General features: G+C 73.7%; 93 protein-coding genes, 1 other RNA gene, 2 pseudogenes and 1 riboswitch. Of the genes and pseudogenes, 51 read left to right on the top strand and 45 right to left on the bottom strand.

Annotation, left to right across the window (positions count from 1 at the left end; translation table 11 throughout):
• Positions 1-216: 216 nt before the first annotated feature.
• Positions 217-1,284 (bottom strand): alpha/beta hydrolase, encoded by a 1,068-nt coding sequence (locus ACFWPT_RS15315; RefSeq protein WP_380380859.1) that lies wholly within the window; start codon positions 1,282-1,284, stop codon positions 217-219.
• A 425-nt stretch (positions 1,285-1,709) separates the two neighbouring features.
• Between ACFWPT_RS15315 and ACFWPT_RS15310 the strand changes: the two genes are divergently transcribed.
• A complete protein-coding gene (locus ACFWPT_RS15310; RefSeq protein ID WP_380337596.1) occupies positions 1,710-2,453 on the top strand; it encodes an SDR family oxidoreductase in 744 nt (247 codons plus the stop codon).
• Between the two features lie 37 nt (positions 2,454-2,490).
• Here the strand turns inward: ACFWPT_RS15310 and ACFWPT_RS15305 are convergent, their stop codons facing one another.
• The 4 genes from ACFWPT_RS15305 to pulA form a co-directional block, all read right to left on the bottom strand.
• On the bottom strand, positions 2,491-4,023 hold the full coding sequence (locus tag ACFWPT_RS15305; protein WP_380482149.1) for an AMP-binding protein: 1,533 nt from the start codon (positions 4,021-4,023) through the stop codon (positions 2,491-2,493).
• A 264-nt stretch (positions 4,024-4,287) separates the two neighbouring features.
• A complete protein-coding gene (locus ACFWPT_RS15300; RefSeq protein WP_380482147.1) occupies positions 4,288-6,027 on the bottom strand; it encodes a carbohydrate-binding module family 20 domain-containing protein in 1,740 nt (579 codons plus the stop codon).
• A 253-nt stretch (positions 6,028-6,280) separates the two neighbouring features.
• Positions 6,281-8,617, bottom strand: a complete 2,337-nt coding sequence (locus tag ACFWPT_RS15295) for a M4 family metallopeptidase (protein ID WP_380337588.1) — start codon at positions 8,615-8,617, stop codon at positions 6,281-6,283.
• A 549-nt stretch (positions 8,618-9,166) separates the two neighbouring features.
• On the bottom strand, positions 9,167-14,668 hold the full coding sequence (gene pulA, locus ACFWPT_RS15290; protein WP_380482145.1) for a pullulanase-type alpha-1,6-glucosidase: 5,502 nt from the start codon (positions 14,666-14,668) through the stop codon (positions 9,167-9,169).
• 316 nt (positions 14,669-14,984) lie between these two features.
• Here pulA and ACFWPT_RS15285 point away from each other — a divergent pair, with 316 nt between their 5' ends.
• Positions 14,985-15,950, top strand: a complete 966-nt coding sequence (locus ACFWPT_RS15285; protein ID WP_063347341.1) for a phosphatase PAP2 family protein — start codon at positions 14,985-14,987, stop codon at positions 15,948-15,950.
• Positions 15,951-16,064: 114 nt separating this feature from the next.
• Here the strand turns inward: ACFWPT_RS15285 and ACFWPT_RS15280 are convergent, their stop codons facing one another.
• Positions 16,065-19,097, bottom strand: coding sequence for a bifunctional [glutamine synthetase] adenylyltransferase/[glutamine synthetase]-adenylyl-L-tyrosine phosphorylase (locus ACFWPT_RS15280; protein WP_380370603.1), 3,033 nt, complete (start codon positions 19,095-19,097; stop codon positions 16,065-16,067).
• Positions 19,098-19,294: 197 nt separating this feature from the next.
• On the opposite strand from ACFWPT_RS15280, the gene ACFWPT_RS15275 reads away from it, so the two are divergent.
• Positions 19,295-20,494, top strand: a complete 1,200-nt coding sequence (locus ACFWPT_RS15275) for an acyltransferase family protein (protein ID WP_380370601.1) — start codon at positions 19,295-19,297, stop codon at positions 20,492-20,494.
• Here ACFWPT_RS15275 and ACFWPT_RS15270 read toward each other — a convergent pair.
• Positions 20,461-21,678, bottom strand: coding sequence for a hypothetical protein (locus tag ACFWPT_RS15270; protein WP_063347344.1), 1,218 nt, complete (start codon positions 21,676-21,678; stop codon positions 20,461-20,463). The genes ACFWPT_RS15275 and ACFWPT_RS15270 overlap by 34 nt on opposite strands.
• A gap of 165 nt (positions 21,679-21,843) precedes the next feature.
• Positions 21,844-23,205: a type I glutamate--ammonia ligase gene (gene glnA, locus ACFWPT_RS15265; RefSeq protein ID WP_063347345.1), complete on the bottom strand. Its 1,362-nt coding sequence runs from the start codon at positions 23,203-23,205 to the stop codon at positions 21,844-21,846.
• 163 nt (positions 23,206-23,368) lie between these two features.
• On the opposite strand from glnA, the gene ACFWPT_RS15260 reads away from it, so the two are divergent.
• Positions 23,369-25,123 carry an NAD+ synthase gene (locus ACFWPT_RS15260; RefSeq protein ID WP_380370598.1) on the top strand — a complete coding sequence of 585 codons (1,755 nt, stop codon included), beginning with the start codon at positions 23,369-23,371 and terminating at the stop codon, positions 25,121-25,123.
• 8 nt (positions 25,124-25,131) lie between these two features.
• Here the strand turns inward: ACFWPT_RS15260 and ACFWPT_RS15255 are convergent, their stop codons facing one another.
• The 3 genes from ACFWPT_RS15255 to ACFWPT_RS15245 form a co-directional block, all read right to left on the bottom strand.
• The gene (locus ACFWPT_RS15255) at positions 25,132-26,001 is read right to left on the bottom strand and encodes an endonuclease/exonuclease/phosphatase family protein (protein WP_380423754.1); all 870 of its coding nucleotides are present in this window, start codon (positions 25,999-26,001) and stop codon (positions 25,132-25,134) included.
• A gap of 440 nt (positions 26,002-26,441) precedes the next feature.
• Positions 26,442-27,092, bottom strand: a complete 651-nt coding sequence (locus ACFWPT_RS15250) for a TetR/AcrR family transcriptional regulator (protein ID WP_380482142.1) — start codon at positions 27,090-27,092, stop codon at positions 26,442-26,444.
• 189 nt (positions 27,093-27,281) lie between these two features.
• On the bottom strand, positions 27,282-28,892 hold the full coding sequence (locus ACFWPT_RS15245; protein ID WP_063347351.1) for an MFS transporter: 1,611 nt from the start codon (positions 28,890-28,892) through the stop codon (positions 27,282-27,284).
• Positions 28,893-29,167: 275 nt separating this feature from the next.
• On the opposite strand from ACFWPT_RS15245, the gene panB reads away from it, so the two are divergent.
• The 3 genes from panB to ACFWPT_RS15230 all read left to right on the top strand — a co-directional run bounded on the left by panB (position 29,168) and on the right by ACFWPT_RS15230 (position 32,014).
• Complete coding sequence (gene panB, locus ACFWPT_RS15240) at positions 29,168-30,037, top strand: 3-methyl-2-oxobutanoate hydroxymethyltransferase (protein WP_380482140.1); 870 nt, start codon at positions 29,168-29,170, stop codon at positions 30,035-30,037.
• Positions 30,038-30,182: 145 nt separating this feature from the next.
• Positions 30,183-31,205, top strand: coding sequence for an ATP-binding cassette domain-containing protein (locus tag ACFWPT_RS15235; RefSeq protein ID WP_063347353.1), 1,023 nt, complete (start codon positions 30,183-30,185; stop codon positions 31,203-31,205).
• On the top strand, positions 31,202-32,014 hold the full coding sequence (locus ACFWPT_RS15230) for an ABC transporter permease (protein ID WP_371516742.1): 813 nt from the start codon (positions 31,202-31,204) through the stop codon (positions 32,012-32,014). Before ACFWPT_RS15235 ends, ACFWPT_RS15230 begins: the two co-directional genes overlap by 4 nt.
• 158 nt (positions 32,015-32,172) lie before the next feature.
• On the opposite strand, the gene ACFWPT_RS15225 is transcribed toward ACFWPT_RS15230, so the two are convergent.
• Positions 32,173-35,559 (bottom strand): BTAD domain-containing putative transcriptional regulator, encoded by a 3,387-nt coding sequence (locus ACFWPT_RS15225; protein ID WP_380482137.1) that lies wholly within the window; start codon positions 35,557-35,559, stop codon positions 32,173-32,175.
• A 181-nt stretch (positions 35,560-35,740) separates the two neighbouring features.
• On the opposite strand from ACFWPT_RS15225, the gene ACFWPT_RS15220 reads away from it, so the two are divergent.
• Positions 35,741-36,556, top strand: coding sequence for a site-2 protease family protein (locus ACFWPT_RS15220; protein ID WP_380482135.1), 816 nt, complete (start codon positions 35,741-35,743; stop codon positions 36,554-36,556).
• 4 nt (positions 36,557-36,560) lie between these two features.
• On the opposite strand, the gene ACFWPT_RS15215 is transcribed toward ACFWPT_RS15220, so the two are convergent.
• Together ACFWPT_RS15215 and npdG are read right to left on the bottom strand one after the other, a co-directional pair.
• Entirely contained in the window at positions 36,561-36,761 is a 201-nt protein-coding gene (locus ACFWPT_RS15215) for a hypothetical protein (protein WP_363372195.1), read from the bottom strand.
• Positions 36,762-36,950: 189 nt separating this feature from the next.
• Positions 36,951-37,643 carry an NADPH-dependent F420 reductase gene (npdG, locus tag ACFWPT_RS15210; RefSeq protein WP_380370587.1) on the bottom strand — a complete coding sequence of 231 codons (693 nt, stop codon included), beginning with the start codon at positions 37,641-37,643 and terminating at the stop codon, positions 36,951-36,953.
• A 47-nt stretch (positions 37,644-37,690) separates the two neighbouring features.
• On the opposite strand from npdG, the gene ACFWPT_RS15205 reads away from it, so the two are divergent.
• Both ACFWPT_RS15205 and ACFWPT_RS15200 read left to right on the top strand, forming a co-directional pair.
• Entirely contained in the window at positions 37,691-38,296 is a 606-nt protein-coding gene (locus ACFWPT_RS15205) for a hypothetical protein (RefSeq protein ID WP_380370584.1), read from the top strand.
• A gap of 132 nt (positions 38,297-38,428) precedes the next feature.
• Positions 38,429-39,814: an MFS transporter gene (locus tag ACFWPT_RS15200; RefSeq protein WP_380482133.1), complete on the top strand. Its 1,386-nt coding sequence runs from the start codon at positions 38,429-38,431 to the stop codon at positions 39,812-39,814.
• A 57-nt stretch (positions 39,815-39,871) separates the two neighbouring features.
• Here ACFWPT_RS15200 and ACFWPT_RS15195 read toward each other — a convergent pair whose 3' ends face one another.
• Complete coding sequence (locus ACFWPT_RS15195) at positions 39,872-40,105, bottom strand: hypothetical protein (protein ID WP_063347360.1); 234 nt, start codon at positions 40,103-40,105, stop codon at positions 39,872-39,874.
• Between the two features lie 104 nt (positions 40,106-40,209).
• Here ACFWPT_RS15195 and map point away from each other — a divergent pair, with 104 nt between their 5' ends.
• The gene (map, locus tag ACFWPT_RS15190; protein WP_380370577.1) at positions 40,210-41,055 is read left to right on the top strand and encodes a type I methionyl aminopeptidase; all 846 of its coding nucleotides are present in this window, start codon (positions 40,210-40,212) and stop codon (positions 41,053-41,055) included.
• 70 nt (positions 41,056-41,125) lie between these two features.
• Here the strand turns inward: map and ACFWPT_RS15185 are convergent, their stop codons facing one another.
• A complete protein-coding gene (locus ACFWPT_RS15185) occupies positions 41,126-41,827 on the bottom strand; it encodes a bifunctional DNA primase/polymerase (protein WP_063347362.1) in 702 nt (233 codons plus the stop codon).
• Positions 41,828-42,251: 424 nt separating this feature from the next.
• Here ACFWPT_RS15185 and ACFWPT_RS15180 point away from each other — a divergent pair, with 424 nt between their 5' ends.
• Both ACFWPT_RS15180 and ACFWPT_RS15175 read left to right on the top strand, forming a co-directional pair.
• Complete coding sequence (locus ACFWPT_RS15180; RefSeq protein WP_063347363.1) at positions 42,252-42,482, top strand: hypothetical protein; 231 nt, start codon at positions 42,252-42,254, stop codon at positions 42,480-42,482.
• 52 nt (positions 42,483-42,534) lie between these two features.
• A complete protein-coding gene (locus ACFWPT_RS15175; protein WP_063347364.1) occupies positions 42,535-42,732 on the top strand; it encodes a hypothetical protein in 198 nt (65 codons plus the stop codon).
• A 36-nt stretch (positions 42,733-42,768) separates the two neighbouring features.
• On the opposite strand, the gene ACFWPT_RS15170 is transcribed toward ACFWPT_RS15175, so the two are convergent.
• On the bottom strand, positions 42,769-43,425 hold the full coding sequence (locus tag ACFWPT_RS15170) for a PadR family transcriptional regulator (RefSeq protein ID WP_107452848.1): 657 nt from the start codon (positions 43,423-43,425) through the stop codon (positions 42,769-42,771).
• Between the two features lie 187 nt (positions 43,426-43,612).
• On the opposite strand from ACFWPT_RS15170, the gene ACFWPT_RS15165 reads away from it, so the two are divergent.
• Both ACFWPT_RS15165 and ACFWPT_RS15160 read left to right on the top strand, forming a co-directional pair.
• Positions 43,613-44,011 carry an ACT domain-containing protein gene (locus ACFWPT_RS15165; RefSeq protein WP_380482131.1) on the top strand — a complete coding sequence of 133 codons (399 nt, stop codon included), beginning with the start codon at positions 43,613-43,615 and terminating at the stop codon, positions 44,009-44,011.
• A 100-nt stretch (positions 44,012-44,111) separates the two neighbouring features.
• Positions 44,112-44,369 carry a hypothetical protein gene (locus ACFWPT_RS15160; protein ID WP_063347367.1) on the top strand — a complete coding sequence of 86 codons (258 nt, stop codon included), beginning with the start codon at positions 44,112-44,114 and terminating at the stop codon, positions 44,367-44,369.
• A 136-nt stretch (positions 44,370-44,505) separates the two neighbouring features.
• Here the strand turns inward: ACFWPT_RS15160 and rnpB are convergent.
• The 5 genes from rnpB to ACFWPT_RS15135 form a co-directional block, all read right to left on the bottom strand.
• Positions 44,506-44,902: RNase P RNA component class A (gene rnpB / locus ACFWPT_RS15155), an RNA gene on the bottom strand.
• Between the two features lie 13 nt (positions 44,903-44,915).
• Complete coding sequence (locus ACFWPT_RS15150) at positions 44,916-46,403, bottom strand: MFS transporter (protein ID WP_380482129.1); 1,488 nt, start codon at positions 46,401-46,403, stop codon at positions 44,916-44,918.
• Positions 46,404-46,504: 101 nt separating this feature from the next.
• Positions 46,505-47,962: an RNB domain-containing ribonuclease gene (locus tag ACFWPT_RS15145; RefSeq protein WP_380337517.1), complete on the bottom strand. Its 1,458-nt coding sequence runs from the start codon at positions 47,960-47,962 to the stop codon at positions 46,505-46,507.
• Between the two features lie 122 nt (positions 47,963-48,084).
• Complete coding sequence (locus ACFWPT_RS15140) at positions 48,085-48,456, bottom strand: type II toxin-antitoxin system death-on-curing family toxin (RefSeq protein WP_063347370.1); 372 nt, start codon at positions 48,454-48,456, stop codon at positions 48,085-48,087.
• Entirely contained in the window at positions 48,453-48,803 is a 351-nt protein-coding gene (locus ACFWPT_RS15135; protein WP_380370566.1) for a hypothetical protein, read from the bottom strand. The genes ACFWPT_RS15140 and ACFWPT_RS15135 overlap by 4 nt, the downstream gene beginning before the upstream one ends.
• 142 nt (positions 48,804-48,945) lie before the next feature.
• Here ACFWPT_RS15135 and ACFWPT_RS15130 point away from each other — a divergent pair, with 142 nt between their 5' ends.
• Positions 48,946-49,386 carry a DUF3995 domain-containing protein gene (locus ACFWPT_RS15130; RefSeq protein ID WP_380482126.1) on the top strand — a complete coding sequence of 147 codons (441 nt, stop codon included), beginning with the start codon at positions 48,946-48,948 and terminating at the stop codon, positions 49,384-49,386.
• A 117-nt stretch (positions 49,387-49,503) separates the two neighbouring features.
• A complete protein-coding gene (gene yaaA, locus ACFWPT_RS15125) occupies positions 49,504-50,289 on the top strand; it encodes a peroxide stress protein YaaA (protein ID WP_363628563.1) in 786 nt (261 codons plus the stop codon).
• Between the two features lie 50 nt (positions 50,290-50,339).
• On the opposite strand, the gene ACFWPT_RS15120 is transcribed toward yaaA, so the two are convergent.
• The 3 genes from ACFWPT_RS15120 to ACFWPT_RS15110 are packed head-to-tail and all read right to left on the bottom strand — an operon-like array spanning position 50,340 to position 53,084.
• Complete coding sequence (locus ACFWPT_RS15120) at positions 50,340-51,476, bottom strand: bifunctional RNase H/acid phosphatase (RefSeq protein WP_063347373.1); 1,137 nt, start codon at positions 51,474-51,476, stop codon at positions 50,340-50,342.
• Between the two features lie 4 nt (positions 51,477-51,480).
• Positions 51,481-52,224 (bottom strand): zinc ribbon domain-containing protein, encoded by a 744-nt coding sequence (locus tag ACFWPT_RS15115; protein ID WP_063347374.1) that lies wholly within the window; start codon positions 52,222-52,224, stop codon positions 51,481-51,483.
• Positions 52,225-52,247: 23 nt separating this feature from the next.
• Positions 52,248-53,084 carry a Nif3-like dinuclear metal center hexameric protein gene (locus ACFWPT_RS15110; protein ID WP_380482124.1) on the bottom strand — a complete coding sequence of 279 codons (837 nt, stop codon included), beginning with the start codon at positions 53,082-53,084 and terminating at the stop codon, positions 52,248-52,250.
• A gap of 636 nt (positions 53,085-53,720) precedes the next feature.
• Here ACFWPT_RS15110 and ACFWPT_RS15105 point away from each other — a divergent pair.
• From ACFWPT_RS15105 to ACFWPT_RS15080, 6 genes are all read left to right on the top strand, one after another.
• Positions 53,721-56,948: a lanthionine synthetase LanC family protein gene (locus tag ACFWPT_RS15105; RefSeq protein ID WP_380482122.1), complete on the top strand. Its 3,228-nt coding sequence runs from the start codon at positions 53,721-53,723 to the stop codon at positions 56,946-56,948.
• Complete coding sequence (locus tag ACFWPT_RS15100) at positions 56,945-58,942, top strand: alpha/beta hydrolase family protein (RefSeq protein WP_380482120.1); 1,998 nt, start codon at positions 56,945-56,947, stop codon at positions 58,940-58,942. Before ACFWPT_RS15105 ends, ACFWPT_RS15100 begins: the two co-directional genes overlap by 4 nt.
• 221 nt (positions 58,943-59,163) lie before the next feature.
• Entirely contained in the window at positions 59,164-59,307 is a 144-nt protein-coding gene (locus ACFWPT_RS15095; RefSeq protein ID WP_159398410.1) for a VenA family class IV lanthipeptide, read from the top strand.
• 127 nt (positions 59,308-59,434) lie between these two features.
• Positions 59,435-61,090 (top strand): ATP-binding cassette domain-containing protein, encoded by a 1,656-nt coding sequence (locus ACFWPT_RS15090; protein ID WP_380482118.1) that lies wholly within the window; start codon positions 59,435-59,437, stop codon positions 61,088-61,090.
• Positions 61,090-62,976, top strand: a complete 1,887-nt coding sequence (locus tag ACFWPT_RS15085; RefSeq protein WP_380482116.1) for an ATP-binding cassette domain-containing protein — start codon at positions 61,090-61,092, stop codon at positions 62,974-62,976. The genes ACFWPT_RS15090 and ACFWPT_RS15085 overlap by 1 nt, the downstream gene beginning before the upstream one ends.
• Before the next feature lie 167 nt (positions 62,977-63,143).
• Positions 63,144-63,317, top strand: coding sequence for a hypothetical protein (locus ACFWPT_RS15080; protein ID WP_380370544.1), 174 nt, complete (start codon positions 63,144-63,146; stop codon positions 63,315-63,317).
• A gap of 149 nt (positions 63,318-63,466) precedes the next feature.
• Here the strand turns inward: ACFWPT_RS15080 and ACFWPT_RS15075 are convergent, their stop codons facing one another.
• Positions 63,467-64,558: an alcohol dehydrogenase catalytic domain-containing protein gene (locus ACFWPT_RS15075; protein WP_380370542.1), complete on the bottom strand. Its 1,092-nt coding sequence runs from the start codon at positions 64,556-64,558 to the stop codon at positions 63,467-63,469.
• 176 nt (positions 64,559-64,734) lie between these two features.
• Here ACFWPT_RS15075 and ACFWPT_RS15070 point away from each other — a divergent pair, with 176 nt between their 5' ends.
• From ACFWPT_RS15070 to ACFWPT_RS15055, 4 genes are all read left to right on the top strand, one after another.
• A complete protein-coding gene (locus ACFWPT_RS15070) occupies positions 64,735-65,391 on the top strand; it encodes a class I SAM-dependent methyltransferase (protein WP_380370540.1) in 657 nt (218 codons plus the stop codon).
• Positions 65,392-65,568: 177 nt separating this feature from the next.
• Positions 65,569-66,732, top strand: coding sequence for a hypothetical protein (locus ACFWPT_RS15065; protein WP_380482114.1), 1,164 nt, complete (start codon positions 65,569-65,571; stop codon positions 66,730-66,732).
• Positions 66,733-66,739: 7 nt separating this feature from the next.
• A complete protein-coding gene (locus tag ACFWPT_RS15060) occupies positions 66,740-67,717 on the top strand; it encodes an N-acetylmuramoyl-L-alanine amidase (RefSeq protein ID WP_380482112.1) in 978 nt (325 codons plus the stop codon).
• A 195-nt stretch (positions 67,718-67,912) separates the two neighbouring features.
• Complete coding sequence (locus ACFWPT_RS15055; RefSeq protein ID WP_380337482.1) at positions 67,913-68,833, top strand: hypothetical protein; 921 nt, start codon at positions 67,913-67,915, stop codon at positions 68,831-68,833.
• Positions 68,834-68,981: 148 nt separating this feature from the next.
• Here ACFWPT_RS15055 and ACFWPT_RS15050 read toward each other — a convergent pair whose 3' ends face one another.
• From ACFWPT_RS15050 to ACFWPT_RS15040, 3 genes are all read right to left on the bottom strand, one after another.
• Positions 68,982-70,043: a hypothetical protein gene (locus ACFWPT_RS15050; RefSeq protein ID WP_063347384.1), complete on the bottom strand. Its 1,062-nt coding sequence runs from the start codon at positions 70,041-70,043 to the stop codon at positions 68,982-68,984.
• Positions 70,040-70,789, bottom strand: coding sequence for a methyltransferase domain-containing protein (locus ACFWPT_RS15045; RefSeq protein WP_363372252.1), 750 nt, complete (start codon positions 70,787-70,789; stop codon positions 70,040-70,042). Before ACFWPT_RS15045 ends, ACFWPT_RS15050 begins: the two co-directional genes overlap by 4 nt.
• Positions 70,790-70,912: 123 nt before the next feature.
• Positions 70,913-72,223, bottom strand: coding sequence for a glycosyltransferase family 4 protein (locus ACFWPT_RS15040; protein WP_079135554.1), 1,311 nt, complete (start codon positions 72,221-72,223; stop codon positions 70,913-70,915).
• A gap of 254 nt (positions 72,224-72,477) precedes the next feature.
• On the opposite strand from ACFWPT_RS15040, the gene ACFWPT_RS15035 reads away from it, so the two are divergent.
• The 6 genes from ACFWPT_RS15035 to ACFWPT_RS15010 all read left to right on the top strand — a co-directional run bounded on the left by ACFWPT_RS15035 (position 72,478) and on the right by ACFWPT_RS15010 (position 79,045).
• On the top strand, positions 72,478-73,107 hold the full coding sequence (locus ACFWPT_RS15035) for a TetR family transcriptional regulator (RefSeq protein ID WP_063351068.1): 630 nt from the start codon (positions 72,478-72,480) through the stop codon (positions 73,105-73,107).
• 103 nt (positions 73,108-73,210) lie between these two features.
• Positions 73,211-73,286, top strand: a riboswitch (cobalamin riboswitch).
• A gap of 117 nt (positions 73,287-73,403) precedes the next feature.
• Positions 73,404-74,651: a prenyltransferase/squalene oxidase repeat-containing protein gene (locus tag ACFWPT_RS15030; RefSeq protein WP_380482109.1), complete on the top strand. Its 1,248-nt coding sequence runs from the start codon at positions 73,404-73,406 to the stop codon at positions 74,649-74,651.
• Entirely contained in the window at positions 74,648-75,394 is a 747-nt protein-coding gene (locus tag ACFWPT_RS15025) for an SCO2322 family protein (RefSeq protein WP_380482107.1), read from the top strand. Before ACFWPT_RS15030 ends, ACFWPT_RS15025 begins: the two co-directional genes overlap by 4 nt.
• Positions 75,395-75,447: 53 nt before the next feature.
• Entirely contained in the window at positions 75,448-76,551 is a 1,104-nt protein-coding gene (locus ACFWPT_RS15020) for a CbiQ family ECF transporter T component (RefSeq protein WP_380482105.1), read from the top strand.
• Entirely contained in the window at positions 76,548-78,170 is a 1,623-nt protein-coding gene (locus ACFWPT_RS15015) for an ABC transporter ATP-binding protein (RefSeq protein ID WP_380482103.1), read from the top strand. Before ACFWPT_RS15020 ends, ACFWPT_RS15015 begins: the two co-directional genes overlap by 4 nt.
• Positions 78,167-79,045, top strand: coding sequence for an ECF transporter S component (locus ACFWPT_RS15010; RefSeq protein WP_380482101.1), 879 nt, complete (start codon positions 78,167-78,169; stop codon positions 79,043-79,045). The genes ACFWPT_RS15015 and ACFWPT_RS15010 overlap by 4 nt, the downstream gene beginning before the upstream one ends.
• A gap of 26 nt (positions 79,046-79,071) precedes the next feature.
• On the opposite strand, the gene ACFWPT_RS15005 is transcribed toward ACFWPT_RS15010, so the two are convergent.
• Positions 79,072-79,926 (bottom strand): helix-turn-helix domain-containing protein, encoded by an 855-nt coding sequence (locus ACFWPT_RS15005; RefSeq protein WP_380482099.1) that lies wholly within the window; start codon positions 79,924-79,926, stop codon positions 79,072-79,074.
• Between the two features lie 493 nt (positions 79,927-80,419).
• On the opposite strand from ACFWPT_RS15005, the pseudogene ACFWPT_RS15000 reads away from it, so the two are divergent.
• The 4 genes and pseudogenes from ACFWPT_RS15000 to ACFWPT_RS14985 form a co-directional block, all read left to right on the top strand.
• A pseudogene (locus ACFWPT_RS15000) lies at positions 80,420-80,704 on the top strand (transcriptional regulator); the annotation flags it as partial.
• Positions 80,701-81,252: a flavoprotein gene (locus tag ACFWPT_RS14995; RefSeq protein ID WP_380482097.1), complete on the top strand. Its 552-nt coding sequence runs from the start codon at positions 80,701-80,703 to the stop codon at positions 81,250-81,252. The pseudogene ACFWPT_RS15000 and the gene ACFWPT_RS14995, both read left to right, overlap by 4 nt.
• Positions 81,253-81,706: 454 nt before the next feature.
• Positions 81,707-82,882: a macrolide family glycosyltransferase gene (locus ACFWPT_RS14990; RefSeq protein WP_380482095.1), complete on the top strand. Its 1,176-nt coding sequence runs from the start codon at positions 81,707-81,709 to the stop codon at positions 82,880-82,882.
• 103 nt (positions 82,883-82,985) lie between these two features.
• Positions 82,986-83,633, top strand: coding sequence for a M15 family metallopeptidase (locus tag ACFWPT_RS14985; protein WP_380482093.1), 648 nt, complete (start codon positions 82,986-82,988; stop codon positions 83,631-83,633).
• Between the two features lie 125 nt (positions 83,634-83,758).
• Here ACFWPT_RS14985 and ACFWPT_RS14980 read toward each other — a convergent pair.
• Both ACFWPT_RS14980 and ACFWPT_RS14975 read right to left on the bottom strand, forming a co-directional pair.
• Positions 83,759-83,953, bottom strand: a pseudogene (locus tag ACFWPT_RS14980) (antibiotic biosynthesis monooxygenase family protein); the annotation flags it as partial.
• A 510-nt stretch (positions 83,954-84,463) separates the two neighbouring features.
• Entirely contained in the window at positions 84,464-84,811 is a 348-nt protein-coding gene (locus ACFWPT_RS14975; RefSeq protein ID WP_380482091.1) for a hypothetical protein, read from the bottom strand.
• 207 nt (positions 84,812-85,018) lie between these two features.
• Between ACFWPT_RS14975 and ACFWPT_RS14970 the strand changes: the two genes are divergently transcribed.
• Both ACFWPT_RS14970 and ACFWPT_RS14965 read left to right on the top strand, forming a co-directional pair.
• Positions 85,019-85,681 (top strand): hypothetical protein, encoded by a 663-nt coding sequence (locus ACFWPT_RS14970; RefSeq protein WP_380482089.1) that lies wholly within the window; start codon positions 85,019-85,021, stop codon positions 85,679-85,681.
• Between the two features lie 17 nt (positions 85,682-85,698).
• Positions 85,699-86,412, top strand: a complete 714-nt coding sequence (locus ACFWPT_RS14965) for a creatininase family protein (RefSeq protein WP_380482087.1) — start codon at positions 85,699-85,701, stop codon at positions 86,410-86,412.
• Positions 86,413-86,483: 71 nt separating this feature from the next.
• Here ACFWPT_RS14965 and ACFWPT_RS14960 read toward each other — a convergent pair whose 3' ends face one another.
• Complete coding sequence (locus ACFWPT_RS14960; protein WP_380482085.1) at positions 86,484-86,813, bottom strand: antibiotic biosynthesis monooxygenase family protein; 330 nt, start codon at positions 86,811-86,813, stop codon at positions 86,484-86,486.
• 51 nt (positions 86,814-86,864) lie between these two features.
• On the opposite strand from ACFWPT_RS14960, the gene ACFWPT_RS14955 reads away from it, so the two are divergent.
• Positions 86,865-87,191: a recombinase family protein gene (locus tag ACFWPT_RS14955; protein ID WP_380482083.1), complete on the top strand. Its 327-nt coding sequence runs from the start codon at positions 86,865-86,867 to the stop codon at positions 87,189-87,191.
• Positions 87,192-87,218: 27 nt separating this feature from the next.
• On the top strand, positions 87,219-87,761 hold the full coding sequence (locus tag ACFWPT_RS14950; RefSeq protein WP_380482081.1) for a helix-turn-helix domain-containing protein: 543 nt from the start codon (positions 87,219-87,221) through the stop codon (positions 87,759-87,761).
• A gap of 134 nt (positions 87,762-87,895) precedes the next feature.
• On the opposite strand, the gene ACFWPT_RS14945 is transcribed toward ACFWPT_RS14950, so the two are convergent.
• Positions 87,896-88,189, bottom strand: coding sequence for a hypothetical protein (locus ACFWPT_RS14945; protein ID WP_063347403.1), 294 nt, complete (start codon positions 88,187-88,189; stop codon positions 87,896-87,898).
• 552 nt (positions 88,190-88,741) lie between these two features.
• Here ACFWPT_RS14945 and ACFWPT_RS14940 point away from each other — a divergent pair.
• Positions 88,742-88,876, top strand: coding sequence for a DUF397 domain-containing protein (locus ACFWPT_RS14940; RefSeq protein WP_380482078.1), 135 nt, complete (start codon positions 88,742-88,744; stop codon positions 88,874-88,876).
• Between the two features lie 565 nt (positions 88,877-89,441).
• Positions 89,442-89,630 (top strand): hypothetical protein, encoded by a 189-nt coding sequence (locus ACFWPT_RS14935; RefSeq protein ID WP_063347404.1) that lies wholly within the window; start codon positions 89,442-89,444, stop codon positions 89,628-89,630.
• Between the two features lie 75 nt (positions 89,631-89,705).
• Here the strand turns inward: ACFWPT_RS14935 and ACFWPT_RS14930 are convergent, their stop codons facing one another.
• Positions 89,706-90,116 carry a cupin domain-containing protein gene (locus ACFWPT_RS14930; RefSeq protein WP_380482076.1) on the bottom strand — a complete coding sequence of 137 codons (411 nt, stop codon included), beginning with the start codon at positions 90,114-90,116 and terminating at the stop codon, positions 89,706-89,708.
• 63 nt (positions 90,117-90,179) lie between these two features.
• Between ACFWPT_RS14930 and ACFWPT_RS14925 the strand changes: the two genes are divergently transcribed.
• Both ACFWPT_RS14925 and ACFWPT_RS14920 read left to right on the top strand, forming a co-directional pair.
• Positions 90,180-90,704: a MarR family winged helix-turn-helix transcriptional regulator gene (locus ACFWPT_RS14925; RefSeq protein ID WP_380482074.1), complete on the top strand. Its 525-nt coding sequence runs from the start codon at positions 90,180-90,182 to the stop codon at positions 90,702-90,704.
• A 39-nt stretch (positions 90,705-90,743) separates the two neighbouring features.
• Positions 90,744-91,766 carry a S41 family peptidase gene (locus ACFWPT_RS14920; protein ID WP_380482072.1) on the top strand — a complete coding sequence of 341 codons (1,023 nt, stop codon included), beginning with the start codon at positions 90,744-90,746 and terminating at the stop codon, positions 91,764-91,766.
• On the opposite strand, the gene ACFWPT_RS14915 is transcribed toward ACFWPT_RS14920, so the two are convergent.
• The gene (locus ACFWPT_RS14915; protein WP_079135556.1) at positions 91,763-93,835 is read right to left on the bottom strand and encodes an MFS transporter; all 2,073 of its coding nucleotides are present in this window, start codon (positions 93,833-93,835) and stop codon (positions 91,763-91,765) included. The genes ACFWPT_RS14920 and ACFWPT_RS14915 overlap by 4 nt on opposite strands.
• 357 nt (positions 93,836-94,192) lie before the next feature.
• Here ACFWPT_RS14915 and ACFWPT_RS14910 point away from each other — a divergent pair, with 357 nt between their 5' ends.
• Positions 94,193-95,308 (top strand): peptidoglycan-binding protein, encoded by a 1,116-nt coding sequence (locus ACFWPT_RS14910; RefSeq protein ID WP_380482070.1) that lies wholly within the window; start codon positions 94,193-94,195, stop codon positions 95,306-95,308.
• Between the two features lie 17 nt (positions 95,309-95,325).
• Here the strand turns inward: ACFWPT_RS14910 and ACFWPT_RS14905 are convergent, their stop codons facing one another.
• The 4 genes from ACFWPT_RS14905 to ACFWPT_RS14890 all read right to left on the bottom strand — a co-directional run bounded on the left by ACFWPT_RS14905 (position 95,326) and on the right by ACFWPT_RS14890 (position 100,058).
• Positions 95,326-95,916, bottom strand: a complete 591-nt coding sequence (locus ACFWPT_RS14905; RefSeq protein ID WP_063351072.1) for a TMEM165/GDT1 family protein — start codon at positions 95,914-95,916, stop codon at positions 95,326-95,328.
• 265 nt (positions 95,917-96,181) lie between these two features.
• On the bottom strand, positions 96,182-96,898 hold the full coding sequence (locus ACFWPT_RS14900; protein ID WP_380370612.1) for an ABC transporter permease: 717 nt from the start codon (positions 96,896-96,898) through the stop codon (positions 96,182-96,184).
• A gap of 50 nt (positions 96,899-96,948) precedes the next feature.
• Positions 96,949-98,565 carry a dolichyl-phosphate-mannose--protein mannosyltransferase gene (locus tag ACFWPT_RS14895; protein ID WP_380370468.1) on the bottom strand — a complete coding sequence of 539 codons (1,617 nt, stop codon included), beginning with the start codon at positions 98,563-98,565 and terminating at the stop codon, positions 96,949-96,951.
• Between the two features lie 200 nt (positions 98,566-98,765).
• Entirely contained in the window at positions 98,766-100,058 is a 1,293-nt protein-coding gene (locus tag ACFWPT_RS14890; RefSeq protein WP_380370465.1) for an MFS transporter, read from the bottom strand.
• Between the two features lie 159 nt (positions 100,059-100,217).
• Here ACFWPT_RS14890 and ACFWPT_RS14885 point away from each other — a divergent pair, with 159 nt between their 5' ends.
• On the top strand, positions 100,218-100,778 hold the full coding sequence (locus tag ACFWPT_RS14885) for a MarR family winged helix-turn-helix transcriptional regulator (protein ID WP_063347409.1): 561 nt from the start codon (positions 100,218-100,220) through the stop codon (positions 100,776-100,778).
• A gap of 158 nt (positions 100,779-100,936) precedes the next feature.
• Here ACFWPT_RS14885 and ACFWPT_RS14880 read toward each other — a convergent pair whose 3' ends face one another.
• The 3 genes from ACFWPT_RS14880 to ACFWPT_RS14870 form a co-directional block, all read right to left on the bottom strand.
• Positions 100,937-102,766 carry a glycosyl hydrolase family 18 protein gene (locus ACFWPT_RS14880; RefSeq protein WP_079135560.1) on the bottom strand — a complete coding sequence of 610 codons (1,830 nt, stop codon included), beginning with the start codon at positions 102,764-102,766 and terminating at the stop codon, positions 100,937-100,939.
• 334 nt (positions 102,767-103,100) lie between these two features.
• Positions 103,101-103,736 carry a hypothetical protein gene (locus ACFWPT_RS14875; protein ID WP_380370460.1) on the bottom strand — a complete coding sequence of 212 codons (636 nt, stop codon included), beginning with the start codon at positions 103,734-103,736 and terminating at the stop codon, positions 103,101-103,103.
• A 163-nt stretch (positions 103,737-103,899) separates the two neighbouring features.
• Positions 103,900-104,460, bottom strand: coding sequence for a DoxX family protein (locus ACFWPT_RS14870; protein WP_063347410.1), 561 nt, complete (start codon positions 104,458-104,460; stop codon positions 103,900-103,902).
• Positions 104,461-104,660: 200 nt separating this feature from the next.
• Here ACFWPT_RS14870 and ACFWPT_RS14865 point away from each other — a divergent pair, with 200 nt between their 5' ends.
• Positions 104,661-105,293 (top strand): MarC family protein, encoded by a 633-nt coding sequence (locus tag ACFWPT_RS14865; protein ID WP_063347411.1) that lies wholly within the window; start codon positions 104,661-104,663, stop codon positions 105,291-105,293.
• A gap of 16 nt (positions 105,294-105,309) precedes the next feature.
• On the opposite strand, the gene ACFWPT_RS14860 is transcribed toward ACFWPT_RS14865, so the two are convergent.
• Both ACFWPT_RS14860 and ACFWPT_RS14855 read right to left on the bottom strand, forming a co-directional pair.
• A complete protein-coding gene (locus tag ACFWPT_RS14860) occupies positions 105,310-105,855 on the bottom strand; it encodes an NADPH-dependent FMN reductase (protein WP_380370457.1) in 546 nt (181 codons plus the stop codon).
• 94 nt (positions 105,856-105,949) lie between these two features.
• A complete protein-coding gene (locus ACFWPT_RS14855; protein WP_063347413.1) occupies positions 105,950-106,393 on the bottom strand; it encodes an Lrp/AsnC family transcriptional regulator in 444 nt (147 codons plus the stop codon).
• 215 nt (positions 106,394-106,608) lie between these two features.
• On the opposite strand from ACFWPT_RS14855, the gene ACFWPT_RS14850 reads away from it, so the two are divergent.
• The 3 genes from ACFWPT_RS14850 to ACFWPT_RS14840 all read left to right on the top strand — a co-directional run bounded on the left by ACFWPT_RS14850 (position 106,609) and on the right by ACFWPT_RS14840 (position 109,111).
• The gene (locus tag ACFWPT_RS14850) at positions 106,609-107,439 is read left to right on the top strand and encodes a tryptophan 2,3-dioxygenase (protein ID WP_380482067.1); all 831 of its coding nucleotides are present in this window, start codon (positions 106,609-106,611) and stop codon (positions 107,437-107,439) included.
• Between the two features lie 14 nt (positions 107,440-107,453).
• A complete protein-coding gene (gene kynU, locus ACFWPT_RS14845; RefSeq protein ID WP_380482065.1) occupies positions 107,454-108,680 on the top strand; it encodes a kynureninase in 1,227 nt (408 codons plus the stop codon).
• 161 nt (positions 108,681-108,841) lie between these two features.
• A complete protein-coding gene (locus tag ACFWPT_RS14840; RefSeq protein WP_380370449.1) occupies positions 108,842-109,111 on the top strand; it encodes a hypothetical protein in 270 nt (89 codons plus the stop codon).
• Positions 109,112-109,203 lie beyond the last annotated feature (92 nt).

Raw genomic sequence — 109,203 nt, 5'->3', positions numbered from 1 at the left:
CCCCCCCCCGCGGCCCCCCCCCCCCGGGGCGGGGGGGGGCAGCGCCCCCAACGCGCCCCGCCGCCCCCCCCCCGGCCCCCCGCCGGCGGCCGCCCGGCGGGGGCCCGGGGCCCCGGGGGGCCCCCGCCCCCACGGCGTGCGGGTCGTCGTGCGGGTCGCGCGGACAGCGTGCGGACGGCCGTACGGCTCGTCCTACGGCTTGTCGCGCCGCTGGGATCAGTCGGCCTCCGGGCCCGCCAGGTTCTTGGTGAGCCACTGCAGCGTGTCCGGGATCATCTTCTTGAAGTCCGAGGTCAGGTGCTTGCCGCCGGGCTGCTCGTAGTACTCCAGCGACACCGGCGGGGCGGCCTTGGCGACCCAGCCCTTGACCAGCTTGGTCTCGTACGGGTTGGCGCCGCCCGCGGTGACCAGCATCTTCACGTCGGCCTTGCCCTGGGCGACCAGCACGTCGGGGTTGTTGGCCTGCCGCTCGGCGTCGTGGCCCTTCCACAGCCCCGAGTCGGGAACGTAGTAGCCGTCGATCGGGACGGCGGCCTTGTAGACGTCCGGGTGCTGGAGGGCGAGCTTGGCGCTGCAGAAGCCGCCGGTGGAGGCGCCCATCACGCCCCAGCCGTCGCGGCCCTTCACGGTGCGGAAGTTGGCGCGGACGAAGTCCGGGAGGTCCTGGGACATCCAGGTGCCCATCTTGGGCTGGCCCGGGATGTCGGAGCAGTCCAGCGCGTTGTGCTCGTCGCTGTTGAAGTTCTGCACCGGCATGATCATGATGAACGGGTGGGACTTGCCCGCCTTGACCAGCTGCTCGTTCTCCTCCTGGATCGGCAGCTGGTTGTCGGTCCAGGTGTTGTAGCCGTTGCTCTGGCCGCCCGCGAAGAGGGTGAGCACCGGGAAGCCGGTCTTGGCGAACTTGGGGTCGTTGTACTCGGGCGGCAGCCAGACCCAGACCTTGCCGGAGACGCCGGACTTCGCGCCGGTCACCGTGGTCATCATGATCGGACCGGCGGACGTGTCCCGGGCCTTGCTCAGGTTTGCGGCCGGACCGGTGGGCATCAGCACCTTCCCGGTGGCGGCCGCGGGCTCCGCGGTGGTGGGCGCGGGCGTACCGCCGCCACCCGCGCCGGGCGAGCCGCCCGTGGCAGCGGTACCGGTCGCACCCGGGGTGCCGGCCGCCTTGCCGCCGTCCCCCTTCCCGCCGCCGGAACTCCCGCAGGCCGCGAGCGAGGCGGCCAGGGCGAGCACGGCGGCGCCGGTCAGGACGGCGCGGGAACGGGACGACTGCCTAAGCACGGTGAGGACTCTCCGACCGATGACACGCCCGGTCCGTCTGACCGGGCTGTGGCCCCCCGGTGGGGCCGGACAGACCGGGGGCGCGGCGCTGGTGCGGTCCCCGGGGTGGCGGCGCGTCCTCCCTCGCGGTGGCGCGCCTTCCTGCGATCTTATGACGTGGACCGGGGTGGCCCGGTTGCGCGGTGGCCACCGGAAATCCAATGTTTGTTCGCGATCAGGTAAAGGCCTTCACCACTCCCCCCGAACGGCGGGGGCCGGACGGCGGGGAGCACGGTCCGCGGCCTGTCCGGGGGTGCGAATTTTGGGGCCTTCGACCAGTGACGGCGGCCCCCGTATCCGCAACGATCGGCTCACGCCCGGAGCGAGCGGACCCCACCCCGGGGAACCCGAGCCCAGCCGAAACCGAGCAGACCCAGGAGAACGCCATGCCCCAGCAGATCGCCGTCGTCACCGGAGCCGGGAGCGGAGTGGGCCGGGCCGTGGCGGTCGAACTGGCCGCGGCCGGCTGGCGGCTGGTGCTGGCCGGCCGGCGGGCCGAGCCGCTGCGGGAGACCGCCCGCCTGGGCGGCACGCCGACCGCGGTGGTGCCGACCGACGTCACCGACCCGGCGGCGGTGGACGCGCTGTTCGCCGCAGCCGTCGAGCGCTTCGGCCGGGTGGACCTGCTGTTCAACAACGCCGGCACCTTCGGCGCGGCCGTGCCGGTGGAGGACCTGGAGGTCGAGGCCTGGCGGGCGGTGGTCGACCTCAACCTGACCGGGGCGTTCCTCTGCGCCCGGGCCGCGTTCCGGCAGATGAAGGCGCAGGACCCGCAGGGCGGCCGGATCGTCAACAACGGCTCGATCTCGGCGCACGTCCCGCGCCCGCACTCGATCGCCTACACCGCGACCAAGCACGCCGTCACCGGGCTGACCAAGTCGCTGTCGCTGGACGGCCGCCCGTACCGGATCGCCTGCGGGCAGATCGACATCGGCAACGCGGCGACCGACATGACAGCCGCGATGAGCACCGGGGTGCGGCAGGCGGACGGGCGGCTCGCGGTCGAGCCGACCATGGACGTGGCCGACGTGGCCCGCACCGTCCGGCACATGGCCGAACTGCCGCTGGAGGCCAACGTGCAGTTCGCCACCGTGATGGCGACCGCCATGCCGTACGTCGGACGGGGCTAGGGCTGCCTGTCTGAGGCCCGGCACCGGCCTCCCGCCGTCAGCCCGCCACGGACTCGCGCAGCCGCTTCTTGTCCGGCTTGCCCACCGCCGTCAGCGGGATCGCGGCCACGACGTGCAGGGCCTCCGGCGCGTAGATCCGCCCCTTGTGGGCCGTGACGAACGCGCGGACCTCCTCCAGGTCCGGCCGCTGCCCCGACGCGGCGACGACGGCGACGTGGACGTGCTCCGCCTCCTGCGCGTCGCGCACCCCGAAGACCGCGCACTGCGCGATCGCCGGGTGGGTGAGCAGCAGGTCCTCGACCTCGGACGGGTAGACGTGCCCGCCGACCACGATGATCTTGTCCTTGAGCCGGTCGGCCAGGTAGAGGTAGCCGTCCGCGTCGAAGTAGCCGATGTCGCCGGTGTTCAGCCAGCCGTCGCGCAGCACCTCGGCGGTCAGGTCGGGCCGCTTCCAGTACCCGGCCATGACGGTGTCCGAGCGGACGTGGATCTCGCCCTGCTCCCCCGTCGGCAGCTCGGTGCCGTCGGCGGACCGGATCGCCACCTCGATGCCCGGGAGGGGGCGGCCGACCGCGATCTGGCCGCCGTGCCCGACCCGGTCGTGCTCGTGCGGGGCGAGCATGCAGATGTTCTGCGCCTCCGACTGCCCGTAGCCGCTCCACAGGACCGGCCCGAACACCTTGAGCGCCTCGCGCACCCGGGTGGGCGAGGCCGCGCAGCCGCCGTACGAGACCCGGCGCAGGCTGGACAGGTCGGTGCGGCCGATCGCCGGGTGGTCGAGCAGCTGGTAGAGCAGCGGCGGCAGCACCCACAGGTCGGTGATGCGCTCGCGCTCGATCGCGGCCAGCACCGCGCCGGGGTCGAAGGACCGCTGGAGGACCACCGTGCCGCCGTGGTGGAGCGTCAGGTCGGAGAAGAGCCCGGCGAGGTGGGCGAGCGAGGTGGCGGCGAGGAAACGGGGTGCGTCGCTCTCCATGCGGCCGGGAGTGTCGAAGACCTTCCGGTAGGCGCCGTGCAGGCTGCGGATGCCCTTCGGGATTCCGGTGGTCCCGCCGGTGTGCCGGATGCCCCAGTCGTCGTCCGGGCCGACCCGGACGGCCGGCGGCTCGGCGGGCCGGTGGGCCGCGGCGGCGATCACGTCCTCGCCGATGGCCGCCGGTCCGAGGCCGAGACGGAGGACGGTCGGCACGTCGATCAGGGGCAGCAACTCGGCGGCCACCGGGTACCGTTCGGCGTCGACGAGCAGGACTGCGGTGTCGACGCTCGTCGCGATCTCGGCCAGGGTCGAGGCGCTCATGCCGTCGTAGAGGTTCACCACCCGCGCACCCGCGAGGCCTGCCGCGTAACGGCCGCTCAGCGCCTCGGCGGTGTTGCCCGCGAGCAGGGTCACGGTGTCGCCGCGCACCACGCCCCGGGCGATGAGCTCGTGGGCGAGGCGGTAGGTGGCGGCGGCGAAGTCACCCGCGGTGAGTTCGATGCCGTCGGCGGTGGTGATGGCCCGCCGGTCGGGGTCGGCGGCGAGGGACTGAAGAATCAGGGCGGGAGCGCTGACGAACTCCGGTTCGTTCACGGCCACTTCTTCCTTGCAGTTTGCAACCATGTCCCCACCCTAACCCAACCCCACGTCCAGGGCCGGGAGTTAGATCCCATGGTGATCACTCGTCGTGCGGGTAGCGGTAGCGGAAAGGACGAGGGGGGTGGTTCTCATCCCGCGATCGTGTCAGCGCCGCCTCGCCGGCCGAGGTTTGAACCGGCACGGCCACCCGCACGAGGGACCCCCGTCAGGCCAGGCCGACGGGGGTCCAGGGGCGGCCCGAGGGTGGCCGGACAGGGCCTACGGCCGCCAGGTGTCGTTCAGGGTGGCCAGGCCCGAGGCCGGCGCGGTCGCCGTCCGGTTGGCCCCGGACTCCCAGGTCACCGCGCCGCTCGCGTCCTTGCGGACGTACTTGTACTGGAAGGCCGTGCCGGCCGGCAGCGCGAGCGACAGCGACCAGACCGGGTAGCCGGCCGAGGAGAGCGGCAGCGCCTTGGCCGGGTCCCAGCCGCCGAGCGCGGCGACGTCGCCGACCACGTAGACGTTCTGGCCGTTGACGGTGGTCGCGTTGACGTTGAACGAGGCGCCGGAGGTGCTGGCCGCCCCGCCCGGGACGTACAGCGCGATCGCGTCGCCCGCGCCGACCGTCGCGGTGAACTGCCCGTTGGCGCCCACCTGGTAGGTCGGGCCGGTGCAGCCGCCGCCCGGCTGCGGGTCGCCGTGCTGGACGTCGCAGTAGGTGCCGGCCGCGAGCCCGGTCTGGAAGGTCCGGGTGATCGGGCCGCTCTCGTGGTTGAGCGCGACGTAGCCCTTGTTGCCGCGGCCGAAGGCGATCGCGTTGTTGCCGTTGGACCACCAGTTGGTCACGCCGGTGCCCGCGACGGCGTTGCGGAAGCCGACCATGTTGGCGATCTGCCGCCAGGCGTGGGTGCAGTTCCAGCCGTCCTGGTAGCAGGCGTTGACGGTGCCGCCGTTGGGCGGGCCGTCGTCGTTGTTGGTGAAGGCGTAGCCGGAGTAGACGTTGGGCGCGCCGTACGGCGAGGCGAGCAGGAAGACGTTGGCCAGCGTGTAGGTGTTGCCGTAGGTGTAGTTGAGGGTGGAGCCGTTGCGCTCGGTGTCCCAGTTGTCGATGAAGGAGCGCGCCTGCCCGCTCGGCAGGTACCCCCAGGAGGCGCCCCAGCCGGACAGGTTGGCGAGCTTGTCGCTGGTGAACATCCGCTTGAGGTCGGTGCCGACGCGGAACTCGTCGACGTCGCCGGTGCCGGTGTACTCGCTGGGCTGGACCGGTTCGCCGGCGCCGTAGATGACCTCCTGCACCCAGTAGGCCTTGGGGTTGGCCGTCTTCGCCTTGATCGCGGCGAGGTCGCCGGCGGCGATGTGCTTGGCGGCGTCGATCCGGTAGCCGTCGACGCCGAGGGAGCCCAGGTCGTCCAGGTAGCGGGCGATGGTCTGCTGGACGTACGCGCTGCCGGTGTCGAGGTCCGCGAGGTTGACCAGCTCGCAGTTCTGCACGTTGGAGCGGTCCTGGTAGTTGGTGATCGGCTGGCGGCAGGAGTGGAAGTCCTGGTCCTGGTAGGTGCCGGGGTAGGTGTACTTGGTGTACGCGGTGCCGCCGGTGCCGGTGCCGGAGCCGGCCGTCATGTGGTTGACGACGGCGTCGGCGATGACCTTGACCCCGGCGGCGTGGCAGGTGTCGACCATGTTCTTGAAGGACGTCCGGTCGCCGAGCCGCCCGGCGATCCGGTAGCTGACGGGCTGGTAGGAGGTCCACCACTGCGGGCCCTGGATGTGCTCCTGGGGCGGCGAGACCTCGACGAAGCCGTAGCCCTTCGGGCCGAGCGTCGAGGTGCAGGCCTGGGCGACGGAGTCGAAGCGCCACTCGAAGAGGGTGGCGGTGACGTCCTTGCCGTTGTCGGCGGGTGGGGCGGCCTGGGCGGCGGGGGCGCCGAGGGAGGTGGCGAGCGAGAGCGCCAGGGCCGCCGAGGCGGCGAGGGCGCCGGCCGCGCGGGCGGTCCGGCGGGTGGGGGCGGTGGTGACCACGTCGTCTCCTGGGGGTGGCTGGGGTGGGGGCAGCCGGGGATGAGCTGTGCAGGAAGAGCTATGCAGGAAGTTTCTGTAACTTGCCGGAAACTTGCAGCGCTGAACCTAGGGCCGCCGGGAGAGAGCGTCAAGGGCCTGGGATAAACGTTTCTGCACCCCCTGGGCCCGGACGCACGACAAGGGCCCGGCAGCCGTAGCCGCCGGGCCCCTCACCTGTCCTGGTTCACCGGGCCCGCGGGGGCCCGGTCCGGACTCAGCCGGTCTGGATGGAGGTGTCGTCGATCACGAAGCTCGTCTGCAGCGAGGCGTCCTCGGTGCCGGTGAACTTCAGGGTGACCGTCTGGCCCGCGTAGGACGAGAGGTCGAAGGTCCGCTGCTGGTAGCCCGCCGCGGCGTCCGCGTTGGAGTACGTCTTCAGCGTGGTGCCGTTCACCGACACGGCCAGCTTGTCGTACGCGGTGCTGCCCGACTCAGCGGTGTCGATGTGCAGCCAGAAGCTCAGCGTCGCCTTGCAGCCCGCCGGGATCGTCACCGTCTGCGCCAGCGTGTCGGTGTGCGAGGAGCCGTAGCCGTTCAGCCACGACTTCCACGAACCACCGTGCGCCGCCTGCGAGGAGCTGTTGTCCACCACACCGGAGCTGGTCGTCCACGGCGCCGCCGAGCCCGTCTCGAAGCCCGCGTTGCCCAGCAGCTGCGCCGGCGTGCAGGTGCCGCCACCGCCACCGGTCACCGTCCAGGTGAAGCTCGCGGTACCGGACTTGCCCGCCGAGTCCTTCACCGTCACCGTCACGTTCGACGAGCCCGCCGTGGTGGCGGTACCGGTGATCGCGCCGGTGGAGGCGTTGATCGCCAGCCCGGCCGGCAGGCCCGTCGCACTGTACGACAGCGGCGCGGTACCACCGGAGGCCTTGATCTGGAGGTTCACCGCACCGCCGACCGCGGTGGACTGGTTGCCCGGACTGGTGACGGTGATGCCGCCGGGGTTGGGCAGCGAGCCGACGTTGACGGCGGCCCAGGCCGTGGCGACCGCGTTGTACTCGGCGCTGTTCGCGCCGTACAGGTCGGTGGCCGCGTTCAGGGTCGCGGTGCGGGCGGCGGCGTAGTTGGTGGTGGAGGTCATGTACGCGGTCAGCGCCTTGTACCAGACCTGCTGGGCCTTGTCCCGGCCGATGCCGCCGACGGTGATGTTGTTGACCGTCGGGCTGTTGTAGCTGACGCCGTTGATCACCTTGGCGCCGCTGCCCTCGGCCAGCAGGTAGAAGAAGTGGTTGGCGACACCGGACGAGTAGTGCACGTCCAGGTTGCCGACGCCCGAGTACCAGGAGTCGGCGGAGGTGCCGTCCTTGGAGGGCTTGTCCATGTAGCGCAGCGGCGTGCCGTTGCCGTTGATGTCGATCAGCTCGCCGATCAGGTAGTCCGGGTTGTCGGCGGGCAGGTTGGCGTAGAACTCGACCATCGAGCCGAAGATGTCCGAGGTGGCCTCGTTGAGGCCGCCGGACTCGCCCGAGTAGTTCAGGTTGGCGGTGGCCGAGGTGACGCCGTGGCTCATCTCGTGGCCGGAGACGTCGAGTTCGGTCAGCGGGTGGGTGTCGCCCGAGCCGTCGCCGTACGTCATGCAGAAGCAGCTGTCGTCCCAGAACGCGTTGACGTAGCCGGTGTCGTAGTGGGCCCGGCTCATGGCGCCGACGCCGTCGTTGCGGATGCCGTTGCGGCCGAAGGTGTTCTTGTAGAAGTCCCAGGTGGCGGCCGCGCCGAACTGGGCGTCCACGGCGGCGGACTCGCGGTTGCTGGCCTGGCCGTTGCCCCAGGTGTCGCTCGACTTGCTGAACAGCGTGCCGTTGCCGGAGGTGCCGTTCTTCATGTCGGTGGTGTACTGGCCGCCGCGGGTGGCGTCCTTCAGCGAGTACGTCGAGCCGCTCTGGGTGGTGGTCAGCGGCACGTTGCCGACGAACACGCCGTTGCCGGAGCCGCGCTTGATGCCGTCGGCCTTGCTGAGCACGTCGCCGGTCGCGGCGTCGGTGACCACGTGCAGCTTGCTCGGGGTGCCGTCGGACTCGCGGCCGGAGACGACGGTCTCCCAGGCGAGCTTCGGGGTGCCGTCGGCCGCCCAGACGACCAGGCGCGGCGCGGTGTCGACGGCGGCGCCCTGCTCGGCGGCGAGCGCGGCGGCCTGGGCCTTCGGCGCGGCCTGGGCCGGCGTGGTGCTGACGCCGCTGAGGTTGGCCTCGCTGGCCTTGGTCACGCTCTTGGTGGCGCCCGCGGCGTCCTGGTGGACGATCAGGTCGCCGCCGAGCACCGGGAGTCCGGCGTAGGTGCGCTCGTAGCGCAGGTGGCGGCCGCCGTTGGTGTCCAGGACGACGTCCTTGGTGACCAGCTTCTCCTGGCCGCTCAGGCCCAGGGCCTGGGCGAAGGACGCGGACTGCTGGTTCGCGGAGGCGATCAGCGCGGCCCGGTCCGACTGCTGGGCGGCGACGGCGGACGGGGCGTCGGGCGTCGCGGCCTGCGCGATGACCGGTATGCCGGTCACCAGCAGCGCGGTGGTTGCGGCCATGACAACCGCGGCCTTCCGGGCGTGAGCGTAACGGGACATGCGGACTCCTTTTCCGACCGGCGCGGGTTCGCACCGGTGGAGAGAAACCTGGGCCGCGGGGTTGCGGCGCAGTGGGGGCCCCCGCCCGGGGTGTGCGACGGGGGTGCGGTTGCGGTGCTCACAAGTCGTGGCAGGTTTGGGACGCGCTGCACCTGATCTGGTCGGCTGCACCGGGGGGTGGGGCCCCCTCGTCTGCAGCCGCAGGAATCGTGGCAGCAAACGAGTCGTCAATGACAGATGCATGCCACGGAATGGCCGATTCATTACCGAAACCGTATGCATGACTGTTCATCAGTTGTGTTACCCCTTTGAGAACTCATGAACACGGTTTTCATGATCCGGGGAATGTTCGATCACTTCCGGAAGTCACTGACCAGCGCTCAGGGCCCCCGCCCGCGCCACCCGGCGGCCGACGGCACCGGGCGGGGGCGGCACATCACGCTTCCGGCCGTGCCATCGGTGCTTTCCGGCCACCGGGCGGCCAAAACGAAACGGGTCCCGCGCCGCCACAACGGCGGTGCGGGACCCGGGGGTTCCGGAGTTCGTCGATCAGCCCTGGACGAACACCGCCACGGTGCGGCCCGGCACGGTGAAGGTGCCGGTCGCGGCGTCGAAGCCGGACTGCTTCACCACCGCGTCCGCGCCGCCCGCCTGGACCGGGTGCAGGGCCTGGCCCGTCCCCTTCAGGGCCGCCACGGTCTGCGCCTGCGCGGTGGGCGTGGCGTTGAACACCACGGTGACGCCCTTCTCGGCGCCCTTCAGCCCGGTGCCGTCCAGGTGCAGGGTGATCACCCCGGGCGTCTCACCGGGCGTGCCGGAGAGCGGGTAGGACAGCCGCTGCTGGACGGCGGCCAGGGTGGGCAGCGAGAACAGCGGCGAGGACTGCTTGATCCGCAGGAACTCCTGGTACTGCGCGGAGGTCGCACGGATCTCGGCCGCCCCCACGGTCAGCCGCGGGTTCGCCAGCAGGGACTGCGCGGTCGGCCACATCTCCTTGTTGTCGGCCGCCGGCGGCAGGCCCCGGCCCCAGCCGTTGCCCTGCGTCGCGTCCCAGTGGATGGCGTTGAACCAGTCGCCCGAGTCGTAGGAGTTGGCGTCCAGCGACTTGGAGCGCAGCAGGTCGCTGCCGGCCTGGGCGAAGCCCGCGCCCTGGGTGAGCGCGGTGAGCGAGAGCCCGAGCGCCTGCATCCGGGCCCGGTCGGCGGGCGCGGTGCCGGTCGGCAGCTTGTACGCGAGCGCGTCGAACAGGTCGGTGTTGTCGTGGGCGTCCACGTACTCCACCGCCTCGCCCGGCTTGGCCGCGTACCCGGTCGGGGCGCCGTTGTAGTCGACCTGCGCGCCGGTGACGGCCCGGCCCGAGCTGTCGGTGAAGGAGTAGCCGGCCAGGTTGCCGGCCAGTCCGACCTTCAGTTGGTCCATCTGGTGCAGCAGCCGGTCCTTCTGCTCCTGCGGGGTGCCGTTGGCGGGCGAGCCGTTGGGGTCGGTGTACAGGCCCGAGGCGAAGCCCTGCTGCGGGGCGGAGTTCAGCATGAAGTTGCCGCCGCGGGCGGCGTCGCGGAGCCGGTCGTCGAAGGTGGCGATGCCGGTGCCGGCCAGGTTGAGCTGGGTGGCCTGTTCGAACCGGGCGTTGTTCGCGACGACGCCGAAGTTCCAGCCCTCGCCGTAGAGGAAGACGTTCTTCCCGTCGATGCCGTCCGAGGCGGGCGTCATCTTCCGCAGCGCGGCCTGCACGTCCAGCATGGTGGACTTCGGGTCCAGGCCCATCAGGTCGAAGCGGAAGCCGTCGACCTTGTACTCGCGGGCCCAGGTGGTCACCGAGTCGACCACGAGCCGGTTCATCATGGCGTGCTCGGGCGCGGTGTCGGCGCAGCAGCTGTCCGCGGTGACCTTGCCGTTGTCGTCCAACCGCTGGTAGTAGCCGGGGACGACCTTGTCCAGCACCGAGTGCTCGGCCTGGCCGCTGGCGGCGGTGTGGTTGTAGACCACGTCGAGCACCACCCGCAGCCCGGCCTCGTGCATCGCCTGCACCATCCGCCGGAATTCGACGGTGCGCGCCGTCCCGTTCGTCTCGGTGGCGTACGACCCCTCCGGCACGGTGTAGTGCAACGGGTCGTAGCCCCAGTTGTACGCGTCGTCGGCGGCGACGGCCGCCACGCATTCCTGCTGCTTCGGACCGTCCGGGGGCAGGGACTTGAGGTCGCAGGCCGGCAGCTTCTGGTCGGCCCGGTTCTCCCGGATGGTGGCGATGTCGAAGGTCGGCAGCAGGTGGACGGTGGTCACCCCGGCCTGGGCGAGCTCCCGCAGGTGCCGCATGCCGGCCGACTGCGACTCGGTGAACGCCAGGTAGGTGCCGCGCTCGGCGGCCGGGACGGTGGTGTCCTCCACCGAGAAGTCCCGGACGTGCAGTTCCTGGATCTGCTGCTGCGCCGGCGGGACGGGCTCGGGGACGTTCTGCTCCTCCCAGCCCGCGGGCTTGAGCTCCTTGGCGGCGAGGTCGGCGACCAGGCTGCGCCTGGAATCGGTGGACAGCGCGACCGAGTACGGGTCGGTGACGGTGTTGACCACCACCTGCTGGACGGAGGGCGCCCAGACCTTCACCTGGTACAGGTAGTACTTGCCGTCCAACTCGCCCTTGTCGCGGACGACTTCCCAGACGCCGGTCTCGTCGTCCAGCTTCAGCGGCAGCGTCTTCGGGGTGCCGCCGGTCGCACTGTCGAAGACCTGGACGGACACCTCCTGCGCGGTCGGCGCCCACACCGACAGCGCCACCTTGCCGTTGTAGTAGGCCGGGCCGAAGTCCACCCGGCCGGTGCGGCGCGCATAGAGGTCGTCCAGCACGCCGGGGGTCTGCACGCCGGTGGCGGCCAGCACGGCGCCGCTGGGCAGGTGTTCGGTGAACAGCAGCTGGCTGCGCAGCGCGGCCGGGACGCGGGCGGTGTCCCGGGCGTCCACGGTGAAGGCCCGGTAGCCCGCCAGGTGCGGGAACGCGGCCTTCTGCGCGGCGGTCAGGCCGCCCTGGGCGGCGTTGAGCCGGATCCACCGGCCGGGCTTGGTCAGCACGCCCTTGTCGGCGCGGATGCCGCCCTCGGGGTCGTACACCAGCTGGGCGCTGGTGCCGCCGGCCAGGGCCGCGTCGCCCGCGCCGTAGGCCGCCGGGACGACGACGGTCCTGGCGTCGATCCACTGGGCCTTGGCGCTGCCGAGGTCCACCTGCGCGGAGGCGGCGGCGTTCTGCGGCAGCAGGTGGCCCTCGCGGCCGCCGAGCAGCCACACCTCGCGGCCGTCGACGGCGAGGTCCAGGGACTGGTCGGTGGGCAGGTCCTTGTCGTTGCCCTTGTGCAGGATGTAGCTGAGGCTGGTCGCGCCGGGGGCCAGCGGCACCTCGAAGACGGCGCCGAAGGCGTCGCGGCGCACCGGCATCAGCGGCTTGCCCCAGTCGGTGGGGGTGGCGGCGCCGGTCCAGTCGTGCAGGCCCCAGCCGTCGTAGTCGCCGTCGGCCCGGTTGTAGTGGAGGACGGCGGTGTTGGCGGGCGGAGTGTTCACCGGGCCCGGGTCGGCGGTGCGCACGGCCGGGTCGCCCTGCCGGAGCCAGACCTCGCCGGTGGCGCCGACGTCGACGTGGCGGTCGGCGTCGACGTCCTTGACGCCGTTCTTCTCGACGACGAACCCGACGTCCGAGGCGCCGGGCCTGAGCTTCACGTAGGCGAAGGCCCCGTACGCGTCCCGGCCGGTGAAGGCGTGCCCGGCGGGCCACGGGGTGGCCTCGCCGTCGGCGAGGTCGCCCCAGGCGTAGAGGTTCCATCCGTCGTAGTCGCCGTCCGGCCGGTTGTAGTGCACGACGGCGTACGGGCGGGCGGCGGCGGTGGGCACCGGCTTGGGTGCGGGGGCGCCGGTGGTGAAGCTCGCGGTGGCGGAGCGCAGTCGGCCGCTGGAGTCCTGGACGACGGCCTTGTAGCGGACGGCCGTGCCGGGGGCGGTGGCGCCCAGGTCCTGGGTGACCAGGTTCTTCCCGGTGTCGGCGGTGCCCAGGGTCTGCCAGGGCCCGGTGCCGATCTGGGCGGCGAAGGTGACGCGGTTGAAGCCGCCGCCGGTCGTGGCGCCGACGGTGACGGTGCCGCTCGAACCGTCGGCCGGCGGCTGCACGGAGAGCTGCGGCGCCGCCGTGGTGGGGGCGAGCCCGGCGCCGGCCTTGAACACCACCGAGGAGAGCGCCGGCACGGTCACGGTGACCTTGCGGTCGGCGCCGGAGGTCGCCTTCCCGCCCGTTGCCGGGTAGATCCGGTCGAAGCCCATCCCGGCGGAGAAGGTGTCCAGGGTGACGGTCTTCGCCTCGGCGGCGTTGTTGACCGCCACCAGGTACTCGGTCCGCTGCCCGGCGTCGATCCGGGAGAAGGCGTACACGCCCGCGCCGTCGGCGGCGTAGCGCTCGATCTGGGCGCCGTCGGCGAGCGCCGGGTTGTCGCGGCGCAGCTTGGCCAGTGCGGCGACGTCCTGGTAGAGCGCGCCGCCCTGCCCGTACCGGTCGGCCGGGCCGGAGGGGCCACCGAGCACCCGGTCACTGTTGTAGGAGGGCGTCTTGGAGGCGAACATGTCCTGCCGGGCGTCCTGGTCGCCGCCCGCGCCGGTGAAGCCCTGCTCGTCGCCGTAGTAGACGACGGGCTGGCCGCGGGTGAGGAACTGGAGCTCGGTGCCGAGCCGGTCCTTCTTCAGCAGGGTGGCCTCGTCGGCGCCCGGGTTGTCGGCGAGCAGGAAGGAGCCGAACCGGCCCATGTCGTGGTTGCCGAGGAAGGTCGGCAGCTCGTACGCGTCGGTGTCGGCGGTGGTGTAGCGGTAGTCCTGGCCGTAGACGTCGGCGAGGTTCTTCGCCGAGCCGCCCTGGGAGACGTAGCCGCGGGCGGCGCCCTGGAACGGGAAGTCCAGGGTGGCCTGGAGCTTGCCCTTGGTGACGTACGGCGAGGTGATCGCCGGGTCGCCGGAGTAGACCTCGCCGAACATGAAGAACTTCTTGTTGCCCTGCTTGGCGGCGAAGTCCTTGAGCGCGGGCGCCCACTGCTGCCAGAACGCCATGTTGACGTGCTTGACGGTGTCGATCCGGAAGCCGTCCACGCCGGCGTCCTTGACCCACTGCTGGTAGACCTTCTCGAAGCCCTTCACCACCCGGGGGTTCTGGGTGTCGAGGTCGTCCAGGCCGCTGAAGTCGCCCTCGGTGGCGGACTCGCCGACGAAGGTCGAGTCACCGCGGTTGTGGTAGAGCGCGGGGTCGTTGAGCCAGGACGGGGTCTTGGCCGTGGCGTCGGCGGGCTTGCGGAAGACCGGGGTGTAGGGGAAGGAGTCCTTGGTGAGCCGCGGCCAGGGGGCGCCCGCGTCGGCGATCGCGGTCTCGTCGACGGGGCTGCCGTCGGCGTCGAGGGTCGGGTAGGCGCCGACGGAGCGGTAGCCGTGCTGCTGCTCGGCGTCGTCGATGACGTCGGCGGTGTGGTTGGTGATGACGTCGAAGAAGACCTTGATGCCGCGGGCGTGGGCCTTGGCTATCAGGTCCTTGAGCTGGTCGTTGGTGCCGAAGTGCGGGTCGACCTGGGTGAAGTCGGTGATCCAGTAGCCGTGGTAGCCGGCCGAGGCCTGGTCTCCGCTGCCCTGGACCGGCTTGTTCTTGAAGATCGGGGCCATCCAGATCGCGGTGGTGCCGAGGTTCTGGATGTAGTCGAGCCGCTGGATCAGGCCGGCCAGGTCGCCGCCGTGGTAGAAGCCCTTGTCGGCCGGGTCGAAGCCGTGGTCCAGCCGGCCGCCGGTGATGCCCCCCGTGTCGTTGGCGGGGTCGCCGTTGGCGAAGCGGTCGGGCAGGACGAAGTAGAACTGCTCGCGGCTGAGGTCGTGCCGCCCGGCGGTGGCCGCCAGGGCGGCGTCCGAGGGCGGGGGCGGCGGGGCGGCGGCGAGGGCCGCGGGGGCGCTGCCGAGGGTGGCGGCGGTCAGCGCGGCGGCCAGCAGGACGGCCGTGCGGCCGGGTCTGCGTCGGGGGGTGCTCCGCCGGGGGCGGAGCCGGACATCGGCCACTGAGGGTCTCCCTTAGGGGAAGGGGTGAGCGAGTTCCCTGGAAGCTAGCGGCCTGCAATATGTTTCAGCAAGATGCAGAAACGGTTTCTTTCCGGGAAACTCCAGGCCAGGACCGTTGCCGCCACCCCGATTACGCCCTTGGAGCGGTCGGCGTAACAATGGGACGCATGCCTGTCCCACCGGTAAGCACCAGACCCGACCTCACCCCCTACCCCGGTGGGAGCCTCCCCCTAGCCCTCAAGGGGGACAGCCGGTGAAGAATCCACTGCCAGGGGATGATCGGACGGCGACGGGACGTCTGGCAGACTTCTCGTCCATGGGGGAACCGACCAAGATCCAACACGGCCGCGCACAGCGGGCCGAAGCGGCGCTCGGTGACGGTTCCGGAGCACGGCCGGCCTCCTCGGGACGCCTGCCCGACGGAGCCGCCCGCGCCACCCAGTCCCGTATCGCCGCACTGCGCGGCCGCATCCGCGACCAACGGCGCTCACCGGCCCGGCCGAAGATCTGGTTCGAACTGGCCCTGATCGGGATCAGCTACTGGATCTACTCGATCATCCGCAACGCCGTCCCGGAGCAGGCCTCGATAGCCCAGAAGCACACGCGCTGGATCTGGGACCTGGAGCAGTCGCTGGGCATCGCCGTCGAGCGTTCGATCAACCACGCCGTCGACAGCGTCGGGTGGCTCATCACCGGGATGAACTACTACTACGCGACCCTGCACTTCATCGTGACCATCGGCGTGCTGGTCTGGCTCTACCGCCGCCACCCCGGCCGCTACGTCGCCGCCCGCACCGTGCTGTTCGCCACCACCGCGATCGCCCTGATCGGCTTCTACTTCTTCCCGCTGGCCCCGCCCCGGCTGATGACCGACGGCGGCTTCATCGACACCGTGAAGGTCCACGGCACCTGGGGCTCGATGGCCTCCGGGCCCGCCGCGCACGTGTCCAACCAGTACGCGGCGATGCCCTCGATGCACATCGGCTGGTCGATGTGGTGCGGGCTGGCCATCTTCTACCTGGCCCGCCGGACGTGGGTCCGGGTGCTCGGCCTGCTCTACCCGCTGGCCACCCTGACGGTGATCGTCTCGACCGCCAACCACTTCTGGATGGACGCCGTCGGCGGTGAGCTCTGCCTCGCCCTGGGCTTCCTCACCGCCCGCTGGATGTACCGCTCCTGGGTCTACAAACTGCCCCAGGTGCCCGCCCGGGAGACGGCGGAGGAGCCGATCACCGTCCCCGAGCAGTGGAGCGAACCCGCGGTGAGCAGCGCCCGCCGGTAGAGCTGCCGGACCTGGACGAACCGAAGGGGCCCCACCCGGGGCCCCTTTCGCGTGCCCGGGCCTCGGCCGCGGGCCTCGACACCGGCCTCAGCCCCCGGGCCTCAGCCGCCGGTCTCAGCCGCCGTAGAACAGCCGCTCCACCACCGCCCGGGCCCGCCGGGTGGTCCGCCGGTAGTCGTCCACCAGCTCGCCGCTGTGCCCGGCGCCGTACCCGAGGTAGCGGGCCACCCCGGCCAGCTCCCGGGCCTCCCCGGGGAAGCTGTCGCCGGGCCGGCCGCGCACCAGCATCACCGCCGAGCGCACCCGGGAGGCCAGCACCCAGGCCGCGTCCAGCACCTGCGCGTCCGACCGCCCGACCAGCCCGGCCCCGGCGGCGGCCGCCAGCGCGGCCCTGGTCCGGGTGGTGCGCAGGGCCGGCAGCTCGTGCCCGTGCTGGAGCTGGAACAGTTGCACCGTCCACTCCACGTCGGCCAGCCCGCCGCGGCCGATCTTGGTGTGCGTGGTCGGGTCGGCGCCGCGCGGCAGCCGCTCGGCCTCGATCCGCGCCTTGATCCGGCGGATCTCCACCAGGTCCCGCTCCGGCACCCCGACGCCCGGGTAGCGCAGCGGGTCGATCAGCTGCCGGAACCGCGCGCCCAGCTCCTCGTCCCCGGCCACCGGCTCGGCGCGCAGCAGCGCCTGGCTCTCCCAGGCGTGCGACCAGCGCCGGTAGTACGCCGCGTACGAGGCGAGGGTGCGCACCAGCGGGCCGCTGCGCCCCTCCGGCCGCAGGTCGGCGTCGACCAGCAGCGGCGGCTCGGTGGACGGCGCGCCGAGCAGGGTCCGCAGCTCGTTGCAGACCGCCTGGGCGGCCCGGGCGGCGTCCTGCTCCAGCGAGCCGAGCAGCGGCTCGTGGACGAAGAGCACGTCGGCGTCCGAGCCGTAGCCCAGCTCGTGGCCGCCGAACCGGCCCATCGCGATCACCGCGATCCGGGTCGGCAGGTCGCCGTGCTCGGCCTCCCAGCCGGCCGTGCAGGCGCGCAGCGCGCCCTGGAGGGTGGCGGCGTTGAGCGCGGTCAGCGCCTCCCCCGCGGTGTCCAGCGCCTCCGCCGGGTCCTCGCCGAGGCGGCCGAGGACGTCCGCGGCGGCGGTGCGGAACAGCTCCCGGCGGCGCACCGAGCGGGCGGCGGCGACGGCCGCGGCGGTGGATCCGGCCCGGCCGACGGCGGCCAGTATCTCCTGCTCCAGGGCGGCCCGGCCGCGCGGCGCCAGGCCCTGCGGGTCGCCCAGCATGGCGACCGCCTCGGGGGCGCGCAGCAGCAGGTCGGGGGCGAGCCGGCCGGCCGACAGCACCCGGGCCAGCTGCTCGGCGGCGGCGCTCTCGTCGCGCAGCAGCCGCAGGTACCAGGGGGTGCGGCCGAGCGCGTCGGAGACCTGGCGGAAGTTGAGCAGCCCGGCGTCCGGATCGGCCGAGTCGGCGAACCAGCCGAGCAGCACCGGCAGCAGGGTGCGCTGGATCGCGGCCTTGCGGCTCACCCCGGAGGCGAGCGCACTGAGGTGGCGCAGCGCGGCGGCCGGGTCCGCGTAGCCCAGCGCCTCCAGCCGGGCCCGGGCCGCGTCCGGGGTCAACCCGGCCGCGCCCGGCGGCAGTTCGGCGACGGCGTCGAGCAGTGGCCGGTAGAACAGCTTCTCGTGCAGCCGCCGGACCTCCACCGCGTGCCGCTTCCACTCGCGCTGCAGCGCGGCCACCGGGTCGGAGCGGGTGTCGTCGTTGATCAGCGCGGCCAGCGAGCGGGCCAGCCGGCGCAGGTCCTCCGCGCCGGTGGGCATCAGGTGGGTGCGGCGCAGCCGGTAGAGCTGGATCCGGTGCTCCAGGGAGCGCAGGAAGCGGTAGGCGGTGTCCAGCGAGACGGCGTCCGCCCGGCCGACGTACCCGCCGCGGGAGAGCGCGGCCAGCGCCTCCAGGGTGTTGCCGCTGCGCAGCGCCGGATCGGTGCGGCCGTGCACCAGCTGGAGCAGTTGGACGGAGAACTCGACGTCGCGCAGCCCACCGGGGCCGAGCTTGAGCTGGCGGTCCAGTTCGGTGGCGGGGATCGAGTCGATGACCCGGCGGCGCATCTGCTGCACGTCGGTGACGAAGTTGTCCCGGGCGGCGGCCTGCCAGACCATCGGGGCCAGCGACTCCAGGTAGGCGGCGCCGAGTTCGGCGTCCCCGGCGACCGGGCGGGCCTTGAGCAGCGCCTGGAACTCCCAGGTCTTGGCCCAGCGCTGGTAGTAGGCGAGGTGGCTGGCCAGGGTGCGCACCAGCGGGCCGTTGCGGCCCTCGGGGCGCAGGTTGGCGTCCACCGGCCAGATGGTGCCCTCGCCGGTGGTGTCCGCGCAGAGCCGGGTGAGGGCGGCGGCGAGCCTGGTGGCGGCCTTGACGGCCTCGTGCTCGTCCACGCCCTCGCGCGGCTCGGCGACGAAGATGACGTCCACGTCGGAGACGTAGTTGAGTTCGCGGCCGCCGCACTTGCCCATGCCGATCACGGCGAGCCGGCAGGCCCGGGCGGCGTCCTGGTCCTGCTCGGCGGCGAGGTCCAGGGCGGTCTGCAGGGTGGCGCCGGCCAGGTCGGCGAGTTCGGCGGCGGTCTGCGCGAGGTCGGTGGTGCCGGTGAGGTCGCGGGCGGCGATGGCGAGCAGGCAGCGGCGGTAGGCGACGCGCAGCGCGTCCGCCGGGCTGCGGCCGCCCTCCCGGCCGCGCCGGACGCCCTCGGCGAGCGCGCGGCGGAAGTCCTCCGGGCCGGGGTGCATGTCGCGCAGCTCGAAGGTGACCAGCATGTGCCAGTCGTGCGGGTGCCGGGCCAGGTGATCGGCGAGCGCGGTGGAGACGCCGAGCACGCCGAGCAGCCGGTCGCGCAGCGGCTTGGAGGTGGTGAGGGTGTCGCGCAGGGTGTGCCGTTCGGCCTGGTCGGCGGCCTCCAGCAGCCGGGCCAGGCCGAGCAGGGCGAGGTCGGGGTCGGCGGTGGCGCCGAGCGCGTCCAGCAGCACGGGGTCGTCGGCCAGGCCTTCCAGGCCGGGGCCCGCCAGCAGCCGCACCGCCTGCGCCGGGTCGGTGAACCCGCGCCTGACCAGTCTGATCTCCGGCCGGCTGACCCGGCTCCCGGCCCGCTGTTCGTCCACCGCCATGGCCCCTCCATCCGTCCGCCCCAGCAGGTTACGCGCCCTGACGGCCCGGCGCCGGACACGACCGCCGGACGGCCCGCCGCCGCGCGCCGCGCCGTCCGTCCGTGACCTCGGGCCCGCCGCGCTCGTTCTCCCCGCGCAGACCGTGCCACCCCGTCCCATCCCGTGCCACCCCCGTCCCATCCCGTTCCGGAGCGCCGATGCCCAGCCGCCTGCCCTCGCTCACCGGGCTGCGCTTCTGGGCGGCCCTGCTGGTGGTGCTCTACCACCTGTCCCGCAAGGTCGGCGGGCTGCCGGTGCTCGACCCGCTCGCCTGGTACGGGCGTTCGGGGGTGACGTTCTTCTTCGTCCTGTCCGGTTTCGTCCTGGCCTGGACGTACGGCGGCTCGCCCGTCCCCGCCGGGGCGTTCGCCCGCCGCCGGTTCGCCCGGATCTGGCCGCTGCACGTGCTGAGCACCGTGCTGTCGCTGGGCGCGGACGCCGCGATCGGCACGGCGCTGCCGGTGGCGGCCACGCTCTGGTCGCTGCTGCTGGTGCATCCGTGGGCGCAGGCGACGGTGTACGGCGGCAATCCGGCGTCCTGGTCGCTGGGCGCCGAGGCCTGGTTCTACCTGCTGTTCCCGCTGCTGCTGCGGTTGCTGGCGCCGCGCCGCCGGGCCTGGCTGCCGGTGGCGGCGGTGTGCGCGGCGCTCGGCCCGGCGCTGTGGGCGGCGGGCCCGCTGCTGCCGGCCGATCCGACGGTGCGCGGCTGGCTGCTGGACTACCTGCCGCTGGCCCGTACCCCGCAGTTCGTGCTCGGGGTGGCGGTCGGGCTGGCGGTGCGGCACGGGATGGTCCCCCGGGTGCGGCTCGGCGCGGCGGCCGCGGCGGTGGCGGGCTGGCACCTGCTGCTGGCGCCCTGGCACGCGGCCGTCCCGGACGCGCTGTGGTGGGGCCCTTACAGCGCCTCCCAGCTGGTGCCGGCGGCGCTGTTCGCGGCGCTGCTGGTGGCGGCGGCCCAGCGGGACGCGGCCGGTGCGGCGCCCCGGCCGCCAGGAGGACAGGGTCCGGTCGGACGGGGTCTGGCCGGGCGGACGGCGGTGCGGCTCGGCGAGTGGTCCTACGCCTGGTACCTGGTGCACGAGATCGGCATCCGCTGCTGGCTCGCCGAGTTGGGCCGCCCGGCGCCCGGGGCGGCGGCGCTCGGGGTCTGGCTGCTGCTGGCCGGGGGGTCGCTGGCGGTGGCGGCGGGCCTGTACCGCTGGGTGGAGCGGCCGTGCGAGCGGCTGCTGCGCGGCTCGCCGCGCCGGCCCGGCGGGAACGCGGCGGCGCCGCTGCCGGCCCGCGCGGTGCGGGTGGGGCGGCAGCGGCGCCGGGCGGCGGCCGGTCAGGCGTCGGTGGAGCCGTCCAGGTTGACGTAGGCGTAGAAGACGCCGATGTCGTAGCCGTCCTTCTGGGTGTTGAAGGTGGCGGTGAGGTCGGTGTCCCCGTTGCGCAGGTACGGCGAGATGTCCCAGCGGTTGGAGTCGTAGCCGAAGTTGTTGCGGTTGTACGGGTTGCGGACGAACTGGTCCTCCGGGGTCAACTCCTCGATGGTGGAGTTGAAGGCGTCGTTCGGCGCGTGGTTGATGTCGGAGAACAGCGTCTCGGGCCCGTTGGTGGACTTGACCGACAGGGTGTCGCCGGTCCACTTGAGGTCGCCGTCGTAGACCACCCAGCCGAGCTTGCCGTGGAGCTGACCGCTCTGCGGCGTCTGCAGCCCCGCGAGCTTGATCTGCCGCGTCGGGCTGTCCGGCAGCTCGACCTGGAAGCCGTCCCACAGGTGGATGTGCCGCATCGGCTTGCAGTCGTTCTCGTACGCGACGACGATCGTCCAGCCGCCCCAGCTGTGCGGCTTCACCACCGAGTCCATGTTGGCGACGGTGTAGGTGCCGTTGCCGGCGTTCCTGACCAGGTCGGTGATGTCGGCGGAGGCCTGGTAGCTGCTCTCCACGTCGGTGGTGATGTAGCCGATGGACGGCTGGTCGTTGGCGATGTCCCGGTACTGCTTCTCGCCCGGGACCTTGAGGTACACCTCGTCGATCTGGTTCTCCGGCAGCACGGTGTCGCCGATGCCGCGGGTGCCGCCCCAGTACAGCCGGGCGTACTTGACCTTGGAGCCGTCGATCAGGCCGAGGTCGGCGGAGCTGGCGGAGTAGATCGGGTCACCGAGCGGGCCGATGGAGCCCGGGTCGATGTTGATGTACTTCATCTCGTACTTGTTGTTGATCGGCATGCTGCCGAGGCCCTTGCGGGCGTCCTCGCAGGGCGGCTGCTCCGGGTCGAGGGGTGCCTTGGTCTCGTCACAGGTCATCAGCGAGTTGCTGATCCTGGTGACGGAGCCGTGGAAGTCGCCCTGGAAGCGGGTGGTGAACGGCAGCGGGTTCTCGGAGATGGTCTCGGCGCGCGGGTGCGGGTTCGACGAGCCGGAGCCGGAGCCACGGGCGTCGGCGATCGGGGTGGCCAGCAGCTGGCTCGCGACGGCGGCGAGGGCGGCGCCCGCGACGACGGTCCGGCGGGCGAGCAGACGGGCCGCGGCGGCGCGGCTGACAGCGGAGGAGGGCATGGGATCCTCTCGGGACGGAACGGACGAGCACGCCCATCGGACCACAACCGTCCGTCACAGGATCTTCACATACCGCCATTGGGGAAACGATCCACCCGAGCGGACGGCCCGCTGTCATCCGATCGAACGACAGCGGGCCCGAAGGTGTTTGAGCCGCTCAGGCGCTCAGAGCACCTGGAGGTTCTTGCGCAGCTCGAACGGTGTCACCTCGGAGCGGTACTCCTCCCACTCCTGCCGCTTGTTGCGCAGGAAGAAGTCGAAGACGTGCTCGCCGAGGGTCTCGGCGACGAGCTCGCTGCGCTGCATCAGGTCGATCGCCTCGCCGAGGTTCTGCGGCATCGGCTGGATGCCGAGGGCGCGGCGCTCGGAGTCGGTCAGCGCCCAGACGTCGTCGTCGGCGCCCGGCGGGAGCTCGTAGCCCTCCTCGATGCCCTTGAGGCCGGCCGCGAGGGTGACGGCGTAGGCGAGGTACGGGTTGCAGCCGGTGTCCAGGGAGCGGACCTCGATCCGGGTGGAGCCCTGCTTGCCGGGCTTGTACATCGGCACCCGGATCAGCGCCGAGCGGTTGTTGTGGCCCCAGCAGATGTAGGACGGGGCCTCGCCGCCGGCCCCGGCGGTGCGCTGGGAGCCGCCCCAGATCCGCTTGTAGGAGTTCACCCACTGGTTGGTGACGGCGGCGGTCTCGGCGGCGTGCTTGAGCAGGCCGGCGATGAAGGAACGGCCGACCTTGGAGAGCTGGTACTCGGCGCCGGTCTCGTGGAAGGCGTTGCGGTCGCCCTCGAACAGCGACAGGTGGGTGTGCATGCCCGAGCCGGGGTGGTCGGAGAACGGCTTGGGCATGAAGCTGGCGTGCACGCCCTGCTCCAGCGCGACCTCCTTCATGACCAGACGGAAGGTCATGATGTTGTCGGCGGTGGACAGCGCGTCGGCGTAGCGCAGGTCGATCTCCTGCTGGCCGGGGGCGCCCTCGTGGTGGGAGAACTCCACCGAGATGCCCATCGACTCCAGCATGGTGATGGCCTGTCGACGGAAGTCGTGGCCGACCCCGCGCGGGGTGTGGTCGAAGTAACCGGACTGGTCGGCGGGGATCGGCGGGGTGCCGTCGCCGGGCAGGTTCTTCAGCAGGAAGAACTCGATCTCGGGGTGGGTGTAGAAGGTGAAGCCCTGGGCGGAGGCCTTCTCCAGGGTGCGCTTGAGCACGAACCGGGGGTCGGCGTAGGACGGCGAGCCGTCGGGCATCAGGATGTCGCAGAACATCCGGGCGGTGCCGGGGGTCTCCGAGCGCCACGGCAGGATCTGGAAGGTGGTCGGGTCCGGCTTGGCGATCATGTCGGACTCGTAGACCCGGGCGAAGCCCTCGATCGCCGAGCCGTCGAAGCCGATGCCCTCCTCGAAGGCCTGCTCCAGTTCGGCCGGAGCCACCGCGACCGACTTCAGGAACCCGAGCACGTCGGTGAACCACAGCCGGACGAACCGGATGTCACGCTCCTCAAGCGTCCGAAGCACGAACTGCTGCTGCTTGCCCATGGGGACAGTCTCACCTCTGCTCTTTACGCTCGTGTTACGCCCGGAAGACCCCCGGACGCGGCTGCCCCCATCATGGCCGATCACCGCGCGGGACGGCAGTCCGGACCCTGGTCCGACCCCCCGGACAGCACATTGCGTCAGTTCGACGATTACACTCGGGGGCATGCCCAATCTCCGTCTCGCCCTGAGCCAGATCGACCCCTGGGTCGGTGACATCGCCCGCAACAGCGATGAGGTGGTGCGCTGGACCAGGCAGGCCGTGGAGGCCGGCGCCCAGCTGGTCGCCTTCCCCGAGATGGCCCTGACCGGCTACCCCGTCGAGGACCTCGCCCTGCGCAGTTCCTTCGTCGAGGCGTCCCGGGGCGCGCTGGTCGAGCTGGCCGGGCGGCTGGCCGCCGACGGGCTGGGCGAGGTGCCGGTGGTGGTCGGCTACCTCGGACGCTCCGAGCACGCCTCGCCGAGGTTCGGCCGCCCGGCCGGCTCCCCGCAGAACTGCGCCGCCGTGCTGCACCGGGGCGAGGTGGTGACCCGCTTCGCCAAGCACCACCTGCCCAACTACGGCGTGTTCGACGAGTACCGCTGGTTCGTCCCGGGCGAGCAGCTGCCGGTGCTGCGGCTGCACGGAGTGGACGTCGCGCTGGCCATCTGCGAGGACATCTGGCAGGACGGCGGCCGGGTCACCGCGGCCCGCGAGGCCGGGGCCGGGCTGCTGCTGGTGGTCAACGGCTCGCCGTACGAGCGGAACAAGGACGACCAGCGGCTGGAGCTGGTCCGGCGCCGGGCCGCCGAGGCGGGCTGCCCACTGGCCTACGTCAACATGGTCGGCGGCCAGGACGAGCTGGTCTTCGACGGCGACTCGATCGTGGTCGGCGCGGACGGCGAGGTGCTGGCCCGCTCCCCGCAGTTCGAGGAGCACCTGCTGGTGCTGGACCTCGACCTGCCGGCCGCCGGCGACGACCACACCGACGGCCTGCTGCTGAGCGACGGGCTGCACCTCGTCCGCACCGACCTGGGCGGCGAGCCGCAGGCCGCGCCCGCGCACGCCCCGGCCCCCGAGGTGGCGCCGCGGCTGTCCGACGAGGCGGAGATCTGGGCCGCGCTGGTCTCCGGCACCCGGGCGTACGTCACCAAGAACGGCTTCCGTTCGGTGCTGATCGGCCTCTCCGGCGGCATCGACTCGGCGCTGGTGGCGGCCATCGCGGTGGACGCGATCGGCGCCGAGAACGTGTACTGCGTCTCGATGCCCAGCCGCTACTCCTCGCAGCACTCCCGGGACGACGCGGCCGAGCTGGCCCGCCGGACCGGGCTGCACTACCGCACCGTCTCCATCGCCCCGATGTTCGACGCCTACCTGGGCGCGACCGAGCTGACCGGCCTGGCCGAGGAGAACCTGCAGTCCCGGCTGCGCGGCACCCTGCTGATGGCGATCTCCAACCAGGAGGGGCACATCGTGCTCGCGCCCGGCAACAAGAGCGAGCTGGCCGTCGGCTACTCGACCCTGTACGGCGACTCGGTGGGCGCGTTCGGGCCGATCAAGGACGTCTACAAGTCGCTGGTCTTCCGGCTGGCCCACTGGCGCAACGAGGAGGCCGGGCGGCGCGGCGAGGTGCCGCCGATCCCGGAGAACACCATCTCCAAGCCGCCGTCCGCCGAGCTGCGGCCGGACCAGAAGGACAGCGACTCGCTGCCCGACTACGACCTGCTGGACAGCGTGCTGGCCCGCTACATCGAGGGCGACGAGGGGCGGGACGCGATCGTCGCGGCCGGCTTCGACCCGGCCGTGGTGGACCGGGTGGTCCGGCTGGTCGACACGGCCGAGTACAAGCGGCGGCAGTACCCGCCGGGCCCCAAGATCTCGGTCAAGAACTTCGGCCGGGACCGCCGCCTGCCGATCACCAACCGCTGGCGGCGGGGCTGAGCCAGGACCTAGCCGAACCGGTAGGTGGCGGCCACCGCGAGGTGGTCGCTGCCGTCCCGGGGCAGGGTGCGGGAGTCGACCGGCGCGAGGCCGCCCTTGCTCATGATCTGGTCGATCCGGGCCATCGGGAAGGACGCCGGCCAGCTGAAGCCGAAGCCGTCCCCGGCGGCGCCCTGGGCCGAGCGCATCTGCGAGGTGACCGGCGCCAGGCTGCGGTCGTTCATGGTGCCGTTGAGGTCGCCGAGCAGCAGGACCTTCTTCACCGGCTCGGCCTGGATCGCGTCGCCGAGCGCCTGCGCGCTGACGTCCCGCTGGTCGACGGTGAAGCCGCCCTCGGCCTTCAGCCGCACCGACGGCAGGTGCGCGACGTACACCGCGACCGGGCCCTGCGGGGTGGCGACCTGGGCCCGGAACGCCCTGGTCCAGCCCATCTTGAGGTCCACCGGCGAGACTCCGCTGATCGGGTACTTCGACCAGAGGCCGACCGTCCCTTCCACCTCGTGGTACGGGTACGCCTCGGCGAGCCCGCTCTCGTAGTCGCGCAGCGGCTTGCCGGCCAGTTCCTGGAGGGCGACGATCTGGGCGCCGGAGGCCACCAGGCCGCGGACGGTGCCCGGCACGTCGGGGTTGGCGGCGGCGACGTTGTGGCTGACCACCGTCCAGTCGCCGGTGCCGCCGCTCTTGTCGCTGAGCAGGCCGCCGAACAGGTTGAGCCAGATCGCGACGGGCAGCAGCAGCGCGATCAGCGCGGTGGCGGAGCGGCGCAGCAGCGCGGGGGCCAGCAGCACCGGGACGGCCAGGCCGATCCAGGGCAGGAAGGTCTCCAGCAGGCTGCCGAGGTTGCCGGCGCTGTTGGGGACGTCGGCGTGGAGGGCCATCAGCAGGGCGGCGAGCACGGCCAGCACCGCGACGACCAGGCCGCGCCGCCAGGTGGTGGCGCCGCGGCCGTCCCGGCCCCAGTGCCGCAGGCCCAGGAATCCTCCGGGACCGCCCGCGGGGGCCGGGGCGCCCGCCTCGTCCCAGGGGCCGGCCGTGCTCCGGTCGGTCCTGTCCGCCTGCGTCATCCGTGGCTCCCGTTGTTCGTGCCGTCGCCGGTCCGGTGTCCGGCCCGTGCGGTACGGGCGGGTGCCGGACTGGTGCCGGTTTGATCGGATACCCGGCTCAGCCTATGCCGGGACAGACGCGGGGCCGTCGGAGCGGGTTCCGGCGTGGCCCGGTTTGGTGAGCCAGGCCACGCCGGGCGCGGGTCGGACACAGGTCGGTGCAGGTCGCTGCGGGTACGGGACCGGGGCGCGGGGTCCGGGGCGCGGGAGCGCGTTCAGCCGCGGGAGCCGGAGGCCGCGTGCGGCGCCAGGCCTTCGAGCAGCGAGTCGACCATCCGGCGGGCCAGGTCCGGGTCCTCCAGGTCGGAGTCGTCCCAGAGGATGCTGCGGTACAGGATCGGGCCCATCAGCATGTCGCCGAGGAGCTCGACGTCGAGGTCGGTCCGCAGCACGCCCTCGTCCATGGCGCGGCGGATCAGTGCGAGCCCCGCCTCCCTGCGGGGCTTGATCACCCGGTCGCGGTACGCGCTGTACAGGTCGGGCAGGCTCTGCATCTGGCCGAGGGCGGCCTTGAGCACCCAGCGGGAGCGCTTGGCGAGGCCGCGCCGGCGCATGTAGTCGACCATCTCGATCAGGTGGTCCCGGGCGGTGCCGTCGGTCGGCGCGGGCATCGGGACTTCCAGCCGGCTGACCACGTCGACCAGCAGGGCCTCCTTGTTGGGCCAGCGCCGGTAGATGGTGGCCTTGCCGACGCCGGCCGCGGCGGCGATGCCCTCGATGGTGAGCTCGGACAGCGCGGTGCCGCCGGCCATCAGGTCCTCGACGGCGGCGAAGATGGCCTGCTCGGCGGCCTCGCTGCGCGGGCGGCCGCGGCGTACGGCGGCGCAGGGCTGTCCGGCCCCGGCGGCCGGGGTGTCCGTCTTCATCCCCGCTGTACTCCCTCGCTGTCCGCGTGGCGCACGAGCGCCGTTCCGTTTCCGATGGTGGTCCGTGGACCGGGTTCCGATGGTGGTCCGTGGACCGGGCCGGGTGGCGGCCGCCGTCCTGGACCTCGGCCCTGCCGCCCGGGGATCCACCCGGGTGACAGGGCCATTGTCGCTCAGTGCGATCGCGGGTCAGGCGTCCGCGGCCACGGCCTTGCGGCTCTGGTCGGGCTGCTCGGCGGCCTTCCCGGCCGGGCCGCCGGGGGCGGCCGACCGGCGCGGCAGCAGGAACCAGGCGATCAGCGCGCCGACCACCGTGATGCCCGCGGAGAGCGAGGCCACCACGTGCATGGCGCTGACGAAGGCGTCGTCGGCCGGGCCGATCAGCGCGGCGCCCTTGGGGCCCATCCGCTCGGCGATGGCCAGGGTGGCCTCCAGCGACTCGCCGGCCTTGCCGCGCAGGTCGTCGGGCAGCTGGTTGAGCGTGTCGGCCATGCCGTCGCGGTAGACGGTGGAGAGCACCGCACCGAGCACGGCGACGCCGAGCGAGCCGCCGACCTGGCGGAAGGTGTTGTTGACGGCCGAGCCCGCGCCGGCCTTCTCGCGGGGCAGCGAGGCCATGATCGCGACGGTGACCGGCGGCATGACGTGCGCCATGCCGGTGCCCATCAGCAGGCCGAGCACGATCAGCACCCAGATCGGCGTGTCGACGCCCAGCAGGGTGTAGCCGACGAAGCCGACCGCGATCAGCAGCATGCCGACGGCGGCGGTGGCGGCGACGCCGAAGCGGTCGACCACCAGCCGGGCCCGCGGCGCGAACAGCAGTTGGGCGACGGCCAGCGGCAGCATCAGCAGGCCGGCCTGGAGCGCGCTGTAGCCGCGCACGCTCTGGATGTAGAAGACGCCGAAGAAGGAGACGCCCATCAGCGCGAAGAAGACCACGCCGACGACCACGACGGAGGCGCTGAACACCTTGTTGCGGAACCAGGTGACGTCCAGCGCGGGGAAGCGGGTGCGGCGCTCGAACCAGACGAAGGCGGCCAGCGCCAGCACGCCGATCAGCGTCGGCACCCAGGCCTCGGCGGCAGTGAAGTCGGCCAGCTCGCCGCCCTTGATGATGCCGTAGATCAGCGCGACCAGGCCGATGATCGACAGCAGCACGCCTATCGGGTCGAGCTTGCCGGGGTTCGGGTCCTTGGACTCGGGCACCAGGACGACCATCGCGATCACCGCGACGATCACGATCGGGACGTTGACCAGGAAGACCGAGCCCCACCAGAAGTGCTCGATCAGCAGGCCGCCGGTGATCGGGCCGATGGCGATGGCCAGGCCGACCGCGCCGGCCCAGATGCCGATCGCCTTGGGCTGCTCGGAGCGCTCGAACACGTTCATGATGATGGCCAGCGTGGCGGGCATCGCGAGCGCGGCGCCGACGCCCATCAGGGCGCGGTAGCCGACGAGTTCACCGGGCGAGGCGGCCAGCGCGGAGAGCAGCGAGGCGATGCCGAAGACCACCATGCCGCCGAGCAGCGCGCGCTTGCGGCCGAAGCGGTCGCCGAGCAGGCCGGAGGTGAAGAGCAGCCCGGCGAACACCAGGGTGTAGGAGTTGATCGACCACTCCAGGTCGCTCTGGCTGGCGCCGAGCCCGACCGGCGCGGGGGTCGCGATGGTCTTCATCGCGACGTTGAGGATCGAGTTGTCGAGGACGACGACGAGCAGGGCGAGCACCAGGGTGCAGAGGATCGCCCAGCGGCGGCGGTGGATGGCTTCCGGCACGCGGGGTGGCGCGGCTGCGGTGGTCATTGGTCTTCCCGTCCGTGGTGGTGTGGCACTGGCGGGCAATTCCGAGCCATGGTCGTCTCGTAACCCCCCGGCACCAGGGTAGCGGCCATTTCGATACGAGACGAATCCGTTTCGTAAAAACGCGGCAAAGCCCGCCGGCCGGCGGCCGGTGTGCCACAGATCGCACCCGCGCGCCTGCACGCCCCTTTGCGCGCACGCCGGGGCGTGCAAGCATGGAGGTGATCCGGGGACGCCGTACGGCGCCACGAGACGACAACCCTTCAGGAGTCCGTTCGATGAACGCTTCTTCGCCTTCGCCTGCCCAGAACCAGGCGGCGACCGCCACCCTCTACGGCGGGGTCACCAACCGCCGCATCACCGTCCGCGACCTCGCCACCGCCAAGCAGCGCGGCGAGAAGTGGTCGATGCTCACCGCCTACGACGCCCTCACCGCCGGGGTGTTCGACGAGGCCGGCATCCCCGTCCTGCTGGTCGGCGACTCCGCCGGCAACTGCCACCTCGGCTACGAGACCACCGTGCCGGTGACCATGGATCAGATGGTGATGCTCTCCGCCGCCGTCGTCCGCGGCACCAAGCGCGCGATGGTCGTCGCCGACCTGCCGTTCGGCTCCTACCAGGAGTCCCCCGCGCAGGCCATGCGCAACGCGGCCCGGCTGATGAAGGAGGCCGGGGTCGGCGCGGTCAAGCTGGAGGGCGGGGAGCGCAGCGCCCGCTCGATCGAGCTGCTGGTCGAGGCCGGCGTCCCGGTGATGGCGCACATCGGCCTCACCCCGCAGTCCGTGCACGCCTTCGGCGGCTACCCCGTCCAGGGCCGCGGCGACGAGGCGGCGCACCAGCTGCTGCGCGACGCCAAGGCCGTCCAGCAGTCGGGCGCCTTCGCGGTCGTGCTGGAGGCGGTGCCGGCCGAGCTGGCCGCCCAGGTCACCGAGCAGCTGACCATCCCGACCGTCGGCATCGGCGGCGGGCCCGACACCGACGCCCAGGTCCTGGTCTGGACCGACATGGCCGGCATGACGGCGGGCCGGGTGCCCAAGTTCGTCAAGCAGTACGCCGACCTGCGGACCGTCCTCGGCGACGCCGCCCGCGCGTTCGCCGAGGACGTCCGCGGCGGCGCCTTCCCGGCGGCGGAGCACAGCTTCCGCTGACGGCCCCCGACGGCCCCGCTCCCCCGCCCGGGGAGCGGGGCCGCTGCCGTGCCCGCTCCCCCGGTGACAGCGGTCTGACAGCGCGGCGCCGAACCCGCCCCCCTCATGACAGCCCGCTGACAGCCGGGCCGGACAGCCTGGGGGCATGACACGAATCGCCACCGCCCCGAACGACCGGGGGACCGCCGCGGGCAACGCCGTCGAAGTCCGCGGCATCGTCAAGCACTACGGCACCACCAAGGCCCTCGACGGGGTCGACCTCACCGTCCGCGAAGGAACCGTGCTCGGCGTGCTCGGCCCCAACGGCGCCGGCAAGACCACCCTGGTCCGGGTCCTCTCCACCCTGATCAAGCCCGACGCCGGCACCGCGTTCGTCGGCGGCTACGACGTCCTGCGCCAGCCCAAGCAGCTGCGCCGCACCATCGGCCTCACCGGGCAGTACGCCTCCGTCGACGAACTCCTCTCCGGGTACGAGAACCTCTACCTGATCGGCCGGCTGCTCGACCTCCCCCGCCGCGAGGCCAAGGCCCGGGCCACCGAACTGCTGGAGCGCTTCTCACTCACCGAGGCCGCCAAGCGGACCGCCAAGACCTACTCCGGCGGCATGCGCCGCCGCCTCGACCTGGCCGCCAGCATGATCGGCCGCCCCAAGGTGCTCTACCTGGACGAACCCACCACCGGCCTCGACCCGCGCACCCGCAACGAGGTCTGGGACGAGGTCCAGCGGATGGTCGCCGAGGGCAGCACCGTGCTGCTCACCACCCAGTACATGGAGGAGGCGGAGCAGCTCGCCGACGAGCTGACCGTCATCGACCGCGGCCGGGTGATCGCCAACGGCGGCGTGGCCGAGCTCAAGGCCAAGGTCGGCGGCCAGACCCTCCAGATCCGCGCCGCCCACCCGGCCGAGCTGCCCGAGATGGCCCGCTGCCTGCACGACCGCGGCATCACCAGCGCCACCGTCTCCACCGACACCGGCCTGCTCGCCGTGCCGATCACCGACGACGAGCAGCTGACCACCGTCATCGGGGTGCTCGGCGGCCGCGGCTTCGCGATCGCCGGCATCGACACCAAGGTGCCCAGCCTCGACGAGGTCTTCCTCGCCATCACCGGCAAGCCCGCCGACACCGCGGACGCCGTCCCCAGCCTCGCCAAGGAGCCCGTCGCATGACCACCGCCACCATCGCCCCCGCCCGGGTGGAGGACTCCCGGATCGGCCTGTCCGGCACCTTCCGCCACGTCGGCGCGCTGACCCGGCGCAACCTGATGCGGATCAAGGCCGACCCGGAGTCGATGTTCGACGCCGTGCTGATGCCGGTCATCTTCACCGTGCTGTTCGTCTACGTGTTCGGCGGCGCCGTCTCCGGCAACCAGGACTCCTACAAGCAGTACATGATCCCCGGCCTGCTCGGGCAGACCGGCCTCACCCTCGCGATGGCCGTCGGCACCGGTCTGAACAGCGACTTCCAGACCGGCGTGATGGACCGCTTCCGGACCCTGCCGATCGGCCGGGCCTCCGTCCTGCTCTCCAAGATGGCCGCCGAGACCTGCCGGGCGCTGCTCTCCTTCGTGATCCTGATCGGCTTCGCGATGTGCATCGGCTTCGAGGTGAAGACCGGTCCGCTGGAAGTCGTGGCCGCGGTCGGCCTGTCGCTGGTGTTCGGCATGTCGATCGTCTGGGTCTCGATGCTGCTGGGCATGGCGCTGCGCAGCGCCCAGGCCGTCCAGGGCGTGGCCATGCTGGTCCTGATGCCGATGCAGTTCGGCAGCTCGATCTTCGCGCCGACCGACACCATGCCGGGCTGGCTCCAGGCCTTCACCAAGGTCAACCCGCTGTCGGCGCTCGCCGACGCCTCCCGCTCCCTGCTCAACGGCCAGGGGCCGCTGGCCCACCCGGTGATGGTCGTGCTGATCTGGTCGGTGGCCACCACCGCGATCTTCGCGCCGCTCGCCGTCGCCCGCTTCCGCAAGCGGACCTGAGAACGGCCGCCGGCCCTCCGCGGGGGAGGGCCGGGGGGCGACCGGCCGGCACCAGGGGACGGGGCCGGCCGGCGGAACGGCTGACCGGTGACCAGGGACGGGCGTCGGTCAGCCGATCCACTCGTGTCGGCTGACCGGTGACCAGGGACGGACGCCGGTCAGCCGATCCACTCGTACATCCGCTCCCGGATCTGTTCCGGGGTCAGGCCCTCGCCGGCGGCGTGGGCGGCCTCGAACGCGGCGTCGCCCAGCAGGGCCCGCAGGGAGGCCGCCGCCCGGCCGCGCTCGACGCGGTCCAGGTAGCCGCCCTTCGGGCCGTTCAGCACGTGGTGCGCCCCGTGCAGCACGGTGGCCTGCCGGGCCCGCTCCAGGTCGCCGTCGCGCTCGGCGAAGGAACGCAGCACGCCCACCACCGCGGGCACCACCATGACCGTCATCTGCTCGCCGAAGCCACTGGTGCTCGCCGTCTGACGGAGCAGCGTCCGCCCCTCGCGCAGCGCCGCGAGCCCCTCGTCCGGCCGGCCCGCCCGGGCGGTGATCCAGCCCCGGGTGGTGGTCAGCATCCCGGTCACGATCCCGGGGGCGAAGCTGCCGACGCTGGTCGCCTCCATCCGGTCCAGCTCGGCCAGCGCCTGCTCGTGCTCGCCGCGCAGCATGTGGACGCCGCAGAGCGTGAGGCCGCCGAACAGCAGCGCGCCGGTGGAGGAGTGGTCCGCGCTGTGGGAGTCCAGCCCGGCCAGCGCCTCCCGGATGATCCGCTCGCCGTGCTCCATGTCCTGCTCCAGCAGGGCGGAGCCGAGGTTCACCCGCAGCATCGGCACCTCGTGCGGTGTCCCCAGCTCCTCGGCCAGCTCGATCGCCCGCTCGTACGCTGCGGCGGCGGCCGCCGGATCGCCCCGGTTGGCCAGCGACTCGCCCTGGGCCGCCAGCGCCTGGGAGACCCCCCAGAGGTTGCCGGCCCGCTCGTACAGCTCCAGGGAGCGCGCGCCGTCCAGGATTCCCTGGTCGGCCCCGCCCGGCCAGTCGTTCAGCATCTTGGCCCGGAGCTGCAGGATGAACGCGAGGTCGTTCGGCCCGCCGTGCTCCTCGCAGCCGCGGACGGCGTCGTCCAGCAGGCTCTTCATCAGCTCCAGCCGGCCGGCCAGGAACGCCCCGAACACCCGTATCAGGCCCGGGAACCGGTAGGCCTGCGGCAGCTCCGGGGTGTAGACGTCCAGCAGCTGCTCCGCGACGGCGATCGCCACCGGGTTGCCGAGCACGTCCAGGTTCCCCTCGAACATGCCCATCAGCCGGTACATCGCGAGCAGTCGGCGGGCCTCCTCGACGACCCCTTCGGGCATCGGCAGGCCGTAGGAGAGCACGTCCCGCTCCAGCGGTACGGGCGGCTGCGGGCCGAACGGATCCGGCCCGAGCGCCGCGACGGCGTCGTACCAGCCGCGGGCCTCCATGCTGTAGCCGCGCAGCGACCAGTACCAGCTCATGCCGAGGGTGAGGACCAGCGACTGCTCCTCGTCCGCGAGGTCGATGGCGCGCCTCAGCGCGGCCCGGACGTTGTCCAGCTCGCGCTCCAGCACCGTCAGCCAGTGCAGCTGCTGGGGGCCGTGCATGTTCAGGAAGGCGGTGGCGACGACGCTCCGGAAGTGCGCCAGGTGGCGGGCCCCGGTCGCGTCGCGCTCCTCCTCGGACTCGGCGAGGCGCTCGGTCGCGTACTCGTGGATGGTCTCCAGCATCCGGTAGCGCGGCAGGCTGCCGTCGTCCAGGTCGGCGACCAGCAGGGACTTGTCGACCAGCGACAGCAGCAGGTCGGCGACCTCCCCGCCGACCACCTCGGTGCCGTCGGCGCAGATCGCCTCGGCGTCCTCCAGCTGCCAGCCGCCGGCGAACACCGAGAGCCGGCGCAGCACCGCCCGTTCGCGCTTGCCCAGCAGGTCCCAGCTCCAGTCGACCACCGCGCGCAGGGTCTGCTGGCGCGGCAGCAGGGTGCGGCTGCCCGCGGTGAGCAGGGCGAACCGGCCGTCCAGGCGGTCGGCGATCTGGCGCGCCGTCATCACCCGCAGCCGGGCGGCGGCGAGTTCGATGGCCAGCGGCAGGCCGTCCAGGCGGCGGCAGATCTCGGCGCAGGCCGCCGGGTCGGTGTCCGGGTCGAAGCCGGGGCGGGCGGCGGTGGCGCGCTCGGTGAGCAGGCGCAGCGCCACCGGGTCGGGCAGCGGCTCGACCGGCAGCACGGTCTCGCCGGGCACGCCGAGCGGCTCCCGGCTGGTGGCGAGCACGGTCAGTTCGGGGCACTCGGCGAGCAGGACGTCGGCGAGGTCGGCGGCGGCCTGGATCAGGTGCTCGCAGTTGTCCAGCACGAGCAGCATCCGGCGGTGGCCGCAGTGCTCGACCAGCCGGCGGACCGGGTCCTCGGCGCGCTTCTCGATCACCTCGGCGACCATGCCGCCGCTGTGCAGCACGATCTCGCGCAGGCCGAGTGCGGAGACGACGGCGGCGGGCACCGCGTCCGGGCTCTCCAGCGGGGCGAGTTCGGCCACCCAGACGCCGTCCGGCCAGTGCCCGGCGGACTGCTCGGCGCGGCCTGCCTCGATCGAGAGCCTGGTCTTGCCGGAGCCGCCGGGGCCGGTCAGGGTGATCAGCCGACTGTTCGTCAACGTTCCGCGCAGCGCGGCGAGATCGCCCTCGCGGCCGACGAAGCTGGTCAGCCGGCCGCGCAGGTTTCCGCCGACGCGCGGGGGCTGGAGCGCCCCGGACCGTTCGGCGGCCGGCGGGGCCGGTATGGGCTCCGGCGCGGGCACGGTCGCGGGCGCGGTCGGCGCGGGGGCCGGTTCGACCTCGGCCGGGGTCAGCAACGTGGCGTACAGGGCCTGGAGTTGGCGCCCCGGGTCGACGCCGAGCTCGTCGGCGAGGGCGCGCCTGGTCCGTTCGTAGTGGCGCAGCGCCTCGGCGGTGCGGCCGCTCTCGTGCAGCGCCCGGATCATCAGCTGCTGCAACGGCTCGTCCAGCGGCTGCCGTTCGCAGAGCTCGGTGAGCTCGGCGACCAGTTCGGCGGCCCGGCCGAGCCCGAGCTCGGCGGTGATCCGGTGGCGGCGGGCCTCCTCGCGCTGGGTCTCCAGCCGGGCGGCCGGGCCGCTGCGGTCCGGCAGGTCGGCCAGGGCGGGGCCGCGCCACAGCGCCAGGGCGGCGCGCAGCCGGTCGGCGGCGAGCGCGTGGTCCCCGGTGTCGAGGGCGCGGCGGCCTTCGGCGCCGAGCCGCTGGAACTCGGAGAGGTCGGTGGCCGGGTCGGTCAGCCAGTACCCGGCCGGGCCGGAGCCGATCTCGTCCCGGCCGACGGTCCGGCGCAGCCGGCCGACCAGGGTCTGGAGCGCGGCGGAGGAGTCCTGGGGCGGCTCGGCCTCCCACACCTCGTCCACCAGCAGGTCGGCGGGCACCGGGCGGCCCTGCCGGAGGGCGAGCGCGGTGAGCAGTGCCCGCAGCCGGGCGCCGCCTAGCGGCACCGGGGTGCCGTCGTCGTGGTGGGCCGTCGTGGTCCCGAGGATGCCGTAGTACACCGGTCCATTCTGGTCGATGGGCGGCGCTCGGGGCGCACAATTGTCCAGGGGCCCCTCACCGGCAGCGGAACCCGGACGGGGCCCTCGGACGTTCACCCGGGACGGCTTGTCCGGTCACCGGCCCGCCCGGCATGATCGATCCCCTGCCCGCTTTTCCTCGGACACCCGGAGCACCCACACCATGACCTTCGCCGCCACGCAGCGCTCACGCAGCGAGGACCGCCGGATCAGCCCGGTGTTCTGGGTGCTCCTCGCCGTCCTCGCCACCTCCGGCTGGGCGGTGTACTCGGGCTACGGGAACGCCTCGTTCGGGGTGTTCCTGTTCGTGGTGGCGGGCTGGATGGTCTCGCTGTGCCTGCACGAGTACGCGCACGCGCGCACCGCGCTGCACGGCGGCGACATCAGCGTCGGCGCCAAGGGCTACCTCACGCTCAACCCGCTGAAGTACACCAACGTGCTGCTCAGCTTCGTGCTGCCGATCGTGTTCGTGATCATGGGCGGCATCGGCCTGCCCGGCGGCTCGGTCTGGATCGAGCGGGACCGGATCCAGGGCCGGCTCAAGCACAGCCTGATCTCGGCGGCCGGGCCGCTGGTGAACGTGGTGTGCGCGGCCCTGCTGCTGGTCCCGATCGGCGCCGGCTGGCTGGACGACCCGGCGGTGCACGCGGTCTGGAACGGCTACGAGCTGAACGTCTCGCCGTTCGCGGCCGCGCTCGGCTTCCTCGGCCTGCTCCAGCTCAGCGCCGCCCTGCTGAACCTGCTGCCGGTGCCCGGCCTGGACGGCTACGGGATCGTCGAGCCCTGGCTGTCCTACAAGACCCGGCGCGCGGTCGAGCCGTTCGCGCCGTACGGGCTGCTGGCCGTGTTCGCGCTGCTGTGGCAGCCCGAGGTGAACTCGTTCTTCTTCGGGGTCATCCACGACCTGATGAGCCTGTTCGGCGTGGACCAGGACTACGCGACGCTCGGCCGGTACCTGTTCAGCTTCTGGAAGAACTAGCCGACTAGCCCTGCTCGGCTGCCGCAGCGGCGGCCGTGGCCTCGGCGATCTTCGCGCGGCGGCGGTTCATCCAGAGCACGTTGCTCGCCACGCCGGCCATCGGGAGCCAGATCAGGCCCAGCCAGAAGCCCTGGGTCAGCGAGACCACGGCGGCCGCCAGCGCGAGGACGACGACGATCAGGGCGAAGAGGGACGTGCGGGGCATGGCGGGAGGCTCCTAGGGCCGGGTGCGGTCGGCCGGGTTGCGGCCGCACCCATTGTCGCCGACCTCACCTCCGGAACTGGTCCAGGGGTGAGGCCGACACGGCTCGACCGGATCTCGGAGCGGCCGGTCCCGAACGGTCCGGTCCCAGACCGTTCGCTCCCGGACCGTCCGATCTCAGACGGTCCGGTCTCAGACGTCCGTCACCCGCAGGCCCGCGTGGGCCTTGTAGCGGCGGTTGACCGAGATCAGGTTGGCCACCAGCGACTCCACCTGGTGCGCGTTGCGCAGTCGGCCCGCGAAGATCCCCCGCATGCCGGGGATCCGGCCGGCCAGCGCCTGCACGATGTCGGTGGCGGCCCGCTCCTCGCCGAGCACCATGACGTCGGTGTCGATCTGCTCCACCGACTCGTCCTGGAGCAGCACCGCCGAGAGGTGGTGGAAGGCGGCGGTGACCCGGGAGTCCGGCAGCAGCGCGGCGGCCTGCTGGGCGGCGCTGCCCTCCTCCGGCTTCAGCGCGTACGCGCCCTGCTTGTCGAAGCCGAGCGGGTTGACGCAGTCGACCACGATCTTGCCGGCCAGTTCCTCGCGCAGCGCGGTCAGGGTCGCGGCGTGCCCGTCCCAGGGCACCGCGACGATCACCACGTCGCTCTCCCGGGCGGCGGTGGCGTTGTCGGCGCCACGCACGCCGCGGCCCAGTTCGGCGGCGGAGGCCTCGGCCCGGGCCGCGTCGCGCGAGCCGATGATCACCTGCTGGCCGGACTTGGCCAGTCGCAGGGCCAGGCCGCGCCCCTGGTCGCCGGTGCCGCCGAGGACACCGATCACCAGCTGTGAGACGTCCGGCAGTTCGTGGGCCGGGTTTGTCGCTGAATCGAGGGAAGTCATGGGCCGATCCTGTCAAACCCCCGGCCGGACGCGACATTGTGGGCCGCATGGACGCGGTGAGAGTTTCGGCACTCCGGCAGCACCTGGCGGGCACCGGCTGGCTGGAGGCGGTCGGCGGCTTCGCCGGGTCGCTGCGGCGCTCGGTGTCGCGGCGCGGGGCCGGCGAGCTGCTGCTGGTCGGCACCGAGGCGTACGAGCCCTGGCATCTGGCCGCGCACCTGGCGGACGAGGCCGCCTGGTCGGCCGTCCCCCGACTGGTGCCCACCCTGCTGCGGCACGCTCCGCCGGCCGGCGCCCCGACGCACCTCGCGCACGGCCTGCGCCGGCTCACCGCGGCCGGGCGCGGCGCCACCGTCCTGGTGGTGGCGCCGGAGGCGGCCGGCCCGACACTGCTGGAACGGGTGCAGGACGCCCGCCGGCACGGCGCGACCGTGCTCGCACTGGACGGCGCCGCCCCCGCCGAGCCGGGCGACCTCGGCGGGCTCGCGCACGAGCGGCTCGCCGTCGGCACCGCCGACGAGGAGCCCTTCGACCTCGCCCAGCACCTGGTCAGCGCCGCCGCCGGGCGGCCCCCGGGCCGCCGCACCGCGCTGGACCGGCTCGCCGAACTCGCCGGCCGGCTGACCGTACCGCCCGCGATCAGCCGCTGGTAGCCCGGGCCGGGCCCGGCCCACCCCGGCCCACCCCGGCCCGGCCGTGACGGCCGGACGCCGACCGTGACGGCCGTGTGCCGGGCTGAAAAACCCTTTGCGAACCCGGCGGCCCGCGTTCGAGGATGCTGGTTCGTGAACGACGACGAACCCCCGCATCCCCCCGGCACCTCCGGACGGTCTCGCACGCTGCTGCGCTCGCTCGCGCCCGACCTCTCGCCCTGGCGCGCCTCCCGCGACTTCCGCTTCCTCTGGCTCTCCGGCTGCGTCACCAGCTTCGGCAGCTACCTGACCTACGTCGCCGTACCGATGCAGATCAAGGAACTGACCGGCTCCTCCTTCGCGGTCGGCCTGATCGGCGCCTTCGAGCTCGTCCCGCTGATCGTCTTCGGCCTGTGGGGCGGCGCCCTCGCCGACGCCCTGGACCGCCGGAAGCTGGTGCTGCGCGCCGAGGCCGGGCTGGGCCTGCTCGCCGGCCTGCTGCTGCTCAACGCGCTGCTGCCGTCCCCGCTGCTCTGGCCGATCTACCTGGTCGCCGCGCTGGTCGCGGCCTGCGACGGGTTGCAGCGCCCGGCCCTGGACTCGCTCACCCCGCGGATCGTCCCGCACCAGCACCTGACCGCCGCGTTCGCCCTCAACTCCCTGTACCGCAACGCCGCTTCGGTGGCCGGGCCGGCGCTGGCCGGCGTCGTGGTGGCGTTCTCCGGGGTGGGGACGGCGTACGCGCTGGACGTGCTCACCTTCGCCGCCTCGCTGCTGCTGCTCGTCCGGATCCGGGCGGTGCCGCCGGCCACCGGCGCCGAGCGGCCGTCGGTGCGGGCGGTGCTCACCGGCATCCGGTACGCGTGGAGCCGCAAGGACCTGCTCGGCACCTACACGATCGACCTCTGCGCGATGCTGTTCGCCTTCCCGGTGGCCGTCTTCCCCTTCCTGGCCTCCGAGTTGGGCGCGGACTGGGCGCTCGGCCCGATGTACGCGGCCTCCGCGGCCGGCGCCCTGCTGGTCGGGGCGACCAGCGGCTGGACGTCCCGGATCCACCGGCACGGCCGACTGCTGGTGGTCGCCGCCGTCGGCTGGGGTGCGGCCATGGCCCTGGCCGGCCTGTCCGGGAGCATCTGGCTGGTGCTGCTCGGCCTGGCGCTGGCCGGCGGCGCCGACGAGATCAGCGGGCTGGCCCGCTCGACCATGTGGAACCAGTCCATCCCGGACGAGGTGCGCGGCCGGATGGCCGGCGTCGAACTGCTCAGCTACTCCGTCGGCCCCCAGCTCGGCCAGGTCCGGGCCGGCACCATGGCCGGGCTGGTCGGCGTCCGCGCCGCCGTCTGGAGCGGCGGTCTGATCTGCGTCGCCGCCGTCGTCGTGGTGGCCGCCGCGCTGCCCAAGCTGCTCGCCTACGACGACCGCACCGACCCGCACACCGCCGCCGTCCGCGCCGGGCACGAGCGCGCGGAGCGCGAGCGGGAACAGCAGCGCGAGCGGGGGCAGCAAGGCGAGCGGGAGGCCGCCGCGGCGACGGACTGACGCCGACTTGCTGACGGCGCCGGCTTGACAGCAGAAAGCCGGACGCCGCCCCGGCCGCTACTCGCCGCCGCCGTCCTTCGGCGTGTCGTTCCAGCGCTCGTCCCCCTGCCGCCACTCCCGGTTGCGCTCGTCGGCGAGTTGCAGGGCGTGCGCGGCCTCCTCCGGGCTGTCGTACGGGCCGAGGCGGTCCTTGGCGGGGCACTCCGGCCCCTCCTCGACCTTGCCGTGCTTGATGCAGTAGAACCACTCGCCGGGCTTTCCGGTCGGCTTGCGGTGGAATCCCAGGGGCATGGTGCCCTCCCGTCGACGCGTTGGGGTCGTACCGATCATTCCCCGGCCAGGGCCGCCGCGCACACCGCCCGGGCGCGCCGGGGGCGGCCGTTAGACTCGCGGCCATGGCTCTCGTACCCGGCATCCAGTCCCCCACCCGCAAGGTCCCGGCGCACATCGCGCGCCCCGAGTACGTCGGGCGGCCCGCCCCGACGCCGTACACCGGGCCCGAGGTGCAGACCGCCGAGACGATCGAGAAGATGCGGATCGCGAGCCGGATCGCCGCCCAGGCGATGGCGGAGGCCGCCAAGCTGATCGCCCCCGGCGTCACCACCGACGCGCTGGACGCCGTCGCCCACACCTACATGTGCGACCACGACGCGTACCCGTCCGACCTCGGCTACCGCGGCTTCCCCAAGTCGGTCTGCACCTCGATCAACGAGGTGATCTGCCACGGCATCCCGGACTCGACCGTGCTCCAGGACGGCGACATCGTCAACATCGACGCCACCGCGTACATCCACGGGGTGCACGGCGACCTCAACGCCACCTACCTGGTCGGCGACGTCGACGAGGAGTCCCGGCTGCTGGTCGAGCGGACCCGCGAATCCCTCGACCGGGCGATCAAGGCCGTCAAGCCCGGCCGTCAGATCAACGTGATCGGGCGGGTCATCGAGTCCTACGCCAAGCGCTTCGACTACGGCGTGGTGCGGGACTTCACCGGGCACGGCATCAACACGTCGTTCCACTCCGGCCTGATCATCCCGCACTACGACAGCGAGCGGGCCACCGAGGTGATCAAGCCGGGGATGACCTTCACCATCGAGCCGATGCTCACCCTGGGCACCTACGACTACGAGATCTGGCCGGACGGCTGGACGGTCGTCACCAAGGACCGCAAGCGCACCGCCCAGTTCGAGCACACCCTGGTGGTCACGGCGGACGGCGCGGAGGTCCTCACCCTGCCGTGACCCCGGCCGGGCGCCGGGCGGCCCCTGGAAACCGCCGAGCCGCCGAGCCGCCGAGCCGTGGGGCGCCGGTTCAGCCGATGAGCCACTGCTCCTCGGCGACGGCGCCCACCTCGGTGCAGGCGTCGGTGAGCACGTCCAGGACGCGCAGCGGGTCCGGCAGCGGCTGCTCGGGCCCGCGCAGCCACCGCACCTGCGAGCCGTCCGGCAGCGCGGCCGGCGGCAGCAGGGTGTACGAGCCGCGGCAGTGCCAGCGCAGGCCGGGGTGCTCGGACATGGTGTCCGGGGTGGAGTCGAGGACGCTCGGCCACCACTCGTCCTCGTCCTGCGGGGTGCCCCGGGTGGCGGTGAAGAACAGGTAGCGGTCCTCGCCGACGGCGGCGACCGGGCCCTCGACGCCCCGCTCGGTCAGCCGTTCCAGGGCCAGCCGGCCGGCCTCGACCGGGACGTCCAGCACGTCGTGGGCGCGCCCGGTGGCGGTGATGAAGTTGGTCTGCGGATCGCGGGCGAGCCAGCGGGCGAGCTGCTCGGGATCGGTGGTGGCCTGGGTCTGCCAGGCGAAGGAGACCGGGTGCTGGGCGGGGGCCGGACAGGCCACCCGGTCGCAGGAACAGCGGTAGCCGGCCGGATGCGCGGCCGGCGCGAGCGGGAATCCGGCGCGCACCGCGCCGAGCAGCTGATCGAGTCGGGCGGCGGGGCCGTCCACGTCACCCGACCGGGCCCGCTGACGCTCACGCTTCTGCCACCAGGTCGTCCACCTGCCGCCGGCTTCCATCGGGCCCCTTCCGCGCACTGCCGTACCTGGTGCGGCACAGCGTTCGACGTACCACTCCGACGCAACGCACAGCGCCCCCCGCTGCTTCCCGGGGCGGTGCTCGGCCCTGCTGTCCACGCCCTGCCGACCGGGAACCGGGGTCACCGGAGGGCCGACGCCCGGGTCACGGTACGCAGTCGCGGCAGCACGCTGTCCGCGCCAGGTCGGCCGGAGGGCGCGCGGATCCGCGCCCCGCCCGGCCCGTACGGGGCCCGCTGACCCGGGTGAACCCCGGGGGCGTAACAGGAAGGATAAGGGTGCGCGGGGCCTCCGGATGACCGGGGGCGGTGCCTCTCCGGTCACACTCCCCGCACCCGGCAGGATCCGCCGGACGGGCCCCGGGCGTGTGCGCCGGTCACCCGTGCGGAGGTGAGACCCTGGTGGGGTGAAGAGCGCGGACACCGAATTCGTCGGCGGCCCCCTGGACGGCCGCATCCTCCCCATCCCGCTGGGGCCGATGTTCGGCGTGCCGAAGACCTACAAGGTGCCGGTCCCCGCGCACGGCGACTCCCCCGCGCGCACACTGGTGTACGTCCGGTCCAAGCAGGTGCGGGGCATCAGCTGGCACTGGCGCTACGAGTTCGACGAGGCGGCCACCGCCCGCGCGTCCGGCTGACGGCCGCGCCGCCCGCGCCGGCCGCCGCCCCCAGCCTCCCCGGGAGGACGGCATGGCGAGAACGGCACGGCACCCCCGCAGCCGCCCCCAGGCGGTCGCGCACCACAACCGGCAGGTCGCCGGCGTCACCGGGGCGCTGCTGGTGGCGGTGTGCGTCTACACCGTGGTGATCGGCCCGAACGGCTGGCTCTGGTTCGGCTGGGCGGTGCTGCTGCTCGCCTGCGTGGCCCTGTTCACGGTCCACCCCTGAGCAGCCGCACCGCCTGTGCCCAGCCCCCCACGCCGGTCAGTCCTCCTCGGCGAGGATCAGGTAGAGCTTCTTGCGCGCCTCGGTGAGCACCGCCAGGCCCTTGGCGCGCTGCGCCTCGGTGCCCGTCGCCATCACCTGGCGGATCGCCTGGTCGACCGCGGCCAGCGCCTGGCCGACCTCCTGGACGGCCTCCCAGTCGACCTCCCGGCCGGCCTCCGCCCACGGCTCGGCGGGCCCCGCCTCGGCCTCGGCCCGGCCCGCCTCGGTGAGCGACACCAGGCGCTTGCCGCCGACCTCCTCCGCGGTGATCAGGCCCTCCTCCTCCAGCAGTTGGAGGTTGGGGTAGATCGAGCCCGGGCTCGGCCGCCAGGCCCCACCCGTCCGCTCGGAGATCTCGGCGATCATCTCGTAGCCGTGCATCGGCCGCTCCTTGAGCAGCGCCAGCAGCGAGGCCCTGACGTCCCCGCGCCGCGCCCGGCCGCCGCGCCGCCCGTGCGGACCGCCGCGGCGCCCGCCGTGCCCGCCGAAGCCGTGCCCGAACGGACCGCCCATCGGCCGCCCGGGGCCACCGCCGCCGAACGGCGGCGGGCCGAAGCCGCCGAAGGCCTCCCGGCCCTCGAACTCCCGCCCTTCGAAGTCCGGCCCCGGCCCGCGGCGCCAGCCACCGCGCGGACCCTCGCCGCTGAACCGCATTCCCGGATTTCCTCGGTTTCCTGAGCGCATGGCGCTCACCTCCTCGTTCACCGAGCCAGTCGAGTTACTGTCTCGATAGCTCGACGATATATCGGCGACTGTCGCTCGTCAACGGATTCCGACACGAACGGCGCACCGGCGCCCCACCCCGCCGCCCGGGCCCCGTCCGGCCGCTACGGTGACGGGCATGGCCGGTGAACGAGACCTCGCGAAGCTGCTGCACGGGATGCGCCCGCTGCTCAACCCGGGGCGGTACGTGTACTGCACGCTGCCCGCCAAGGTGCCCGCGGGCATGCGGCCGGTGGTGACCGTCGCCGAACCCGAAGGGGTCACGGTCGTCGTCGCCCAGGAGGAGGCCGACTCGCTCGGGCTGCGCTACGAGTACGTGGCGGCCTGGATCACCCTGCAGATCCACTCCGCCCTGGAGGCCGTCGGCCTCACCGCGGCCGTCGCCGGGCGCCTCGCCGAGGAGGGGATCAGCTGCAACGTGGTGGCCGGCTTCCACCACGACCACCTGTTCGTCACCGCCGACGACGCCGACCGCGCCGTCCGGGCCCTGGAGGAACTGGCCGGCCGCTCCGCCTGACGACGCCGCCGAGTGGCCGCCCCCGCACGGCCCTCCGACACTGGGAACGGCTGCCCGGCCACCCCGGCCGGCCGGCCCCCACCGGAAGGAGACGGCCGCCATGGCCACCTGCGTCACCTGCGGCAACGACTACTGGCTCGCCTTCGAGATCAAGACCATCACCGGCGACACCTACACCTTCGACAGCTTCGAGTGCGCGATGGAGAAGCTCGCGCCGCGCTGCGAGCAGTGCCAGGTCCGCATCGTCGGCCACGGCGTCGAAGTGGCCGGCCGCTTCTTCTGCTGCGCCAACTGCGCCCGCGTCAACGGCGGCCTCGGCGACCAGATCCGCGACGCCGTCGGCGCCCGCCCCGCGTAACGGCGGGAAGCGGAACAGTCGGCCTGTACCCCCGGTTCTGTCTCCCGAGCCGCTCGCGCGACCGGGGCGGCCCCACGACAAAGGCCCCCTGACCTGCGGCTTCGCAGATCAGGGGGCCTCAGTCAAGCTAGGGCGGCGGAAGAGTCGGCCTGTACGCCGGGTTCTGTCTCCCGGGGTGCTCGCGCGGCCCGGGGAGGCGGCCATCCATCTAGGACTGCCGTTGCCGACAGCCTCGTGCGGTCTACCCGCGGACTCGGGCGAGCAGCCCTCAGTCATCCGCGCACGGCGCCCGAGGGCGCCGATCTTGACCTTGCTCCAGGTGGGGTTTACCGAGCCGGCCGAGTCACCCCGGTCGCTGGTGGTCTCTTACACCACCGTTTCACCCTTACCCGCCGCCGAAGCGGTGGGCGGTCTGTTTTCTGTGGCACTGTCCCGCGGGTCACCCCGGGTGGGCGTTACCCACCACCCTGCTCTGTGGAGCCCGGACGTTCCTCGGCGGGTCAAGGACCCGTCGCGGCCGCCCGGCCGGCTCTTCCGCCGTAGTGGTCATCGTAGCCGCTCGGGTGGGGCCTCCCGTACACCGGAGCGGACCACGGGCGGCTCGCCGCCGAGGCGGGCGGCCACCCGGACGGCGGTCGCGGTCGCCCACGGGGTGGTGGTCGCCAGGCCGAGGAGGAGGATCGCGCCGCCCAGGCCCACCAGGATCCACCAGCCGGCGTGGCTGGCCGGGGCGAAGCCCGTCGCCACCGGGCCGACCACGGCCGAGGTGACGACCGTACCGATCACCGCCACCCCCAGCGACTGGCCGATCTGGCGGCTCGTCGAGGCGACCGCCGCGGCCACCCCCGCCTGGGCGCGCGGCATGCCGGAGACGGCCGCGTTGGTGATCGGCGCGTTGACCATGCCGAAGCCGAAGCCGAACAGCGCGTACGCCGCCAGCAGCAGCGCCGGCGGGGAGTCGGCGGCCAGCCTGGTCAGCAGCAGCCCGCTCGCGACCAGGCCCAGCCCGGCCGCGACCAGCGGGCCGCGCGGCCCCCGGCTGCCGACGATCCGGCCCGACAGCGGCGCGCAGACCAGCATCATCGCGGCCATCGGCAGCGTCCACAGGCCCGCCTCGAACGGGTCGTAGTGCCGGACGTTCTGCAGGTAGAGCGTGTTGAGGAAGAGGAAGCCGCCCAGGGCCGAGAAGGCGCAGACCGCGGTGACGGTGGCGCCGGTGAACGGCGCGCTGGCGAAGAACCGCGGGTCCACCAGCGGCTCGGCCACCCTCCGCTCCCACAGCGGGAAGGCGACCAGCGCGGCCACGGCGGCGACCGCCAGGACGAGGATCAGCGGGGACGTCCAGCCGCTGCCCGGGCCCTCGATGATGGCCGCGGTGCCGCAGCCCAGCAGGACGATCATCAGCAGCTGCCCGACCGGGTCCAGCCGGCGCGGCCGGGGCGAGCGCGACTCCGGGACGTAACGGGCGGTCAGGAGCATCGCGACCACGGCGACCGGAACGTTGATCAGGAAGATCGACGGCCAGCCCGCGCCGTCCACCAGGAAGCCGCCCAGCAGCGGGCCGAGCGCCATCGAGATGCCGACCACACCGCCCCAGACGCCGATCGCCCGGGCCCGCTCCTTCGGGTCGGTGAAGGTGTTGGTGATGATCGACATCGCCACCGGGTTCAGCATCGAACCGCCGACCGCCTGCAACGCCCGGAACGCCACCAGCCACTCCAGGCTCGGCGCCAGACTGCACAGCAGCGAGCCGAGCGCGAAGCACAGCAGCCCGGTCTGGAACACCCGGCGGCGGCCGAAGCGGTCGGCCACCGAGCCGAACAGCATCAGCAGCGAGGCCAGGACCAGGGTGTAGGCGTCGATGATCCACTGCAGCCCGGACGCCGGGGCGTCCAGGTCCCGCTGGATCGCCGGCAGGGCGATGTTCACCACGGTGTTGTCCAGGCCGACGATGAACAGGCTCAGGCAGCAGATCGCCAGGACGAGCAGTCGGTGGCGGCGCCCCGGGGCGACGGAGGGCTGGGCTTCGGGCACGGGACCGATCCTCCCACCTGGGCGGTGCTCGGGGGCCGTGTGACGGACCGTCCGGGTGGCGGCGCCGGGCGGGCGCCGGGGGCGTGTGGAAGCGGTGGGGGTCAGACGGCGGCGAAGCGGACGGTGCGGGTGAGCGGGTCGGCCTGCGTCAGCCGGACCCGGATCAGCCCGCCGAGCGGCAGCACCGCCCCGGGATCGGCGCCGTCGCAGCGGGCCCGGACGGCGGGCCGGCGCAGCTGCACCGTGCCGGCCGCGGGCCGCCGCTCGTCCACGTCGATCACCACGGCGGTGAAGTCCTCGCCCTCCCGGCCGGCCAGCAGTTCCGCCTCCACCAGGTCCACGCAGGCCCGTTCGACCTCGGCCGCGCGGCGGTCCCCGCTCGCCATCAGGCCCGGCACGGCGGGCAGCGCCTCGCGCGCCCAGTCCGGCACCTCCTCCCCCGCCGCCACAGCCGCGCACACCTCCTGCGCGAAGCGGTCGCCGAGCCGGCGCAGCGGCGCGGTGCAGTGCGCGTACGGCGCGGCGAGCGCGGCGTGGCCCGGGTCGGCCGGGGCGGGCAGGCCCCGGGACTCGTCGAAGGCGTGGTAGCCGGCGCCGCGCAGCAGGCCGGTGCACGCGTTGAGGAAGGCGGCGTCCATCGGCGCGTCCGGGTCCAGGGAGCGGATCAGCTCCGGGTACGGGAGCGCCTGCGGCCAGTCCACGTCCAGCGCGGCGGCGATCCGGCGCAGCCGCTCGTACGCGGCGGCGGGCGCGGCGGGCAGGGTGCGCAGCAGGCCGACGCCCGCGTCGAGCATCAGGTCGGCCGCGGCCAGGCCGGTGAGCAGCGAGATCTGCGCGTTCCAGCCGTCGGCGGGGCCGGGCGCGCGGTAGCCGAGGACGTAGCCGTGCAGGGTCTCCTCGACCTCCTGCTCGGGCACCGGGAGGCTGATCCCGCCCCGCGCGCGCTCCTGCTCCTCGCGCAGCCGGCCGACGGTGGCGAGCAGGGCGAGCTGTTCGTCGGCGCCGCCGAGGTCCACCGCGCGCTGGACGGCCGCGTAGTCGAGGCGGCGGTGCGAGCGGACCAGGGCGCGGCGCAGGTCGGCGAGCACCACGGCGCCGTCGGCGTCCAGGTCCAGCTGCCAGAGCAGGGCGGGCCGGGGCTCGCCGGGCAGCAGGCTGGCGGCGTCCTCGGAGATCCGGGCGGGGTGCAGCGGGACGCGGTGGTCCGGGAAGTACAGGGTCTCGACCCGGCGGCGGGCCTCGGCGTCGATGGCGCCGCCCGGGCGGACGAAGGCGGCGACGTCCGCGATGGCGTAGTACACCCGGTAGCCGCCGCCGGGGCGGTGGAGCAGGTGCATGGCCTGGTCGAGGTCGCGCGAGCCGGGCGGGTCGACGGTGAACAGCGGCAGGTCGGTGGCGTCGTGCTCGGGCAGCCGGGGGCGCTCGGCCGCCTCCTCCGCCTCGGCCAGCACCGGCTCCGGCCACTCGGTGTGGATCTCCAGGCGGGCGCGGAGTTCGGTCAGTTCGGTGTTGATCCGGGCGGAGTCGGCGGCCTTGACGCGCAGTTTTCGGCGAGGCATGCAGGCAGCGTAGGGCGAATCGGGTGATTCCGGACGGATCACCCCGCCGGACGCGCCGGGCGGCCGGTGCTGCCGGTGCTGCCGGTGCTGCCGGTACCACTGGGCGGCCGGTGCTGGTGGGCTCAGCGCCCCAGCAGCGACTTCAGGTCCTTGCCCGCGAGCACGACGGCGTCGTCGTAGCCGCCGGTGGCCAGCCGGAGCATGAAGGCCACCGCGTCGTCCGGGTGCGGGTCGGTGTACGGCTCGCCGTTGTAGTCCAGGAACAGCAGCATCGCCTCGAAGGCGGTGCGCTTGTTCCGGTCGATCAGCGGGTGGTTGCGGGACAGGCTCTGGCCGAGGGCGGCGGCCTTGGTCCACGGGTCCGGGTAGGCGTCCCCGCCGAACAGGCTCGCCTGCGGGCGGGCGATCGCCGAGAGCAGGCCGCCGAGGTCCCGGATGTTCTCCGGGCCGCCGGCCAGGTAGGTGACGTCCTCCAGGTCCAGGTACTCGGTCACAGGTCCTTGAGCCTCTCCAGCGTCTCCGCGTTGGCGGCACGGATCCGGGCGACCATGGCGGCCCGGCGCTCGGACCGGCTCTGCCGGCCGGGCTCCTGCGACTGATCGGTGAGCGCGTCCGGCACCTCGGACTGGCGGACCTCGAAGGCCAGCTCGGCGGTGTCCGACCCGGCCGGGGCCTCGGTCACCCGCACCCGCCCGGCCATCACGGCCTCGGCGGCGGCCCGCACCGCGAACTCCAGGGCCTGCCGGGTCTCCGCCGGCAGGCCGGCGGGCAGGCGCACGGACAGGGACTCCTCCACGGCGTCGTCGTCGCCGGGCACCAGGTCCAGGGGTCGCAGGGTCATCTCGCTCACTCTCCTCGCTGCTCACCGTAGTGGCGAACGCCGGGCGGCCCCACCGGATTTCCAACCCCCGGGCGGGGTGGGGTCCGGGTGTGAGCACTCGTAGGCTGGGGTCAAGTGGTCGTTCACGAAGGGGGTTCGGGCAATGGGTGCGGTGAAGGTGACCGGGGCGGCGGTGTCGGGGGTGTTGGCGGCGACGGGGGCGCTGCACGCGGTGTGGGCGGTGACGCCGTGGCCGCTGCGGACGCCGGAGGAGTTCGCGGACACCGTGGTCGGCGCGGGCGACGGACCACCGTCCCCGGCAGCCTGCGTCGCGGTGGCGGGGCTGCTCGGGACGGCCGCGTACCTGGTGGGGGCGGAGGCCGGGGTGCTGCCGTCGGTGGGGCCGCGGCGGCTGCGGCGGGCCGGGGTGCGGGCGGTGGCCGGGGTGATGCTGGCGCGCGGCGCCGGCGGCCTGGTGCTGTTCGGGAGGGCCGTCGAGCGCTCGGAGCGGTTCAAGCGGCTGGACACCCGGTACTACTCGCCGCTCTGCCTGGCGCTGGCGGCCGGAACGGCCGTGGTCGCGGGGGCCGGCGGCGCCGAGTAGCCGCGACCGGGGCAACCGTCTCGGGGCGGACGGACGGGCCGGGCGGGCCGCCCGGGGCAGGCCGGTTTTGCGTAGGGTGGCGGGGTTCATCCGCCACAGAGTGTTGAGGAGTCCGCTGTGCTGGTGCTGTTGCCGCCTTCGGAGGGCAAGGCCGCATCCGGGGACGGGGTGCCGGTGGCGCTCGACCGGCTGTCGCTGCCCGGGCTGACGGCCGCGCGCGGCGAGGTGCTGGACGCGCTGGTCGGTCTCTGCCGGGGTGACGAGGACACCGCCGCGGAGGTGCTGGGGCTCAGCCCCGGGCTGCGCGGCGAGATCGCCCGCAACGCCGGGCTGCCGGCGGCGGGTGCCCGTCCGGCGGGCGAGGTGTACACCGGGGTGCTGTTCGACAACCTGGGTCTGGCCACGCTGGACGCGGCCGCGTACGGCCGGGCCGAGCGGTCGCTGCTGGTCTTCTCCGGTCTGTGGGGCGCCGTGCGGATCTCCGACCGGATCCCGCCCTACCGCTGCTCGATGGGCGTGAAACTGCCCGGCCCGGGGGCGCTCGGCGCGTACTGGCGGGGCGCGATGGCGTCCGTGCTGCCGGAGGTGGCGGACGGGCTGGTGCTGGACCTGCGCAGTTCGGCGTACGCGGCGGCGTGGAAGCCGGCCGGCGAGGTGGCCTCCCGGACGGCGACCGTCCGGGTGCTCCAGGAGCGCAACGGCAAGCGCACGGTCGTCAGCCACTTCAACAAGGCGACCAAGGGGCGCCTGGTGCGGGACCTGCTGGTCGCGGGGATCGAGCCGAAGACACCGGGCGAGCTGCTGGACGCGTTGCGGGGCCTGGGGCACCGGGTGGAGCTCGCCGCCGAAGGCACGGCGCGCAAGCCGTGGCAGCTGGACGTGGTGGTCACCGAGGTGCACTGAGCCCGCTCCGGGGGGGCGGTCCCCGGAGCCAGGCGTTCAGCCCCGGGTGTTCAGCGCAGGTGCGAGGTGTCGTTGAGCAGCCGCAGCGAGGCGTTGCCGTCCGCGTAGTACTGGACGGCGCAGAACGAGGCGGCGGACAGCTCCATCCGGTACAGCGCGTCCGGCGGGGCGCCGAGCGCCAGCCGGACCAGCGTCTTGATCGGGCTGACGTGGGAGACCACCAGCACGGTCCTGCCGGGGTGCCGGGCGATGATCTTGTCCCGGGCGACGCCGGCCCGGTGGGTGAGCGTGGTGAAGCTCTCCGTGCTGCCGGTGGGCTTGGCCTTCGCCGAACCGAGCCAGGCCGCCAGGTCCTCCGGGTGTCGCTCCTGCACCTCGGCGAAGGTCAGGCCCTCCCAGTCGCCGAAGTCGACCTCGCGCAGCCCGTCCTCGTACCGGACCTCCAGGCCGAGCCGGGCGGCGACGATCTCGGCGGTCTCCCGGGTGCGGCGCATCGGCGAGGCCACCACGGCCTGGATGCTGCCGCGGGCGGCCAGTTCCTCGGCGGCCCGCGCGGCCTGCCAGCGGCCCTTGTCGGACAGTTCCGGGTCGCTGCCGCCGCTGCCGGAGAAGCGCTTCTGCGGGGTCAGCGCGGTCTCGCCGTGGCGGAGCAGGACGAAGGTGGTCGGGGTGCCGAGGTCGGCGGGGGCGGCCCAGCCCGCCTTGGGGGCGGCGGTCTCCAGCGGCGGCTCGTCCACCACCGCGGCGGCCCGCGGCCTGGGCTCCCACTGGCGGCCGGCCTTGCCCGCGTCCATCGCCTCGTTGGCGAGCCGGTCGGCGTCCTTGTTCCGCTCGCGCGGGATCCAGGTGTACGTCACCCGGGCGCGCGGGAGGATCGTGCGGGCCTCGGCGGCGAGCGGCTGCATGTCGGGGTGCTTGATCTTCCAGCGCCCGGACATCTGCTCGACGACCAGCTTGGAGTCCATCCGGACGTCCACCGAGGCGTCCGGGTCGAGCTCCCGGGCCGCCTTGAGGCCGGCGATCAGGCCCTTGTACTCGGCCACGTTGTTGGTGGCGTGGCCGATGAACTCGGCGGCCTCGGCGATGATCTGCCCGGTGTCGCCGTCCCGGACCACCGCGCCGTAGCCGGCCGGCCCCGGGTTGCCCCGGGACCCGCCGTCCGCCTCGACGATGAAGCGAGCCGCCACCGGGTCAGGCGCCCGAATCGGCGGTGCGGACCAGGATCCGCGAGCAGTTCTCGCAGCGGACCACCTTGTCGGCCGGCTCGGCCTTGATGGCGTTGAACTCGGTGATGGAGAACTCGGTGCGGCAGCCCTCGCAGCGGCGCTGGTAGAGGCGGGCCGCGCCGACGCCGCCCTGCGTCTGGCGCAGCTTGGTGTAGACCTTCAGCAGGTCGGCGGGGACGACGGCGGCGACGGTCTCGCGGTCCCGCTTGACCTTGTCGGCCTCGGTGTCGATCTCGGCGAAGGCGGCGTCCCGGCGGGTCTCGGCCTCGGTGAGGACGACGGTGGAGTGCTGCAGGCGCGCGGTCAGCTCGGTGACCCGGGTCTGGGCGCTCTCCAGCCGCTCCATGACCTCCAGCACGATCTCCTCCAGGTCGCCCTGGCGCTTGGCCAGCGAGCCGATCTCGTGCTGGAGGTTCTCCAGGTCCCTCGGCGAGGTGATCGCGCCGGAGTCCAGGCGCTGCTGGTTGCGGGCGGACCGGGCGCGGACCTGCTCCACGTCCTGCTCGGCCTTGGTCAGCTCACGCGTGGTGTCGCCCTGCTGGGCCTCGGCGGCGACCACCAGGTCCTTGAGCGCGGTGTGGTCGGCGGAGGCCTTCTCGATCTCGGCGTGCTCGGGCAGGCTCCGGCGCCGGTGGGCCAGCTGGTCGAGCTTCGAGTCGAAGGCCTGGAGGTCGAGCAGGCGGATCTGGTCGGCGGGCGCGGCGTTCAAGGGGAAGGCTCCTGTGAATCGGGTCAGGCGGTGAAGGACATGGGGGCGTGCGCGGTCCACGGGTCGGTGACCCGGTGGGAGACCTTGGTCTCCACGGCCCAGCCGCGCCGGTCGGCGGCGGTGTGCAGGGCCCGCTCGGCCAGGGCGAGCCAGGGCCACTCGGTGGCCCAGTGCGCGGCGTCGACCAGGGCGACCGGCGCCGCCTCGGCGGCCTCGGACGCGGGGTGGTGGCGCAGGTCGGCGGTGAGGTAGGCGTCCACCCCGGCCGCCCGCACCTCGGCGAGGAAGCTGTCGCCCGAGCCGCCGCACACCGCGACCCGGCTCACCAGCCGGTCCGGGTCGCCGGAGACCCGGACGCCCGTGGCGGTGGCCGGCAGGCCCTCGGCCACCTGCGCGGCGAAGGCCGACAGGGGCAGCGGGGGCTCCAGCAGGCCGATGCGGCCGGTGCCGCGGCGGCCCAGCGGGTCGGTCGGATCCGGCACCAGCGGGCCGGTCACCCGCAGGCCCACCGCCTCGGCGAGCGCGTCCGAGACGCCGGGGTCGGCGTGGTCGGCGTTGGTGTGCGCGACGTGCAGGGCGATGCCGTTGCTGATCAGCGTGTGTACGACCCGGCCCTTGAAGGTGGTCGCGGCGACGCTGGTGGTGCCGCGCAGATAGAGGGGGTGGTGGGTGACCACCAGGTCGGCGCCCCACTCGACGGCCTCGTCGACGACCGTCTGCACGGGGTCGACGGCGAACAGCACGCGGCCGACCTCGGCCTGGGGGTCTCCGCAGACCAGGCCGACGGCGTCCCAGGCCTCCGCCCACTGCGGCGGGTAGACCTCTTCGAGCGCGGTGATGACGTCGGACAGTTTCGGCACCTGTCGAGACTACCGTGCGCGCGGGGGCGGTCGGGCCTCGGCCGTTCGGCGACCTGGGCGGCGGCAGCGGGGCGGCCGGTGCAGCGGGGATGCGGCGGCGGCGCGGTGGCGGCGCGGTTCGGACACGGGTGCCGATGGCGTACGGACGCGCGTCAATCTGCGGTGGGGGCGCCCGGGAGGGGCCGGCGCCGGTCGCACGCGCCCGCGCGCCCGGCGCCCACTGCTCACACGGGAGCCCTCGCACGAATTCGAAACCGCTTCCTGATCACCCTTACGAGTGAAGTGACCGGCTCTACGTTGAGCCACTCCCGCCTCGAAAGTAACTTCAGTCCTGCGAACGGGAGTTGCCCCGACAGTTGCCCCGACCGGGGGTCGGGAAGGCGCTCCGCCGGACACGGGCCCTGGCGAGACCGGGCCCGGGGCGGGCACGGCCGGGGCTCCTGCCCCAGGCGCGGCACCGCCGCACCAGGGCGGTGCGCCGCACCGGGGCGGCACGCCACACCGAGGCGGCACTCCCGTTCAGGGGCGGCACTCCCGCTCCTTCCGAGGAAACCGATCAGGCCGGGCCGCACGCCCGGGTGCCGGAGCAGGTGGGCACCCGCGGGCGGCGGACGAGACGAAGGGATGTGGTGGCGAATGGCGGCGGGCACATCGCTGCGTACGGCCGGGGGCGGGGAATCGGCGGGCCACGGGCCGGATGCGGCCGGACCGTGGCCGGAGACGACGCGGGCGGCGCTGGCGGAGGCCGGCGGCCGGGGAGGCGGCGGCGACTGGGAGGTCACCGCCGGGGGCTTCTGGTGCACGGCCAGGCCGCCCGCGTCGGTTCCACTCCCGGAGCAGGGCTGGAAGCTCCACGTCAGCGCGGCCTCGGCGGCGGGCGAAGCAGTGCTCGCGGCCGTCGTACGGGCTCTCGCCGACGACCCGTGCCCGTTCAAGTTCGCCGCCGGGGAGCAGCGGCTGCGCGAACTCAACTCCCGTAACAGCGATCGGGGTTCGGCGGGAAAGTTCATTACCGTCTACCCGGCCGACGACGCCCAGTTCCGGCGGCTGGCCGCCGGACTCGACCGGGCCACCGCCGGACTGCCCGGGCCCGTCGTACTCTCCGACCGCCCCTACCGGCCCGGCAGCCTGGTCCACTACCGGTACGGCGCCTTCGCGGCCCGCGCCGAGCTCGGCCACGACGGGGAGTACCGGTCCGTCCTGCACGGGCCGGACGGCGAACGGGCCGAGGACGTGCGCGGCGCCTCCTACCGGGCGCCGACCTGGGCCAGCGACCCGCTGGAGACCGGTGCGGCCCGGCCGGGGCCGAAACGCGGCGCGGGCGTGCTGCTCGCCGAGCGGTACGCGATCACCGCCGCCGTACGGCACAGCACCAAGGGCGGGGTCTTCCTCGGCCGGGAGGCCGCGAGCGGCGCCGAGGTCGTGGTCAAGCAGGCCCGCGCACACATCGAGATCGACCGGGCCGGCACCGACGCCCGCGACGCCCTGCGGCACGAGGCCGCCCTGCTGACCCGGCTGGACGGGCAGGGCCTGGCACCCCGCCCGATCGAACTGATCGAACGGGACGACTCCGTCTTCCTCGTGCAGGAACGAATCGCCGGACAGCCGCTCGGCGCGTGGGTCGCCGCCCGGCTGCGGCGCGACGGCAGCCCCGACGTCGACTGGGCCGACGCCGGACCGGTCGCGCACGCCCTCCTCGACCTCGTCGAACGGGTGCACGCCCAAGGACTCGTCCTGCGCGACCTCTCCCCCGGCAACGTGATGGTCCGCCCCGACGGCCGCCTCCGGCTCGTCGACCTCGAACTCGCCGCCGAAACCGGCCGCCCCGCCGGCTCCGCCGGCACCCCCGGCTACCGCGCCCCCGAACAGGGGCCCGGCCGGCTCGGCCTCGTCCACGACGGCACCTGCGTCGCCGACCCGGCCGTCGACCTGTACGCCCTCGGCGGCCTGCTCTTCCTCCTCGCCACCGGCCACGACCCGCTGCTCCCGGACGACCTGCCCCGGGCCCGCCCGGTCACCGAGCGCCTCGGCCGCTGGCTCGCCCTCGCCGCCCGCACCGGCACCACCGCCCGCCGCCTCGCCCCCGCCGTCCTCGGCCTCCGGGCCGAACAGCCGGGGCAGCGCTGGAGCCTCGCCCAGGTCAGGGCAGAACTCGCGGGCGAAGCCACTGCGGACGCCCGGCGCGGCGATGACACACGCCCAGGTGGGGCTCCCGGTGCCGCGCACGAGCATGAGACCACCGCCGCCGTCACCCCTCTGTGGCAGGCCCCGAACCGGCGGACCGCGCACACCCGGCACCCCGACGGCCCGCATGCCGCCGGCCCGACCGGCGACGCCGCCACCGCACCCCCGCAGCGAGCCGCCGACGGCAGTGCCGCGCCCGCCAGGGCCGGTGCCATGCGGGCCGCCGCCGCTCCGCCGTGGCGCGCTGCGGCCCACCGGGCCACGCCCGCCGAGCACTCCGCCGACGCCCACGACGACCGTTCCACGACCGACCCGGCCGCCGCGACCGCCACGACCGGCGGCCCCCGGGCTGCCGTCCGACCCGACGGCGCCGCTGCGGACGCAACCTGCCGCGCGTCGGCCGGCCTCCTCGACCGGATGCTGTGCGACGGCCTGCGGCAACTGGCCGTCACGGCCACGCCGCTGCGGCGGGACCGGTTGTGGCCGGTCGTGCCCGCCGGGGAGCGGACGGATCCGTGCAATGTGCAGCACGGCGCCGCCGGGGTGCTGGCGGTGCTGGCGCGGGCGGTGGCGGCGGAGGGCCTGCCGGGCGAGGTGCGCGCGGAGGCCGCGCGGACGGCACGGACGGCCGCCGGGTGGATCGAACAGCGCCTGGCCGCCGAGCCGGCGGTGCTGCCCGGGCTGCACTTCGGGCGGTCGGGGACGGCCTGGGCGCTGCTGGACGCCGCCCGGGCGTTGGGCGACGACGCGCTGGCCGTTCGGGCCGCCGCGCTCGCCCGGCGGATCCCCGTCGAGTGGCCCAACCCCGACGTCTGCCACGGCGCGGCCGGCTCCGGGTTCACCCAACTCCGCTTTGCGGCCGAAGGCTTCACCGCCGAAGCCGCCGGTGACCCGGCCTTCCTCGACCGCGCCGCCCACTGCGGCCACGCCCTGCTCGCCGCCGCCCGGCACGAGCCGTACGGGCGGGTGTGGCCGGTGCCGGCGGACTTCGACTCGGCGCTCGCCGGGATCACCCACCTCGGCTTCGCGCACGGCGTGGCCGGTGTGGGCGCCTTCCTGCTGGCCGCCGCCGAGGCGACCGGCGACCGCGACCTGCTCGCCGGCGCCGTCGAGGCCGGGCACACACTCGCCGCGACCGTCCGCTGGGACGCGCCGCGCGAGAGCGCCTGGTGGCCGCAGAGCGCGGACGATCCGGACCGCGTCAGGCTGGCGCACTGGTGCAGCGGCTCGTCCGGCGTGGGCACCTTCCTGCTGCGGCTCTGGCGGGCCACCGGCGACGCCACCGCGCACGGGCTGGCGCTGGCCGCCGGGCGGGCCGTACTGGCCGGGCGCTGGCACGGCGGGGTGAGCGCCTGCCACGGCCTGGCCGGCGACGGCGAGTACCTGCTCGACCTCGCCGAGGCCGCCGATGTCGCCGATGTCGCCGACGGGCAGGAATTCCGTTCCGGCGCCGAGGAGTTGGCGCAGCTGATCGCTGCCCGGTCGGCGCTGCGGGGCGGCCTGCTGGTGCTGCCGGACGAGACCGGGACGGGCTGCGCGGCCGGCTACGGCACCGGCGCGGCGGGAGCGTTGGCCTTCCTGCTGCGGCTGCGGCACGGCGGCCCCCGGCTCTGGGTGGATCCGGTGCCGCCCGCCGTACGCCGGTCCCAGGGTGCGGCAAGCGGGGTGAGCGGGGCATGAACGTGGCCACCCGGACCGTCGCGCAGGCGCTGCGCCGACTGAGTTTCACCTTCGCCGCCGACGGCGGTCACGCCGCCTGCCTCGCCTCGGCCGCCGACGGCGGCTGGTACGTGGAGAGTTGGCGGCTGCCGTCGGACGGCGGGCCGGCCACTCCGCTCGCGTTGCCGCTGCCCGGCAACCGGTCGGAGAGCCTGCGTTCGCAACTGGTCGCGCTGCCGGACGGCTCGGTGCTGGTCTGCCGGCACGACGGCGAGCGGCACGACCTGGTCCGCCTCTCGTACGGCGAGAACGGCGCCGTGGAACAGCAGGTGGCCACGATCCGGATGCCCGGGCTGCGGCTGCTGCCGATCCCGACGCCCCCCGGGGCCGGTCCTCGGACGCCGGTGGCGCTCGCCCTCGGGACGGACACCCGCCCGGCGACCACCGCCTGGCTGGTGCGGACGGACGGCAGCGAGCCCGAACGGGTCGCCGAGATCCCGGGGTTGCACGGCGGCGGCGCCTGGCTGGACCACGCCGGGGCGCTGCTGGCGCTGGACCGGGTGAACGCGGGGCTCGTCCGCACCGTGGTGCTGGACCTGCGCAGCGGCACGACCACCCCGCTGCTGGAGATCGGCGAGCGCAGCAACGACCGGCTGGTGCTGTTCGACCCGGACAGCCGGTTCGCGATGGTGCGCAGCGACGCACCGGGCACCGACCGGCTCGGCTGGGGCGTGCTGGGCGGCGGCGAACCGCTGCGGTTCCCGGAGTGCCTGCACGTCGCGGGCATGTTCCTGCGGCCGGTCGCGCTGCGGCGGACGGCGGACGGCCCGCAGGTGGCGGTGCAGGTCGACCACGGCGCCGGCTCCGCGCTCGCCCTGTGGCGGGCCGCCGCCGGCCGGCTGGACCAGCTGCCGGTACCGCCCGGCCGGCTCGGCGCGGTCGGCCACTGGGGCGGGGCGGCGCTGCGGCTCCCGCACTCCTCGCCCGACCACCCGGCGGCGCTGGCCGCCCTGGACGTGGACGCGCTGCTGGCACACGGCCCGGCGAAGCCCGGGTCCGGCCCGATGCCGATGCCGCTGCCACTGCAACTGGCGCCGCTGGGCTCCGGCCTGCCCGGCCCGTGGCGGGACACCGTGCTGCCCTGGCAGCCCGGCGGTCCGCGCACCCCCCGCACCCCGCCGCCGGGTTGGCGGGTGGACGGCAGCACCGCACCCGGGGACGGCGGCCGCTGGCAGCCCGCGCAGAGCCTCGAACTCGCCGGTCCTGCCGGGCCGTTGGAGGCCGTGGTGTACGGCGGGGACACCTGGCTGAGCAGCCCGCACCTGGTGCTGGCGCTGCACGGGGGCCCGGCGGACGCCTGGCGGCTGGAGTTCGACCCGGCCCTTCAGCGGATGGCCGCCGAGGGCCTGGCCGTGATCGCACCGAACCAGCGCGGCTCCACCGGCTACGGGGTGGCGCACGCGATGGCCATCCGAGGCGCCTGGGGCGGGCCCGACCTGGACGACGTGCTGTACCTGCTGGACGGCATCGCCGGCCAGCGCGCGGCACTCGGGCTGGAGCCGCCGGCCCTGTTCGGGGTCAGCTACGGCGCGTTCCTGGCGCTGCTGGCGGCCGCGCACGCGCCGGCCGAGCAGGTGTCCCGCTGCGCGGTGGTCGCGCCGTTCCTGTCCGGCGCCCGGCTGCTGGCCGAAGCGGCGGCCCCCGTACGGGCGTTGACCACCCGGCTGGCCGGCGACGAGCCGATCACCGACGCCCGTGGCCCGCGCGACGTCCTCCAGCTGGCGCACCGGCTGAGCGCCCCGCTGCTGGTGGTGCACGGCAACCGGGACGAGGTCGTGCCGGTGAGCCAGTCCCGTTCGCTGCGGCACGAGTTGCTGCGGATCGGCCGGGTCGAGGGCGCGGACTTCCGGTACGTCGAGGCGGCCGGATCGGGCCACGAGGTGCTCGCCGAGGAGGGCGCGGCCGTGCTGCACGAGCTGCTGGCCGCCTTCCTGCGGACCGGCCGACCGGGCTGACCGGAGCCCCGACACCTCGGTACGTCGACACCTCGACTCCTCGACTCCTCAGGACGTCGGCACCTCGACATCTCAGAACGTCGACACCTCACCACACAGACTCCCGGGCCCGACGCGGCCCGGGGCACCACCCCGGCGCGGCGGACCGAGCCGCCCGGGGGCGACACCCGATGCCCGCAGGCAGATCGCGGCGGGCGTAGTTCCAGGGGAGGAACCCGATCATGGAGAACATGGTGGACTTCGAGACCGACCTCGCGGCGCTGCAGGACCTGCCGGAGACCGAGTCCGTCGAGCTGACCGGCCACGGCGCCGGCTGCCAGTACACCTGTCTCATCCTCACCTGCCTGATCTTCACCAACAGCTGATCCAGGCGGTGAGCCGTGGGTGCCGTCCCCGCCTGTCCGGACAGGCGGGGACGGCACCGTCCGTTTCCCTGCACGTGCCCGCCCGCCCCCCTACCCAACGTTCTGACGTTCCGACGGGAGCTCCGACTTGCCCCGCTGCCCCACCGGCTGGACCCTCGCACTCGGCATCGCCCTGCCGGTCGAGGCCGCCACCACGCTCGCCCTGCCCGCCGCGCTCGCCGCGGCCGTCGACGCCGCCCTCGGCCACCGGCCCGGGCCCGGCGCCTTCGTACGGCTCGCCCTCGTCCTGGGCGTGGCCGCCGCGGCCAATGCCACCGCCGCCGCGGCCGGCCCGGCCTGCTCCGCCGAGGCCACCGCCGCCCTGCGCGGGCGTCTCGTCCGCCACCTGCTCGCCCTCGGACCCGGCGGCCGGCTCCGCCACGGACCACCGCCCGGCGACCTCGCCGCCCGCCTGCTGGGCTCGGCCGGCGACGCGGGCGGCCGACTGCCCGCCGTCCTCGGCGCGGCCACGGCGCTGCTCACCTCGGCGGGCGCGATCGTCGGGCTCGGGCTGCTGTCGCCGTGGCTGGCGCTCGCCTTCTTCGCGGGCGTCGTCCCCGGCGTGGTGCTGATCCGGCTCTTCCTGCGCGAGGCCGGGCCGGTGTTCGCCCGCTACCAGGAGGTCCAGGCCGACCTTGCCGCCCGGCTCAGCGGCGCCCTCACCGGGCTGCGCAGCATCCGCGCCGCCGGTGCCGAACAGCGCGAGGCGGCAAGGGTGTTGGCGCCGCTGCCGGGCCTGTCCGCCGCCGGGCACGCGCTCTGGGCGGCGCAGCGGCGCACCGCCTGGCAGGCCACCCTGCTGATCGCAGTGGTCGAGGTCGCGGTGCTCGCCACCGCCGGGACCCTCCTCGCCGACGACACCCTGGCCCCCGGGGCGCTCGCCGCCGCGGCCGGCTGGGCTGCCCTCGGCGCCGGGCTCTTCGAGCAGGTCGAGGCGCTGGTCGCGGTGGCGCACGCCCGCGCCGGGCAGGCCCGGGCCGACGAACTGCTGGCCGTCCGCCCGGCCGACCCCGGCCTGGCGGCCCTCCCCGTCGGCGGCTACGGGGAGGTCGTCCTGCGCGGCGTGGTGGTGCGCGACGGCGACCGGGTGCTGCTCGGCCCGCTCGATCTGACGATCCCCGGCGGCCGCACGGTCGCGCTGGTGGGGCGCTCCGGCTCCGGCAAGTCGCTGCTGGCCGCGCTGCCCGGGCGGCTGCTCGACCCCGACGAGGGCGCCGTACTGATCGACGGTGTCCCGGTGGACGCGCTGGCCCCGTCCGAACTGCGGCACGCGGTCGGCTACGCCTTCGCCCGGCCCGCCCTGGTCGGCCGTACGGTCCGCGACGCGCTGGCCGGCGCCGGCCCAGCCGAGGCGGCGACCGCCCGCGCGGACGGCTTCCTCCAGCGGCTGCCCCGGGGCTGGGACACCCCCCTCGACGAACTCCGGCTCTCCGGCGGCGAACTGCAACGCCTCGGCCTGGCCCGACTCCTGGCCCGACCCGCCCGGGTCGTCGTCCTCGACGACGCCACCTCGGGCCTGGACCTCGCCACCGAGTACCAGGTCAGCGAGGCCCTCGACCGCGCCACCCTCGGCCGCACCCGGCTGGTGGTCGCCCACCGCGCCGGGGTCGCCGCCCGCGCCGACCTCGTCGCCTGGCTCGACGCCGGCCGCCTGCGCGCCCTCGCCCCGCACACCACCCTCCTCGCCGACCCCGACTACCGCGCCGCCCTGTCGGACACCGCCCTCCAGACGGCCTCCGCCTGATGGCCCGCCACCGCGCCCCGTCCGACGGCGGCGCGGGAAGTCGGCGCCGCCGACTTCCCGTGCACCCAGCCACCCCGGCACCACCCGGCCCGAGACGTCGGCGCCGGCCCGGCGCGGGCCGACCGCCCGGCACCGGAAGTCGGCGGCGCCGACTTCCCGCGTCCGCCTCCCCCGGATGGGCGCTGCTGTTCCGGCAACTGGCCGTCACGCGCGGGCCGCTGCTCCGCCTGCTCGGCTGGTCCGGGGTGGAGGCGCTGCCGCCGCTGCTGTCCGGGCTGTTCGTCTCGGCCGCCGTCGACCAGGGGTTCCTGGCCGGGCGGCCGGGGGCCGGGGTGGCCTGGCTGGCCGGGTTCGGCGCCGCGATGGCCGTCCGGGCCTACGCGGCGCGGGCCGGGTTCCCGCACCTGGCGGGGGTGGTGGAGCCGTTACGGGACGCCCTGGTCGAGCGGGTGGTCCACAGCGCGCTCGCCCGACCGTCGGCGGATCCGGCCGAGGTCGCCCGGCTCACCGAACAGGTGGAGTCCGCACGGCAGTTGACCGCCACCCTGCTGCGCACCCTGCGCGGCGTCGGGGTCACCCTGGTCGCCGCCCTGGCCGGCCTGGCGCTGCTGGCGCCCGCCGTCCTGCCGCTGGTCCTGCTGCCGCTGCTCGCCGCCGGGTTCCTCTTCTTCCGTCTGCTGCGCCCGCTGGTGGCGCGGCGGAGGGCGGTCGTGCTCGCCGAGGAGCGGCTGGCTGCCGAGGCGGGGCGGGCGCTGCACGGGTTGCGCGACGTGCAGGCCACGGGCACCCGGGAGCAGGTCGCCGAGGCGCTGACCGGGGCCGCCCGGGCGAGCGCCGCCGCCGCCCGCGCCCTGGGCCGGGCTTCGGCCCTGCGCGCGCTGGTCGTGGCCCTCGGCGGTCGGCTGCCCGTCCTGGCCGTTCTCGCCGCCGCGCCGTGGCTGCTCGCCCGCGAGGCCCTGACCCCCGGCGAACTGCTCGGCGTCGCGACCTATCTGCTGCAGCAACTCGACCCGGCGGTCAGGACGTTGGCGGGGACGGTCGGCGGCTGGCTGCTCAACCTCGCCGTCGTCCTGGACCGCCTGGCCGCCACCACGATCGACCCCCCGGCGGACGCCGCCCCCAGCACGCTGCCCGGGAGAGCCCCGGGGCAGGAGCCGGAGGTGCGGGTGAGCGGGTTGGGGTTCGGGCACGGCGGGGCCGGGGCGCCGGTGCTGGAGGGCCTGGAGTTCGGGTTCGGGCCCGGGGAGCACGTGGCCGTGGTGGGGGTGAGCGGGGCGGGGAAGTCGACGCTGGCGGCCCTGCTGGCCGGGGTGCTGGCGCCGACGGGCGGGGCCGTGTCGGTGGGCGGGGTGCGGCCGGACGGGCTGGCGGGGGCGGCGCGGGCGCGGCTGGTGGCGCTGGTGCCGCAGGAGGCGTACGTGTTTCCGGGGCCGGTGCGGTCCAACCTGACCTGGCTCTCCCCGGAGGTCACGGAGGAGCAACTCGCCCGTGCCGTCCGCGTGCTGGGGGCCGATCGGCTGGTCGCGCGGCTGGGCGGCCCGGAGGCCGTCCTGCGCGATCCGGGCGTGTTGTCGGGCGGGGAGCGGCAGTTGCTCGCGCTGGTGCGGACGTATCTGTCGCCGGCGCCGGTCGTGGTGCTGGACGAGGCGACCTGCCACCTGGACCCTCGTACGGAGGAGCGGGTCGAGCGGGCGTTCGCCGCCCGGCCCGGGACTCTCGTCGTCGTCGCGCACCGGATCAGCTCGGCCCTGCGCGCGGACCGGGTGCTGCTGCTGGACGGCGGGCGGGGGGTGCTCGCCCGGCACGGCGATCTTCAGGTGCTGTCCCCGCTGTACCGCGAGTTGGTCGGTCACTGGCTGGGTTCGACGGCAGGTCGCGCGTCATGATCTCGATAGGATCTCGTCCGTTCCGGCCGTTATGGTGGCCGGGGCACGGGCCGCGATCACCGGCTGTGGCGCGTACCGAGCGCCCGATCGGGGACCCGACCGCGCGCCGCCAAGCGCCGGCCGGGCGCCGATGACCTGCACCCTCCGCACGGAAAAGACGATTTCTGATGTCCGACACCCTCACCGACACCACCGGACCCACGGCCAACGGGACCGACGCCGACGAGAGCACCGCCTGGGACACCTCGTCGCACGGCCGGCACCGGGGCCGGTCCGCCGCCGACGACAAGCCCGAGGCCGACCCGCACGGCCGGCACCGCGCCGCGGCGGACCGGGGCTGAGCACACCCGCACCGGGAGGGCCCGTCGGGGGGAGCACCCCCCCGGCGGGCCCTCGTCGCGTCCTGGGTTCGGGGTCCCGGGTCCTGGGTCCTGGGTTCGGGGTCCTGGGTTCGGGGTCCCGGGTCCTGGGTTCGGGGAGGGCGCGCGGCTCAGCGCCCCAGCGTCACGACCGTCCGCAGCGCCTCGCCGCTGCGCATCTGGGCGATCGCCTCGTTGACGTCCGACAGGTCGACGCGGTGGCTGATCATGCCGTCGAGGTCGATCCGCCCGGCCCGCCACAGGTCGACGACCAGGGCGATGGTGCGGGCCACCGGCGCCCCGCCGTAGAGCGAGGGCAGCAGGCGCTTCTCGTTGAAGAACAGCTCGCCCATGGTGAACTGCGCGAGGTCGTCCTGCGCGCCGGCGCCGATCACCACGACCGCGCCGCCGCGCCGGGCCGCGTCGTAGCCGGCCCGGACGGTGGCGGACCGGCCGACGGCCTCGAAGACGTAGTCGAAGCCGCCGCCGGGCAGGCCCTTCGCCGCCGCCTTGAGGTCCTCGGGGGCGATCGCCTCGGTCGCACCGAAGGCCAGTGCCCGCTCGCGGCGCGAGACGACCGGGTCGACGACGGTGATCCGGGCGGCGCCGCAGACCCGGGCGCCCTGCACGGCGGCGACCCCGACCCCGCCCGCGCCGATCACCGCGACGGAGGCGCCGGGTTCGACCCGGGCGGTGTTGACGGCGGCGCCGACGCCCGTGGTCACCCCGCAGCCGATCAGCGCGGCGGCCTCGTACGGCAGGTCGGCGGGCACCTTGATGACGGCGTCCGCGGCGACCACGACCTCCTCGGCGAACGCCCCGGTGCCGTAGAACCCGGAGGCCTCGACCGCCGCGCCGCCGTCCTCGAAGCGGAAGCCGGGCGCGCCGAGCCGCCGCAGGCTGGCGATGCACAGGTGGCCGCGGCCCCGCTCGCAGTGCGCGCAGCGGCCGCAGGGCGCCATCCAGCAGAGCACCACGCGGTCGCCGGGGGCGAGGCCGGTCACGCCCTCACCGACCTCCACGACCTCCCCGGCCCCCTCGTGCCCGGGGACGAACGGCGCGGGCTGCGGCAGGACGCCGCTCATCGCCGAGAGGTCGGAGTGGCAGAGGCTGGCGGCGCGCATCCGGACCCGTACGGCGCCCGGCCCGAAGCCGACGGCCGTCACGTCCTCCCGGACGTCGAGGGTCTCCTGGCCGGTCTTGTGCAGGACGGCTGCGCGCATGGGGCTGCTCCCGGTGTGCCTCGTGTGCTCGGTTTCCACGGTCGGGCCCGATTCTGACACGGGCGACCCGACCCGACTAGAACACGTTCCAGGGCCGCTGTGGTCCGCCCCTCTACCGTCGAGTAGGGTCCGGGTCGAACGCGTTCGCGCACGTCCCGAGCCCGAGGAGCACCGTCATGTCCGACCTGCTGGAGAGTGTCCGCCCGGCGGCCGAGGTGCTGGCGGCGTTCGAGGCGGCCACCGGGTTCATGCCGGTGGACGAGGGGCTGGCGCTGTACGCGGCGGCGGTGACGGCGGCGCGGCGCACCGGGCTGCCGCTGCTGGAGATCGGCACCTACTGCGGCCGCTCGGCGGTCCTGCTGGCGGCGGCCGCCCGGGAGGCCGGGACGACCGCGCTGACGGTGGACCACCACCGCGGCTCGGAGGAGCAGCAGCCCGGCTGGGAGTACCACGACCCGACGCTGGTGGACCCGGAGGTGGGGCTGATGGACACCCTGCCGCGGTTCCGCCGGACGCTGCACGCCGCCGGGCTGGAGGAGCACGTGGTGGCCCTGGTGGGCCGCTCGCCGCGGATCGCGGCGCTGTGGGGGCGTCCGCTGGCCCTGGTGTTCATCGACGGCGGGCACACCGACGAGCACGCGACCGGCGACTACGAGGGCTGGGCCCCGCACCTGGCGCCGGACGGGCTGCTGGTGGTGCACGACGTGTTCCCGGACCCGGCGGACGGCGGCCAGGCCCCGTACCGGGTGTACCTGCGGGCGCTGGCCGAGGGCTTCGAGGAGGTCTCGGTGACGGGCTCGCTGCGCGTCCTGCGCCGGACCGCCGCGAGCTAGCCGCCCACCGCCCGGTCCGGTCCGCCGGCCGATCCGCCGAGCGGCCCCACAGCCCTGCACGGATGCTCTAACGTCGTGCCGGAGCTGTCGGGCGGAGGTTCGAACGGTACGGTGTCCGCGCAGCACCAGGCAGAGCATCGGCGGACGGTGGGGGCTAACGGTGGGGGCTAGCGGCACATGACGGACCAGCACAACACCGCTCCGGCAGTCTGGGACCCCACCGCGCGCGGCGGCGCGGGCGGCTGGGTGCGCGGCCCGCAGCGACCCGCCGAGCCCACCCCGGCGCAGCCGAACCCGGCGCAGCCCGCCCCCGCTCAGCCCGCCGCCGGCGCCGTCGGGGACCAGGGCCCGCCGCTGGGCGCCCGCCCGTACCTGGCCGCCCCGCAGCCGCCGTCCGTGCCGCCGCCGGCGCCGTTCCCCTCCCGCGCGTCCGCGCAGACCCCGGGCCCCGGCTACGTGTCCGGCGAGGCCCCCGGCCCCGGCTACGTGTACCCGCCGCAGCCGCCCGCCGGCCCGCAGCAGCCCCCGTACGTCCCGTACCAGGGACAGCCCGACTACCCCGCCGCCTACCCCGCCGACCACCCCGTCGGCTACGAGGACCTGGACGACGAGGACCGCCCGAGCAACCGGAAGGCGCCGCTGCTGATCGGCTTCGCGCTGCTCCTGGTGGTGGCGGTCGGCGGCGGCCTGCTGGTGGCCGCCCGGAACAGCGGCGACAAGAAGGACCAGGCCTCGCCCGCCCCGCCGTCCGCCTCCGCGACGTCCACCGGGAACCCGTCGGCGGGCCCGGCGCCCACCGGTACGGACGCCGCGCCGAACGGCGCCACCGACCCGGCCTCGTCCGCCGCGGCGCCGTCCCCGACCGCGAGCGGTGCCGGCGCCAACGCCAAGACGCAGGCGCAGGCCCTGGACGGCCTGCTCACCGAGGGTGAGAGCGCGAAGGCCCCGATCGGCAGCGCAGTCGCCAAGGTGAGCAGCTGCCCGGCGAAGGCCGACATCGAGAGCGCGGCGCAGGTGTTCGACAACGGCGCCAAGCAGCGCGACGGACTGCTGCGCAAGCTCGCCGGGCTGAGCGCCTCCGACGTGCCGGGCGGCGCGGACGCGATGGCGTCGCTGAAGTCCGCCTGGCAGCTGTCGGCCGACATCGACCGGGCGTACGCGAACTGGGCGCGGGCGGTCGCCGGCCAGGGCTGCTCGGGCTCGGCCCCGAACACCGCCGACAAGAAGCGGGCCGACGAGCTCAACCCGCAGGCCACCCAGGCGAAGAAGGACTTCGCGGGCAAGTGGAAGCCGATCGCCGACACGTACGGCCTCACCCCGCGCACCCAGGACAGGATCTGATCCACCCGTGACCGGCCCGAACTCCCGCCCGCCCCGCCGTTCCACCCTGCTGCGCGCCACCACGGCGGTGGGCGCGGCCGTTCCGCTCTGCCTGGCGGGCTGGCTGGGCTGGCAGTCCCTCGGCCACTCCGCCGCGGTGGGCGGCACCGCCGCGCCGGCCACCTCCCCGGCCGGAACCGCCACACCGGGCACCGCCACACCGGAAGCCACCACCCCGGAAGCCACCGCACCGGGAACCACCACGCCGGGAACCCCCGCCCCAGCCCAGACGCCGAACACGCCCGCCCCGTCGGACACCCCGGTCTCCCCCACCGCGCTCACCGGCCGCACCATCCTGCTCGACCCCGGCCACAACCCCGGCAACTCCGCGCACACCGCCGAGATCAACCGCCTGGTCGACATCGGCAACTCCCGCAAGCAGTGCGACACCACCGGCACCGAGACCAACTCCGGCTACACCGAGGCCGAGTACGCCCTGGACGTCTCCCACCGGGCCCGCGCCATCCTGGCCGCCCGCGGCGCGACGGTGGTGCTGGCGCAGGACGGCGACCGCCCGTGGGGCCCCTGCATCGACGAGCGCGCCCGGGCCGGCGCCGACGCGCACGCCGACGTGGCGCTGTCGGTGCACGGGGACGGCGGTCCGGCGGGCGGCAGCGGGTTCCACGTGATCCTCCCGGCGAAGGTGGCGGCCGGGAAGGCGGACAACGCGGCGATCGTCGAGCCCTCGCGCCGGCTCGGCCTGCTGCTGCGCGAGCACTTCCGCGCCGCGACGGGCGAGCCGTACGCGGACTACACCGCGAGCGACGGCCTGGACACCCGCTCCGACCTGGGCGGCCTGAACCTGTCCACGGTGCCGAAGGTGTTCATCGAGTGCGGTAACATGCGCAACCCGGTGGACGCCAAACGGATGACGGATCCTCAGTGGCGGCAGCGGGCGGCCCAGGGGATCGCCGACGCGCTGACGGCGTATCTGACCACCCGGTAAGGGAGTTGGGCCGGGGCGGCGGACGGCGTGCGCGCCGCCCGGGTCGCGCCTTTGGCAACGACTTCGCCCCATTCCCGGTCCCGCCGTGCACCGGCGGTGCGGTTGGGCCTAGGCTTCTGGTCCGTTCGGGAGTTTCGGCCGGTCAGCCCGACCGCACGAACCGCCGTCCACGACACGTCAACGAGGGGAACGTTAGTGAATCTGCGCGCTCTCACCAGGGGAGACGCCGCCGTCGCCGGCGCGGCCGTCCTGCTCTTCATCGCCTCCTTCCTGCCCTACTGGACGGTGGACTGCACCGGCCGGTACTGCGGCGACACGTCGCAGAACGCGTGGAGCACCCAGTTGTTCCCCATCCTGCCGTCGATCTACCTGCTCGGCATCGCCGCCGCGGTGCTGATCCTGCTGCACCGCTTCCAGGGCGAGGCCGCGGCCGGGCGCCAGGTGCTCGGCCTGCGGCTGGACCAGTGGGGCATCGCCTTCGCCGTCGTCGCGCTGTGGACGGCGCTGTGGTCGCTGGGCGGCGGCCCGGCCGGCGGCAGCTTCGGGCACGGCTTCGGCGCCTGGCTCGGCCTCATCGCGCTGATCGTGCTGGCCGGTGCGGCCGCGGCCGCGCCGCTGGTGCCCGCGCTGAAGGCACCGCTGGTCGCCGACCGTCCGGCGGCCGTCCCCTACCAGGGCGGCTACCCGGCCCCGGGCCAGCCCGGCCAGCCGGCGCAGCCCGGCCAGTACGGCTACCCGGCCCCGGGCCAGGACCCGAACCAGGCCCCGGCGTACGGCGCCCAGCCGGGTGGCTACGGCTACCCGGCGGCCGGCCAGGCCCAGCCGGTGCAGGCCGGTCAGCCGCAGGACACGGCCGCCGCCCCGCAGCCCGTCCCGGCCGCGCAGCCGCAGCCGACCCCGGCCGCCCCGGCGGCCGACTTCGCACCGTTCTGGTTCGCCGTCCCGGCCCCGCGCTCGCTGGCGTCGAAGGACAACCCGGCGGGCGCCCCCGTCGGCGAGCTGGTGCCCGGCACCTGGTACCTGGCGGTCGAGCAGCGCGGCAGCGCGCTGGTCGCCCAGCTGCAGGACGGCACCGTCGGCCTGCTGGCCGACACCTCGGGCATCCAGCGCGGCTGACTCCCCCGCCAGTACGACGAAGGGGTGGGACCGGATCTCTCCGGCCCCACCCCTTCGCGTTGCCCGTACGGGCCTCAACCGTCGTACGGGCCTCAGCAGTCGTACGGGCCTCAGCCGTCCGTACCGGCATCGGCCACGGCTACGGGCCTCAGCAGCAGTCCTGGACCACCAGCCCGGCGGGCAGCTGCTCCCCGCCGAAGACCGCGACCGTCGCCGGGTCGCCGCCGAGCGCGGCGACCGCGAGCAGCAGTGCGCCGGCCGTCCAGGTGGTGCGCTCCTCCGGCCAGACGGCGTCGTCCTCGAAGACGTACCCGGTCCAGTAGGAGCCGTCCTCGTGCCGCAGGTGCTTCTGGATCCAGCGCAGGATCTCCACGGCGCGGTCGGAGCGGCCGATCGCCCAGAGCGCGAGGGCGAGTTCGGCGCTCTCGCCGCCGGTCACCCACGGGCGGTCGCTGACGCAGCGCACGCCGAGGCCGGGGACGACGAAGCGGTCCCAGTCCCGGTCGATCCGTTCCAGCGCCGCGTCGCCGCGCAGTCCGGTGCCGAGCACCGGGTAGTACCAGTCCATCGAGTAGCGGCCCTTGTCGAGGAACCGCTCGGGGTGGTGGGTGATGGCGTGCCCCAGCCGGCCGGCGGCGAGCTCCCAGTCGGGCTGCGGCTCCTCCAGGTACTCGGCGATGGCCAGCCCGCAGCGCAGCGCGTGCAGCATGCTGGACGAGCCGGTGAGCAGCGCCTCGTCGGTGGCGGTGCCGTCCTCGTCGAGGCGCCAGGCGATCGGGCCGCCGGGCAGCCGCTGGCCGACGATGAAGTCCAGGGCGCGCCGGACGACGGGCCAGATCCAGTCCAGGAAGGCGTCGTCGCCGGCGCTGAGGTGGTGGTGCCAGACGCCGACGGCCACGTAGGCGCAGAAGTTGGTCTCCTTGGCCCGGTCGGTGACGGCGCCGTCGGTGTAGGCGGCGTACCAGGAGCCGTCCGGGTTCTGGGTGGCGGCGAGCCAGCGGTAGGCGGCCTCGGCGGCGGCGTGCTCGCCGGCGGTGTCGAGGGCCATGGCGGCCTCGGTGTGGTCCCACGGGTCGAGGTGGTGGCCGGCGAACCAGGGTATGGCGCCGTCGGGGAGCTGTTCGGCCAGGATGCTGCGGACGGTGCCGGCGGCCTGCTCGGCGTCGAGCACCCCGTCGAGCAGCAGTGCCTCGGGGACGGCGGCGGTCATGCGTCCACGCGCCCGGGCTCGGTCCGCCGCGGCTTGGACGCGTAGGCGACGAAGCTCTTGCCGATGACCGGGTTGAGCGCCCGTTCGGCGGCCTTGGTGAGGGTGCTGATCACCGGGGTGCCGACGATGTCCCAGACCAGCAGCTGGTGGTAGGCCTTGACCGGCAGTGCCTTGTCGTTGTTCACGCCGACCGCGCACTTGATCCACCAGTACGGCGAGTGCAGCGCGTGCGCGTGGTGGGTGCCGTAGGGCTCCAGGCCGGCGTCCTTGAGCTTGCCGAGCAGTTCGTCGCCCCGGTAGATCCGGATGTGGCCGCCCTCGACCTCGTGGTACTCGTCGGACAGCGTCCAGCAGATCTTCTCGGGAAGCCAGCGCGGCACGGTGACGGCGAGCAGCCCGCCCGGCTTGAGCACCCGGAACATCTCGTTGAGCACGCCCTTGTCGTCCGGTATGTGCTCCATCACCTCGGAGATGATGATCTTGTCGAAGTAGTCGTCCTCGAACGGCAGCGCCAGCGCGTTGCCCTCCATCGCGACCGCCGACGCGCCCTCCGGGGCCTCGCCGGCCTGCTCCATCGCGGCGAACCACTTCTGGACCTCGGCGATCTCCTCGGCGTTCTGGTCGAGGGCGATCACGTTGGCGCCGCGGCGGTAGCACTCGAACGCGTGCCGGCCCCCGCCGCAGCCCAGGTCGAGCACCCGGTCGCCGGGGGCGAGCGGGAAGCGCGAGAAATCGACGGTCAGCACTGCAGGGCTCCCATTCCTTTTGCTACCAAGCGGACTTGACGCCGCGTCAGTTCGATCCGCTACCGCTCCGCACCGGGCGGCCGGGGCCGCCGGGCGGGCGCCGCGCAGGGCGGCCGGAGCGACTCAGGGCACGTACCGCCAGCCCGGCCCGGAGCGGGCCCGGGCGCCGGCCCCGGTGGCGATCGCCGCCCGGTAGGCGTCGGCGGTCAGCTCGGCGGCCCGCGCCCAGGTGAACCGGGCCAGCACCCGCTCCCGGCCGGCCGCGCCGAGCCGGGCGCGCAGCCGCGGGTCGTCCAGCAGCCGGCCGAGCGCCGCCGCCAGCCGGTCCGGCTCCCCCGGCGGCACGGCCAGGCAGGTCTCCCCGTCCGGCCCGGCCACCTCGGGGATCGCGCCGCCGGTGGTGGCGACCAGCGGGGTGCCGGTGGCCATCGCCTCGGCGGCGGGCAGCGAGAAGCCCTCGTACAGCGACGGCACGCAGGCCACCTCGGCCGAGCGGTAGAGGTCGACCAGCTCCTGGTCGGTCAGGCCGCTGCGGAACTCGATGTGGTCCGCCAGCCCGAAGCGGCGCACCGCCTCCGCCACCGGGCCGTCCTCCTTCTGCGGCTTGCCGACCACCACCAGGTGCGCGGGGCGCTCGGTGCGCACCTTCGCCAGCGCCTCGACCAGGAACACCAGGCCCTTGAGCGGGACGTCCGCGCTGGAGGTGGTGACGATCCGTCCGGGGACGCGGGCGATCTCCTCGGAGGGCGACCAGAGCCGGGTGTCGGCGCCGATCGGCACCACCGAGATCGCGCCCGGCGCGGCGCCCAGGTGCTCGGCGATCTCGCGCTGCGAGGTGCCGGAGACGGTGATCACGTGGTCCAGCCGGGCGGCGACCCGGCGCTGCATCCGGGTGAAGGCGTACCAGCGGCGCAGCGACAGCCGCTTGACCCGGGTGGTGGCCGCGTCAAGCTCCAACTGCCGGTCCACGGTGATCGGGTGATGGATCGTGGTGACCAGCGGGAAGCCGTGCCGGGCCAGGCCGAGCAGGCCGTAGCCGAGCGTCTGGTTGTCGTGCACCACGTCGTAGCGGCCCTTGTGCCGGGCCAGGTACTGGCGGGCGCGCAGCGAGAAGGTCAGCGGCTCGGGGAAGCCGCCGGTGCGCATGGTGGCGAACTCCAGCACGTCCACCGGACTGCGGAACTCGCCGCGGGCGGGCGTGCGGAACGGGTCCTCGGCGCGGTAGAGGTCCAGGCTTGGCAGCTCGACCAGGCGCACCGAACCGGGGCCGTCGACCTCGTCCAGCACCGGGTACGGCTGGGCACCGATCACGTCCACGTGGTGGCCGAGCCTGGCCAGCTCACGGGAGAGGTGGCGCACGTACACGCCCTGACCGCCGCAGAAGGGGTCCCCGCGGTACGACAGCAGGGCAATCCGCAGCGGCTGCGCGGTCATCCTCGGGCCCTCATCTCTAGCTGCTATTCCTGTGCTGCTGCTGTCTCTGCGTTGGCGACGGCGCTGCCGCCGGTCGCTAAAGTAGATCAGGTTTCAGTGGCTGTGGAACTCGTCATCGACCATGTGAACAATGAGAGACCTCGAAGATACCGGCCCGTAGCTTTCCCTCAGGAGCCAGGGCTGGTGATTCCCGCCACGCCGACCCTGCCGACCTTGTGGAGCACGCCGCCACCCCCGCGCCCCGGGAGCACTCCTTGCCGCCGCCGACCACCTCCACGAGCCCCACCACCCCGCCCCCCGCGCAGCCGGGCGAGCCGCCGCTGACCGCCCGCCAGGCCGAACGCCGGCGCCGGATCCTGCGGGCCGCCACCGCCCTGGCCGCCCGCGGCGGGTACGAGGCGGTGCAGATGCGGGAGGTCGCGGAGACCGCGCAGGTCGCCCTCGGCACGCTCTACCGGTACTTCCCGTCCAAGGTGCACCTGCTGGTCGCGGTCATGCTGGAGCAGTTGCAGGGCCTCCAGGAGCACATCCGGCGCCACCCGCCGACCGACCCCGAACCGGCCCCGCGGGTCGCCGACACGCTCACCCGCGCCTTCCACGCACTCCAGCGCGAACCGCTGCTCGCCGAGGCGATGGTCCGGGCGCTGTCCTTCGCGGACCGCTCCGTCGGCGCCGAGGTGGACCAGGTCAGCACCGCCACCGGCCAGCTCATCCTGGACGCCATCGGCCAGTCCGGGCCACCCAGTGAGAGCCAGCGCGCGGCCGTCCGGGTGATCGAGCACACCTGGCACTCCGCCCTGGTCGCCTGGCTCTCCGGCCGCGCCTCGATCGCCGAGGTCCGGGCCGACCTGCACACCGCGGCCCGGCTGCTCACCCTGCCCTGACCCCGCCCTGACTGGAACCTGTTCCTGCCCGGACAGGAGGGGCCGACCGCCCCCGGCGGTTAAAGTCGACGGACAGCACAACTTCATCCCGTCCCTCCCCCGGGGGAAGCCGGTGCGAATCCGGCGCTGACCCCGCAACCGTGAGCCCGGCCCCCGCGACGGCCCGGGCGAGTCGGACCGCCCGTGGAGGGGCGAGCGGCCAGCCCGGGCCCGCCACGCGCACCGCCCGGCACCGTCGAGGACTACGGAACGGCCCCGCCGGGCCACCACCGCTCACCGAAAGGCACACCTCCACCATGCTCACCGCCGCCCGCCTGGGCGCCGCCGCCCTGTCCGCCGCACTCCTCGCCGGCGCCACCGCCGGACCGGCCCTCGCCGACAGCCCCGCGCCCACCCCCGCCGCCGTCCCCGACGGCCTCTACGGCAAGGGCGACCCGACGTACGACGGCGTCTGGCGGCAGTCCCTCGCGCTCACCGCGCTCGCGGCGGCCAAGACCACCCCGGCCGACTCCGCCGTCGGCTGGCTCACCGGACAGCAGTGCGAGGACGGCGGCTGGCCCTCCTTCCGGGCCGCCGGCGCCGCCTGCGACCCCAAGACCGAGGACAGCAACGCCACCGCCGTCGCCGTCCAGGCCCTCGTCGCCCTCGGCGGGCACCAGGAAGCCGTCGACAAGGGCGTCCAGTGGCTCAAGGCCACCCAGAACGCCGACGGCAGCTGGCCCTACAACCCCGGCAGCCCCGGCGACGCCAACTCCACCGGCCTCGCCGTGAACGCCCTCTTCGCCGCCAGGACCGACCCGGCCGGCGTCGCCAGGACGGGCAAGAGCGCCTTCGACGGGCTCGCCCTCTTCCAGCTCGGCTGCGCCGCCCCCGCCGACCAGCGCGGCGCCTTCGCCTACCAGCCCGACCCGTCCTCCGGTGCGCTCGCCCCCAACGCCCTCGCCAGCGCCCAGGCCTCGCTCGCCGCCGCCGGCGGCCACCTCCCGGTCGCCACCACCGCCCGCACCGACGCCGCCCCCAAGGCCCTCGGCTGCGACTCCGCCGCCACCTCCGCCACGGCTGCTCCGGTCGCGCACGCCGACTCCGGCGAGGCCGCCGGGGCGTACCTCACCGCCCAGCTCGCCGCGGGCGGCAACCACCTCACCCTCACCACCCCCGGCGCCGCCCCCACCCCCGACTACAACGCCACCGCCTGGGCCGCCCTCGGCCTCATCCAGAGCGGCCACCCCCAGCAGGCCGCCGGCGCCGTCGACTGGCTCGCCAAGGAAGGCGCCGGCTGGACCAAGGGCGGCACCGACGCCGCCGCCACCGCCAGCCTCCTGCTCGTCACCCAGGCCGCCCAGCGCGACACCGCCCCGCTGACCGCCCAGCTCACCGCCCTCGGCCCGGCACCCAAGGCCACCGCCAGCCCCGCCCCGACGACGGCGGCGTCCAAGAAGGACGACGGCATCGGCCAGTACTGGCCGATCATCGTCGGCCTCCTCATCGGCCTCGGCGGCGGTCTCCTCCTCAGCCTCCAGCGCAAGCGCGGCCAGAGGCTGTGACACCCCGCCCGGTCCGCCTGGGCCGCCGCTGTGGCCGCCGCGTCCTCGTCCCGCTGCTCGGTGCGGTGCTCCTGCTGGTCGCGGGGGCCCCGGCGGAGGCGGCGACGGGGTACCGGTACTGGTCGTTCTGGCGCGGGGCCGACGCCGGGTGGCTGTACCAGCAGCAGGGGCCGGCCGTCGCCGTGCCGCCGGACGGGGCCGTCGACGGGTGGCGGTTCGCGGTGAGTCCGGACGGCGGGCAGCAGGCCGCGCAGCCCCGGGCGGCGGGCGACTTCGCCGCCCTCTGTGCGGACACGCCCGCGCAGGCGGGCCGCAAGCGGGTCGCCGTCGTGCTGGACTTCGGCACCGCCGCCGACTCCGGCTCGGGCTCGGGCTCGGGTTCCGGTTCGGGCTCGGGTTCGGGCTCCGGCTCCGGTTCCGGTTCCGGTTCCGGTTCCACCGAGGCTCCGCCCGAGCAGCGGAGCGCGTGCGCCAGCGTCGTCTCGAACGCCACCTCGGCCGAGGTGCTGGCCGCCGTCGCCCCGCCGCTGCGCTACGACGCCAACGGCCTGCTCTGCGCCATCGCGGGCTTCCCGAAGGCCGGGTGCGCCGACCAGCTCGGGTCGGCTGCCAAGCCGGCCGGCCCGTCCGGCGGCGGCGGCTCGGACTCCGGCCCGGACGTCGGCCTGATCGCCGGTGGCGCGCTGATCGCCGTGCTGGCCGGCGGTGCCGTCTGGCAGGCGCGCCGCCGCCGCACCTCCTGACGCCGCCTTCCCCCTTCCCGTACCTCTCCGGACCCCTCCACCTGGACTGACCCATGAGCACCGCCCGCACCACCCGCCCGCCCACCGGACCCCGGCAACTGCACCCTGGGGCCTGGTGGTTGTGGGCGCTCGGGCTGGGCGCGGCGGCGACCCGCACCACCAATCCGGTGATCCTGCTGCTGCTCGCCGCCGTCGCCGGGTACGTGGTCGCGGCCCGGCGCGGCGACGCGCCCTGGTCGCGTTCGTACGGCGCGTTCCTGCGGCTGGGCCTGCTGGTGCTGGGCATCCGGCTGGTGTTCGCGGTGCTGCTCGGCTCGCCGGTCCCGGGCACGCACGTGCTGTTCACGCTGCCCGAAGTGCCGCTCCCCGCCTGGGCGCAGGGAGTGCGGATCGGCGGCCGGGTGACCGTGGAGGGCCTGCTCGCGGCGCTGTACGACGGGCTGCGCCTGGCCACCCTGCTGGTCTGCGTGGGCGCCGCGAACGCACTGGCCAGCCCGGCCCGCCTGCTGCGCGCCCTGCCCGGCGCGCTGTACGAGGCGGGCGTGGCGGTGGTGGTGGCGATGACCTTCGCGCCGAACCTGGTCGCGGACGTCCGCCGACTGCGGGCGGCCCGCCGCCTGCGCGGCCGCACCGACCGGGGGATCGCCGCCGTGCTGAGCGTCGGACTGCCCGTCCTGGAGGGCGCGTTGGAGCGTTCGGTGGCGCTGGCCGCGGCGATGGACACCCGCGGCTTCGGCCGCACCGCGGACGTCCCGCGCCGGCTCGCCCGCGCGACGGCCGCGCTCACCCTGGCCGGCCTGCTCGGAATCTGCCTGGCCGCGTACGGGCTGTTGACCGCCGGCGGCGCGGGCTGGGCGCCACCGGTGCTGCTGCTGGGCCTGGCCGCCGCCTTCGCCGGGCTACTGCTCGGAAGCCGACGATCCGTCAGAACCCGCTACCGGCCAGACCCTTGGGCGCTGCCCGAGTGGCTGACCGCCGGTTCGGGAGCCGCCGTCGCCGGGTTGACCATCTACCTGTCCACGCGCGACCCGGCCGCCTTCGCGCCCACCGTCGTCCCGCCGACCGTCCCCGCGCTGCCGCTGACCGCCGTACTGGCCGTACTGCTCGGCCTGGTGCCGGCGTTCGCCGCCCCGACCCCGCCCCGGAGGGCTTCGTGATCACCTTCGAGCAGGTCTCCGTCCGGTACGCGGACGCCGCCGCCCCCGCCGTCGCGGACGTCGACCTGACCGTCCCCGAAGGCGAACTCTGCCTGCTGGTGGGCCCGTCGGGCTCCGGCAAGTCCACCCTGCTGGGCGCGGTGAGCGGGCTCGTCCCGCACTTCACCGGCGGCACCCTGCACGGCCGGGTCACGGTCGGCGGCCGGGACACCCGCGAACACCGGCCGCGCGAACTCGCCGACCTGGTCGGCACGGTGGGCCAGGACCCGCTGGCGCACTTCGTCACCGACACCGTCGAGGACGAACTCGCCTACGGCATGGAGTCCCTGGGCCTGCCCGCCGACGTGATGCGGCGCCGGGTCGAGGAGACCCTCGACCTGCTCGGCCTCGCCGACCTGCGCGACCGCGCCCTCACCTCCCTCTCCGGCGGCCAGCAGCAGCGCGTCGCGATCGGCTCGGTGCTCACCGTGCACCCGCGCGTCCTGGTCCTCGACGAGCCCACCTCGGCCCTGGACCCGGGCGCCGCCGAGGAGGTGCTGGCCGTCCTCCAGCGGCTCGTGCACGACCTCGGCACCACCGTGCTGATGGCCGAGCACCGGCTGGAGCGCGTCGTCCAGTACGCCGACCAGGTGCTGCTGCTCACCCCGGGCGCCCCGCCCGTCCTCGGCGAGCCCGCCGAGGTGATGGCGCACTCGCCGGTGCACCCGCCGGTGGTCGGCCTCGGACGGCTCGCCGGCTGGCGGCCGCTGCCGCTGTCCGTCCGCGACGCCCGCCGCAAGGCCGCCGGGCTGCGCTCCCGACTGGACGGCCTGCACCCGAGCGCGGCCCCTGCGGCTCCGACCGCCGCCCCTGCTTCGACCGCCGCCCCGACCGCCGCCGCCGAGCGCCTCGCCGTCCGGCGCGGCCCCGTCCAGGCCCTGCGCGGCGTCGACCTGGCGCTGCACCCCGGCGAGATCACCGCGCTGATGGGCCGCAACGGCGCCGGCAAGTCCACCCTGCTGGGCAGCCTGGTCGGCCTGCACACCCCCGCCTCCGGCCGGGTGACGGTCGGCGGCCGCACCCCGCACCGCACCCGCCCGGCCGAACTGATCCGCCAGGTCGGCCTCGTCCCGCAGGACCCGCGCGACCTCCTCTACGGCGAGAGCGTCACCGCCGAATGCGCCGCCGCCGACACCGACGCGGGCGCCACCCCCGGCACCTGCCGCGCCCTGGTCGAACGGCTGCTGCCCGGCATCGCCGACACCACCCACCCGCGCGACCTCTCCGAAGGCCAGCGGCTCACCCTCGCGCTCGCCGTCGTGCTCACCGCCCGGCCCCCGCTGCTGCTGCTCGACGAGCCGACCCGCGGCCTCGACTACGCCGCCAAGGCCCGGCTGGTGGAGATCCTGCGCGACCTCGCGGCGCAAGGCCACGCCGTCCTGCTGGCCACCCACGACGTCGAACTCGCCGCCGAACTCGCCCACCGCACGGTGATCCTGGCCGAGGGCGAGATCGTCGCCGACGGCCCGACGGCCGACGTCGTCGTCTCCTCCCCCGCGTTCGCCCCGCAGGTCGCCAAGGTGCTGGCACCCGGCCCGTGGCTCACCGTCCGCCAGGTCGCGGAGGCGCTGAGCGCATGAGCCGCCCTGTTCCTTCCGGTGTTCCTGCTGGTCGCCCCGTCCCGCTCGGCCGCCGATCCGTAGCGGCCCTGCTCCTGACCTCCCTCGTCGGCGTGACGGCCTTCGGCTGGCCGCTGCTCGCCTCCACCAAGTCCGCCCTGGTCGGCCACGCCACCGACGCCCCCTGGCTGTTCGCCCTGCTGCTGCCGCTGCTCCTCGCCGTCGTCATCGCCCAGATCTCCGAGGGCCGCACGGCGGGCGGCGGCGCGCCCGGCCTGGACGCCAAGTCCGTGGCCCTGCTCGGGGTGCTCGCGGCGGCGGGCGCGGCACTGCGGCCGCTCGGCGCGGGCACGGCGGGGCTGGAACCCATGTTCTTCCTCATGGTGCTGTCCGGCCGGGTGCTCGGGCCGGGCTTCGGCTTCGTCCTCGGTTCACTGTCGATGTTCGCGTCCGCGCTGCTCACCGGCGGCGTCGGGCCCTGGCTGCCGTTCCAGATGCTCGCCATGGGCTGGGTCTGCCTCGGCGCCGGCCTGCTCCCGGGCTCCGCCCGCCTGCGCGGCCGGCGCGAACTCTGGCTGCTCGCGGGCTACGGCGCGCTGGCCTCCGTCCTCTACGGCACGATCATGAACCTCCAGGGCTGGCCGTACATCGCCGGGCTCTCCGGCTCCATCTCCTTCGTCCCCGGCGACCCGCTGCCCGCCAACCTGGTCCGCTTCGCCGCCTACTGCCTCACCACGTCGCTGGGCTGGGACCTCCCCCGCGCCGCCCTCACCGTCGTCCTCTGCCTCACCCTCGGCACCGCCGTCCTGCGCGCCCTGCGCCGCGCCACCCGCCGGGCCGCCTTCGACGCACCGGTGGCGTTCCGGCCGCCGGACTTCCGGCCGCCGGGCGGGTGAACTCCACCTCCCCGCCCCGGGGTCGACTACATCAAGGTCCGCGACACCCTCTGAGCCCGGCACTCCCCGCACACCTGCCCGACCCCGGCGACGGGCCGCCCGCACAAGCCGTCCCGCCCGGGACACTCGTGCCGTCGCGGCCCCGGCCCGCCGCCGCCGTTCGGAGTCAACGGAACGGGCGGCACCTTCGCCAACCTCCCCGCCAGCACCGCCCCCACGCTGTGCGTGACCCTCTCCGGCAAGGGCGCGGCCAGAATCCCCGCCAGCGCCTCCCCGCTCCACCCGCCCGCGAGCAACCCCTCCACCCGCGCGGCCTGATCGCACAGCGGCTTGCCCGCCAGCGCCATCTTGGGGTCCCTACGCCCGAGTTCGAGCAGCAGCGCCATGCCCGCCGTCAACTTCTCGGACGGAGGGACGGAAGGAACTTCCGCTTCCTTCACCCTCACCTTTCCGGAAGGGCTTACCGCCTTCCCGGCGCACGCCACCCCAGCTCCGGGCCCACCGGCGGCCGGGGACGCGGGAAGCGGCGGCAGGGCGTGAACCGCCTTGCCCGTCACCGGCACTTCGTGCACCGAGACGATCGTCCGCACCTGCCCCGTCACCGGATCCCGCTGCGTCCGCCGCACGTAGTGCCCGGCCGCCTCCAGCTCACGGAGCGCCCGCGCCACCGTCGCCCGGCCCTCGACGCTCTTCGCCGCCAGCGTCCGGATGTCCTCCCGCGCACCGTCCGGCAGGCTGAGCAGGTAGCTGAGCAGCCCACGCGCCGCCCAACTCAGTGAGTGCTTCCGGACGACGTGGCCGTTGTCGAGGATCGTGTACCCGGGCGAGTGCTTCGGGATACGATGAATGTGCATTCGGGAGTCCCTAACTCCTAGTGCCATTCCCCGGGGTGTTCCTGCACCGCCGGGGCTCACTTTTGCCGCGCATAGGCCGTCCCTCCGAACGCCCGCGCTGACACAATGATCACCGTAATGCGCTAACCAAGCGTCAAACTCCCCACCACATCACCCAAACGGGCGGCGCAAACGCGCACCCCCCAGCGCACGCCAGCCTCACAAGCCCGGGGCGCACTTCCCAACCCCTGCTGTCAGCCGATCACACAGCCCGGGCCATCCAGCCACACCCGGTGCTCACCCGCGACGGTGTCGGCGCATTGCCCACAGTCGCCGACCGGGCCCGAAGCGGTGCCGCGATCCGCCTCCATCAGTTCCACCGGGACGCCCAATTCGCCCCACGCACACGGGCTTCCAGGTGCTCACGCCGCGCCGCCGGGTCCCAGCGGATGCCGTACCCGCGTGTCGCGGCCGGATCCAACTCCCGCACCGCCTGCCGCGACAGCCTGGCCGCCCTCGACTCAGCAATCGTCTCCGGCATGATGCCGGAGCGGCACTGCATGCTGCCCGGCCCCTGCTGCACCGACCCATCCCCGTTCCCGAGCGACGGGCCGCGCTCTGGGTGGATTCCGCGCGGGCGTACAGCCAACAAGGCAGACTGGCCGAGGGATACAAAGCGCTCAGAATCGCGGAGAGCTGTGCGCCGGAAGACATCCGTCGGCGCCCCAGCCTGCTGGGGTTGGTTGGCGACATGGCCGCCCGCGACCGTCACGGCGCTGTCCCGGAACTTCGCCGCTTCTGCCAGGAATTGGGAGTCCAGGGTTGACCGACCAACGCGAGCCGTTCCTCTACGTCGTCGTCTGCGCCTCGGGCATCGCGGACGACGTCGGCACCTTGATCAGCGCCGCCCACACCGAAGGCTGGAAGGTCGGCGTCATCGCCACCCCCCATGGGCTCGGGTTCATCGACGCGGAAGCCGTCGAACGCCAGACCGGCTACCCGATCCGCTCGGCTTGGCGCACCCCCGCAATCCCCCAGCCGCTTCCCCCGGCGGACGCCATCGCCGTGGCGCCCGCCACGTTCAACACCGTCAACAAATGGGCCGCCGGGATATCCGACACCCTCGCGCTCGGCATTCTCTGCGAGGCGTTCGGGCTCGGCATCCCCACTGCCGTTCAGCCCTACGTCAACTCGGCCCAAGCAGCCCATCCTGCGTACAGCGAGAGCCTGGAACGACTCCGCTCGATGGGCGTCCTGATCGGCGACTACATCCCCCACAAGCCGAAGGCCGGCGGAGGCCGCGACAAATACAACTGGACCCACGTCCTCGACCTGCTTCGCCCCGCACTGACCTCGATCACAGACCAGAACTGACAACGCGCCAAGCTCGCCGTCCGCCACGAAGTGACCGTACCGGTCGCAGCCATCGACGAGCGGCCATGACCACCTCGGTCATCGTTCGACGCCCGGCTCGTACAAAGGCAGGAAGTGGATGACCGGTTCCTCATACGGATGAGCCGCGCGCACTGCTCGCAGCACCGCCTCGGCCTGCTCGGCCTTCGGGGTCAGGACGAGCGAGCCCTTCCCGTTCGTCCACACGGCTCGCACGTCGAGGCTCCGCAGGCGCCGGCTCTCCGCCGGCCTCACCCCGACCGACCCGTTTCGCGGCCCTCCATGTGATCCTCCGCACCGGCCGATCTTCGGCCGAACCCCACCCCCCGTCACCGCAACGATTGCCAACGTTACGTACTGTTCTGAAAGGCGAGTTGACGATGAGTCAGCCCGTCGATCGCAGGACGCCTAGCGACATACGAGGAGAGGGCCCGACATGTCCCGACCAGCACACATCGCCATGGTGAACATCCCGGCGCACGGCCACGTCAACCCCAGCCTGGAGGTGATGCGGGAGCTCGTCGCCCGCGGCCATCGGGTCAGCTATGTCAACGACCCGTCGTTCGCCGAGCAGATCGAGTCCACCGGCGCCCGACTCGTACCCCACGACACGACCCTGTCGATCGTCAAGGGTGGGGTCGACCCCAACATCGGGGCCGGGGTGCACACCATGATCTTCGAGGAGGCGCAGGCGATGCTGCCGCGCCTGCGCGAGGCCTTCCACGACGACCGGCCCGACCTCGTCCTGTACGACTTCATGGCGTACGCGGGCCGGGCGCTGGCCGACGGCTGGGGCGTGCCGTCCATGCTGATCTCGCCGTCCATGATCATCCGGGAGGACTCCCACCTGGCGCGCTTCGAGATGGCGCGGGAGGCCTTGGAGGCGGACAAGATCCCGGAGCGGTTCGCGCAGTGGCTCGCCGACAACGGCGTGCCGGCGGGCGAACCGTTCGGGTACATGCTGCGCCCGGATCGCGGGCTGGCGCTCATCCCGCAGGTGCTCCAGCCCGAGATCGAGCTGGTCGATCCCCAGATCTTCTCCTTCGCCGGGCCCTGCCTCGGCGCCCGCGAGCACCAGGGCGGCTGGACCCGTCCGGAGGGCGCGCAGAAGGTGCTGCTGGTCTCGCTCGGCTCCACCTTCACCCACCAGCCCGACTTCTACCGCGCGTGCCTGGAGGCCTTCGGCGACCTGCCCGGCTGGCACGTCGTGCTCCAGGTCGGCCAGGCAACCGACCCGGCCGAACTGGGTACGATCCCGGCCAACATCGAAGTGCACCAGTGGGTGCCGCAGTTCGCCGTACTCCAGCAGGCCGACGCATTCGTGACCCACGCCGGAATGGGCGGGTGCAGCGAGGGCCTGTACTGCGGGCTGCCGATGGTCGCGGTGCCGCAGGCCGCCGACCAGTTCGACAACGCGGACCGGCTGGTCGAACTCGGCGTCGCCCGCCGGCTGGACACCCCCCATGCCACCCCGGAGGCGCTGCGCTCCGCCGTACTGGAGCTGACCGCCGACCCTGCGGTGACCGCCCGGCTGGCCGAGCTCAGCCGCGAGGTCCGCGCCGGCGGCAGCGCAGCCAGGGCCGCCGACCTGGTCGAGGCCGCCCTCATCTGAACCACCCGTCCGTCCGCCACCGCCCCAACACCCGGGGCGGTGGCGGACACCCCACCGGCCGTCGCGGCGCGCACCGTCGTTCCCTCCTCCCCAGGAGACCCTGTTGACCGAGATCATCCTCATGTCCGACCCGCAGGTGGCCGCCGTCCCCATCCAGGACTGCGGCGACCGCCTCCTGGACGTACGCGAGCACGAACTCCTGCTGGACAGCCGCAAGCGCGACGACACCGGGGCGTTCGCCCACCTGCGGTCCGGCGTGCTCGACCGGCTCCTCGACGCCCAATCGCACCTCCCGGACGGCCTGCGGCTGCTCTTCGTCGAGGGCTACCGCCCGCCGGCCCTCCAGAGCCGCTACTTCGACGAGTACGCCGCCGAGTTGCGCGCCGCACACCCCGGCTGGCCGGCCGCACAGCTCCGCTCGGCCGCGAGCCGCTACGTCTCCCCGCCCGAGATCGCACCGCACAGCGCCGGCGCCGCCGTCGACCTCACCCTGGCCGACGCCGACGGCCACGAACTCGACCTCGGCACCCGGGTCAACGCCAACCCGGAAGAAAGCGCCGGCGCCTGCTACACCGACGCCGCCAACCTCTCCCCCGAAGCCCGCACCAACCGGCAACTCCTCAGCCACACCCTCACCCGCGCCGGCCTCGTCAACTACCCCACCGAGTGGTGGCACTGGTCCTACGGCGACCGCTACTGGGCCCTCACAACCGGCGCACCCGCCGCCCTCTACGGCCCCGAACGCCTCTAACCCCCACGCGGCTGCCCTCCCACGCCCACCCGCAAGCTCCGCCCGCCCCTCCGACGACAGGACGGGCCACCCAGTGCGCCCCGGGGCTCGGAAGCCCCGGGGCACGTCGGTCACTCGGTGAGGCGTCAGGCCTTGGGGCCTGCGGACTGGACGACCTCGAAGGACCAGAGGGTGGAGCCGGAGGCGGCGGGGCGCTTGGGGGCCTCGCCCTCCGGGGCGGCGGGGCGATGGGCGGCCTGCATGGGGCCCTCCATCCACGCCTTGAAGTCCTCCTCGCTGCGCCAGCGGGTGTAGACGAGGTACTGGTCGGTGCCCTCCAAGCCCTGCGCGCAAAAGTCTCAGCCACAGGGGAGCGACTTCGACTTCGATGAGCTATAACTTCTGTCCCCGGGCTCGGCACGAGGAGGCTTTTTGCAGCTCAGCTCCGTAACACAGGTCATATCTGCTGTCTCGCCAGTAGTAATCGCCCTGGCCACTGGCTACTTTGCCGCCCGGTCGAACCGGCAACGCAGGTCCGATGTGGTTCTTGCCCGGCTGACAGCTGAACTTGCCGCAGCCGAGCGCATGCCGAGCGAGGCAGCGGCCAAAGCTGTGCTCGATCAGCAGATCCATGCAACTGCTCTGAGGTATAGGGAAGTTTGCGCGAGAGAGGATCTACTCAAGCGCGATCCGGCAGCGATTTCCCTCGGAGTGATCTTCTCCGTCGGTGGCATCTGGCTCGGTACATGGGCAGCACTCAGCTCGTCCCTCTGGTGGTGGATTGCCGCCATTCCGTTGCTCGTCTTCGGAGTGATTGGGACTATCTACGAGATGGCCGGTGGGAAGGACCGTCAACCGCCTGCCACTACTTCGCCAGCCGGGTAGAGACGGACCAGGCACAGGATCAGGCCGACGAGCGTTGGTGTCCGCACCTCTCCGAACGTGGCCAGCAAGTGCCCGATCTTCTGCACGGCGGACGGGCCGAACAACTCGGTGAAGTAGTCCTGCTGATCCGTGCTGAGCGGGAGGGCGCGAAGCGATCCCAGGAGCGCGGCCAACGCGTCCGGAAGGCGGGAGAAGCGTGCGGGTTCCGTCACGCCACGGACCTCCACCACCACCGGAAACGGGCACGACGCCGCTCCCGCTTCCCCGCCGACGGAAGCCGAGTCCGTCCCGTCGTGATCCCGAAACGCCGTCATCGCGCCGACACCTCCCCCGCACGACGCGGGTGCCACATGTGGACGCCCACCGCCTGTCCGTTGACCACGATGTTCCGCGTCACGGCCTTCCGCAGGCCCGCACCGCAGTAGAAGCATCGCGTCGCCGCCGATCCGAACTCCCGACCGTTCCCCATCTGGCACCGTTTCCCCGGGCCGACCAAGGCCAAGTACTGGTCGGACCGCGCCATGGAGTGGGCGCAGGAGTCCGGCGACGACGTCATGGCCGCCTACCTCCTGTTCAGGAAGAGCAACCAGGCGACGGCCCGCCGCAACGCGCAGCAGGCCGTCGGGCTGGCACGCGCCGCCCAGCGTTCACCCGGGGCGACCCCGCGCATCCGAGCCCTGGCCGCGCAGCAGGAGGCCCAGGGGCACGCGCTCATGGGCAACCAGCGCTTCGCCCAGGCCAAGTTCGACGAGGCCCACGAGCTGGCCGCGTCACCGGACGATGAGCACCGCGACGATGCCCTCGACATGGCCTACTGCACGCCGACATACATCGAGATGCAGCGCGCGAACTGTCTGCTCGAACTGGGCGACCCGCTCACGGCGGTGGCCATGTTCGAGGCCGAGCTCCGGGCGCTCCCTCCGGTGTACCGCAACGACCAAGGCGTGTACCTCTCCCGGCTGGCCCGCGCCTACGCGGTGTCCGGCGAGCCGGAGCAGGCTGCTGCGGCGGCGGACCGCGCGCTGTCGATCGCCATCGACACCGAGTCCGCGCGAGCGACGGCGGAGCTGTCCGCCGCAGACAAGGCCCTCCGGCGTTGGAGTTCCGTGGCCGAAGTCGCCACCTTCACCGGCCGATTGAAGCTGATGAGCGGCACGGCGCCCTCTCGACCTGCGACAGGCTGATGAGAGAGGGTGGGGCCATGGACGCACTGATCACGGCCGCCACCTCCGCAGACGAACGCCGGCGCGGCGCCAAGATCGCCGTACTGCCGGTCGGCAGCTTCGAGCAGCACGGCGACCATCTGCCGCTCACCACCGACACCATCGTCGCCGGCCTGATCGCCCAGCGGATCGCCGCCGACTACGGCCTGTTCCTCCTGCCGCCCATCACGGTGTCCTGCTCGCATGAGCACGCCCACATACCCGGAACCGTCAGCATCAGCGCCGCCACGCTCTACGCCGTCGTCAACGACACCTGGAAGTCGCTCCAGGCGTCCGGCGTTCCCGGCCTGCTCATCGTGAACGGCCATGGGGGCAACTACGTCCTCTCGAACGTCGTCCAGGAGGCCAACACCTCCGGCCCGCGCGTCGCCCTCTTCCCGGTCCGCGAGGACTGGCACCAGGCCCGCGAGGCGGCGGGCCTGGTGAGCAGCGGCGCCGAGGACATGCACGGTGGCGAGTTGGAGGTGTCGCTCCTCCTCCACGGCGCCCCGGAGCTCATCCGCGACGGCATCGAGCAGGACGACCATTCCGCCCCCGAGCGCCCGCACCTGCTCACGCTCGGCATGGCCGGGTACACGAAGAACGGCATCGTCGGGCAGCCCTCCCTCGGAACGGCGGCGAAGGGCCGCGCCCTCCTCGACAGCCTGTCCCGGTCTGCCGCCGCGCATCTCTCGATCCTCGCGGGCGGCTGAGAGGCACTTCGGGCCCTTCCCCTGCTGGGGAAGGGCCCGAAGGGAAAAGCGAACAACCGCGAAGTGAGGCGTCAGGCCTTGGGGCCGGCGGACTGGACGACCTCGAAGGACCAGAGGGTGGAACCGGAGGCGGCGGGGCGCTTGGGGGCCTCGCCCTCCGGGGCGGCGGGGCGGTGGGCGGCCTGCATGGGGCCCGCCATCCACGCCTTGAAGTCCTCCTCGCTGCGCCAGCGGGTGTAGACGAGGTACTGGTCGGTGCCCTCGACGGGGCGGAGGAGCTCGAACCACTCGAAGCCGTCCGAGTTCTCCACCGCGCCGGCGCGGGAGGCGAAGCGCTGCTCCAGGACCTCCCGCTGCTCGGCGGGAACCGTCAGTACGTTGATCTTGACGACGCTACTCACATGACACCTCTCATCGTTAGGCCCGCTACCTGGGCACTTAACCTTGACCACGTGCGAGCAGTCTCCTACATACGACAGTCAAAGAAGCGTGAGGACGACTCGCAGGCTTCGCCGGCTGCCCAGCGAACGAAGACCGAAGCCCTGATTCTCGCGAAGGGCTGGGAGAGCAACGGCCACTTCGAAGACGTCGGCAAGTCGGGCTGGGACCTCTGGGAGAAGCAGCGCAACGGCCGTAACGGGTCGCTGGTGGCCAAGCTCCACGGTGCCCGGCTCGTGCTGTCCAGCGAGAGGACGGCCGCCCGCCTGGACGAAGCGTTCGTGAAGCTCTTCACCGCCGCCGTCCTGCTCACCTCGCACCAGAAGTACAAGCCCGCGTAAGACTTCACACCGACCGCTCTGCTCATCATGTCCGGCAACGACAAGCCGACGATCCGAGGCACCGACGAAGGCATCTGGCGGCGCTTCCGCTGCGTCCCGTGGGACGAGTCGTTCATCGGAAGGGAGGACAGGGGATTCAAGGGCCGCCTACTGGCCGAAGCGGAAGGCATAGCGGCTTGGGCGGTCCGGGGCGCCGCCGAGTGGTTCGAGCACGGCCTGAACGAGCCGGAACGAGTCACCAGGGCTACCGGCGAATACCGGGAGGAGTCCCACCCGTTCGCCGACTGGGTGGCGGCCAACTTGGAAGCAACGCCGGACGGCTTCGTGCCGAACAGCGAGATCAAGCAGCGGGCAGGGCGGATGCACCCGAAGCTCCCCGGACAGGCGCAAGCGTGGTCCAAGGACTACGTCCGCCCCGGCGACACCCTGTGCGTGTGGAAGCTGGACCGGTTCGCCCGGCCGCCGATTGACGACCGCCACGCCAAGGGGGAGAGCGTGAGCAGCATCGCGAAGGCGCTCGGGATCAGTCGGGCGACGCTGTACCGGCACTTGGAGGACTCCGAGTCGTAGCCGCCGCGCCTGCCGTGGGAGCCGTCTGCACCACTGTGGGTGGACGGCTCTTTCACTGTCTCTGGCGTCCGCCATCTTGACAGCACGATGCCCCGGTACGGGCTCTGAGAGGTCCGTACCGGGGCGGCGCCAGTTCACCAGCGCGAGCAGAGGTAGTCCACCACAGGCGCCAACCGGGTGGTGGCGGACGTGGGCCCAGCCGTGTACGCCGCGAGAGCAATCCCGGCGCCATCCACGACCGTGAGCCCCGCTGGAATGGCCGTCCCGCCGCTGACGACAACGACGGGCTGACCGTCCCGGTACTCGATCGACAGTGTGCCGATATCCTCGGGCTTGACCTGATCGGCCGGGACCAGCACGGGTTCGGCCGTCCCGGGCGTGAGCTTGATCGGGGCCGGGCCCTTTGAGTTGGGCGTGGTCTCGGGCATGACTGTCTCCTCACTGGCCGGCTCGCTGCCGACGCGCCTGGACCTTCCCGTGACTGTCCGTCACCAAACCATCGCCGTTCTGATCGCTCGTCCGGCCGGCTGGGCGGGGCGCTCCGGAAGTTCCCGGCCGTGGCCGCCAACGGTCCCGACCCCAGCTCGAAGCACGCGCCCTGAGTGTGATGCCGTTTCCAGACCCAAGATTCGCCAACTGGGATGTTGAACAAGCGGGTTCGGTCCAGACACGCTAAACAAAGGCACCCAATAAGGCGGCCCTAAGCCCTCTTAGCGGGCGCTTCGGCTGCCCCCAGCGCCGCTGAACAAGAGCCCCCGCACCGTCCCACCCTTATCAGGTGAGGTCAGATGCGAGGGCCCTTCCACGTCTGCACTGTTCCAACGCCAGCTCCCGCTGGGGGATTTGAGAATCCCCTCCCAAGGGGGTGAGGACCGCAAAGGAAGATCGAGAGAGAGGACAGTGCAATGACCGCCCGCCCCGAATTCGAGTTCGTCACCATCGCGGCGTGCCAGAACACGGTGCGCAAGGCTTGCCCGTAGGTGGCCACCAACATCTCCGGCGTCGTCGCCTTGCGCGACAGCGAGCGACCCGGTGAGGTGGTCACCATGACCCGCGAGGCGTGGGCGGAGTTCACCGACGCCGTCAAGTGCGGGGAGTTCGACCTGAGCGCGTAGGAGACCCGTGGACTGTCCGCTGTGTGATCAGCCCATCGCGTTCGACCCGGAGACAGGCCAAGGCTTCTGCTTCCGGTGCGACCAGTGGGCGACCGTCTACCCGGATCAACCGGACCCGTACCGGTACACGCCCAAGAATCGGCCCTACCGGCCGAGGAGGCACGGGCCGAACGACCACCCGGGTAGCAACGGTGGGCAGTCCACGCCCGCATGACCCCGAAGACGGCCCCGTCCATGCATCGTCCCCCGTGACGCATGGGCGGGGCTTCGCCGTCCGGCGGCAGTTCCTACGACGGCCGATCAGCGCTTATGTGAGTGACTTGACACATTCGTTGATCTTGACGACGGACATGCCGCCCCTTCTGCTCCGCCGGGGCCGCGGGTGCGGCCGCCGGTCCGGTGACTGTCTGCGGTCAGCAGTCTCCTACACCTCACACCGCGCGGGTCGGGCGATCCGGGGTCTGTCGATCGTGACGCTCCGCGGCAACTTGCCCGAAGTGCAGGCGGAGAGGGGGCGTGCAAGCCTGGTTGGAGAACCCGAAATCCAACCGAATGGGGCACAGCCATGGGTATCGGCGACAAGTTCCGGGACAAGGCCGAGCAGTTGGAGGAGGAGGCGAAGTCGCGCCTCGGCAACAAGCCCCCGAAGGCGGACGACGCCCAACAGAAGGCCGCCCAGACCCAGCAGCAGGGCCAACAGCAGGGCCAGCAGAACCTGGACGACCTACCGGACGACATCGACGACCGGAAGTAGCGGCCAAGACCGGGCGGGGACGGCCGAGGCAGATCCTCGACCGTCCCCGTACTCATGTCCGGACCGCTTCGCGGGTCAGGCGATCCACGGCGGGAGGAGGCGCTCGGCGTCGCGGGGGGCGAGGCCGCAGGCGCCTTCGGGGGTGACGGCGTCGGGGTTGTAGGCGTGGGCGGGGGACGGGCCGGCGACGATGGCGGTGAAGCCGTCGGCGGTGGTGATCCGGCGGGCGAGGTCGGCGGGGAGGACGAGGGTGTCGCCGGCGGTGAGGGGCACCGGGCCGTCGGGGAGGGTGACGGTGGCGGTGCCGGTGAGCAGCGTCCAGATCTGTTCGACGTCCATGGCGTGGAGCGGGCCGCTCTTGCCGGCCGTCATGTCGACCTGCCACAGGGCGAGGGTGGTTGAGCCCTGGGTGGGTGAGGCGTAGGTGGTCATGACGGCGTTCGGCGTCTCGGTGCGGCGGGCGTCGGCGTGGCGGATCACGGGCATGGCGAGGGAACCCCCTAGGATGGTCAATGGCGTTGTCTATATGGTCAATGAGGTTGTCTACCCATGTCAAGCGAGCCCGCGAGCACCCCCACCGGCACACCCACCGGCACACCCACGAGCGAACCCGCCCCGCCCGGCTTCGAGTTGCCGCTGCGCCTGCTGCTCACCTTCCGGACGATCATCGACGAGCTGCACGAGCGCATCGCCCGCGAGGGCCACCCCGACCTGCGGCCCATGCACGGCTTCGTCTTCCAGGCGATCGGACCGCACGGCACCACCGCCGTCGAACTCGGCCGCCGGCTCGGCGTCTCCAAGCAGGCCGCTGGCAAGACCATCGAGAACCTGGAGCAGCTCGGCTACGTCGAACGCGGCGGCGACCCGGCCGACGCCCGCCGCAAGGTCGTCCGACTGACCGCCCGCGGGGTGGACTGCCTGGTCCGGTCGGCCCGGATCTTCGACGAGCTGCGCGCCGAGTGGTCCGCCACCCTGGGCGAGGAGCGCCTGCGCGAGGTGGAGACGGCCCTGCGCCTGCTCGCCCCCGGCGACCCGTTCCGCCTCGATACCCCTCGCTGGTTCGGCGGCCCGTGAGGAAGAATCAGGAGCGGAACGAACCACAGGGGGAAGCGGATGAGACGGCTGGGACGGACGGTCGCAACGGCGGCCGTACTGGTGCTCGCGGCGTGCTCCTCGCCGGTTCCAGGGTCGCCGCTCCCCGAGCACATGTCCCCGGAGGCCCGCGGCTACCTCTCGGAGACCCTGGACCTCATCCAGCAGAAGTCCCTCAACACCGCGAAGGTGGACTGGCCGGAGCTCCGCACCCAGGCCTTCGCCCAGGCGGCCGCGGCCCGCACCCCGGCCGACACCCACACCGCGATCAGGGCCGCCGTCACCGCCCTCGACGACCACCACAGCCGTTTCTACCCGCCCGACCAGGCGGCGAAGGTCGACGCCGACCCGGAGGCCGTGAACACCCCGACCGCCCGGCAACTCACCGGCCGCATCGCCCAGTTGACCCTCCCGGCGGTGAACGGATCGGAGCGCACCTACGCCGAGTACGTCGCCCGCGGCCGTGCCGCCGTCGCCGAAGTGAGCGCCTGCGGCTGGGTGGTGGACCTGCGGGGCGAGACCGGGGGCGGGATGTGGGCCCCGCTGGCCGTCGCGGCGCCGATCCTCGGCGACGGCCCGCTGGGCGCCTTCGTCACCGCGGACGGCACCCGCAGCACCTGGTCGGTCCGCGACGGCGTGCCGTACCTGGACGACGCCCCGCAGGCTTCCCCCGCCACCCGCCACGACGAGGCGCCCGCCCACCACGACAAGGCGCCCGAAACGCCCGTCGCCGTCCTCACCGGCCGCGCGACCGGCAGCGCGGGCGAGGCGGTCGCCATCGCCTTCATCGGCCGCCCGGCCACTCGCAGCTTCGGCCGGCCCACCTACGGGGTGCCCACCGGCAACGCCGCCCACCGGCTGTCGGACGGCGCCGTCCTGCTGCTCACCGGCGCCGCCGAGGCCGACCGCACCGGCCGGGTCCACGAGGGCCCGATCGAGCCGGACGAGGCGGTCGAAACGGCCGACCCCCGCAAGGACGACGACCCCGTGCTCGCCGCCGCCGTCGCCTGGCTCTCCAACCAGACCCCCTGCAAGGCAAGCTAGAACGACCGCCCCTCGCCCCGGTACGGCGGCTCGTGGGCGGGCCGGTCCGGGCGATCGCGCCGGTCGGCGCAGAGGGTGGAGCTGAGGCGGGTGAGCAGGTCGGCGAGGTCGGCGTACTGCTGCTCGTCCCAGTCGCCGAGCAGGTCGGCGAGTTGCGAGCGCCGGGCGGCGACCAGCTTGACGGCCGCCTCCGCCCCCGGTTCGGTGAGCCGTAGCGGCAGCCCGCCGCTGCGGGCGGCGAGGCCGCGGCCCTCGACTTCCCGGACGGCGCTCTCGATGACGGCGATCGGGATGATCCGCCGCTCGGCGAGTTCGGCCGGCTCGACCGAGCCGTGGTGGTGCATCTGCAACAGCAGCCAGCTGGAGGCGGGTTGGAGGTCCAGACCGGCCCCCTCGGTGATCCGCCGGAAGAGGTCGCGCCGGGCCTCGCGGGTGCTCAGCACCGAGAGCGCGCGGGCGATCTCGTCCAGCGACGAGCGTTGGACGGGGTTGAGGCCGATGGATTCGCTCAGGTCGGGTGCGGTGACGGTGGAGCGCAGCTTCTGCTCGCGCAGGAACAGCGACAGCACGAAGGCGACCAGCGCGACGGGCACCGCGTACAGGAACACCCGGGTGATCGACTCGGCGTACGCGTGGTGGACGGCTTCCTGGACGACGGCGGGCAGCCGGGTGATCACCCGCGGGTCGGAGGTGATGGCCTCGGGGTGGAAGCCGGGTGGCAGCGGCAGGCCGGTGAGGGCGTCGGCGAGCCGGTCGCGCAGCCCGCTGGCGAACAGGCTGCCGAAGATGGAGACGCCGAAGGAGGCGCCGATGGAGCGGAAGAAGGTGGCGCCGGCGGTGGCGACGCCGAGGTCCTGGTAACCGACGGAGTTCTGCACGATCAGCACCAGCACCTGCATGACCAGGCCCAGCCCGAGGCCGAAGACCAGGAAGTAGAGGCTCATCTCGGTGGTGCTGCTGTGCTCGTCGAGCCGGGAGAGCAGCAGCAGGCCGACGGTGGTGACGGCCGTCCCGGCGATCGGGAAGATCCGGTAGTGGCCGGTGCGGGCGACGATCTGGCCGGAGCCGATCGAGGTGAGCAGCATGCCGAGCACCATCGGCAGCATGTGGATGCCGGACAGGGTGGGCGAGACCTGCTTGACGACCTGGAGGAAGGTCGGCAGGTAGGTGAGGGCGCCGAACATCGCGAAGCCGACCACGAAGGAGATCACCGCGACCAGGCTGAACGTCCGGGAGCGGAACAGCCGCAGCGGCAGCACCGGTTCGCCGGCCGTCCGCTCGACCAGGACGAAGGCGAGCAGCAGCACCAGGCCGAGCACGCCGAGCCCGACGATCTGCCAGGAGGTCCAGCCCCAGGTGGTGCCGCCGAGGGAGGTCATCAGCACCAGGCAGGTGGCGACGGCGGCGATCAGCACGGTGCCGAGGTAGTCGATCCGGTGCTGGCGCCTGGTCTCCTGCCCGGGCAGGACGGCGGCGATCACCACCAGGGCGACGATGCCGATCGGCAGGTTGATGTAGAAGACCCAGCGCCAGCTGAGGTTGTCGACGAACAGGCCGCCGAGCAGCGGGCCGAGGACGCTGGTCACGCCGAAGACGGCGCCGAAGAGGCCCTGGTACTTGCCGCGGTCCCGGGGGGAGACGAGGTCGCCGACGATGGCCTGGGTGAGCACGATCAGCCCGCCGCCGCCCAGGCCCTGCAGCGCGCGGAAGGCGATGAGTTCGCCCATGTTCTGGGCGATGCCGCAGAGTACGGAGCCGAGCAGGAAGATCACGATGGAGGCCTGGAAGAAGCGCTTCCGGCCGTACATGTCGCCGAGCTTGCCCCAGAGCGGGGTGGCGGCCGTGGAGGCCAGCAGGTAGGCGGTGACCACCCAGGAGATGTGGTCCAGGCCGCCGAGGTCGCTGACGATGGTGGGCAGCGCGGTGGAGACGATGGTCTGGTCGAGGGCGGCGAGCAGCATCGCCAGCAGCAGGGCGCCGATCGGCACCCAGAGGTTGGGGACGGTGACCTCCGGCGGGCCGGGCTCGTACGCCGGGCTGCGGTCGGACGCGGCGCGCGAGTCCGTCATGGCGGCTCCGTAGGGTCGCGGGCCCCGGCCGAGGCGGCGGGCCCGTGCGGATGATCACTCCCAGCTCACCATGCTGTCAGAAATGCCCCGGTTTGCTCCCTCGGATTGAGCCGAACGTAGCCGCCGGACCCACCGACCCAGGACACACCGCACCGACCCGACCGCCGGCACCGGGGACATCCGCCGCTCCCCGACCGTTCCTCGGGAAACAACCGCCACCAACCGGCACAACACCCCCGCCCGGGTCCGGACGCCCCTGTCCCCCCTCCGGGACGTCCTGCATAATCAGGCGCGATCGTGAGCCCGGGAACCGCCCCGGGGCACGCAGACCGCCCGAGAACCGAGGAGGACCGGCCGATGCCGGACCAGCACTGCCCGACGTGCGGCACCGCACGCTCCACCGGGTGCGGCTGCGTCCCGGACCCGAGCCTCACCGAGACGGCCGTCCTCCCGCACCTCGAAGGCCCGCCACTGGTCCGCCCGTACGTGCCGCAGGCGGTCGGCCAGGTCGCCGAGGAGCCCGTGGCGGACGTCCCCGCCGTCGACCCGTTCGCGACCACCGTCCTGCCGCCGGTCGCCCCGGAACAACCGGCCCCCGTCCACCCCGCCCCGCCCGTCGTTCCCCCGCTGGGGCCGGACGCCGACGCCTACGCCACCACCGTGCTGCCGCCGGTGCCCGCCTCCGGGCCGGGCGCCTACGCGGCGGCGACGGCCCCGCAGGCCGCGTCCGGCGGCGACCTCGGAGTCTTCCCCTTCGACCACGCGGCGCCCGAGCCGGAGCCCGTCGGCGGCCGGGCCGCGCGCAGAGCCGCCGAGCAGGCCGCGCAGAACCCGCTGGCCCGGCACAAGCTGCTGCTGGCCGGGGTGGGCGCCGGCCTGGTCGCGCTCACCATCGGCATCGCGTACGCGGTGACGCCCTCGCCCGCACCGACGACCCGGCAGGCGCAACCGCTGCCCACCACCCTGGCGCCCGCGCCGGTGGAGCCGACCGCCCCGGCACCGACGGACCCGGCCACGCCGCCGCCGCCGCCGACCAGCGAGGCGCCGAGCCCGACGTCGCCCCCCAGCCGCAAGCCGAGCCCGACGAAGACGGCCACCCCGGCGCCGACGCCGACCACCCAGGCCCCGGTCGCCGCTCCCCCGGCCCCGGCTTCCGTCCCGACCCCGCCCCCGACACCCACGCCCACCCCCACCACCGCGACGCCCACGCCGACCCCGACCCCCACCCCGACGCCGACCCCGACCACCCGGGTGCTCCAGATGGGGATGACCGGCGCCGACGTCAAGGACATGCAGCAGCGGCTGTGGGCGGCCGAGTGCGGATACGTCGACAAGTCGATGATCACCGGGACCTTCGACTTCTGGACCCGGTCGGTGCTCGGCGACTACCAGACCAGCAACCGGATCAAGGGCGAGACCTTCGTCTACGGCCCGAAGACCCGGGCCGCCCTGGAGGCCGACCCGGGCTGCTGAGCCCCGCGGACAAGGGGTCAGCCGGTGATCGCCCCGAAGATGCTGATGCCCGCCAGCACCACCATGATCGCCGCCGCGACCCGGATGATCAGCTTCATCGGCACGTACTTGAGCAGCTTCTGCCCGCCCACGATGGCGAGCCCGCCGACCGCGCACAGCGCCAGCCACGCGCCGAGGCCGACGGCCAGCGGATCGGCGTACTTGGCGGCCAGGTTGGCGGTCATGATCTGGGTCAGGTCGCCGAACTCGGCGACCGCGACGACCAAGAAGCTGGCCCCGGCCACCTTCCAGAAGCTGTTCGAGGACGGCTCCTTGGCGGCGTGCCCCTCCTCGTCGTCGCCCCCGCCGTGGAAGAGCAGCATGGCCGCACCGGCCAGGAACAGCACGCCGGTGACGCCCTCGACCCAGCGGTGCGGCAGCAGCGAGAGCAGGTGCCCGGCGGCGAGGGCGAGGACGACCTGAACGCCCATCGCCGCGGCGACACCCGCGAAGACGTAGCTGGCACGGTACTTGGTGCCGAGTACGAGGCTGGCCAGCGCGGTCTTGTCCGGCAGTTCGGCCAGGAAGATGATGCCGAACGTCAGCGCGGCCACGGTCAAACTCATCAGAAAGGGTCCCTCGGTCGGGCTGCCCGGCCTCCGCAGGTCCGTCAGGGGACGCTTCGGCCCGACAGCACTGGTCATGGTCACAGCACTGCGGCCGAAGGTCTCGCCGGCACCGACCCCGGAGGATCGGGTGCCCCGGGCGCCGGGCCCGTGAGGGCCAGTATGTCGACGGTCCGGTGGAGGGCTACTCCCCTTCAACGTGCTCAAGGGTACCCGACCGCGTCCAGTACCCAAGGCGGCCCGGTCCAGCGCTCACCAGCCCCCGCGCTCACCGGCCCGCGCTCACCAACCCCCGGCCGACCAGCTCCAGCACCACCACGATCGCCACCGACTCCACCGCCAGCAGCCCGACCAGCACGAACAACTGCACCGCCCCCGCCTGGACGGGCGAGGCGCCGCCGAGCAGCATGCCGACGAAGGCGCCGGGGAGGGTGACCAGGCCGACCGTCCGGGTCTGGTCGAGAGCGGGCACCAGCGAGGTCGCGGCGGCGGTGCGGCAGATCTCCAGCCGGGCGTCGCGGTCCTCGAAGCCGAGCGCCAGGGCCGCCTCCACCTCGCCGCGGCGCTGCCGCAGTTCGTCGAGGGCGCGCCGCCCGGCCAGCGAGGTGGCGGTGAGCGCGCCGCCGATCAGGATGCCTGCGACGGGGATGACGGACAGGCCCTTGGCCGGCAGCAGTCCGACGGCCAGCAGCAGGGCGAGCACCGGCAGCACGCCGGCGCCGATCGGCGCGGCCGCCCAGACCCAGTCGGGGCCGGGGGTCATCCGCCGCCCGGCGGTGCGCACCGCGACGGTGAACATCAGCAGCACGAACAGCGCCGACCACCAGAGCGAGCCGACCACCCAGCTGATCACCGCGGCGACGGCGGCCAGTTGCACCACCGCGCGCAGTCCGGCCCGCAGCACCGCGTGCCCGTGGCCGAGCAGGCCCCGGCCGGCCACCGCGACGGCGGCCAGCAGCAGGACGGCGGTGACCACCCCGAGCATCGGGGTGACGGGCAGCAGCTGACCGCCCGCGGCGGACAGGGGCACCGGTGTCAGATCCAGCTGGTGAACCACATCCGGTCCTGCCAGGACGTCATCGGGATCACCTCCGCCGTGTACAGCGGGTAGAAGAAGGCGAAGCAGGCGACGATGGCGAGCACGATCAGCCCGGCGCCGGCCGCGCCGATCCGGCGGCGTTCGGGGCTGCACCCGGCCGGGCCGAGGATCGCCCCGAGCATCTGCGCGACGGCCAGGCACAGGAACGGCACCAGGACGACCATGTAGAAGGAGAAGACGGTCCGCTCCTGGTACTGGAACCAGGGCAGGTAGATCCCGGCGACGGCGCACAGCACGGCGCCCGAGCGCCAGTCCCGGCGGAAGAACCAGCGCCACAGCAGGTAGACCAGGGCGAAGCAGGCCGTCCACCAGAGCAGCGGGGTGCCGAGGCCGAGGATCTGGGACGCGCAGCCGCCGGTGGCGGTGCAGCCGTGCTGCCCGTTCGGGACCTGCTCCCAGTACATGGAGACGGGACGGCCGACGACCAGCCAGCTGAAGGGGTTGGACTGGTAGGTGTGCGGGGTGCTCAGCCCGGTATTGAAGTCGTACATCTGCGAGTGGTAGTGCCACAGGCTGCGCAGCGACGCGGGCACCCAGCTCATCGACACCTGCGGCAGCGGGACGCCGAGGAAGGTGTCCGGGGACAGGCCGGGGCGGCCGTCGGCCCAGTGCCGGTCGTACCCGCCCTCGCCGTTGCCGCCGCTGGCGAGCCAGCCGGCCCAGGCGCCGACGTACACCACCAGGGCGGAGCCGACCATGGCGAGGAAGGCGGGGACGGCGTCGCGGCGCAGCATCGAGCGCCAGGGGCGGCGGGCGCCTGCCCCGCGGCGGCCGGACTGGTCCCACAGGACGGTCAGCAGGCCGAAGGCGGCGAGGATCATCGCGCCGTTCCACTTGACGGCGCAGGCGGCGCCGAGGAGCACCCCGGCGGCGATCCGCCAGGGGCGCAGGCCGAGCCGGGCGCGGTCGCCGTCGGTGACGCCGGCCAGCCGGGCGCGGACGTGGTCGCGGTCGATCAGGAGGCTGCCGAAGGCGGCGAGCACGAAGAACATCTGGATGCCGTCGAGCAGCCCGACCCGGCTCATCACCAGTTGGAGGCCGTCGACGGCCATCAGCAGGGCCGCGGTGCAGCCGATCAGGGTGGAGCCGAAGAGCCGGCGGCCGATCCGGGCGAGCATCAGCACGGTGACGGTGCCGAGCAGGGCGGTCATGAACCGCCAGCCGAAGGGGTGCATGCCGAACAGCTGTTCGCCGATCGCCATCACCCATTTGCCGAGCGGCGGGTGGGCGATGAACTCGGGCGCGGAGGTGAGCGGGATGTGCTGCGGGACGGCCAGGACGTCGGTGTTGGCGTGGTCCGGCCAGCTGCCCTCGTAGCCCTGCCGCAGCAGCGACCAGGCGTCCTTGGGGTAGTACGTCTCGTCGAAGACGAAGGCGTTGGGGTAGCCGAGGTTCCAGAACCGCAGCAGGCCGGCGAAGAGCGCGACGCCGATCGGCCCGAGCCAGCCGGACCAGTCGGCCGACAGGCGGAGCAGCCGGCCCCGGGCCGGTGCCGGGGCGGCGGGGGCCGGGGCCTGGGCCGCCGGGGGGTGCGTGAGCGCCGCTTGCGTCATTGCCTCGCCGATTCGCCTGTCTCCTGTGCCGGCCGGGTCTCCTGTACCGACCGGGCCGGGCGGCCAACAGCCACTGACACTATGTGGCGGTGGTCGCGAAGCCAAGCGCGACGGGCGCCGGCCAGGTGACCCGGTCGGCGCCCGTCGGCACGCCTGTTCGATCGGCGGTCACGCCGCCGCCCGCAGCCCCCCGTCGGCGGTCACGCCGCCGTCTGCAGCTCCCGGACGACCGTGGTGCGGACCACGGCCGGGGCCGCGTTGTCCTGCTCCGGCGTGAGGTACGGGCGCAGCCGCAGCGCCAGGACGACGACCAGCAGCGTGGAGCCCGCCATGGCCGCGAGGTAGAGCGGCCAGGTGCCGGAGCCGACCAGCAGCACGCCGACGGCCGGGCCGACCGCGATGGCGATCTGCTTCACCAGGGCGTACCCGGAGTTGTAGGTGCCGAGCAGCCGGGCCGGGGCGAGGTCGGCGACGATCGGGCCCATGGTGGGCGCGAGCAGCGACTCGCCGACGCCGAACAGCGCGTAGATCGAGACGATCGCGACCGTGGCGGCCATGGTCTCGGTCCGGATCAGGCCGGCCACCAGGGCCATCGCCCAGGCGCCGAGCCAGACCACGCCGGCCGCGGCCATCGCGGTGGTGCGGCGGCGGCGCGCGGTGATCCGCACCATGAACATCTGCAGGACGACGATGGTCAGCGCGTTGGCGCCGATCGCGAAGCCCAGGGTGGAGGGCGGCGTGCCGACGGTGTCGGTGGCGAAGGCCGCGACGCCGGACTCGAACTGGCCGTAGCAGGTGAAGAAGATCAGCCCGGCGAGCGCGCAGAGCCGCAGCATCGCCTTGTCGGCGACCAGCGCGCGCAGGCCGGTCGGGCCGTCGCTCTTCTCCTGGAGGGGGATCAGCGGGTTGGCCGGCATCCGGGCGGTGCCGGTGACCAGGGCCAGGCCGAGGAAGGTCGCCGCCTCGATGGTGAACAGCCGGGTGAGGCTGGCCGGGTCGGCGACGTTCACGATCTGGCCGCCGACCAGGGCGCCGATGCCCATGCCCAGGTTGACCAGGGTGAACTGGAGCGCGAAGGCGTGCGAGCGGGTCGCGGCCGTCGAGCAGCGGACGATCATCGTGGCGAGCGCCGGCTGGCAGGTGGTCACACCCGCGCCGAACAGGAAGGAGGAGACCAGCAGGGCCGGGGTGCCGGTGGCGTGGCCGAAGGCGAACGCGCCGGTGGCGGCGAGCGCCGTGCCGGCCAGCAGGACCGGGCGGGGCCCGTACCTGTCGATGCCGCGACCGGTGAACGGGAGGACGGCGAGCGCCGCCAGCGCGAAGACGGTGAACACCATCCCGGCCGCCAGCGAACCCAGTCCGCGCACCTGGTCCACGTACACGAACATGTACGGCATCGTGAAGCCGCTGCCGAACGCGCTGAGCGCGTTGCCGATCTGGACGCGGCGCAGCGGGCCGCCCGCCCCGCGTCGCTGCCGCCTCTGCTGCTTCACCGTGCCGGCCACCGTGCACATCCCTTCCTGGATTCAACTGGATACTCTTAAGGTCCAGAAGATTTCAGAGCTAAAGTTTGACAAGATAAAGTCTTAGCACCGGAAGAGTGTTGAGTCAAAGGCTTAAGGGATTCACGCCTCCGTGCGACACTGGTCCGCATGACTACGGACAAGCCCGCGCCGGCCACCGCCAGGGAGCTCGGCATCGCCGAGCAGGTGGCCGTCTACCAGCGGGAATTCCCCACCGTGGACCCCCAGGTGGAGACCATCGTGCAGACCCTGTCCCGGGTCGCCCGACGGATGGGCGTGGCCTACGACCGGCAGCTGACTGTGCTGGGAATCACGGCCGCCGAGTGGGAGGTGCTCAAGGCACTGGTGGTCTCCGGCAGCCCGTACCAGCTCGGACCGGGCGAGCTGGCCAAGCGGCTCGGACTCACCCCGGCCGCGATGACGCACCGGATCGACCGGATGGTGGCCGAGGACCTGGTCACCCGGGAGCGCGACGAGACCAACCGGGTCCGGGTGATCATCGAGCTCACCGACAACGGCCGCGACAAGTGGCTGGAGTCGATGCGGATGGCGGCGGTGTTCGAGGAGGAGCTGCTCCAGGACGTCACGGGCGAGGAGCGGGCCGTGCTGTCCGCGATGCTGGCGCGGATGCTGCGGCGGATCGAGGAGAGCCGGCCGGACGCGCCCGGGCGCACCGCCGACCCGGCCTGAGTCGCGCGCCCGGGTTGCACTCCCGGATCGCACGCCCGGGTCGCGCCCCCGAAACGCAACGAGTCCGGCCCGCCGGGGGTGCTCCCCCGGCGGGCCGGACTGCTTGGTTCAGGTGCTGCGAAGGTCCGTCAGGCCCTCAGCTCGTGCCGCCCGAAGGGTCAGCAGGCGCCGTTGTCGGTCCAGACGCCCCACTGGCCGCCCTGGCTCGGGTCGTCGCCCTTGGTCCACCACTTGTTGGTGTAGTAGTGGCCCTTCCACGAGACCTTGGTGCCGCCGGCCGCGTAGGTGGTGTTGGCGTCCCAGCTCGGGGCGGCCGGGCAGCCGGCCGGCGAGGTCGGGGTGCCGGTGGGGGTACCGGTCGGGGTACCCGTGGGGGTGCCGGTCGGCGTGCCCGTGGGCGTGCCGGTCGGGGTCTGGGTCGGGGTCGCCGTGCTGCTCGGGGTGCCGGTCGGCGGGGCCGGGCAACCGGCGGCGGAGCCGTTGGTGGCGTTCACCATCGTGTCGAACAGGCCGGTCTTGGTGCCCAGGTCGTACAGCGAGAAGGCGAAGGAGCCGCCGAGGCCGTTGCAGTGCGCGTAGTCCAGCTTGGCCTGGATCGACCGGGTGTCCTCACCGCTCCAGAAGGTGTTGCCGTCGTAGAAGTACGTGGCCTTGGCGTCGTCGTCCCAGAAGGTCTTGGACGGGTTGTCGACGAAGCCCGCGAGCTCCTTGTACATCTGGATGCCGGGGACGTTGCCGGACATCGCCGCGCCGGTCGCCGGGCTGGCGGCGGGCTGGAACAGGCCGTTCTTGCCGTTGTTCTGGACGCCGGTCCAGCCGCGGTAGTAGAACGGCACACCCATGTTGATCTTGTTCGCGGGGAAGCCGCCGGGGATCCCGTAGTCCGCGTCGCCGACCGTCCACGCCTTGATCGCGTTGTCGATCGAGTACTTGCCGTGGCCCGGCTTGACCGGGGTCGACGGGTCGTTCGGGCCCGCGTAGAGCGCGGCCTGGTGGTTGGTCGGCCCCTGGGCGTCCCAGCCGCCGTGCATGTCGTAGGTCATGACGTCGAGGAAGGTGAGGTACTGACCGATCTTGTCGGTCTCGACGTTCATGATCTTGTCCTGGCCGGCGCCGACCGCCGCCGACAGGGCGTAGGTCTTGTTGTCGGCCTTGCCCTGAGCGTCCAGCTGGGTGCGGAACTCCTTCAGCAGCGCCGTGAAGTTCTGCTTGTCGGCCGGGCTGGAGATGTTGCCGGTGTGGCCGCCGCCGCCCGGGTACTCCCAGTCGATGTCGATGCCGTCGAAGACACCGGCGCCGGTGCCCGGGCCGCCGTAGCCGGCGTCGCTCGGGAGGTTGCCCTTGATGAACATGTCGAGGCAGGACGACACCAGGTGCTTGCGCGAGGCGTCCGTGGCGGCCGCCGGCGAGAAGTACTTGGAGTAGGTCCAACCACCCAGCGAGAGCAGGATCTTGAGGTTGGGGTTCTTCGCCTTCAGCTTCTTCAGCTGGTTGAAGTTGCCCGCGATCGGCTGGTTCCAGACGTCGCCGACGCCGTCGACCGAGATGTCCGCGCCGAAGCTCTTCTGGTAGTCGGCGAACGCGTCGGCCGCGCCGTCACCCGCGTTGGGGTTGTTGTCGTTCGTGTCGGCGGCCTTGGTCGCCTCGAAACAGCCCAGGTCGGTCGGGTGGATGTTCCCGAAATCGTAGATCAGGTAGTCGAGCTTCCCGGCCACGCCGGTGTCCTGGATCGTCTTCGGGTAGTACGCGTTGGCGTAGACCGACCACTGGTCGTAGTAGGCGACCTTGATGCCGCCGCTGGTGGCGGCCGCGCCGGTGGTGTTGGTGGTCGCGGCGTTGGCCGCGGCGCCGCCGGTCAGCGCGAGGCCCGCGCCGAGCAGCACGGAGGCGGCGGTGCCGGCCGCGACGGCGGCCAGGCTCTTCGGGCGGCGTCGACGGCCGCCCGTCGGAGCCGGGGTCCCGGCCCTTTCAATGCGTGAACGCAGCATGGGTGCGTGACTCCTGGTTGTGGGGGTTTGCGTCGTCCCGTGGGGATGCGCCCGAGGTGGGGTCGGGCGACCGGGACATGACAGCTCAGTGCGGGGAATCGTGCGGGGAATCGAGCGGGATCAGCGGGATCGGGCCTGGACGGACACCGGGATGTGCCGAACCGGCGCCCGCGGCACGAGGCCGTTGACGCCGGTTCAGGGGCTCCCTGCACCTGGGCAATAAAAATGGACTAGACCAACTCCCCCGTCAAGGGGTCCCGTTGGGCCTTGAGCCGCGCTTAAGGTTCGGCCCCCGCCGGACACCCGCGCTGACCTGCGCGCCAGTAGCGGGGAGTCAGTAGCGCAGCGCGTTCGCCACCACGGCCTTCAGGCTGCCCGAGAGGTCCCGGTTGCTGCGCGCGGTGGCCTGGGCGCTCCGGCCGGCCGCCACGTCCTGGACCGTCACCGCGGTCGCATCCTGCACCGAGCCGGAGTCGTCGGTGAAGTCGACCTGGATCACGTACCGGTACGACTGCTGCCCGTGGTTGGTGACGGTCAGCTCCACCTGCGCCCTGCCGTCCGAGCCGGTGCTCACCGCCCCGACGGCCACGTCCCCCTTGGCGTCCAGCCCGCCCTTGATCCCGGAGACCGCCGAGGAGGCCGCCGACACCGCCGCCGAGGCCCGCGCCTCCGCCGAGGCGATCACCGCCCCCGCCCCGCCCGCCACCGAGGCCAGCGCCGAGGCGGCGGACGCGGCGGCCGAGGCGCCCCGCTCGATCGCAGCGGAGGCCGAGGTGGCCACGCTGCTCGCGCTCTTTCCGGAGGAGCAGCCCGCCAGCGCCACCGCGGCGACCATGGTGGCGGCCAACACCCCGGCCACCGACCGGCGTTGGCGGCGCACCGGCGGCGCGTCCAGGTGCCGCGCGGTGACCCGCGGCCTCGAACCGATCCGGGTGAGCGGCTGGCGGTCCATGCGGTCCAGGCGGTCCATGCGGTCCCTCGTTTCTGCCTCGGCGCCGGGCTGCCCGGCACGCCTCCCCGCCCACCCTCCGAGGGCCGCCCGGGGGCCGCCAGCAGGACTGGTGCCTCCGGGTGACCCGGGCGAGCAGGCCGGCGCGGGCCGCCCCCGGACAGGACCTGGGGCCGCCGGCGCGTCAGGACAGCCCCGAACCCTCCTGCGCGTCCGCCTCCATCGCGGCCCGCTCCTCGCGCAGCCGCACCACGTGCCGGCGCCGCGCCACCACGCCGTACGCCCCGGCGACGGACCCCGCGAAGGCCGCCAGGCCCATCCACGGCCGGTCGAGGACGTGGCAGGTCAGGTGGTCCAGCGAGTACCGCCCCGGACCGGCCAGGCCGAGCGCCAACCCGGCCGCGCCGAGGAAGGCCGGGTACTCGTAGCCGCCGGAGGTCGCGAAGAAGCCCCCGGGGGCGTGCACCGCCACCGCGCCGGCCATCGTCCCGGCCACCACCGCGCCGGCCGCCCCGGTGGCCAGCCCGGCGACCAGCAGCACGCCGCCGCCCGCCTCACCGGCGCCCGCCGCGATGGCGCTCTGCCGACCGGGGTGGAAGCCCATGTGCTCCATCGCCTGGGCGGTGCCCTCCAGGCCGCCGCCGCCGAACCAGCCGAACAGCTTCTGGGTGCCGTGCGCGATCAGCACCCCGCCGACCGCGCCGCGCAGGGCCAGCAGGCCCAGGTCCTTACGGTTCAGACACATGTCGCATCCTCGCTCCCGGGCAGGTGATCCGACTTCCATGGGAGCCGAGAGCGCGCACCCGTTCGAGCCGGGACGGCCATCCGGGCGAATTCGTCGGCGACCGGGAATGAACCGCCCCCCGACGAGATTCACGCCACGCCCGACCGCGGGGCGTGGCGTGGCGGAGCGGCCGCACCAGCCGCCGCGGTCATGCTTGGCGCATGTTCGTCTTCAATCTGAGCAGCGCCTTCATCACCTTCTTCGCCGTGGTCGGACCGCCCAAGGTCCTGCTGGCCTTCGCCCGGCTGGCCTCCACCCGGAGCACCCGGGAACTGCGGCGGCTGGCGGCGTGGAGCACGGTCATCTCGGCGGTGATCGGCCTGGTGCTCGGCTTCACCGCGGACGAGGTCACCACGCTCTTCCACATCAGCGACCAGTCGCTGCAGCTCGCCGGTGGGGCGATCTTCTTCATCTACGCGGTCGCGCTGGTCTTCGGCGTCCACCTCGGCGGCGAGAGCGAGGACGGCGACCACCTGCCGAACCCGATGGTGGACGGCATCCGCGAACTGCTGCTGCCGTACATCGCCAGCCCGCTCGCGGTCACCGCCGTGCTGGTCGCCTCGCTCGCCCGCAACGACTGGGGCTGGAAGGCCACCATCGGCGGGGCCTACCTCGCGGTCGTGGTGATCAACTACGTCTGCGTGGCCCTGCTGGCGCCGCTGATGCAGCGCACCCACCGCACCTCGCTGGAGGTGCTCTCCCGGCTGCTCGGGCTGCTGCTCGCGGCGGTCGGCGTGGAGCTGTTCCTGACCGGCCTGGCCGGGCTCGGGGTGCACATGCCCGAAGGGCACTGAGCCCGGCCGCCGCCCGTCAGACCGCGGCGGCCGCCAGCCGGGCCAGCACCTCGCCGATCCGCTCCCGCACCAGCGGATCGGCGACCAGCCCGTCCGGGCCGACCGCCCCGCGGTCCAGCGGGATGCGGACGCAGGCCCCGTCCACCACGGCCGCGCCGGTGTAACCGAGGACGGTGCGCAGGGTGGCCTCCGCGCCCTGACCCCGGCCCGGGCCGGCCGCGTTGATCCAGCCGGCGGGCTTGTCCGCGATCTCCGTCCCGCCGACCGTCCAGTCCAGCAGGTTCTTGAAGGAGCCGGGCAGCGTCCCGGCGTACTCGGGGGTGCAGACCAGCAGCGCGTCGGCGGCCTCGACGGCGGCGCGCAGGGCGGCCACCGGCCCGGGCAGCGGGTCGGTGTCGTGGTCCGGGTTGAAGTGCGGCAGGCCGGCCAGCCCCGCGTAGTAGGTGGCCCGCAGGCCCGGGGTGGCGGCGGCCACGGCGGCGGCGGTGCGCAGCACGGTCTCGTTGGTGGAACCGGCCCGCAGGCTCCCGGGCAGCAGCAGGATGTGACGCTCGTTCGGCATGCCGAGGAACCTACCGTTCCGGCCCCGGGCCGCTCGGCGGCCGTGCCGGCGCCATGGCGCCACGCCGGGGCGACGGCGCTACGGCTCCACGGCGCTACGCCCCGGCGGGCGCGACCACCGGCCGCCAGGGCACCGGGCTGGAGAGGATCATCGAGCTGGACGGCTGGCCGTAGCCGCCGAGCCGGTCGCACAGGGCCTCGAAATCGGCCATCGTGGGCACCGCGACCAGCAGCGCGCAGCAGGCCCCGCCGGTGACCCGGTGCAGCTGGAGCACCTCCGGCCAGGCGGCCACCTGGGGGTCGCGCAGCACGCAGCGCGGGCCGTAGCACTGGATCTGGACCAGCGCGGTGATCGGCAGTCCGGCCCGGCTGAGGTCCACGTGGGCGTGGTACCCGGTGATCACGCCGTCGGACTCCAGTCGGCGGACCCGTTCGGCCACCGCGGGTGCGGACAGGCTCACCCGGCGGGAGAGTTCGTTGTAGGAGAGCCTGGCGTCGGTCTGCAACTCGGCCAGCAGGCGGCGGTCGACGGCGTCCATGGCGGCTCCCGGAGTGACTGGAATGGGTGGTTTCGCGATCGTAAAGCGAATCGGCCGAACGCCTCGCGAACGACAGCCCGGATCGCGGTTGCGGTGTCCGTCGACCATTCAACCGGGGGGTCGCACCGCCGCACAATGGGCACCCCGGTGGAACCAGGCCGTCCGTCTGGTCGCCGGTCCGGGCGACGGGCCCGGGTGGATCAGGAGGAATCGGGATGGGGCACGACACGGTGGAGACGCCCAGCCTGTCGTTCGGTCGGCGCGGGGAGCCGGATCGGGGCACCCCGTACGCCCGCTACGTGTGCCTGGACGAGCTGCACAGCCTGCAGCACCCGCGCAGCAAGGTGCCGGCCGAGCTGTCGTTCATCGTCACCACGCAGGTGATGGAGCTGCTGTTCGACCTGCTGCGGCACGAGTGGACGCTCGCCCAGCGCGCGCTGCGCGAGGACGACCTGCCCACCGCGCTGGCCGCGCTGCGGCGCGGCACCCACGCGCAGGACGTGCTGGTGGAGTCCTGGGACCTGCTGGCCACCATGACGCCGCAGGAGTTCAACGGCTTCCGCGCGGAGTTCGGCCAGGCCTCCGGCTTCCAGTCCGCGGCCTTCCTGCACCTGGAGTTCCTGCTCGGCAACAAGAACGCCGCACTGCTCGCGATGTACGACGGGATGCCGCGGACGCAGGCCGAGCTGACCGAGGCCCTGCGCTCCCCCGGCCTGTACGACGACGCGCTGGCCCTGCTGGCCCGGCACGGCCTGCCGCTGCACCCGGAGCCCTCCGAGCAGCGCTACCGCGCCAGCGACGAGGTCGCCGCGGCCTGGCGCCTGGTCTACACCGACCCGGAGCACGCCGACCTGCAGCCGCTCGCCGAGGCGCTGCTGGACGTCGCCGAGCGGGTCACCCGCTGGCGCCAGCGCCACCTGTCCGCGGTCAAGCGGACCATGGGCGGCAAGCCCGGCTCGGGCGGCTCCAGCGGGCTGAGCTGGCTGCGCAGGTCCGCCGAGCAGGACGTCTTCCCGGAGCTGTGGACGATCCGGGACGAGCTGTGAACGAGGGGATGGGCATGGTCACGCGCGAGGAGTGCGCGGCGCTGGACGCCGTCGACCCGCTGGCGGCGTTCCGCAAGGAGTTCGCCCTGCCGGACGGGGTGGTCTACCTGGACGGGAACTCGCTCGGCGCGCTGCCGGTACGCACCGCGGAGCGGGTGCGGCAGGTGGTCGAGGAGGAGTGGGGCCGGGAGCTGATCCGCAGCTGGAACGACGCCGGCTGGTTCGAGCAGCCCTACCGGCTGGGGCGGCGGATCGCCCCGCTGGTCGGGGCCGGCCCGGAGGAGGTGGTGGTCTGCGACACCACCTCGGTGAACCTGTTCAAGGTGCTCGTCGCCGCGCTGCGGCTGCGCCCCGGGCGGCGCACGGTGCTGGGCGACGGCGAGGCGTTCCCGACCGACCTGTACATCGCCGAGGGCGCCACCGGCCTGGTCGAGGGCGCGCGCAGCGTGCTGGTCCGGCCGGAGGAGCTGGACCGGCACCTGGACGGCGACGTCGCCGCGGTCGTCCTCTCGCACGTGGACTACCGCACCGGCGAGCTGCTGGACCTGCCCGGGATCACCGCCCGGGTGCAGGCCGCGGGCGCGCTGATGATCTGGGACGTCTGCCACTCGGTGGGCGCGCTGCCGGTCGAACTCGGCGCCGCGGGCGCGGACTTCGCGGTCGGCTGCACCTACAAGTACCTGAACGGCGGCCCCGGTTCGCCGGCCTTCCTGTACGCCGCGGAGCGGCACCTGGCGGCCGGCCCGCGGCAGCCGCTGAGCGGCTGGTTCGGGCACGCCCGCCCGTTCGCCTTCGAGCCCGGGTACGACCCCAAGCCGGGCATCGGACGCTTCCTGACCAGTTCGCCGTCACTGCTCGGACAGGCCGCACTGGGCGCGAGCCTGGACGTCTGGGAGCGCGCCGAACCGGCCGCCGTCCGGGCGAAGAGCCTGGCCCTGACCGACCTGTTCATCGGACTGGTCGAGGGCCTGGACGGGATCGACGTGGTGACCCCGCGCGAGCACGCCCGGCGGGGCAGCCAGGTCGCGCTGCGGCACGCCGACGGCTACCCGGTGGTGCAGGCGCTGATCGCGCGCGGCGTGATCGGGGACTTCCGTGCGCCCGACCTCATGCGGTTCGGCTTCACCCCGCTGTACCTCTCGTACACCGACGTCTGGGACGCGGCCCGGGAGCTGGCCGAGGTGCTGGCCGGCGGGGAGTGGCGGGAGGAGCGGTTCTCCCGCCGGGGCGAGGTGACCTGAGGCCCGGCGCCACGGCCCGGGCCCGGCGCGGTCCGGGCCTGGCGTCGGCGGACAGTCCGTCACGGGACAGTGACGCAGGTCATGTTCAGGTAAAGTTCGACCCCCATCATCCTTGGGAAGCCTCCCGGTTGACTCACCGTCAGCCGCAAAGGGAGGTTTGCATGAACATCGAACTCGGACCGCTTGAGCCCGAACCCTTCATGCTGGCCCTGGGGTTGACCCTGCTCTTCCTGATCACGTGGACGCTGGGCCACCGCCTCCTCCCCCGCGTCGAGCGGGCCCAGGCCGAGCGGTGGGACGCGACCGGGGGCCGCACCGAACGCGCCGACGCCATCCGCGCCGAAGCCGAGGCCGGCCGGGTGGTCGGCGAACCGGTGCACGCCGTCGCCGCCGGCCGCCGCACGGTGGACCGCTTCTTCCGCTCCCGCTGAGCCGCCGTCGGCCCCCCGCCCCCGCGGGGGGGGGGGGCGGCGCGGGCCGGGGGCGGGGCGCCGGCACCCCCCCCGGCCCCGCAGGTAGAAAC

Source organism: Kitasatospora sp. NPDC058478 (assembly GCF_042720345.1).
Taxonomy (GTDB): Bacteria; Actinomycetota; Actinomycetes; order Streptomycetales; family Streptomycetaceae; genus Kitasatospora.
The sequence above is the reverse complement of the archived record's forward strand: the minus strand, read 5'-3'. Positions and strand labels throughout refer to the sequence as shown.

Bases quoted from the DNA above. Each gene is read 5' to 3' on its own strand.
- ACFWPT_RS14875 (WP_380370460.1), bottom strand. From the start codon at position 103,736: ATGGACCGCCTGGACCGCATGGACCGCCAGCCGCTCACCCGGATCGGT.
- ACFWPT_RS14915 (WP_079135556.1), bottom strand. From the start codon at position 93,835: ATGACGGACTCGCGCGCCGCGTCCGACCGCAGCCCGGCGTACGAGCCC.
- ACFWPT_RS15145 (WP_380337517.1), bottom strand. From the start codon at position 47,962: ATGCCTCGCCGAAAACTGCGCGTCAAGGCCGCCGACTCCGCCCGGATC.
- ACFWPT_RS14930 (WP_380482076.1), bottom strand. From the start codon at position 90,116: ATGCCCGTGATCCGCCACGCCGACGCCCGCCGCACCGAGACGCCGAAC.
- ACFWPT_RS15075 (WP_380370542.1), bottom strand. From the start codon at position 64,558: ATGCGCGCAGCCGTCCTGCACAAGACCGGCCAGGAGACCCTCGACGTC.
- npdG (WP_380370587.1), bottom strand. From the start codon at position 37,643: ATGACTTCCCTCGATTCAGCGACAAACCCGGCCCACGAACTGCCGGAC.
- ACFWPT_RS14855 (WP_063347413.1), bottom strand. From the start codon at position 106,393: ATGGACGCCGTCGACCGCCGCCTGCTGGCCGAGTTGCAGACCGACGCC.
- ACFWPT_RS14945 (WP_063347403.1), bottom strand. From the start codon at position 88,189: ATGCCCGAGACCACGCCCAACTCAAAGGGCCCGGCCCCGATCAAGCTC.
- ACFWPT_RS14880 (WP_079135560.1), bottom strand. From the start codon at position 102,766: ATGCTGCGTTCACGCATTGAAAGGGCCGGGACCCCGGCTCCGACGGGC.
- ACFWPT_RS14910 (WP_380482070.1), top strand. From the start codon at position 94,193: ATGCCGGACCAGCACTGCCCGACGTGCGGCACCGCACGCTCCACCGGG.
- ACFWPT_RS15260 (WP_380370598.1), top strand. From the start codon at position 23,369: ATGCCCAATCTCCGTCTCGCCCTGAGCCAGATCGACCCCTGGGTCGGT.
- ACFWPT_RS14935 (WP_063347404.1), top strand. From the start codon at position 89,442: ATGGGTATCGGCGACAAGTTCCGGGACAAGGCCGAGCAGTTGGAGGAG.
- ACFWPT_RS14860 (WP_380370457.1), bottom strand. From the start codon at position 105,855: ATGCCGAACGAGCGTCACATCCTGCTGCTGCCCGGGAGCCTGCGGGCC.
- ACFWPT_RS15275 (WP_380370601.1), top strand. From the start codon at position 19,295: ATGCCCAGCCGCCTGCCCTCGCTCACCGGGCTGCGCTTCTGGGCGGCC.
- ACFWPT_RS15310 (WP_380337596.1), top strand. From the start codon at position 1,710: ATGCCCCAGCAGATCGCCGTCGTCACCGGAGCCGGGAGCGGAGTGGGC.
- ACFWPT_RS15135 (WP_380370566.1), bottom strand. From the start codon at position 48,803: ATGACCCTGCGACCCCTGGACCTGGTGCCCGGCGACGACGACGCCGTG.
- kynU (WP_380482065.1), top strand. From the start codon at position 107,454: ATGGTCACGCGCGAGGAGTGCGCGGCGCTGGACGCCGTCGACCCGCTG.
- ACFWPT_RS15100 (WP_380482120.1), top strand. From the start codon at position 56,945: ATGAACGTGGCCACCCGGACCGTCGCGCAGGCGCTGCGCCGACTGAGT.
- ACFWPT_RS15235 (WP_063347353.1), top strand. From the start codon at position 30,183: ATGACACGAATCGCCACCGCCCCGAACGACCGGGGGACCGCCGCGGGC.
- ACFWPT_RS15130 (WP_380482126.1), top strand. From the start codon at position 48,946: ATGGGTGCGGTGAAGGTGACCGGGGCGGCGGTGTCGGGGGTGTTGGCG.
- ACFWPT_RS15295 (WP_380337588.1), bottom strand. From the start codon at position 8,617: ATGTCCCGTTACGCTCACGCCCGGAAGGCCGCGGTTGTCATGGCCGCA.
- ACFWPT_RS15220 (WP_380482135.1), top strand. From the start codon at position 35,741: ATGACCTTCGCCGCCACGCAGCGCTCACGCAGCGAGGACCGCCGGATC.
- ACFWPT_RS15245 (WP_063347351.1), bottom strand. From the start codon at position 28,892: ATGACCACCGCAGCCGCGCCACCCCGCGTGCCGGAAGCCATCCACCGC.
- ACFWPT_RS15095 (WP_159398410.1), top strand. From the start codon at position 59,164: ATGGAGAACATGGTGGACTTCGAGACCGACCTCGCGGCGCTGCAGGAC.
- ACFWPT_RS14895 (WP_380370468.1), bottom strand. From the start codon at position 98,565: ATGACGCAAGCGGCGCTCACGCACCCCCCGGCGGCCCAGGCCCCGGCC.
- ACFWPT_RS15005 (WP_380482099.1), bottom strand. From the start codon at position 79,926: ATGGCACTAGGAGTTAGGGACTCCCGAATGCACATTCATCGTATCCCG.
- ACFWPT_RS15160 (WP_063347367.1), top strand. From the start codon at position 44,112: ATGGCCACCTGCGTCACCTGCGGCAACGACTACTGGCTCGCCTTCGAG.
- ACFWPT_RS15040 (WP_079135554.1), bottom strand. From the start codon at position 72,223: ATGACCGCGCAGCCGCTGCGGATTGCCCTGCTGTCGTACCGCGGGGAC.
- ACFWPT_RS15215 (WP_363372195.1), bottom strand. From the start codon at position 36,761: ATGCCCCGCACGTCCCTCTTCGCCCTGATCGTCGTCGTCCTCGCGCTG.
- ACFWPT_RS15170 (WP_107452848.1), bottom strand. From the start codon at position 43,425: ATGCGGTTCAGCGGCGAGGGTCCGCGCGGTGGCTGGCGCCGCGGGCCG.
- ACFWPT_RS15085 (WP_380482116.1), top strand. From the start codon at position 61,090: ATGGCCCGCCACCGCGCCCCGTCCGACGGCGGCGCGGGAAGTCGGCGC.
- ACFWPT_RS14965 (WP_380482087.1), top strand. From the start codon at position 85,699: ATGGACGCACTGATCACGGCCGCCACCTCCGCAGACGAACGCCGGCGC.
- map (WP_380370577.1), top strand. From the start codon at position 40,210: ATGGCTCTCGTACCCGGCATCCAGTCCCCCACCCGCAAGGTCCCGGCG.
- ACFWPT_RS15050 (WP_063347384.1), bottom strand. From the start codon at position 70,043: ATGACCGCCGCCGTCCCCGAGGCACTGCTGCTCGACGGGGTGCTCGAC.
- ACFWPT_RS15165 (WP_380482131.1), top strand. From the start codon at position 43,613: ATGGCCGGTGAACGAGACCTCGCGAAGCTGCTGCACGGGATGCGCCCG.
- ACFWPT_RS14885 (WP_063347409.1), top strand. From the start codon at position 100,218: ATGACTACGGACAAGCCCGCGCCGGCCACCGCCAGGGAGCTCGGCATC.
- ACFWPT_RS15255 (WP_380423754.1), bottom strand. From the start codon at position 26,001: ATGGCCCTCCACGCCGACGTCCCCAACAGCGCCGGCAACCTCGGCAGC.
- ACFWPT_RS14920 (WP_380482072.1), top strand. From the start codon at position 90,744: ATGAGACGGCTGGGACGGACGGTCGCAACGGCGGCCGTACTGGTGCTC.
- ACFWPT_RS15230 (WP_371516742.1), top strand. From the start codon at position 31,202: ATGACCACCGCCACCATCGCCCCCGCCCGGGTGGAGGACTCCCGGATC.
- ACFWPT_RS15270 (WP_063347344.1), bottom strand. From the start codon at position 21,678: ATGCCCTCCTCCGCTGTCAGCCGCGCCGCCGCGGCCCGTCTGCTCGCC.
- ACFWPT_RS15020 (WP_380482105.1), top strand. From the start codon at position 75,448: ATGAGCACCGCCCGCACCACCCGCCCGCCCACCGGACCCCGGCAACTG.
- ACFWPT_RS15010 (WP_380482101.1), top strand. From the start codon at position 78,167: ATGAGCCGCCCTGTTCCTTCCGGTGTTCCTGCTGGTCGCCCCGTCCCG.
- ACFWPT_RS14950 (WP_380482081.1), top strand. From the start codon at position 87,219: ATGTCCGGCAACGACAAGCCGACGATCCGAGGCACCGACGAAGGCATC.
- ACFWPT_RS14850 (WP_380482067.1), top strand. From the start codon at position 106,609: ATGGGGCACGACACGGTGGAGACGCCCAGCCTGTCGTTCGGTCGGCGC.
- ACFWPT_RS14870 (WP_063347410.1), bottom strand. From the start codon at position 104,460: ATGTGTCTGAACCGTAAGGACCTGGGCCTGCTGGCCCTGCGCGGCGCG.
- ACFWPT_RS15030 (WP_380482109.1), top strand. From the start codon at position 73,404: ATGCTCACCGCCGCCCGCCTGGGCGCCGCCGCCCTGTCCGCCGCACTC.
- ACFWPT_RS15195 (WP_063347360.1), bottom strand. From the start codon at position 40,105: ATGCCCCTGGGATTCCACCGCAAGCCGACCGGAAAGCCCGGCGAGTGG.
- glnA (WP_063347345.1), bottom strand. From the start codon at position 23,205: ATGGGCAAGCAGCAGCAGTTCGTGCTTCGGACGCTTGAGGAGCGTGAC.
- ACFWPT_RS15285 (WP_063347341.1), top strand. From the start codon at position 14,985: ATGGGGGAACCGACCAAGATCCAACACGGCCGCGCACAGCGGGCCGAA.
- ACFWPT_RS15205 (WP_380370584.1), top strand. From the start codon at position 37,691: ATGGACGCGGTGAGAGTTTCGGCACTCCGGCAGCACCTGGCGGGCACC.
- ACFWPT_RS14970 (WP_380482089.1), top strand. From the start codon at position 85,019: ATGGAGTGGGCGCAGGAGTCCGGCGACGACGTCATGGCCGCCTACCTC.
- ACFWPT_RS14990 (WP_380482095.1), top strand. From the start codon at position 81,707: ATGTCCCGACCAGCACACATCGCCATGGTGAACATCCCGGCGCACGGC.
- ACFWPT_RS15080 (WP_380370544.1), top strand. From the start codon at position 63,144: ATGTCCGACACCCTCACCGACACCACCGGACCCACGGCCAACGGGACC.
- ACFWPT_RS14925 (WP_380482074.1), top strand. From the start codon at position 90,180: ATGTCAAGCGAGCCCGCGAGCACCCCCACCGGCACACCCACCGGCACA.
- ACFWPT_RS15185 (WP_063347362.1), bottom strand. From the start codon at position 41,827: ATGGAAGCCGGCGGCAGGTGGACGACCTGGTGGCAGAAGCGTGAGCGT.
- ACFWPT_RS15250 (WP_380482142.1), bottom strand. From the start codon at position 27,092: ATGAAGACGGACACCCCGGCCGCCGGGGCCGGACAGCCCTGCGCCGCC.
- ACFWPT_RS15280 (WP_380370603.1), bottom strand. From the start codon at position 19,097: ATGGCGGTGGACGAACAGCGGGCCGGGAGCCGGGTCAGCCGGCCGGAG.
- ACFWPT_RS14900 (WP_380370612.1), bottom strand. From the start codon at position 96,898: ATGCTCGGGGTGGTCACCGCCGTCCTGCTGCTGGCCGCCGTCGCGGTG.
- ACFWPT_RS15065 (WP_380482114.1), top strand. From the start codon at position 65,569: ATGACGGACCAGCACAACACCGCTCCGGCAGTCTGGGACCCCACCGCG.
- panB (WP_380482140.1), top strand. From the start codon at position 29,168: ATGAACGCTTCTTCGCCTTCGCCTGCCCAGAACCAGGCGGCGACCGCC.
- ACFWPT_RS14975 (WP_380482091.1), bottom strand. From the start codon at position 84,811: ATGACGGCGTTTCGGGATCACGACGGGACGGACTCGGCTTCCGTCGGC.
- ACFWPT_RS14865 (WP_063347411.1), top strand. From the start codon at position 104,661: ATGTTCGTCTTCAATCTGAGCAGCGCCTTCATCACCTTCTTCGCCGTG.
- ACFWPT_RS14840 (WP_380370449.1), top strand. From the start codon at position 108,842: ATGAACATCGAACTCGGACCGCTTGAGCCCGAACCCTTCATGCTGGCC.
- ACFWPT_RS15175 (WP_063347364.1), top strand. From the start codon at position 42,535: ATGGCGAGAACGGCACGGCACCCCCGCAGCCGCCCCCAGGCGGTCGCG.
- ACFWPT_RS15070 (WP_380370540.1), top strand. From the start codon at position 64,735: ATGTCCGACCTGCTGGAGAGTGTCCGCCCGGCGGCCGAGGTGCTGGCG.
- ACFWPT_RS15105 (WP_380482122.1), top strand. From the start codon at position 53,721: ATGGCGGCGGGCACATCGCTGCGTACGGCCGGGGGCGGGGAATCGGCG.